97 protein-coding genes, 5 tRNA genes and 1 pseudogene (1 of these 103 running past the window's edge) are annotated in these 115,343 nt (G+C 52.5%); 35 read left to right on the top strand and 68 right to left on the bottom strand.

Features of this window, described 5'->3' with window-relative positions:
- The 13 genes and pseudogenes from HPY86_04515 to HPY86_04455 all read right to left on the bottom strand — a co-directional run.
- Positions 1-910, bottom strand: partial view of an aspartate kinase gene (locus tag HPY86_04515; protein ID NPV14176.1) — the 5' portion only. Its footprint begins 419 nt before the window's first position; only the first 910 of its 1,329 coding nucleotides appear in the window; it begins with the start codon at positions 908-910; its stop codon lies beyond the left edge, outside the window.
- Positions 819-2,009, bottom strand: coding sequence for an aminotransferase class I/II-fold pyridoxal phosphate-dependent enzyme (locus tag HPY86_04510; GenBank protein ID NPV14175.1), 1,191 nt, complete (start codon positions 2,007-2,009; stop codon positions 819-821). The genes HPY86_04515 and HPY86_04510 overlap by 92 nt, the downstream gene beginning before the upstream one ends.
- 174 nt (positions 2,010-2,183) lie before the next feature.
- The gene (locus tag HPY86_04505; GenBank protein ID NPV14174.1) at positions 2,184-3,344 is read right to left on the bottom strand and encodes a pyridoxal phosphate-dependent aminotransferase; all 1,161 of its coding nucleotides are present in this window, start codon (positions 3,342-3,344) and stop codon (positions 2,184-2,186) included.
- Positions 3,341-5,464 carry a transketolase gene (locus tag HPY86_04500; GenBank protein ID NPV14173.1) on the bottom strand — a complete coding sequence of 708 codons (2,124 nt, stop codon included), beginning with the start codon at positions 5,462-5,464 and terminating at the stop codon, positions 3,341-3,343. The genes HPY86_04505 and HPY86_04500 overlap by 4 nt, the downstream gene beginning before the upstream one ends.
- Positions 5,465-5,472: 8 nt before the next feature.
- Positions 5,473-6,123 carry a fructose-6-phosphate aldolase gene (gene fsa / locus HPY86_04495; protein NPV14172.1) on the bottom strand — a complete coding sequence of 217 codons (651 nt, stop codon included), beginning with the start codon at positions 6,121-6,123 and terminating at the stop codon, positions 5,473-5,475.
- Positions 6,124-6,255: 132 nt separating this feature from the next.
- The gene (locus HPY86_04490; protein NPV14171.1) at positions 6,256-6,849 is read right to left on the bottom strand and encodes a CvpA family protein; all 594 of its coding nucleotides are present in this window, start codon (positions 6,847-6,849) and stop codon (positions 6,256-6,258) included.
- A 325-nt stretch (positions 6,850-7,174) separates the two neighbouring features.
- Positions 7,175-7,594 (bottom strand): DNA-binding protein, encoded by a 420-nt coding sequence (locus tag HPY86_04485; protein ID NPV14170.1) that lies wholly within the window; start codon positions 7,592-7,594, stop codon positions 7,175-7,177.
- On the bottom strand, positions 7,575-9,695 hold the full coding sequence (gene topA, locus HPY86_04480) for a type I DNA topoisomerase (protein NPV14169.1): 2,121 nt from the start codon (positions 9,693-9,695) through the stop codon (positions 7,575-7,577). Before topA ends, HPY86_04485 begins: the two co-directional genes overlap by 20 nt.
- 33 nt (positions 9,696-9,728) lie before the next feature.
- Complete coding sequence (gene acpS / locus HPY86_04475) at positions 9,729-10,070, bottom strand: holo-ACP synthase (GenBank protein NPV14168.1); 342 nt, start codon at positions 10,068-10,070, stop codon at positions 9,729-9,731.
- A 47-nt stretch (positions 10,071-10,117) separates the two neighbouring features.
- Positions 10,118-10,804 (bottom strand): HAD-IA family hydrolase, encoded by a 687-nt coding sequence (locus HPY86_04470; protein NPV14167.1) that lies wholly within the window; start codon positions 10,802-10,804, stop codon positions 10,118-10,120.
- 5 nt (positions 10,805-10,809) lie between these two features.
- Complete coding sequence (locus HPY86_04465; protein NPV14166.1) at positions 10,810-11,307, bottom strand: HIT domain-containing protein; 498 nt, start codon at positions 11,305-11,307, stop codon at positions 10,810-10,812.
- A 124-nt stretch (positions 11,308-11,431) separates the two neighbouring features.
- Positions 11,432-12,613 (bottom strand): annotated as a pseudogene (locus tag HPY86_04460) (DNA helicase UvrD).
- A gap of 30 nt (positions 12,614-12,643) precedes the next feature.
- Positions 12,644-13,399 carry a class I SAM-dependent methyltransferase gene (locus tag HPY86_04455; GenBank protein ID NPV14165.1) on the bottom strand — a complete coding sequence of 252 codons (756 nt, stop codon included), beginning with the start codon at positions 13,397-13,399 and terminating at the stop codon, positions 12,644-12,646.
- Between the two features lie 125 nt (positions 13,400-13,524).
- Between HPY86_04455 and HPY86_04450 the strand changes: the two genes are divergently transcribed.
- Positions 13,525-14,853: a hypothetical protein gene (locus HPY86_04450; GenBank protein ID NPV14164.1), complete on the top strand. Its 1,329-nt coding sequence runs from the start codon at positions 13,525-13,527 to the stop codon at positions 14,851-14,853.
- A gap of 20 nt (positions 14,854-14,873) precedes the next feature.
- Here HPY86_04450 and HPY86_04445 read toward each other — a convergent pair whose 3' ends face one another.
- The 7 genes from HPY86_04445 to HPY86_04415 all read right to left on the bottom strand — a co-directional run bounded on the left by HPY86_04445 (position 14,874) and on the right by HPY86_04415 (position 22,815).
- Positions 14,874-16,205, bottom strand: coding sequence for an aminoacetone oxidase family FAD-binding enzyme (locus tag HPY86_04445; GenBank protein ID NPV14163.1), 1,332 nt, complete (start codon positions 16,203-16,205; stop codon positions 14,874-14,876).
- Between the two features lie 191 nt (positions 16,206-16,396).
- Positions 16,397-17,551, bottom strand: coding sequence for an aspartate--ammonia ligase (locus tag HPY86_04440; protein ID NPV14162.1), 1,155 nt, complete (start codon positions 17,549-17,551; stop codon positions 16,397-16,399).
- 510 nt (positions 17,552-18,061) lie between these two features.
- A complete protein-coding gene (locus tag HPY86_04435; protein NPV14161.1) occupies positions 18,062-18,982 on the bottom strand; it encodes a hypothetical protein in 921 nt (306 codons plus the stop codon).
- Position 18,983: 1 nt separating this feature from the next.
- Positions 18,984-19,865 (bottom strand): ABC transporter permease, encoded by an 882-nt coding sequence (locus tag HPY86_04430; protein NPV14160.1) that lies wholly within the window; start codon positions 19,863-19,865, stop codon positions 18,984-18,986.
- 2 nt (positions 19,866-19,867) lie between these two features.
- Positions 19,868-20,698: an ABC transporter permease gene (locus HPY86_04425; GenBank protein ID NPV14159.1), complete on the bottom strand. Its 831-nt coding sequence runs from the start codon at positions 20,696-20,698 to the stop codon at positions 19,868-19,870.
- A 4-nt stretch (positions 20,699-20,702) separates the two neighbouring features.
- Positions 20,703-21,707 carry an ABC transporter ATP-binding protein gene (locus HPY86_04420; protein ID NPV14158.1) on the bottom strand — a complete coding sequence of 335 codons (1,005 nt, stop codon included), beginning with the start codon at positions 21,705-21,707 and terminating at the stop codon, positions 20,703-20,705.
- Positions 21,694-22,815 (bottom strand): glycosyltransferase family 4 protein, encoded by a 1,122-nt coding sequence (locus HPY86_04415; GenBank protein NPV14157.1) that lies wholly within the window; start codon positions 22,813-22,815, stop codon positions 21,694-21,696. The genes HPY86_04420 and HPY86_04415 overlap by 14 nt, the downstream gene beginning before the upstream one ends.
- Before the next feature lie 81 nt (positions 22,816-22,896).
- Here HPY86_04415 and HPY86_04410 point away from each other — a divergent pair, with 81 nt between their 5' ends.
- Genes HPY86_04410 through HPY86_04400 form a run of 3 tightly spaced genes read left to right on the top strand, consistent with a single transcriptional unit; the run spans position 22,897 to position 25,091 of the window.
- Positions 22,897-23,262: a hypothetical protein gene (locus tag HPY86_04410; GenBank protein NPV14156.1), complete on the top strand. Its 366-nt coding sequence runs from the start codon at positions 22,897-22,899 to the stop codon at positions 23,260-23,262.
- A gap of 32 nt (positions 23,263-23,294) precedes the next feature.
- Entirely contained in the window at positions 23,295-24,047 is a 753-nt protein-coding gene (locus HPY86_04405; protein NPV14155.1) for a PrsW family intramembrane metalloprotease, read from the top strand.
- 51 nt (positions 24,048-24,098) lie between these two features.
- Positions 24,099-25,091 carry a hypothetical protein gene (locus HPY86_04400; protein ID NPV14154.1) on the top strand — a complete coding sequence of 331 codons (993 nt, stop codon included), beginning with the start codon at positions 24,099-24,101 and terminating at the stop codon, positions 25,089-25,091.
- Here the strand turns inward: HPY86_04400 and HPY86_04395 are convergent.
- The 5 genes from HPY86_04395 to HPY86_04375 all read right to left on the bottom strand — a co-directional run bounded on the left by HPY86_04395 (position 25,084) and on the right by HPY86_04375 (position 30,466).
- Positions 25,084-26,064, bottom strand: coding sequence for a glycosidase (locus HPY86_04395; protein ID NPV14153.1), 981 nt, complete (start codon positions 26,062-26,064; stop codon positions 25,084-25,086). The two genes, HPY86_04400 and HPY86_04395, sit on opposite strands and share 8 nt — an antisense overlap.
- A gap of 5 nt (positions 26,065-26,069) precedes the next feature.
- A complete protein-coding gene (locus tag HPY86_04390) occupies positions 26,070-28,331 on the bottom strand; it encodes a glycosyltransferase (protein ID NPV14152.1) in 2,262 nt (753 codons plus the stop codon).
- A 315-nt stretch (positions 28,332-28,646) separates the two neighbouring features.
- Positions 28,647-28,814, bottom strand: coding sequence for a hypothetical protein (locus tag HPY86_04385; GenBank protein ID NPV14151.1), 168 nt, complete (start codon positions 28,812-28,814; stop codon positions 28,647-28,649).
- A gap of 94 nt (positions 28,815-28,908) precedes the next feature.
- The gene (locus tag HPY86_04380) at positions 28,909-29,544 is read right to left on the bottom strand and encodes a transaldolase (GenBank protein ID NPV14150.1); all 636 of its coding nucleotides are present in this window, start codon (positions 29,542-29,544) and stop codon (positions 28,909-28,911) included.
- Positions 29,531-30,466: a ribokinase gene (locus HPY86_04375; GenBank protein ID NPV14149.1), complete on the bottom strand. Its 936-nt coding sequence runs from the start codon at positions 30,464-30,466 to the stop codon at positions 29,531-29,533. The genes HPY86_04380 and HPY86_04375 overlap by 14 nt, the downstream gene beginning before the upstream one ends.
- Before the next feature lie 85 nt (positions 30,467-30,551).
- Here HPY86_04375 and HPY86_04370 point away from each other — a divergent pair, with 85 nt between their 5' ends.
- Entirely contained in the window at positions 30,552-31,073 is a 522-nt protein-coding gene (locus tag HPY86_04370; protein ID NPV14148.1) for a gamma carbonic anhydrase family protein, read from the top strand.
- 112 nt (positions 31,074-31,185) lie between these two features.
- Here the strand turns inward: HPY86_04370 and HPY86_04365 are convergent, their stop codons facing one another.
- The 8 genes from HPY86_04365 to HPY86_04330 all read right to left on the bottom strand — a co-directional run bounded on the left by HPY86_04365 (position 31,186) and on the right by HPY86_04330 (position 39,700).
- The gene (locus HPY86_04365) at positions 31,186-31,902 is read right to left on the bottom strand and encodes a tetratricopeptide repeat protein (GenBank protein ID NPV14147.1); all 717 of its coding nucleotides are present in this window, start codon (positions 31,900-31,902) and stop codon (positions 31,186-31,188) included.
- Positions 31,899-33,656: a protein BatD gene (locus HPY86_04360; protein NPV14146.1), complete on the bottom strand. Its 1,758-nt coding sequence runs from the start codon at positions 33,654-33,656 to the stop codon at positions 31,899-31,901. Before HPY86_04360 ends, HPY86_04365 begins: the two co-directional genes overlap by 4 nt.
- A 1-nt stretch (position 33,657) precedes the next feature.
- The gene (locus tag HPY86_04355; protein NPV14145.1) at positions 33,658-35,349 is read right to left on the bottom strand and encodes a tetratricopeptide repeat protein; all 1,692 of its coding nucleotides are present in this window, start codon (positions 35,347-35,349) and stop codon (positions 33,658-33,660) included.
- Entirely contained in the window at positions 35,346-35,561 is a 216-nt protein-coding gene (locus tag HPY86_04350; GenBank protein NPV14144.1) for a hypothetical protein, read from the bottom strand. Before HPY86_04350 ends, HPY86_04355 begins: the two co-directional genes overlap by 4 nt.
- On the bottom strand, positions 35,558-36,538 hold the full coding sequence (locus HPY86_04345) for a VWA domain-containing protein (GenBank protein NPV14143.1): 981 nt from the start codon (positions 36,536-36,538) through the stop codon (positions 35,558-35,560). Before HPY86_04345 ends, HPY86_04350 begins: the two co-directional genes overlap by 4 nt.
- Positions 36,539-36,540: 2 nt before the next feature.
- Positions 36,541-37,590 carry a hypothetical protein gene (locus HPY86_04340; protein NPV14142.1) on the bottom strand — a complete coding sequence of 350 codons (1,050 nt, stop codon included), beginning with the start codon at positions 37,588-37,590 and terminating at the stop codon, positions 36,541-36,543.
- A 200-nt stretch (positions 37,591-37,790) separates the two neighbouring features.
- A complete protein-coding gene (locus HPY86_04335) occupies positions 37,791-38,693 on the bottom strand; it encodes a DUF58 domain-containing protein (GenBank protein ID NPV14141.1) in 903 nt (300 codons plus the stop codon).
- A 5-nt stretch (positions 38,694-38,698) separates the two neighbouring features.
- Positions 38,699-39,700 (bottom strand): MoxR family ATPase, encoded by a 1,002-nt coding sequence (locus HPY86_04330; protein NPV14140.1) that lies wholly within the window; start codon positions 39,698-39,700, stop codon positions 38,699-38,701.
- Between the two features lie 141 nt (positions 39,701-39,841).
- Between HPY86_04330 and HPY86_04325 the strand changes: the two genes are divergently transcribed.
- Entirely contained in the window at positions 39,842-40,423 is a 582-nt protein-coding gene (locus HPY86_04325; protein NPV14139.1) for a MarC family protein, read from the top strand.
- A 5-nt stretch (positions 40,424-40,428) separates the two neighbouring features.
- Here the strand turns inward: HPY86_04325 and HPY86_04320 are convergent, their stop codons facing one another.
- Positions 40,429-42,045 (bottom strand): sodium:solute symporter family protein, encoded by a 1,617-nt coding sequence (locus HPY86_04320; protein NPV14138.1) that lies wholly within the window; start codon positions 42,043-42,045, stop codon positions 40,429-40,431.
- A 307-nt stretch (positions 42,046-42,352) separates the two neighbouring features.
- On the opposite strand from HPY86_04320, the gene HPY86_04315 reads away from it, so the two are divergent.
- Positions 42,353-43,420 (top strand): hypothetical protein, encoded by a 1,068-nt coding sequence (locus HPY86_04315; protein NPV14137.1) that lies wholly within the window; start codon positions 42,353-42,355, stop codon positions 43,418-43,420.
- 172 nt (positions 43,421-43,592) lie between these two features.
- Positions 43,593-45,002 (top strand): ATP-binding protein, encoded by a 1,410-nt coding sequence (locus HPY86_04310; GenBank protein ID NPV14136.1) that lies wholly within the window; start codon positions 43,593-43,595, stop codon positions 45,000-45,002.
- Positions 45,003-45,112: 110 nt separating this feature from the next.
- On the opposite strand, the gene HPY86_04305 is transcribed toward HPY86_04310, so the two are convergent.
- Entirely contained in the window at positions 45,113-46,354 is a 1,242-nt protein-coding gene (locus tag HPY86_04305) for an anion transporter (protein ID NPV14135.1), read from the bottom strand.
- Between the two features lie 409 nt (positions 46,355-46,763).
- On the opposite strand from HPY86_04305, the gene HPY86_04300 reads away from it, so the two are divergent.
- Complete coding sequence (locus HPY86_04300; protein ID NPV14134.1) at positions 46,764-48,332, top strand: ATP-binding protein; 1,569 nt, start codon at positions 46,764-46,766, stop codon at positions 48,330-48,332.
- A 7-nt stretch (positions 48,333-48,339) separates the two neighbouring features.
- Positions 48,340-49,122, top strand: coding sequence for a peptidoglycan editing factor PgeF (pgeF, locus tag HPY86_04295; GenBank protein ID NPV14133.1), 783 nt, complete (start codon positions 48,340-48,342; stop codon positions 49,120-49,122).
- 54 nt (positions 49,123-49,176) lie between these two features.
- Here the strand turns inward: pgeF and HPY86_04290 are convergent, their stop codons facing one another.
- Positions 49,177-49,404 carry a hypothetical protein gene (locus tag HPY86_04290; protein NPV14132.1) on the bottom strand — a complete coding sequence of 76 codons (228 nt, stop codon included), beginning with the start codon at positions 49,402-49,404 and terminating at the stop codon, positions 49,177-49,179.
- 196 nt (positions 49,405-49,600) lie between these two features.
- Here HPY86_04290 and HPY86_04285 point away from each other — a divergent pair, with 196 nt between their 5' ends.
- The 4 genes from HPY86_04285 (at position 49,601) to HPY86_04270 (ending at position 52,894) form a co-directional block, all read left to right on the top strand.
- Positions 49,601-51,166: a hypothetical protein gene (locus tag HPY86_04285; protein ID NPV14131.1), complete on the top strand. Its 1,566-nt coding sequence runs from the start codon at positions 49,601-49,603 to the stop codon at positions 51,164-51,166.
- A complete protein-coding gene (locus HPY86_04280; GenBank protein NPV14130.1) occupies positions 51,144-51,515 on the top strand; it encodes a hypothetical protein in 372 nt (123 codons plus the stop codon). The genes HPY86_04285 and HPY86_04280 overlap by 23 nt, the downstream gene beginning before the upstream one ends.
- Positions 51,516-51,680: 165 nt before the next feature.
- Positions 51,681-52,235 carry a hypothetical protein gene (locus tag HPY86_04275; GenBank protein NPV14129.1) on the top strand — a complete coding sequence of 185 codons (555 nt, stop codon included), beginning with the start codon at positions 51,681-51,683 and terminating at the stop codon, positions 52,233-52,235.
- Positions 52,236-52,324: 89 nt separating this feature from the next.
- The gene (locus HPY86_04270; GenBank protein ID NPV14128.1) at positions 52,325-52,894 is read left to right on the top strand and encodes a transposase; all 570 of its coding nucleotides are present in this window, start codon (positions 52,325-52,327) and stop codon (positions 52,892-52,894) included.
- Positions 52,895-52,936: 42 nt separating this feature from the next.
- On the opposite strand, the gene HPY86_04265 is transcribed toward HPY86_04270, so the two are convergent.
- Genes HPY86_04265 through HPY86_04255 form a run of 3 tightly spaced genes read right to left on the bottom strand, consistent with a single transcriptional unit; the run spans position 52,937 to position 56,902 of the window.
- Positions 52,937-54,148, bottom strand: coding sequence for a cofactor-independent phosphoglycerate mutase (locus HPY86_04265; protein ID NPV14127.1), 1,212 nt, complete (start codon positions 54,146-54,148; stop codon positions 52,937-52,939).
- 9 nt (positions 54,149-54,157) lie between these two features.
- Positions 54,158-55,501 carry a threonine synthase gene (gene thrC / locus HPY86_04260; protein ID NPV14126.1) on the bottom strand — a complete coding sequence of 448 codons (1,344 nt, stop codon included), beginning with the start codon at positions 55,499-55,501 and terminating at the stop codon, positions 54,158-54,160.
- 3 nt (positions 55,502-55,504) lie between these two features.
- Complete coding sequence (locus HPY86_04255; GenBank protein ID NPV14125.1) at positions 55,505-56,902, bottom strand: O-acetylhomoserine aminocarboxypropyltransferase/cysteine synthase; 1,398 nt, start codon at positions 56,900-56,902, stop codon at positions 55,505-55,507.
- Between the two features lie 351 nt (positions 56,903-57,253).
- Between HPY86_04255 and HPY86_04250 the strand changes: the two genes are divergently transcribed.
- The 6 genes from HPY86_04250 (at position 57,254) to HPY86_04225 (ending at position 62,413) form a co-directional block, all read left to right on the top strand.
- Entirely contained in the window at positions 57,254-58,753 is a 1,500-nt protein-coding gene (locus HPY86_04250; protein NPV14124.1) for a hypothetical protein, read from the top strand.
- An 87-nt stretch (positions 58,754-58,840) separates the two neighbouring features.
- Complete coding sequence (locus tag HPY86_04245) at positions 58,841-59,599, top strand: YebC/PmpR family DNA-binding transcriptional regulator (protein ID NPV14123.1); 759 nt, start codon at positions 58,841-58,843, stop codon at positions 59,597-59,599.
- Entirely contained in the window at positions 59,541-60,065 is a 525-nt protein-coding gene (gene ruvC / locus HPY86_04240) for a crossover junction endodeoxyribonuclease RuvC (GenBank protein ID NPV14122.1), read from the top strand. Before HPY86_04245 ends, ruvC begins: the two co-directional genes overlap by 59 nt.
- The gene (locus HPY86_04235; protein ID NPV14121.1) at positions 60,062-60,640 is read left to right on the top strand and encodes a Holliday junction branch migration protein RuvA; all 579 of its coding nucleotides are present in this window, start codon (positions 60,062-60,064) and stop codon (positions 60,638-60,640) included. Before ruvC ends, HPY86_04235 begins: the two co-directional genes overlap by 4 nt.
- A gap of 4 nt (positions 60,641-60,644) precedes the next feature.
- Positions 60,645-61,676, top strand: coding sequence for a Holliday junction branch migration DNA helicase RuvB (gene ruvB, locus HPY86_04230; GenBank protein ID NPV14120.1), 1,032 nt, complete (start codon positions 60,645-60,647; stop codon positions 61,674-61,676).
- 92 nt (positions 61,677-61,768) lie between these two features.
- Positions 61,769-62,413: a hypothetical protein gene (locus tag HPY86_04225; protein ID NPV14119.1), complete on the top strand. Its 645-nt coding sequence runs from the start codon at positions 61,769-61,771 to the stop codon at positions 62,411-62,413.
- Here the strand turns inward: HPY86_04225 and HPY86_04220 are convergent.
- Positions 62,363-63,289, bottom strand: coding sequence for a polysaccharide deacetylase family protein (locus HPY86_04220; protein ID NPV14118.1), 927 nt, complete (start codon positions 63,287-63,289; stop codon positions 62,363-62,365). The two genes, HPY86_04225 and HPY86_04220, sit on opposite strands and share 51 nt — an antisense overlap.
- Before the next feature lie 66 nt (positions 63,290-63,355).
- Here HPY86_04220 and HPY86_04215 point away from each other — a divergent pair, with 66 nt between their 5' ends.
- Positions 63,356-65,026, top strand: a complete 1,671-nt coding sequence (locus tag HPY86_04215; GenBank protein NPV14117.1) for an NAD+ synthase — start codon at positions 63,356-63,358, stop codon at positions 65,024-65,026.
- A gap of 83 nt (positions 65,027-65,109) precedes the next feature.
- On the opposite strand, the gene HPY86_04210 is transcribed toward HPY86_04215, so the two are convergent.
- A complete protein-coding gene (locus HPY86_04210) occupies positions 65,110-66,921 on the bottom strand; it encodes a phospholipid carrier-dependent glycosyltransferase (GenBank protein ID NPV14116.1) in 1,812 nt (603 codons plus the stop codon).
- Positions 66,922-67,072: 151 nt separating this feature from the next.
- Between HPY86_04210 and HPY86_04205 the strand changes: the two genes are divergently transcribed.
- The gene (locus HPY86_04205; GenBank protein NPV14115.1) at positions 67,073-67,900 is read left to right on the top strand and encodes a hypothetical protein; all 828 of its coding nucleotides are present in this window, start codon (positions 67,073-67,075) and stop codon (positions 67,898-67,900) included.
- Between the two features lie 686 nt (positions 67,901-68,586).
- On the opposite strand, the gene HPY86_04200 is transcribed toward HPY86_04205, so the two are convergent.
- Entirely contained in the window at positions 68,587-72,093 is a 3,507-nt protein-coding gene (locus HPY86_04200; GenBank protein NPV14114.1) for a hypothetical protein, read from the bottom strand.
- A gap of 90 nt (positions 72,094-72,183) precedes the next feature.
- Complete coding sequence (locus tag HPY86_04195) at positions 72,184-73,176, bottom strand: membrane dipeptidase (protein NPV14113.1); 993 nt, start codon at positions 73,174-73,176, stop codon at positions 72,184-72,186.
- 90 nt (positions 73,177-73,266) lie between these two features.
- Here HPY86_04195 and HPY86_04190 point away from each other — a divergent pair, with 90 nt between their 5' ends.
- The gene (locus HPY86_04190; GenBank protein NPV14112.1) at positions 73,267-74,130 is read left to right on the top strand and encodes a M23 family metallopeptidase; all 864 of its coding nucleotides are present in this window, start codon (positions 73,267-73,269) and stop codon (positions 74,128-74,130) included.
- A gap of 2 nt (positions 74,131-74,132) precedes the next feature.
- Here the strand turns inward: HPY86_04190 and HPY86_04185 are convergent, their stop codons facing one another.
- The 3 genes from HPY86_04185 to HPY86_04175 form a co-directional block, all read right to left on the bottom strand.
- Positions 74,133-75,389, bottom strand: coding sequence for a hypothetical protein (locus tag HPY86_04185; GenBank protein ID NPV14111.1), 1,257 nt, complete (start codon positions 75,387-75,389; stop codon positions 74,133-74,135).
- A 349-nt stretch (positions 75,390-75,738) separates the two neighbouring features.
- A complete protein-coding gene (locus HPY86_04180; protein ID NPV14110.1) occupies positions 75,739-76,122 on the bottom strand; it encodes a hypothetical protein in 384 nt (127 codons plus the stop codon).
- Positions 76,123-76,130: 8 nt separating this feature from the next.
- Complete coding sequence (locus tag HPY86_04175; protein ID NPV14109.1) at positions 76,131-77,450, bottom strand: glutamine synthetase; 1,320 nt, start codon at positions 77,448-77,450, stop codon at positions 76,131-76,133.
- A gap of 219 nt (positions 77,451-77,669) precedes the next feature.
- Here HPY86_04175 and HPY86_04170 point away from each other — a divergent pair, with 219 nt between their 5' ends.
- From HPY86_04170 to HPY86_04120, 11 genes are all read left to right on the top strand, one after another.
- Positions 77,670-78,116, top strand: coding sequence for a PEGA domain-containing protein (locus HPY86_04170; protein ID NPV14108.1), 447 nt, complete (start codon positions 77,670-77,672; stop codon positions 78,114-78,116).
- A 3-nt stretch (positions 78,117-78,119) separates the two neighbouring features.
- Complete coding sequence (amrS, locus tag HPY86_04165; GenBank protein ID NPV14107.1) at positions 78,120-79,202, top strand: AmmeMemoRadiSam system radical SAM enzyme; 1,083 nt, start codon at positions 78,120-78,122, stop codon at positions 79,200-79,202.
- On the top strand, positions 79,199-80,230 hold the full coding sequence (locus tag HPY86_04160) for a DUF362 domain-containing protein (GenBank protein NPV14106.1): 1,032 nt from the start codon (positions 79,199-79,201) through the stop codon (positions 80,228-80,230). Before amrS ends, HPY86_04160 begins: the two co-directional genes overlap by 4 nt.
- Positions 80,227-80,931 carry a segregation/condensation protein A gene (locus HPY86_04155; GenBank protein NPV14105.1) on the top strand — a complete coding sequence of 235 codons (705 nt, stop codon included), beginning with the start codon at positions 80,227-80,229 and terminating at the stop codon, positions 80,929-80,931. Before HPY86_04160 ends, HPY86_04155 begins: the two co-directional genes overlap by 4 nt.
- A gap of 17 nt (positions 80,932-80,948) precedes the next feature.
- The gene (locus HPY86_04150) at positions 80,949-81,293 is read left to right on the top strand and encodes a hypothetical protein (GenBank protein ID NPV14104.1); all 345 of its coding nucleotides are present in this window, start codon (positions 80,949-80,951) and stop codon (positions 81,291-81,293) included.
- A gap of 15 nt (positions 81,294-81,308) precedes the next feature.
- Entirely contained in the window at positions 81,309-81,785 is a 477-nt protein-coding gene (locus HPY86_04145; GenBank protein ID NPV14103.1) for a DUF488 family protein, read from the top strand.
- Positions 81,782-82,684: a quinolinate synthase NadA gene (gene nadA, locus HPY86_04140; protein NPV14102.1), complete on the top strand. Its 903-nt coding sequence runs from the start codon at positions 81,782-81,784 to the stop codon at positions 82,682-82,684. The genes HPY86_04145 and nadA overlap by 4 nt, the downstream gene beginning before the upstream one ends.
- Before the next feature lie 30 nt (positions 82,685-82,714).
- Positions 82,715-83,224, top strand: coding sequence for a hypothetical protein (locus HPY86_04135; protein ID NPV14101.1), 510 nt, complete (start codon positions 82,715-82,717; stop codon positions 83,222-83,224).
- On the top strand, positions 83,214-83,888 hold the full coding sequence (locus HPY86_04130) for a hypothetical protein (protein NPV14100.1): 675 nt from the start codon (positions 83,214-83,216) through the stop codon (positions 83,886-83,888). Before HPY86_04135 ends, HPY86_04130 begins: the two co-directional genes overlap by 11 nt.
- Positions 83,857-84,654 carry a methyltransferase domain-containing protein gene (locus HPY86_04125; GenBank protein NPV14099.1) on the top strand — a complete coding sequence of 266 codons (798 nt, stop codon included), beginning with the start codon at positions 83,857-83,859 and terminating at the stop codon, positions 84,652-84,654. The genes HPY86_04130 and HPY86_04125 overlap by 32 nt, the downstream gene beginning before the upstream one ends.
- A gap of 82 nt (positions 84,655-84,736) precedes the next feature.
- Positions 84,737-87,424, top strand: coding sequence for a S8 family serine peptidase (locus HPY86_04120; GenBank protein ID NPV14098.1), 2,688 nt, complete (start codon positions 84,737-84,739; stop codon positions 87,422-87,424).
- 47 nt (positions 87,425-87,471) lie between these two features.
- On the opposite strand, the gene HPY86_04115 is transcribed toward HPY86_04120, so the two are convergent.
- From HPY86_04115 to HPY86_04095, 5 genes are all read right to left on the bottom strand, one after another.
- Positions 87,472-88,200 (bottom strand): metallophosphoesterase, encoded by a 729-nt coding sequence (locus HPY86_04115; GenBank protein ID NPV14097.1) that lies wholly within the window; start codon positions 88,198-88,200, stop codon positions 87,472-87,474.
- On the bottom strand, positions 88,178-88,624 hold the full coding sequence (gene nusB / locus HPY86_04110) for a transcription antitermination factor NusB (GenBank protein NPV14096.1): 447 nt from the start codon (positions 88,622-88,624) through the stop codon (positions 88,178-88,180). Before nusB ends, HPY86_04115 begins: the two co-directional genes overlap by 23 nt.
- Before the next feature lie 49 nt (positions 88,625-88,673).
- Positions 88,674-89,135, bottom strand: a complete 462-nt coding sequence (locus HPY86_04105; protein ID NPV14095.1) for a 6,7-dimethyl-8-ribityllumazine synthase — start codon at positions 89,133-89,135, stop codon at positions 88,674-88,676.
- Positions 89,122-90,375: a bifunctional 3,4-dihydroxy-2-butanone-4-phosphate synthase/GTP cyclohydrolase II gene (locus tag HPY86_04100; GenBank protein NPV14094.1), complete on the bottom strand. Its 1,254-nt coding sequence runs from the start codon at positions 90,373-90,375 to the stop codon at positions 89,122-89,124. The genes HPY86_04105 and HPY86_04100 overlap by 14 nt, the downstream gene beginning before the upstream one ends.
- Positions 90,376-90,971: 596 nt before the next feature.
- Positions 90,972-91,193: a hypothetical protein gene (locus tag HPY86_04095; GenBank protein NPV14093.1), complete on the bottom strand. Its 222-nt coding sequence runs from the start codon at positions 91,191-91,193 to the stop codon at positions 90,972-90,974.
- 24 nt (positions 91,194-91,217) lie between these two features.
- Here HPY86_04095 and HPY86_04090 point away from each other — a divergent pair, with 24 nt between their 5' ends.
- On the top strand, positions 91,218-96,695 hold the full coding sequence (locus tag HPY86_04090; protein NPV14092.1) for a T9SS type A sorting domain-containing protein: 5,478 nt from the start codon (positions 91,218-91,220) through the stop codon (positions 96,693-96,695).
- A gap of 60 nt (positions 96,696-96,755) precedes the next feature.
- Here the strand turns inward: HPY86_04090 and hutH are convergent, their stop codons facing one another.
- The 17 genes from hutH to HPY86_04005 all read right to left on the bottom strand — a co-directional run bounded on the left by hutH (position 96,756) and on the right by HPY86_04005 (position 115,138).
- Complete coding sequence (gene hutH, locus HPY86_04085) at positions 96,756-98,279, bottom strand: histidine ammonia-lyase (GenBank protein ID NPV14091.1); 1,524 nt, start codon at positions 98,277-98,279, stop codon at positions 96,756-96,758.
- A 13-nt stretch (positions 98,280-98,292) separates the two neighbouring features.
- Positions 98,293-98,796, bottom strand: coding sequence for a hypothetical protein (locus HPY86_04080; GenBank protein ID NPV14090.1), 504 nt, complete (start codon positions 98,794-98,796; stop codon positions 98,293-98,295).
- Between the two features lie 53 nt (positions 98,797-98,849).
- Positions 98,850-98,922: transfer RNA gene (locus HPY86_04075), tRNA-Lys, on the bottom strand.
- An 18-nt stretch (positions 98,923-98,940) separates the two neighbouring features.
- Positions 98,941-99,027 (bottom strand) — tRNA-Leu (locus HPY86_04070).
- Positions 99,028-99,038: 11 nt separating this feature from the next.
- A tRNA-Cys gene (locus HPY86_04065) sits at positions 99,039-99,110 on the bottom strand.
- An 8-nt stretch (positions 99,111-99,118) separates the two neighbouring features.
- Positions 99,119-99,191, bottom strand: a tRNA-Gly gene (locus HPY86_04060).
- A 19-nt stretch (positions 99,192-99,210) separates the two neighbouring features.
- A tRNA-Glu gene (locus HPY86_04055) sits at positions 99,211-99,283 on the bottom strand.
- A 49-nt stretch (positions 99,284-99,332) separates the two neighbouring features.
- Positions 99,333-101,156, bottom strand: coding sequence for a hypothetical protein (locus HPY86_04050; GenBank protein ID NPV14089.1), 1,824 nt, complete (start codon positions 101,154-101,156; stop codon positions 99,333-99,335).
- A gap of 32 nt (positions 101,157-101,188) precedes the next feature.
- Positions 101,189-103,393, bottom strand: a complete 2,205-nt coding sequence (locus tag HPY86_04045; GenBank protein NPV14088.1) for a PAS domain S-box protein — start codon at positions 103,391-103,393, stop codon at positions 101,189-101,191.
- A 62-nt stretch (positions 103,394-103,455) separates the two neighbouring features.
- On the bottom strand, positions 103,456-104,835 hold the full coding sequence (locus HPY86_04040; GenBank protein ID NPV14087.1) for a V-type ATP synthase subunit B: 1,380 nt from the start codon (positions 104,833-104,835) through the stop codon (positions 103,456-103,458).
- Positions 104,832-106,607 (bottom strand): V-type ATP synthase subunit A, encoded by a 1,776-nt coding sequence (locus tag HPY86_04035; protein ID NPV14086.1) that lies wholly within the window; start codon positions 106,605-106,607, stop codon positions 104,832-104,834. Before HPY86_04035 ends, HPY86_04040 begins: the two co-directional genes overlap by 4 nt.
- On the bottom strand, positions 106,600-106,941 hold the full coding sequence (locus tag HPY86_04030) for a hypothetical protein (GenBank protein NPV14085.1): 342 nt from the start codon (positions 106,939-106,941) through the stop codon (positions 106,600-106,602). Before HPY86_04030 ends, HPY86_04035 begins: the two co-directional genes overlap by 8 nt.
- Positions 106,931-107,959 (bottom strand): V-type ATPase subunit, encoded by a 1,029-nt coding sequence (locus HPY86_04025; protein ID NPV14084.1) that lies wholly within the window; start codon positions 107,957-107,959, stop codon positions 106,931-106,933. The genes HPY86_04030 and HPY86_04025 overlap by 11 nt, the downstream gene beginning before the upstream one ends.
- A gap of 453 nt (positions 107,960-108,412) precedes the next feature.
- Positions 108,413-109,750, bottom strand: a complete 1,338-nt coding sequence (gene dnaA / locus HPY86_04020; protein NPV14083.1) for a chromosomal replication initiator protein DnaA — start codon at positions 109,748-109,750, stop codon at positions 108,413-108,415.
- Between the two features lie 200 nt (positions 109,751-109,950).
- Entirely contained in the window at positions 109,951-112,215 is a 2,265-nt protein-coding gene (hypF, locus tag HPY86_04015) for a carbamoyltransferase HypF (protein ID NPV14082.1), read from the bottom strand.
- A 37-nt stretch (positions 112,216-112,252) separates the two neighbouring features.
- Positions 112,253-113,398 (bottom strand): hypothetical protein, encoded by a 1,146-nt coding sequence (locus tag HPY86_04010; GenBank protein ID NPV14081.1) that lies wholly within the window; start codon positions 113,396-113,398, stop codon positions 112,253-112,255.
- A gap of 177 nt (positions 113,399-113,575) precedes the next feature.
- Positions 113,576-115,138: a M28 family peptidase gene (locus HPY86_04005; protein NPV14080.1), complete on the bottom strand. Its 1,563-nt coding sequence runs from the start codon at positions 115,136-115,138 to the stop codon at positions 113,576-113,578.
- Positions 115,139-115,343: the final 205 nt, after the last annotated feature.

The raw sequence follows: 115,343 nt of genomic DNA, 5'->3' as shown, positions 1-115,343 counted from the left end.
CCAGCGCAACCCGGGCAACCGCCGATTCATGCGTTATTGCCCGGACAAATGGTTTTTCCATCGGTGATTGTGCTTTTACCATAGTTCCTCGCTTGTTGTTAAAAGTTGAACGGATAACCAGTGGCACCCGGTACTTTTCGGCTAAGGCACAGGCACGGGGATGAATCACACCGGCACCGGCTTGCGCCAGTTCGGTCAGTTCCTCAAAGGTGATTTCCGGCACCTGTTTCAGATTGGGAAACTCATGGGGATTTTCCGTAAAGATGCCGTCAACATCCTTGTAGAATTCGCACCGGTCCGCTTTAAGTGCCGCGGCAAGCGCCACCGCGGTAACATCAGAACCACCCCGGCCCAGAGTTGTTATCTCCCGCTCTTCACTCATCCCCTGAAAACCGGCAACAATCGGTACCTTTCCCCGCCGTAAAGCATCATTAACCCGGTAAAGCCGTACCTCCTGAATTCGGGCATCAGAGTGAAATCGGTCGGTGATGATGCCAACCTGTGAACCGGTAAAGGATGCCGCCTCCTGCCCCTGGTTGAACAGCGCCAGCGAGAGTAGCGCCATCGCCTGCCGCTCACCGGTGGTCAGCAGCATATCCAGTTCCCGGGGCGGTGGCGCCGGGTTAACCATCAACGCCCGACGGTACAGTGCATCAGTCGTGTCGCCCATTGCCGAAACCACTATCACCAGCCGGTCGCCAGCACGCCGGCGCCGGGCAATCTGCTTTGCCACCTGCTCCAGCTGTCTGATGCTGGCAAGCGAACTGCCACCGAATTTTTGAACTATCAGCGCCATACCGCTTGACTCTTTCCCACCTTCACCGTTGGTTCGTCTTAGCGAGCCAGCGCCGAATCCGGGTACCCGCAATCTTAAGCCGGTTTTCCGGCGCAACCAGCGCAAATCGGACAAACCCTTCGCCCTGTTGGCCAAAACCCCGACCCGGGGCAGCAACAACCCGGCACTGCTCAATCAACTTCAGGCAAAATGCGTAGGAACGGGAACCGTTGTGCATCTCCTGCCACCATTCGGGCAGTTTTGCCCAGACATAAAATGTGCACTCTGGTAAATTAACACTCCACCCCCCGCGGGTTAATTCGCTTACAAAAACATCCCGGCGCCGCTGGTATATTCGGCGTACATTCGCCGCTATTTTATTGCCCTTACTCAGGGCAAAGACCGCAGCGTCCTGAATCGCCCCAAACGGTCCGGAGTCAACATTCTCCTTTATCTTTAACAGCGCATTGAGCATATCTCTATTACCAACCGCAACCCCGAGCCGCCAGCCTGGTATGGAAAAGGTCTTGGATAGTGAGTGCAACTCAAGCACACAGCCTTTGCTGTCCGGGACTTGAAGGATGGAAGGCGGTCGCTGGGAAAAGTAGATTTCCGAATAGACATTGTCATTGACAATATAGAATCCATATTTCAATGCCAGGGCAACAACTTCCCGGTAAAAACTGAGCGAAGCAATTGCGGTCGTGGGGTTATTGGGAAAGTTCAGGCAGAGGAGTTTCAGCCGGGGGGCAAGCCGGCTGATGAAATCAAGGTCCGGAAGAAAATCGTTTTTTTCTTCGAGGGGTACAAGCACAAGCGACGCCCCGCACAACCTGCTTTGATTAAGATAAACTGGATAGCCCGGGTCGCAGACCGCAACCGTATCACCCCGGTCACAGCAAGCCCAGAGCAGATGAGCCGCACCCTCTTTTGAACCCAATAGCACCACTACCTCATTTTCCGGGTCCAGTGTGACCCCAAACCGCCGCTGATACCATCGGGCAAAGGCACGCCGTAAACTCAGTTTTCCTGAATATCCAGGGTAACGATGGTTCTCCTGATTTTTTAAGGCTCGGACAAGCATCCTAACGAGCGCTGGTTCTGGTGCCAAATCAGGGTTGCCTTCCCCCAGGTCAATCAACCCGCGTCGGACCCGCGCCTTAAACCGATTCAGTTCAGAAAAAAGATAAGGGGGAAGCAGCGACAGCCTTTGCGCAAAAGGACCACCTGCCACTACTCACCTTCCTTTACAGAGGCTCCTGCCACCATTCTCCTCCACAGATGAAAACCCGTCTCACGACTCCCCGAGATTTATGGGAATCCCTCCTGCAACTCCCCTCCCTATTATGGGAGGGGGAAAAGGGGAGGGTACACTCTCCCTTTCCGCAAGGAAGGAAAGTGCCCTGTTTCATCTTCGGGCTAAGAACCGCTCTATTCGTTCCAGCGCCCGCTGGATATTCTCAATTGAATTCGCATAACTGAAACGCAAAAACCCGTCCCCGAATTTGCCAAAACAGGTTCCCGCAAGACAGGCAACACCCTCCTCTTCAAGAAGACGGTGCGCCAGGACCTTACAATCAATCCCGGTCCCTTCAATATTGGGAAACGCATAGAAGGCGCCCTGCGGCTTGTTGCACCGAAAACCCGGAAGCCGATTCAAACCCTCGACAATAAAGTCCCGGCGCCGCTTGAACTCTGCCACCATCCGGTCCACCTCATCATGCGGACCATTGAGCGCCGCAAGGCAGGCACGCTGGATAAAAGTCGCGGTGCAGGAGTTGATGTTGGTCTCAATCCGTGCCATCTTCTCGGCAAGTTCCGCCGGCATTATTCCGTAGCCAATGCGCCAGCCGGTCATCGCAAAGGTCTTGGAAAACCCGTCGAGGATTATCAAACGGCGCTGAACTTCGGGAAACTGCGCAATTGACTCAAACTGCCCTTCATACACAATCTCCGAGTAAATCTCATCAGCGAGAATCCAGATATTGTACTTCAGGGCAACTTCGCCAATCAAACGCAAATCCTCCCGGGTTAAAACCCCACCCGTGGGGTTTGCCGGCGAATTAATCACAATCAGTTTCGTTCGAGGATTTACCAGTGAAACCAACTCCTCCACATCCAGTCGAAACCCCCGTTCCTCCCGGAGTCGAATCGGAACCGGTCGTCCGCCCATATACTCAATCATCGATTCGTAAATCGGGAACCCCGGATTGGGATAAATCACCTCATCACCGTTCTCAACCAGCGCCATTATCGCAAACGACATCACCGGCTTTCCACCGGGCGTGACAACAACCTGCTCCGGGAAAAACTTCACCCCGCGCAGCCGACCCGCATACTGGGCGATTGCCTCCCGTAACTCAGGCAAACCTGCTGAAGGACCGTAATGAGTCCAGCCCTCATCCAGCGCCTGCTTTGCCGCCTCAACAATATGTCGGGGTGTCGGAAAATCCGGTTCGCCAATCTCCAGATGAACCACATCCATTTTGCACTCCAGTTCCTTTGCCCGGCACAAACAGTCGAAAGCGGTTTCTGTTCCCAACCGTTCCATCCTCTCTGCCAGTCTCATTTTTTGCCTCCTGCCTTCCGTTTCGGGCTCGCACTACGCCGTTTTTTCTCTGTTATCGGCGCCGTTCCGCCGCCTGATTTTCCCTTCGCCATATCGTACAACTCTTTTGCCTTGGCTGCGATGTGCTCAGCCGAAACCTCAAACTCCCACATCAACTCCCAGGGTTGACCCGACTCGCCAAAACGGTCTTTTACCCCAATCGCACCAAACGCCAGTGCGTGACCGTAAAGTTCCGGTGCCGTATGCAGGACATAAGAGACCCGGTTTGCCAGCCCGCCAATCTGATGCTCCTCTGCGGTCAAAACCACACCAGTTTCCAGCGCCGCCTGAATCAAAAACCTCTGGTTGGGAATTGTCTCGCCGGGATGGGTGCTGGGCGACTTTAATGTGTGCAGATTGATAACCCTAGTCTCAATCCCAAAATCCTCTTTCAAAATCCACGCCGCCCGCAACGCCTCGGGCACCATCGGTCCACACGCTACAATTGTCAAATCCTCCCCTTCTCCTTCATAACTGTCCGCGGTCTTGACCTCAAACGCCTCAATAAACTTATCTTTTTCCCCACGGTACCGATACACATTGGGCATTCCCCAGACAAAAGGTGTCTCGGGTGTGGTAACAACTGGCGTCGCCTCGCGCGCGAACCGAACATACTTCGGACCATTGATATTCATAAGCAAATGCTCGGTTACCCGTTTTGTTTCAAGCGCATCAGCCGGCACCGCCACATGCATATTCGGCAAACCACATATCTGGAACAAATCCTCCAGCGCCTGATGGGTTGCACCATCAGGACCAACCGAAACCCCACCGTGCGCCCCGGCAATCAAAACATTGAAATTCCCGTAGCAAACCGTGGTGCGCAACTGGTCCAGATTCCGTCCTGCGGCAAAAACACCATAAGTACCGAAAACTGGTAACTTACCCTCCTTTGCCAGCCCTGCCGCCACATTCGTGCCGGACTGCTCAGCAATCCCAACCGAAATCCACCGCTCCATTCGCTCCGGATACTTCTCGTAAAACTTTGAAATGGTAATTGACCCTGAGATGTCCGCACCGATACAGCACACCCTTTTGTCATCACCCAGTGCCTCGAGCGCCTCACCAAACCCAAAACGGGTCGCCTTCATCTCCACCTTCATCTTCTCCTGCTGGTTCCAGAAGTAGTCCCGGGAAAACTTCGGCACCTTCGCCATCAACTTTGCCGTCGCCTCCGCCTGATAATCGGCTGCCTTTTTCAGCAACTTCTCGTAATCAATCCGGAAATGAAGTCCCAGCTCCTCCAACCCCTTAACCATCTCCGCTTTGTTCGGCGCCTTACCATGCCAGCCCGCAACATTTTCCATAAACGAAACGCCTTTACCTTTGGTCGTGTGGCAGATAATCACCGTTGGCTGACCCTTGTGCTTCGCCGCTTTATCAAAAGCCGCCAGAATCTGGTGCATATTGTGACCATCTATCTCAATCACATTCCAACCAAAGGACCGGTACTTTTCGGCAATCGGGTCAATCGGCATCACATCCTTCACCCAGCCATCGATCTGTAACCGATTCTTATCGAGAATACAACAAAGGTTATCCAGTTTATACGCACCCGCCTCCATTATCGCTTCCCAGATTTGCCCCTCCTGATGTTCACCGTCACCCGTAATACAGTAAACCCGATAATCCTTCTTATCCAGCCGGGCCGCAAGACAAATCCCCACCGCCACCGAAAGCCCCTGGCCTAACGAACCTGAAGAAATCTCCACTCCGGGTAGCTTCAGCCAGTGCGGATGCCCCTGATAAGGAGCATAAAGCTTCCTCAGCCGCACCACATCCTCAACCGGAAAAAAACCGGCCATCGCCAGACCTAAATAGAGTGCTGGCGCCTTGTGACCGGTTGACCAGATAATCCTATCCCGGTCCTCCCAGAAAGGGTTCTCAGGATCGTGTCGGGCAACATGGAGATATAGTGCAGCGGTCACATCCATAATGGAAAGCGTGCCGCCCGCATGTCCCGAACCCGCGGCACACAGTGCAATCAGGTTGTAACCGCGCATCAGATTAGCCGCCTGAATCAACTCCGCTACCGAATAACTTTTCCGCACCGCCTTCGTCTTTGAGTCAACTATCGGCATAAATTCTCCTATCCTTTGGGAATTCCCTGATAGTCTTCATAAAACTTCTTAACACCGGCATCGGTCAAAGGGTGCCGCACCATCTTTAAGAGGACATCATAAGGAATAGTTGCGATATGCGCGCCCGCCCGCATCGACTCGACCACATGCAACGGATGCCGGATACTGGCGGCAATCACCTGGGTCGGGAAGTCGTAATAGTCAATCATCGCCGCAATATCCCGCACCAAATCCATCCCTTCGTGCGAAATGTCGTCCAACCGACCGACAAAAGGTGAAATAAAAGTCGCGCCAGCACGGCAGGCTAAAAGCGCCTGGTTGGGTGAAAAAATCAGGGTGACATTGGTCATTATGCCCTTCTTTGCCAGCCGGCAAACCGCCTTTAGGCCCTCAATCCCCATCGGGATTTTTACCGTAACCTTTTTCGGGTCCAGTTTTGCCCACTCTTCCGCCTCCCGCACCATACCATCCGCATCCGGTGAAATCGCCTCAACCGAAACCGGTCCATCCACCACATCGAGAATTTCCGTCACACACTCCTTAAACGGCTTGCCGGTTTTCTTTACCAGCGTTGGGTTAGTGGTTACCCCTTCAAGGATACCCCAGCTTGCTACATCTTTAATCTCTTTGATATCGGCAGAATCAATAAATATCTTCATGATACCTTGCCTCCTGGATTAAAAATGGAATAGTACTTGTCAAGGAACTTTAGTATAACAAGAAAAACAAAAAAGGCAAGTACGGGCAAGTTCCCGTACTCCTGTCTTTTTGCCCGCTTGATGAAATTTGCGCTACCTATAAGGTGCGGCACCGGTGCGGAGCAGATTGAGTGAGCGACCCAGCTGCGAACCGGTTCGCAAAACCGAGCCCACCTCCTCAATCTGCCCCGCTGTCCTGCTCATTAACCTTTCCACCCCGCAACTCAGGAGCGACCGCGTGTCAAGAACTTTATCCGCCAGCGCCAGAACTCGCATTGCGGCACTGGAACGGCTGAACACGCGCACACTGGGCGGAAACACAACGAGGGTAAAAGCGAGACCAAGCCAAACCACCGCCAGGCCCTTTGCCAGTCCGAAGATACCCCCAAGAAAGATGTCGAGATACTCAAGGCGGCTCCAGTCCAGCAGTTTCAAAAGCACCCGTCGGACAAAACGAAGTCCCAGCCAGGTGGCGGCGACAAGAACAAGGAAGGCGAAAAAAGCGGATGCGGGATAGTTGTGAAGGAATCGGTCGAATGCGGGGGAGACGACCGTTTGATTCCTCAACCCGATGAGGAGCCCAAGCGAAGGGAAAAGCAATGAGCAGAACCTCCTTATCAGACCCGAATAGTAACCACTGACCATAAACCCAAGGATGAACAAAATGATAATAACATCCACCGCCATTTGAAACCCCTCGGTTAAAATCACAGCATACTCTGTGCCACCGCTTCGCTATCCTTATTTTGTCATAACATATAGAAAATCAGAGACTAACAACTATAACACCAATTCGCTATCAATCTGCTGTTCTATTGGGTTTTAGTGGAGACACAATCATATTGCATTAAATCACAATAACATGTACCGGGTGACCAATTTTAAAACAATTGTCGCACCTGTGGAAGAAAGGCCAGACTTTCCGACAGAGTTACGGCACAGCCAATAGTTAGATAAGGAGAAGGTGCTTATCTACCGGCTCCGTATTTTCTATTTAATTGCTCCAGGACCCTTACAACTTGAGGAGCTTTAAGCCAGTCTCCCTTTCAAGTTCCCGGTGTAACTTCTTATCACCTGGCAAAACGGTAATCTCGCAGGTGGCAGATACTAAACCGGCAAACAGGTGTCCTCCATAGGTCGCCATTCGCTGGTCGCTAAGAACTATATGACAGTGGCAAATTGGCTGTTTATCCTCCCAGGCGATGTTGCCTACAAGGGAAACAATCTCATATTCACCTTTTAACCGGCGCCGGTGGTAGGTCTGTTTATCAAAATGGTAATAACCCAACTCAAAATTGGTACCCGCCCCAATTCCCAGGACAACCCCGGATTTTATCTTTACTCGCCGGGAAAATTCTACAAGGCTTGTTATTATCTCCTCACCCGGCCAAAGCCTTAACTGATAGAACCGGTTATTTTTGGTCCATCTCATTCTTCCCCTCTTTTTTCTCTCTCTTTCTGTTTTTCTGGACGAACCGGCATTTCGGATACCCGGAGCACGCGATGAATTTACCAAACCTACTCTGTCGCTCAACCAACGGCTTGCCGCACTTCGGACAGGTCTGTTCAAGGAGTTTAGGCGGTTCTTTAGGTGGCCGTTTTATAAAGTCACATTCCGGATAACCGGAGCACGAGACGAATTTACCAAACCTACTCTGTCGCTCAACCAACGGCTTGCCGCACTTCGGACAGCTATCCGCCAACGGTTTCTCTTCGTTCTTTTTCACATAATCGCACTCCGGATATTTTGCACACGATATAAATTTGCCAAACCTACCCCAGCGCTCTACCAGAACCGAGCCGCACTTCGGACAATGTTCGTTAAGCTCCCGGATTAAACCATCTTTGATTTCGCTCATCTCCGCCTCTGCCCGGTCTAAATCCTCCTTAAAAGGTTGATAAAACCGTGCCACCACCTCACGCCAGTTTTCTTCCCCTTCCTCAACCTGGTCAAGCTCCTTTTCCATCTCGCGGGTAAAACCAATCTCAAATATGTTAGCAAAACGGGGAATTAAAATGTCGTTCACCACCATCCCCAGTTCCGTTGGAACCAACTTTCCCTGTTTTCTCTCAACATACCGACGCTCAATCAAAGTTGGGACAATCGTCGCATAGGTCGATGGTCTGCCGATGCCATTCACTTCCAACCGTTTGATTAAACTTGCCTCTGTGTAGCGGGGTGGCGGCTGAGTAAACTTCTGTTCTGGTGTGAATTCCGCCATCTTAACCAGTTCGCCTTCCTGGAGTTCCGGCAATGCGCTTTCCTTATCCGGTTCACCGTAAACCCGTTCAAATCCTTCAAACACCCTTCTCACCGCCTCGGTCCGGAAGGTGTAATCGCCACCTTCGACCAGAACCTCGGTGAGACTGTACAGAGCATCCGCCATCTGGCTGGCGACAAAACGGCGAAAAATTAACTCATAAACCTTAAACTCATCCGGTGTCAAATATGGCTTAACCTGCTCTGGGGTCAAATCCAAGCGCGTTGGCCTAATCGCCTCATGCGCACCCTGAGCACCTTTGCGGTCTGGATAGACACGGGGCTTGTCTGGAAGAAATTGCCTGCCATAGACCTTAACAATCATATCCCGCACCCCGTCGATAACATCCTCCGCTACTCGAAATGAGTCGGTCCTGGGATAGGTAATCAAACCGACCGTCTCTTCCTTCAAATCTACCCCTTCAAACAACCGCTGCGCGATGCGCATCGTGCGCGCCGAACTGAACTTAAACAACTGCCCCGCTTCCTTTAATAGCGTTGCGGTCACAAATGGGGCGAGTGGTCTTTTGCGCCGCTCGCGGCATTTCACCGCGCTAACCCTGAACTGTGCCTTCTCGCACCCCTGACGCACCACTTCCACTGCAGACCGGTCTTTTAATTGGAACGATTGATTGGCGATTTTTACCAGTTGCGCTTCAAATCTCTCGCCGCTCGCGCGCATAAAAATCGCCCGTACCACCCAGAACTCTTCAGATTGGAAATTCGCAATCTCCCGCTCCCGCTCAACTAAAATCCGCAGGGCAACGGTTTGCACCCGTCCTGCCGACTTTCCCGCCCGCACTGTACGCCATAGTAAGGGTGAAACAAGATACCCTACCAGCCGGTCAAGTACGCGGCGTGCCCGATGAGCATCAACCTTACGGAGGTCAATCTCGCCGGGAGAACGGAACGCGGTTTCAATCCCCCTCGGTGTTATTTCGTAAAACAACACCCGTTTTATCGGTGCACCGTTCTTCAACTCCTGTGCCACGGAATAGGCAATCGCCTCACCTTCACGGTCCGGGTCACAACCCAAATAAACCGTCTTTGCCTGCTTTGCCGCCGTTTTTAACTCATTGATTATAGCCGCCTTACCCCGGATTTTAATGTACTCTGGTTCAAACCCGTTCTCAATATCAACCCCGAGCCGGGATTTCGGCAAATCCGCAATGTGTCCCCGGGACGAAAGCACCTTTATCTTGCCTTTTAAGAGCCGGCTAATCGTATGCGCCTTGGTTGGCGACTCAACAATCAATAAATCTTTTTTCGCCATTGGGGGTCAAGAATAACCTATCCGATTTAAAAGTCAACCCTCGATTACCACTACTGCCGCCGCATAATCCTCTAAATGAGTTAGGCTTAAATGCACGCGACGTCCCGCCAACAGTTCCTTTGCCCGACCTGTAACTTTGAGCGTGGGTCTAGTTCGTTCGTTGTCACACACCTCTATTTCTCGCCACGACACTAACCCGCGCAACCCGGTACCCAGTGCTTTGGAAAAAGCCTCTTTTGCCGCAAAACGGGCGGCATAAGAAGGGTACGGATTAGAAAGTTTTTGACAGAAATCAACTTCTGCTGGCGAAAAAATCCGCTCAAGAAATCGCCCTCCATAACATTCAATCGCCCGCCGAATTCTTTTCACACTCATCAGGTCAATTCCAACCCCAAATACTGCCGGCCGGTCTAAAGACACAACTATTCTTTCTGATTCAACCGCTCAACAATCGGAATCAACTCTAAGATGTCGTTGACCTCATAATCGGCACCGGAGTTTTGGGTTCCAAAACTATCACCATAACGGGCAAACACCGTAATCATCCCCAGCTCCTTTGCCCCAACAATGTCCCTTTCCGCCCAATCTCCTACCATTATCGCCTCCGCGGGTTTAACCTGTAAAAGCTCTAAGACCTTTTCAAACGGCTCTCGCGCTGGCTTACGCTTACCGGTGTCGTCGAAGGTAACAACGACATCAAAAAATCGGTCAACGCCCAAAGACACCAGTCGCATCCAGACTGGCAATCGCGGTGCATCGGAAACCACCGCCAATTTCAAGCCCAACCGAAAAAGTTTCAAGAGTGCCAGATTTACATGAGGATATGGAACAAGTGCTCCCTCCCGTGCCCGACGATAAGCGATAATCCCACTCGCCAGAATCCGGTAATCGATATAACCCAGAACCTCATTCAAAAAGTCGTTAAACACCTCCTGATACTCAATCCCCTTCTCCTCGTAAATTTTGTAAATCTTCTTTTTTGCTGCTTCCGGGGTTAAATCCAGACCGGCATCGATCATTGCCATTACCGCCGCATCCACCGCCGCCTTTTTCCATTTATCAAAATCAACCAAAGTATTGTCAACATCAAAAACAACCGCTTTAACCATACTACTTATCTCCGTTCAAATTTGGCAAACCGCCGCGCCAGCCGTTCATAAGTTCTTTCGAGGTGTTCACTCACCACCTTGGTTTCGGCAAAGATGGGCATAAAATTCGTATCTCCCTGCCAGCGGGGGACGATATGCAGATGGAGATGGCCCGTAACACCCGCCCCCGCTACCGCACCCAGATTCGCCCCAACATTGAACCCCTGGGGTTTAAACTCCTGTCGTAGAGCCTTTACACTCAACTTTACCAGTCTCAGAATTTCTGACCCCTCGGTAGGTTTTAACTCTTCAAAACTGGCAAAGTGGCGCAATGGTGCCACCATCAAATGCCCGCTGTTGTAAGGATAGCGATTCATCACAACAAACGCCTTCTTCCCCCGGTAAAGAATCAAACTCTTTTTGTCGTCCTTCATCTTCTTTAAATAACAGAAAAGACAGTCACGACACTCCGGTGTAATGCTGCTAATATACTCCGCGCGCCACGGTGCCCAGAGCCGTTTCATTACCATCCTCTCCCATGCTCCTGTTCGGCACTTCTCCTCTTCATCCCTAAAACAGCCTCAACTGCTTATCATCACCTTTAACATCTTGTCCTATCTCAACCGCCCGCCGTCGGTCTCCTGGTAGGACTTGAACCACCCCGAACACACCGTCGTAACCGGGCTCGACTGTTACCCGACCCTGACGCATCATTTCCACCCCTTCACCAACTCTTGCATCCACGCGCTTGATATCCTCAATCGGTACATCCATCAAAATCTCAAACTCACTCCCGAGCGCATTAATCAGCTCTTCGTAGCGTCGAGCAACACCAGCGGTGTCCCGACCCATCTCCAGTGCTTCAGCAATAATTTCCTCCAGCGGCACCAGGTGCTTAAATGGTATCACATCTTCAGGTTGGGTGCCCGGCTTTCGGTCGGCAAGTTCCTCGACTCGATGCAATACCCCGACTGTCAGCGGTTTCCGGCACATCGGACACACATTACCTGAAAGCATCGCATCGGTTGGGTTCATCCGCACTCCGCAATTGCGATGCCCATCGTAATGATACTTCCCTTCCTCGGGAAAGAACTCAATCGTAAACAGAAACCGACTTTTATCTTTCGTCTTCAACACAGCGCGCAGTGTATCGTAATCCATCTCACAGTTGAACACATTCGCTTCTCGTCCCAGTCGGCTGGGCGAGTGCGCATCGGAATTAGATACCAAGGTCTTCTTATCCAGCGCCGACAACCGCCAGTTCATCGGCGGGTCCGAAGAAAGACCGGTCTCAACCGCAAACACCTCGTCGGAAAGGTCACCAAAACATTCCTCAAATGAGTCGAACCCTGAGTTCGAGCCAAAAAGCGAGAACCATGGCGTCCAGATGTGGGCGGGGACAACAAACGCTCGGGGGTCAATCTCAATCACTCGCGCCACAAGGTCATAACTCGAAATACTCACCGTCGGTCTGCCATCAACCTCCAACCTGCCGTAACGGGTCAGCATATTATTAATCTTCTGGGCGCTCTCCAGACTCGGGCAGTAAATCAGGTTGTGAATCCGGCGCAACCTACCACCAGCGGAGTAGATATTGTTGACCTCGGTCGAAAGAATGAAATAGGTATCACCATAAAGATATAACCCGTTTTCTCCATCCTTCAAATGCTCGCGCAACGAAACAAAATATTCCGGATGAGTGAAGTCTCCCGTGGCAACCAGTTTAATCCCTTTAATCTTTGCCGCCCGGGCGATTGCCGGAATGTTCATCTCCTGACTCGTTGCCCGGGAATATCTTGAATGAATATGTAAGTCCGCAATAAATCGCATCGCCCTATTTTACCTTTCTTAAATTAGATTTCAAATCTGCCCTACCTTTTGCGCCACCACCATCATCCGTCCTGTTAAAGGACCAACCGGGAAAAAACCGCCGTGGTGGAAAAAATGTGATTGGGAAAACCCCACCGTCTTCAACGCCCTCTTAACCTCTTTTATAGTATAAGCGCGCTCCTGGTGTATCTCCTCGAACTTCTCACCCAGAGTACCGTCCGGCATTTTTTCCCAGAAGGTCAAATGGAGAGTGGAAATTCTTGTTTCCGGGTTATAACTGTTTTGCCATATTGAGACGACCTCTTCAGTCTCGCGGGTGAGTGTTCTTGTCCCCCAGGCTTCAGAAAGTCCATACAGGGTGTTCATATCAAATACAAATATCCCCTGCTTATTTAAACTCTCAAACACACAACTGAAGCATCGCTCGAGGTCTTCTTCGGTCAACAGATAATTGATGCTGTCATATAGTGAAATCGCGGCGTCAACCGTTTCCTTAATCTTGAAATCTCTGATGTCGGCGCACACCACCTCAATCGGCAAATCGCCCCGTTTACTCTCGAGTACTTCAAGCATCTCCTTTGACCGGTCAACACCAATCATCCGATAACCCTTCTGCGCCAGCAGCACGGTGGGGATACCGCTCCCGCACGCGACATCAAGAATTGTCCTGGGCATAACTTTAAACCGCTGGAAAATTTTCAATATATAGTTAATCCAGCCCTGATAGTCCACGAACTTCATCATAAACCGGTCGTAATACCGGGCAAACCGCGTAAACGGTGCCACCATCTCACTCAATATAAAAACTTCCTTTTCCCTGTCAACGCTTAATTACTCCTCCGGTCTTTCTTGCTTCTGCTCTCACTGACTTCTTATTTTGACATCTGTTAATCCCCGGCTAAAATGTATTAATGCGCCCCCTCCCTATCCGTGCTTTTATCCTCACCGTATTTACCGCCCTGCCGGTACCTGCCACCTACTGGCCCATTCCACCGGTAAATCAGGTCCACCCCTTAGGTAACAACTGGGGTAACTATCAGAACTACGGCTCCTCCCCCTACTTTCATCCAGGAATCGATGTCATCACACCGGACACCAGCGGCGTTGAGGTCCGGGCGGTTGCCCATGGCTGGGTCAAAGCCTGGGGCACGATTCAGGCGGAACTGCACTATCGTCTCGCGGTTTGCGACTCCCCTTTAACCTACACCGGTCGGGCTGAAGGCTGGCTCTATGCCCACATTGACCCGGACCGCTGGCACAAAAACCTCGGTGATGAGGTACAAGAAGGTGAAGTAATTGGCTACCTTGTCCCCTGGCCAATTGATGCAACCTTTGACCATTTACACTTTGCCCGTATTTCCGACACCGGTGCCACCTGGCAGCGCTTTCCTCAACCCACCTGGTGGTTTATCAAAAACCCCCTGACAATCATTCAACCCAACACCGACCTTCAACCACCGGTATTTGAAAATGCCCGTACCAACGCCCGCTTCGCCTTCTGCCGCAACAACACCTCAACTTACCTAAACCCTAACAACCTCACCGGTGATATTGACATCATCGCCAAAATCTACGACCGGACCGGCTTCTCTACCGGTAACCCCGTTTGGGATAAACTTGCCCCTTTTTTGATTGAGTACTCAATTAAAAGTGCCGGTGGTTCGGTTGTTGTTCCCTGGACCATCGGCGTCATATTTTCCGGCCCCTTGGAAGACGCTCTTGTCTCGGTGGTTTACAAGAGCGACAACACCTGCCGCTCCCGCGGCGACTACGAAAACCGCGACTACTATTATATCGTCACCAACACCGATGGCGACAGTATTATTGAAGCAAACGACACCACCGGTAAATGGGCAACTGGCCAGATTGGTGATGGTGACTACTGGGTGCTCGTCCGCGCCTCCGATGTTGCCGGCAACACTACTGTTGACTCGATGCTCGTCCACACCGCTAATGGTGTTGCCATCGCCGAACAAAACTCAACCCTGCTCACCGTTCCGTTGCAAGCAACACCAGTAAATGGCTCCTGGCAAATTGACTTTGGCATCTCTCGAACCACGCCGGCGCGCTTGACGGTCTTTGACCCGGCAGGCAGACAGACCGCACTTCTTACCAACTCTAATCTACCACCGGGCACTCACCGCTTCTCCTTCCATCCCCCCGCGGCTGGTATCTATTTTGTCAATCTGACTATTGGCTTGAACCAGACTTACCAGACAAAACTAACCGTAATCCGTTAGGGTCAGACACTTATCCCTGCCTATCCTCCTGTCCCTGCTGACGATGCCATCGCCCGCGCTGCGGTGACTCCGGAAGCCCAGGCAAAATGCAAATTGTAACCACCGGTTTCCGCCCAGATATCCAGCGCCTCGCCGATAATAAAAAGTCCGGGAAACCGAACCGCCTCCATCGTCCTCATATCCACCTCATCCAGACTAACTCCACCACCGGTCACGGTCGCCCGTTCGATCGGCTCAGTACCGATAATCTCAAACGATGTCCCTTTGAGTTGTTCAATCAGTCGGCTAACCGCTACCTTGCTCAAATTACTCAATTTGCTATCGGGCACCACATCTGCCCGATAACATATAAAAGTTGCTATCTTCCGGGCAACAAACCCGGTCAAAGCGGTCTTTGCCTGAATCAGAGGGCGTTCCTGCCGCAGTCGATTAAAATAGGCTTTTAACTCCTCGTAACTCTTATCCGGCACCCAGTCAACACTGAGCCTTACCTTCTCGCCTCCCATCAACGCCCGGGCAGCAAAACCGGACATATTCATCACCGCGGAACCAGAAATGTACTTGTGGGCAAAAATGAAATTCCCCTGTCTCGGGGCAACATTGGGTAAATTCAGCCTGACCTCAACCGCAGGATGGCTGATTCCCGCAAAATCTTCAATCGCCTCTGCTGGCATCAAAGCGGCAAGCGCCGGGAAAAATGGCGTTGTTTTGATACCTAATGCCTGAACCAGCCGATTACCATCACCGGTTGAACCGGTTTGGGGATAACTGGCGCCACCGGTCGCCACAACCACACTCCTCGCCTTTATCTTCTCACCGCTTTTAAGAACTACCCACCAACCGGGCAGTATCTCGCTAACATATGCCATCGTCCTTATCTCGCCATTAACCCGCAGCACTGCACCAACTAACCGTTCCCGCAATACCCCTGCACCAGTTTGCGTTTTTCCCTGTTCCCTGCTGTCTGATAGTCGGTTGTCACGCCCCAATGTCCTATCTCTTGCCTTGATTGATAGTGGCGAACTCTTTCTGCTAACCCAGACGCATCCATCTTCATCAACCTGCGGTTCTATTCCGAGGGCTTGAAAGAATTTAATCGCCTCTTGCGGAGGAAACCGCCGCAGTAAAGGCAAAATTTTCTCTCTTGGGCAATCAAACCTTTTAGCCATCAAATTTGGTGCCTCTAAATGGGTAAAATTACACCTTTTGCCTCCGGTTAATGCAACCTTATTACCACACCGAGCCGTCTTCTCCAGCACCAGAACCCTCAACCCCAACCTACCCCCCTCAAGTGCACAGGCAAGACCAGCAGCCCCACCGCCAATCACTGCCAGGTCAATAACATCAGACATATCATAATGTTATGATAATAATGGACGATGATAATATTCGTGCACGCCGGACTTGAATCCTTAAAGATTTTCCGGTAGTCTAAATATTGAGGGCACGAAGGCCCGGTACACTACAAACGGCTCGGTCAACAAAATTGCCGCGTAACTGGGCTTTCCGTGACCCTCACCATTTTTTAATCGTCCGGCACCACCTACTCAAGAAAGATGATGTTCCGTTTCGCACAAATCTCTTTTAGCACTTTGGGCCAGACCGTAACCGAAACCTCACCCAGGCTCGCGGTGCGCAACAGATACATATAGGTTCGCGACTGCCCGATGCCGCCACCGATTGATAGAGGAACCCGGTCATTCATAATCGCCTGATGATAGGGCAACTCAAGGAAATGCTCCTGTTTCGCCATCTTCAACTGCTGAACCAGGGTCTCCTTCGTCACACGGATACCCATTGAAGTCAACTCGTGCCGCCTTCTGGTCACTGGATTCCAGACCAGGATGTCGCCGTTCAACCCGTGCGTCGGCTTACCGGTCCAGTGCGAAGTATCGGTAATCCAATCGTCATAGTCTGCCGCTCGCATCTCATGGGGTAACCCATCTGCCAGAGGATAGCCAATCCCGATGATGAATACCGCCGGTGCATACTCCTGAAGCAGTTTGGTCTCGCGCTGCTTGCGTGGTAGGTCCGGATACATTTCGAGAATCTCCTCGGCATGGATGAAGGTCAACTCTTCAGGAATCGGTGGATACTTTGTCGTGCGCAACTCCGGGAACTGCTCCTGAACAAGGTGAGACGCTCCAACAATCACCTTCCAGATTTTCCGTACGACATCTTTGAGAAAATCAAGGTTTCGGTCCTCCGCGGTAATAACCTTCTCCCAGTCCCACTGGTCAACATAAGAAGAGTGGTCGTGGTCGAGGAAGTAATCCTTCCTTACCGCTCGCATATCGGTGCAAATCCCCTCGCCTACCTTGCATCCGAACTGCGCCAGCGCCATCCGCTTCCACTTCGTCGCTGCCTGCACAATCTGGGCGTTGATTCGGGGAGAAATCCCTAAACCGCAGGGAAATTCGACCGGCGTCCTTGAACCATCCCGGTCAAGATAGTCGTTAACACCGGACTCCCGCTCCACAATCAAGGGTACCTGAACCATATGCAGGTTTAATTCCCGGCACAGGTTCTTCTCAATGTACTCCTTGACCATAAAGAGCGCATCCATCCGCTTCAAGGGCGGCAGAATCGGCTGATAATCGGTCGGCAAAACCTTTTCTACCTCTTCATAGGTGCCGACACCAGGACCAGCCAGGTCCGCTCGCTTCCGGTCAAGAAGCGTCGGTGCCGCACTCTTCAGCTGTGCTTTCTTCGGTGTCTTCTTGGTTACTTTTTTCTTGGGAACTTTTTTAACCGTCTTGCGTGCGGTTTTCTTTACCGCTTTTTTCTGTTTTTTCTTCATCCTTACACACTCCTTTTTGTTAATTGACTTTTTACTTTATGTTTTAAGGAATACCGGCTTTAAAAGGATAACAATGGCAAATCAATCTGTCAAGGATTAGTAATACCAAAAACTCCCGCCCGGGTTAATTTGCCCGCCGAAAATTTAATTAAAGATTTTTGTTGACAAAAGGTTTAGGGGGTGTTAAAATTAACCACAATTTGGTGAGGTGGAGGCGGTTGTTTCAGGCGACGGAACGGCATCTCAAACTCCTCAAAAAGCCCAAAGGAATGCCCTCGCATTCCAATCCCACCAAAAAAGCCTCGCCTGAAACCGGCCCTGGCCGCATCCACCTCACATTTTATTTTGCGGTTATAACTGACTGATTATCAATGTGTTAAACAATCGGGCGCACTTGGTTAAAATGCTTTATCGGGCAAGTTTCCGGGCAAGTTGAATTGCGGCAAGCGTTGAGTGGTGTGATGCCAGACCTTTGCCCGCAATATCAAAAGCAACGCCGTGCAGCGGAGAGGTCCGAAACTTTTTTAGCCCCAAGGTTACATTAACCCCCCTCCCTCGGGATAGAATCTTTGCCGGAATCATCGCCTGGTCGTGGTACATCGCGACGAACCCATCAAAATCATCCAGATGGGCAAAAATGGCATCGGCCGGAATCGGTCCTGCCGCCGCTATCCCTTTTCTCTGTGCCGCTTTGATCGCGCTTTCAATTCGCCGTTCCTCACCCAGAGAGAACTCCTTACCATGCGGGTTGAAGGCAAATACCCCAATCTTTGGTTGCCTTCTTCTATTAAATCGCTTTCGGCTTTCTCGCCTTAAAAAGTCGTCAAGGAGTAATATCTTCTCCCGCACCGCGCGGGCGGTAATCAGGGAGGCAACCTGCCTGACTGGCAGATGGATTGTCACAAAAATTACCTTGAACCGTCTTGACCAGGCAAGCATCGCATAGCGCCGGGCGCCTAACCGTTGGGCAATAAACTCGGTCTGCCCCGGAAACGGAAAACCGGCAAGCCTTAACGCCTCCTTGGAAACCGGTGCGGTAACAAGTGCACCAATCGTGCCATTTTTCAACAACTCCACCCCTTTTTCCAGCGCTCGCAACGCCGCCTCACCACAATTTTTTTGCACCCTGCCGTACTCATACTTACCAACTGGTCCTGTGTCAATCACCTCGGCACCATCATAATCAACTTTCAGTCGTCTTGACTCCCGCACCAAAACCTCCTCGGCACCGATGAGCAAAACATCCCAGCGCGTTGTTTCCTGCAGCGCCCGCAGTACCGTTTCCGGACCAACTCCTGCCGGGTCGCCAAGCGTAATACCAATCTTCATTTCAGTAGTGGCTCAATGTTCCAGAACGCCGGGTCCGATGGTCAATCAGCATAAACACAAACAAGCCAAAACCAACCCACAACAAAGACAAAAGCCCGAGCCGGACAAACGCATCGGTTAAAGTGAAGTCAATCTTCTCGCCCATCAGAAAGTGGCGCGCGGTCAATATCCCATAGGTTGTGGGTACGAACAGTGCAAGTTTCTTTAAAAAGACCGGAAGCACCGCCAGCGGATAGGCAATCGGGGTAAGAATCATCAATATGCTGGAAAGCGCCTCGCTCACCAGCCACCCCTGCTTAAAAAGCAGGGTAAAACTTGCCATAAACATCCCGATACCGTAAAGTGCCACGAGCATCAAGCCAATCACCAAAAGTGTTGGCAACAGTCCTAAGGGGTTGATTTTGATGCTGAATACCAACAGGATAAAAACAATCTGCACCGCAATCATCAACAACTGGTGTAAGATTGAGTGCAGCGCCATCCCCATACTGAAAACCCAGCGCGGCACCGGTGCGGCAAAGACCGACTCTAATGTTCCGTAAAACTGCTCCTTTCTCAAACTGAACCCCATCGCCCACAGCGCCATATTGAGAAACCCGATAAAAAGATAGCCCAGGGTGATAAAAGTAACAATGTCCGATGTGCCCACGAGGTTTTGCAAACTTGCCGACTCCCTGCCGCCAACCAGCGCAATCCCGTACAGAAGATAGGGCAGCAGATACACCACCGGGTCGATTAAACCCCGGGCAAAGTCCGCCTTGTAGGTCAACTCCAGTTTCCACTCCTTGATATTCTCCGCCCAGACTGCCGCCCCATAATGGCGCAACACCTTAAGCACCTTACGAATCCCTGTTCCAGTAGAAACTGTTTCACCGCTCTTCATTTTCAATGCATCCCCACCGTGCCGTCGCGCCGTGTTTTCTTCTCTAAGTAGACAAAAAGAAAGTAGCCGGCGGTCAGCAGAACCGCATCCATTATCACTAAAATCAAAACCGTCTGCCAGAAGTTAACCTCCGACTTATTCAACAGAATAATCCCTCGAATCGCAACCAGCGCCCAGGTCAAAGGAATCAAAGTACTCACCACCGCGGTAATCGGATTCACCTGCACCGGATAACGAATCGGTGAAAACAGAAAGAATATCCATTCCAGTGTATGAACCCAGCCGTGGACCTCTTTAATCAACAGCGTGAAACCGGCAAAGGCGATGGCAAACCCGTAAAATCCAATCATCAAAAGCCCGACCAGAAGAATAATCGGCAGAACTTTGTCAATGGTAAACCGAACTCCAAAGAAGATGCCGATGATTGCCGCTTGAAACACCGCCATCACTGTTGACCATGCCCACTCAGCCAGGGTCTTGCCAATTAAAATCACCAGCGGATGCGTGGGCGAAGCAATGATGTATTCCATTGTACCCCAGTAGGTCTCTTCGCGCAACGAGTTTCCCACCCCCCAGAGCGCCGAAAACACAAAGGTCGAAATCATCGCACCAATCAACACAAACGCCAGATAATTCCCGGAACCGGTTAACTGCCGAAAAGATTCGCTTGTTGCGCCACCCACCAGCGCCTTTCCCTGAAATACATAAGGCATCACCCAGATGAGCGGAAAAACCGCCCAGAAGAAAATCATTATCGGGTAGGACAGCCAGATGCGAATCGTCTTGCCAAACTCGGCACCCAGTGCCCGTAGTTCCACACCCAGCGCCCGCATCGCTTCACTCCTCGGTTGTGTCCGCCGCCAGTGAGGTGCCGGTCATATAGATAAAAACATCCTCCAAGGTCGGCTCCTGGACATCAATCGTCAGAATCTTCGCATTAGTCCGCACCGCCTCAATCACATCGCTCAAAATCCCCTCCGCCCGTGGGGCAAGAATCTTCACCGTTGTCACACCATCCCGGCTCTCAGTGCTCAACCTCTCCACCCCGGGCAGCGCCTGCAATCGGCTGATATCCACGACGCCCTGACAGCGCACCGAAAGAACCTCTTTGTGAGGGATGTCCCGCTTGAACTCCTCCGGCGACTTGATGCCAACAATCTTACCGCGGTTGATAAAGGCGATCCGCTCACACAACTCATCCGCCTCATCCATATAATGGGTGGTTAAAAGAATCGTCTTGCCCTGCTTTTGGTTCAACTCCTCCTTGATAAACTGGCGGATAAATCTGCCAAACTGCGGGTCCAGTCCAAGCGTTGGCTCGTCCAGAAGTAAAAGTTTGGGGTCGTGCAGCATCGCCCGTGCCAGACTTACCTTCTGTTTCATTCCCGAGGAGTAACGCTCCAGTCGCTCGTTTGCCACCTCCTTCAGTCCCAGCAGCTCTAAGAGGTACTCAATCCGCCGGTCGCGCTCCTTACCCGAAAGCCCGTACAGCGCGGCAAAGAACTTCAGATTGTCCCGGGCGGAAAGTTTCCAGTAGAGCGTCCGCTCACCCGAAGTCAAGAGCCCGATTTGCTGCCGGCAGAAAAGCGTATCCTTGAAAACATCGTGCCCGAAAAGCCGAATTGTCCCCTCATCGGGTATCAAAAGCGTGGCGATACAGCGCACCAGGGTCGTCTTGCCGGCACCGTTCGGTCCCAAAAGTCCAAAAAGCTCACCCGAGCGCAGGGACAAAGTTGCGCCATCCAGCGCCCTTAATATCCGCCGCTTCAAACCCTTACCCCGGCGGAACTTCTTGACCACATTCTGGCACTCGAGTGCCATCGGCATACTATCCGCACCCATCTTTTCTCTCCTCTACTGTTTGCAAAAGCATCTTTTCAATTTTATCCGCGGCACCGTCCCAGGTCCACTGCCGCGCCCAATCAATCGCCTGCGCACCCAGCCGGGACCGCAACTCCTCATCCTGTAAAAGCCGGTCAATCTTATCCGCCAGCTCTTTAACATTACCATAAGTGTAAAAAAGTCCGTTGACCCCATCGCGCGAAGAGTCCACCAGACCGGGTGAGCGGGCAACAACCACCGGCGTGCCGCAACCGTTCGCCTCCATCACAATCAACCCCCACCCCTCTTTGATTGAACTCTCAACCAACACCGCACTGCGTTGATACCATTTGACCTTCTCCTCTTCCGGAACAAAACCGGTAAAGACCACCGTATCCTGGATGCCCAGTTTCCTGCTCAGTTCCTTCAGACGGGGTAAATCGTCACCCGTACCGACAATTACCACCCTGAACTGCCGGCCCCGCTCCTGCAAAATCCGCGCCGCATAAAGCAGATGGTCGGTTGACTTGTACTTCTTTAACCTGCCGACATGAAGCACCACCGGTTCCCGCTGTACCGCGGGGTCGGGCTTAAACTTCTCAAAATCGGTGCCCGGCGGCACCACGGTAACCATTTCCGGGTTAATGCCCAGTCGCACCACATCCCGCTTTGAGCTCTCTGACAACACCGCAAAACGGCACCCCTTGTACGCCAGCGGAATCATACTCTCGGTCAGGTAAACATAACCGGCAAGCGGTGCGAAAACCTCCTTAAAAATACTCCCCCGGAAAAGGTGCATCAAAAGCACCGCCACCGGCTTCTTCACAAACCAGGGCGAATAAAACGGAATCTTATTCAAATCGTCCACCACAACATCGTAATCGCCCTCAGCCACGATTCGGCTCAACTGCCGGTAAACGGTGAAATTAAAAGTCCACTTTCCACCCCGGCGCAAAATCCTTATCCCATCAATCTCCTCTTCTGCCGCTGCACCTTTGAACCGTTCACACAACAGGGTCACGCTGTGCCCGCGCGCCACCAGCCGCCGAAAAACCTCCTGAAAATAGACCTCGGCGCCACCCGCCTCCGGATTCCGAATACACCGCCAGTTGACAACAAGTATCCGCATCGGCTCTTATCTTAAACCGATTACCTGTTTCGGTCAAGCCAATACCTTGCCCGAACTAATACCAAGCATTATAATACCTGAATGCGACTCAACCGGACCAAAAACCACTTCCTGAACTGGCTGCTTATCAGCATCGGTTATCTCCTTTCGCCTTTGTCCTGGTGGAACGACCTGTTTATCAACCTTCCCCTTGCCTATCTTTTTGCCTGCCTTTTCTCTCTTTTCTCGCCCCGGCTTTTCACGCCGGGTATCATCGCCGGTTACTGGCTCACTAACATCACCGGGTTACTCCTCATCCATCTTGCCTCGCTGCGTCTTGCTGGTGTCAAACGCTTGACCCGGCGCCAGTGGCTCATCAACGGTCTTATCAGCGCCGGATACAGCCTCCTCATTCTGATATTAGTCCTGCGCCGAATCCTCAAACCGTTCTGGCTCTACCAGCATTGACTTACCAATCACCCCGGAGAAAATAACTTTCAATGGTCTGGCTGCTGATTCTGGCGATTCTCCCCGGTATCGCCCTGATGCTATTTTTCTATTTCCGGGACAAATACAAAAAAGAGCCCTTTGGCCCCATCTTTATCGCCTTCCTGCTCGGCGCAATTGTAACCCTGCCGGCATCCGCCACATCTTCCCTTATTCAGCGTCTCACCGGTTGGTTTACTCCGCCTTTAACCATTACCAAAATCTTTCTCGGCGCCTTTCTCATTGCCGGGCTGGTAGAGGAGTTCTGGAAGTTCTTTGTTGTCCGTTTCTACTGCTATCACCGGCCCGAGTTTGACGAACCCTATGATGGTATCCTCTATTCCACGGCGGTGGCGCTCGGTTTTGCCACCCTTGAAAACATCCTTTACATATTCGGCACCACCGCTACCGGGCCCATTCGCACCGGCGTAATGCGCGCCCTACTGGCGGTTCCCAGCCACGCCTTCTACGGCGTCTTAATGGGTTACTTCCTTGGTGAGGCAAAGTTTGCCCCAACCGAGACTAGAGCGAATCTCCTTGGTCTCTTCGGGCTCTTTTTGGCAATCTGTGCCCACGGCATCTACGACTTTGTTGTTGTCACCCTTGCCCAGCGCCCGCTCCTTATCGGCAGCCTCATTGTATTCTCGGTCCTTGTCTGGGTAGTATTCTTTGAACTCACCCGGCGCCAGGCAGAACAGTCCGCCCATCAGTCAGCAAAACTCGCCGCCCTGAAAAAGGGCCCGCCACCCGAAGACCCTTCTCGCTAATTATTTAAAACGGCAATTTGACACCACCGTTTGCGTGGTTAGTATCAACTGGTGAACAAAAAACTTTGGACACTACTTCTGGCTGTAGTCAATTCCGGACTGCTCACAATAAACTTTTGCAAAAAACCCTTATTACTTAAAGACCGAGCAGAAACAATCCCGCCGGGCGCAGTAAAGATGCGGCCGGAGCTGGATTCGTTTCCTCCAATACTATTCTCTAACGAATGGGAACCACCGGTGCCAATGCCCGGACCGGTGAACACCGCCGGCGCTGAGGACTCACCTTTTATCACCCCGGACGGCTCTGAGTTCTACTTCTTTTTCACGCCCGATGTCTCGGTCCCGGCGGAAAAACAAATCGTGGACGGCGTTACCGGTATGTGGTACTGCCGGCTGGAAAATGGTCTTTGGACCGAGCCGGAGCGCGTGGTTTTGAACAACGACATTTCGCTTGATGGCGCGCAGTTTGTAATGGGCGATACGATGTGGTTTGCCTCAGTCCGGGCCGGCAATTATGGTGAAATTGACTGGTATCTCGCGACACGCCGCAATGGCAAATGGGGCAACTGGCGCAACGCCGGCCGACAGATTAATGAAGAACTCAAGCCCGGTGAACTCCACATCAGCGCCGACCATCGCACAATGTACTATGGCAAAACTGAGGTTCACGGTGGTCTTGACATCTGCCGTTCCGAACGCACCTCTTCGGGCTGGACCGAACCAGTTAACCTGGGACCGCTGGTCAACAGCGCTCGGGATGAAAGCCAGCCCTTTCTGTCATCCGATGGCAGCGAGTTGTGGTTCACCGGCTGGAATGACAGTTTGGTCGGACCGTGCGTCTATCGCTGCCGAAAAGACACCGCCGGACAATGGCAGCGGGCTGAGATAATTGTGGGCCAATTTGCCGGTGAACCTACCCTTGACGACGAGGGTAATCTCTACTTTGTCCACCATTTTTACTCGGGCGGCGAATCCTCGCATATGATTGAAGCCGACATCTACCTCTGCCGGCGGAAAAGCACTCTTGCCAAAATTATTAAGTAATCATCCGCTCGCCCGGCATCTCACAGGTTTCTGAGGTGTGCGCCTCCAGCCAGTCCAGTAACTCTTTGAGACTCGCCGTGGCAAGACAGATTGAGGTGTCCGCGGCGCCATAGTAAACCCGCAGGGTATCACCATCCGGCTCCAGTACCGCGCCACAGGGAAAGACAACACTTGACACATCGCCCATCCGTTCGTAAGGCTTCACCGGACCGAATATCCATTCACTGCCCCGCCGCACACAGCGCCAGGGTTGCTCTAAGTCCAGTAGCGCCAGACCAACCCGGTAAATTGAACCGCTCGGTGTATCTTTGACCCCGTGGTAAAAAATCAGCCAGCCCTGCGGTGTTTCCATCGGTGGTGTTGCCAGCCCAACTCGACTGGCATCCCACCAGGCACCCTGCCGCGCCGGAATCACCAGATGATGTCGGCCCCAGTGAATCAAATCGGGCGACTGGGAGATGTAAATGTGGGCACCGAGCGATGTTGTTGGTCGGTGCACCATCAACCAGTAGCCATTGAACCGCCGGGGCAATAGTGCCGCATCTTTGTCCGCTGGTGGCATCACCACACCCAGCCGCTCGTACTCCTTGAAGTCCCGGGTCAGCGCCAGCGCCACCGCTGGACCGGCTCGCGAGTAGGCGGTATAGGTAATGGCATACTTTCCCAGTTCCTCGACATAGGTGATGCGCGGGTCTTCAACTCCCCACAACTCCTCTGGAAATCGGCTCGGGTCGGGCGCAAAACTGGGCTCCGGTTCAATCTCCCAGTTGTCAATACCGTTGGCGGAACGGGCAACACATAAGTGCGAAATCCCGCGCCGGTCCTCAACCCGGCACAGAAGCAGGGTTGTGCCATCGGGCAGCAGCACTGCGCCCGGATTGAACACGGTGTTCACCGTATAGGGCCAGTCCGCGGCGGTCAGTATTGGATTCTTCTCCCAGCGCCGGAGTAACAACTGCCGGTCCTGCTCAATGTGCCTCAACTCTCCTCCGTCGCCTGTGCCTGCCGCATTGTCAACAGGGCACCGATAAACGACAGCGTCGCCTCGGCACCTTCATTACCATTGACCCCATCAGGATGCAGCCCATCGTGGCAGCCGCCGGTCGTGTAATCGTAAACCGGTAAGCCGAGGTCGTTACGCCCCAGATACCACTCAAACGCCCGACGCATCTCCTCCCGCCACTTTGCATCCCGGGTGCTTAAAAACGCCTGATAGCACGCCTCCACCGTGCACTCCGCCTCAATCGGCTGCTGGTCAAACCGCAGCCGCGCTGTTCCCCGATGCCAGCCGGTATGGGCAACCGGGACAAAGTGCCCCTGCTCTGCAGTCTGTACCGCCATCAACCAGCGCAAAGAGTCCAGCCCGGCATCAACCATCTCCTTTTTCCCCAGTTCCCGGCCCGCCACAATCAGCGCTTCGCTCAACCGGGCGTTCGCATAGGCAAGGCCCGACTCAAACCAGCGCCAATCCTCGGTCGCATTTCTCTTGTATAAGTCGAGCAGCCGTTCGGCAAGAAACTCCCGAAACCGCCGCGCATTACTGTCCCCGGGGAAACGCCGGCTATAGGCACACAGCCCGAGCAGGGTGTAAGCCCAGGCACGGGGGCTGGTAAAAAGCTCAACCGCGGGTAAGCCTGAGGCGAACAGATTCATCGCCAGTGCCACAACACCATCCTCAGTTGCCGAACTTACCGCATAACCCAGTGCCCAGAGCGCCCGGCCCTGACTGTCTTCTGAACCCGCCTCTTCTGCCCAGCGCCGCTCATAGGTCAGAAAATTCCGAAACCTCCCATTGTCCCGGTTAAATGCAAAATCGATAAACGCCAGATAGCGCCGGACCAGTCGATTGAGAAAGGGCTTGTCCGTATCGACCTCCTGCGCCCTTAGCACCATCAAAAGCGCCCGGGCGTTGTCGTCGGTTGTGTAACCTTCGGCAAGATTGGGCACGGTGCGCCGCGCGTGCTGCAGGATGCCGGTGTCGTCGGTCAGGGTTAACAGGTGATTCAGGTTTAACTCCGGCAGGTCGATGTCCAGCGGGTCAGCACTGCCCTGTACTGGTACCACTGCCAGCGGCGCCCGCATCCGTTCCTCTGCGGCTCGCTGAAATGAGTTCAGATAGCCACGGGCAACCTCCTTCCAGACCATCATCCGGCCAAAGGCGTAAGCCCGCTTGCGCATCATATGGCGCTCGGTCTCGTTCTCAAACAGCTCAACAATCGTGTCTGCCAGCGCCCTGGCATCCCGAAACGGCACCAGCCTGCCCCTGCCTTCGGCTAACATCTCCTCAGCATACCAGTAAGGGGTTGACACCACCGCCTTACCAACCCCCATTGAATAGGCAAGGGTGCCGGACACTATCTGCGCCGGATTGAGATAGGGCGTAACATAGATGTCGGCGGCACCGAGAAACTGGCACAGCTCATCCAGTGTCACAAACTGATTGTAAAAGATTAAATTTCGGTCAACCCCCTGCTCGCGCGCCCGGCGTTGCAACCGCAACCGGTACTCCTCACCCTGCTCCCGCTTCACATGGGGATGGGTAACACCAAGCACAATGTACACCACATCGGGAAACCGGGCGGCAATCGCCGGCAGGGCGTCAATCATATACTCAATCCCCTTGTTGGGTGACAGAAGCCCGAAGGTGAGAATCACGCGCCGGCCTTCAACCCCGAACAAATCCTTGTAGTAGTTCGGGTCAACAAACGGCATATCCGGAATCCCGTGATGGATAAAATCAATCTTTTTCTCCGGCACCTGGTAAATCTCTTTCAAAAACCGCACCGCCCGCTCACTCATCACCACCACCCGTTCCGAAACCCGGCAAATCTCCTCCAGAACCTGGCGCTGCTGCTCACTGGGCTCGGCAAGCACCGTGTGCAGGGTGGTGACAATCGGCATCCGCAAACGGCGCAGTGTGACCAAAATATGCCCACCCGCGGGTCCGCCAAATATCCCGTACTCATGCTGCAGACAGGTCAAATCAACCCGGGTCATATTTAGAAATTCCGCCAATTGCCGGTAATAGTCCTGATTGTTCTGGGCAACCTCGAACTTCACCTCTTCAGGATAAGGGTAGCCCTCCGGCGTATCATTCAGCGCCACGACCAGCCCATTCAACTCTGGCGCCTCCTGAATTATTGAATGGTAAAGGTCCGAAGTAAACGTCGCAATACCGCACTTTCGCGGCAGATAGGTGCCGATAAACGCTATCTTCTTAAACAGATATGGACCGCGCATCGCCGTTAACCTCAAACCCTTTTCCTGCTCTCATTGAATATACATTCTATTTACTCTGTTGCGGAATGTCAACATCTTTACCACCAACCCTCTACGCCTGCCCGCGTTACAATAAACCCGGCACCCAATTTTTGCATCGGACCACCGCTATCACCTATTAGACCCCGGTATGAGAAAAAATTAACGCCCTTTCTTCTAACTCTTTATCAGTCCACAGGTTAACCGTATAGGAGACGGCCCCCTGACCCCTTCCCGGGACTGTTTCTGACACCCTGACCTCTAACTGTACCGGTGTTCTTCGATACCCACCTGTATTTATTTTCTTAATAATCCATACTTTGCCGCCCTGCCGGTTGACATCTCCCAATCTTCAATACCGCCTTCCCCTTCTTTAATGGAAACTCCTCCCACTTCTTTAACGGAACATCCTACCACTACCTTAACGGGAACTACTACCACTTCTTTGATAGGAACTGTTATCAATCCCTTAATGGGAGCTCCTACCGTTTCCCCTCCATTTACGGGAGGGGAAAAAGGGGAGGGTAAAACTCCTGCCGTATCCTCGCCCGGTGATTGGTTATCTGCTATCCACTGCCTTTTGAAACTCTGCTATCGCCTCATCAGATAGGGGATGATTGCCCAGCGCCAGCAGTACCTCTAAGGGCAGGGTCAGATGGTGTGCACCCGCGATAAAAGCCCGCACCGCCTCTTCTGGTGACTTGACACTGGCAGCAACCAGCTCTACCGGTTTTCCGGTCGCCTGAATCACCGCTGCCAGCTCCGCAACCAGTTTTATCCCATCGCCCAAAAGCCTTGTTGCCCGATTGACATAGGGGATGATATAACTGCAACCGGCTTCAATCGCCAGAAGCGTCTGATAACCGCTGAACACCGCGGTCGCGGCACAGGGGATTTCCGGTGTGAGCCGCGTGACCAGCGCCAGATTTTCGGTTGTCGCCGGAATCTTCAACACAATTTTGTCCGGTGCAATCTGGTAAAATTTCCTTGCCTCCTGCTCCTTTTCCGCCTCGGTTCTGCCGGTCAACTGATAAAACACCGGACCGGGCACAATCTGGCACAGCCTCTCAATCACCGCTTCAGGCGCATCTGGCACCTTTGACAGCAGAATTGGATTGGTCGTACACCCCCGCACAAATCCCAGTTTTAGTGCCCGTTCTACCTCACTGATATTTGCGCTGTCAATCAAGAGCATAACCACCCTCCTGTTCCTTGAGCAAAAGTTCCACCTGTTCCCTTCTTGGCATCGAAGGCTCGGCACCAAGAACCGTGCAGGCAATCGCGCCGCAGGCATTGGCAAACCGCACCGCCTCATCCAGACTCCGGCCTTCGGCAAGGCTCACCACCAGCCCGGCACGAAACGCATCACCCGCGCCGGTCGAATCCACCACATCAACCTTAAACGGCGCAAACCGCCGCTTGCCCTTTTCATCGTAAACCAGCGCGCCATCCGCACCAACCGAAATAATTACCGCGCGGCGTCCGGACTTCAGTTCAAGCGCCGCCCAATCATCAATCGCCATTCCGCCCGCCAGTTCTGCCGCTTCAATCTCGTTGGGCACGATGTAATCCACCGGTTCCCGGATTGGCAGCTCAATCTTGTGAAACGGCGCCGGGTCAAGAAATACCAACCCCCCGGAATTACGGGCGAATGTTGCCGCCTGAAACGAAACCCGATAGGGAATCTCAAACTGCAGCATCAGCGCATCTGCCCTCTCAATTTCCTCTTTTGCCATCGCCACCTGTTCCTCTTCCAGCCGGAGGTTGGCACCGGCAACGCCGATAATCGCATTCTGCCCCGCGCTGTCAACCATCGGGCAGGCAACGCCGGTATGCGCCTCCGGGTCCACCGCCACAAAATCGGTTCTCATCCCCTCCTCCTTCATCTTTTTCAGAAACAACTCGCCAAAGTAGTCCTTACCCACCTTGCCCACCATCACCACCTCGGCACCGAGCCGGTGTGCCGCAAGCGCCTGATTGAACCCTTTGCCGCCAAGGAAAAGTCCGAACCCATCGCCTGCCATCGACTCCCCGGTCTTGGGCAACCGCTTGACCCGAAAAACCAAATCGGTCATAAACGAGCCGACGACGCAAATCTTTGCCCGCTCATTTTTCATAATGTTAAGTTTATCCACCAATTACGCCCTCTGTCAAACCGGACGAAAAAGTTGACCGACCGCAAATCGTCTTTATCGTTAAAATATGCTATTCAACTTTCACGGCAAACAGCCGCAAATTGCCCCGGATGTGTTTGTGGCGCCCAATGCGGTCATCATCGGCGACTGCGAAATCCAGACCGGTGCGACTATTTGGTTCGGCGTTTTGATTCGGGCTGATGTCAACCGCGTTGTGATCGGCGCAATGACCAACATCCAGGACTTAACCGTCATCCACTGCGATGAAGCCGAACCGCCGGTTGTGCTTGGCACCCGGGTAACTGTGGGCCATCGAGCAATTGTTCACGGCTGCACAGTTGAGGACGAGGCGATGATTGGAATGGGTGCGGTCATCCTCAACCGTGCAAAAATCGGCAAAAACTCAATCGTTGCCGCGGGTAGTCTGGTCAAAGAAGATTTTGTTGTACCACCGGGCACCCTTGTTGCCGGAGTTCCGGCTCAGGTCAAACGGGAACTCAAACCGGCAGAAATCGACTGGCTCAAAAAGGTCGCCGAAGGTTACTACCAGCTGGGCAAAAAATATCAGCGGTTAACACCAACACCCTAAGCAAAGACCTTTTCCCACCACTCTGCTACTTCTTTCTCCTTTTCTGCCCACCCTTTGATGGCGGGAAAAAAAGGGGGGTACCGCTTCTACTTCATCCCTGACGCCCGCCCAACTACTCAAAAACCTGTTCAACCGCCTTATCTTCAACCCAGCCGCCCACACCGCCCGGAATCTGGATTAGCACAAACCCGGGCCGGCGCTCAACAATCTTGACCTCCAGCCCGTCGTGTACTGCAGCAATCTCCTTGTACTCTTCACCCGGTCCAGAGCGCAAAACCGCCTCCGGTACCACAATAACCGCCTTTGCCGGGCTCACAATCCCATTCCAGACGAGCGTTGCCGCCCCAAAGTAAAGAAAACCAATTGCCAGAACGACCGCCCCGTACCCGAAAAACCTTTTGCCCGTACCCAGATAAAGCCCGAGACCGAGCGCCAGCAGGAAAAACGAAACCCCGGCAAAAAAACGGGTTGTCAATAGGTCCAACGGCGTCAGAATGTTACGCGCCAGCGTTACCAGCGGGCTTTCAGAACCGGGATTCTTGTCGGGCCGGAAGTTGCGGACAAAACCGATGTTATTGGTGATGTCCGGGTCGTGTGGTTTGAGCGCCCAGGCACGGAGATAGTCGGCAAGCGCCCTGCCCAATTTGCCTAACTTGAACTGAGCGTTGCCCCGGTTGTAATAAACCTCTGGTGCTGTGATGAACATCGCCGCTGAGTCGTAAACCACCACCGCCTCTTCAAACCTGCCCGCCTCGTAAAGGCTGTTTGCCCGGTTAAACAACTCAACCGGAGTTGTGGTCACCAGAAGAAGAACAAGTGTCAGACTCATATCTGCTTCAAAATCGCCCGCGCCTTTTGCAAAACCTCTCTCGGGTTGCACTCACCCATCCCGGGTGAAAAACGGGCAAGCGAGCACACCTGGACCGTGTCAAGGAACTCCTTTACAACCGCTGTGTCAACACCCTGACGCATCAACCCTTCTTGTAACTCCGTTGCGGTCAAACCGCCCACCTCCATATTGAACCGGTCGCCCACATAGGAAAGAAGCGTCTGATAGACCAGCCCGTAAAATTCGGCAATGCGATTTGCCGCCAGCAACCTCTCCGCCTGTTTCAGCCGCCGATGTGCCACACTCCGGGCACCACTGCGCCGGGCATAACCCGGGTCAAGCAGCATCCTGCGCCGCCGCATTCCCAGAACGGCTCCCAGCGCAACCGCGACCAGACCAAGAATGTAAAACACCCCGGACCAGGATGCAAAAGCCGTCCACGAATTGCCGCCTATCCGGAACTCAGTCTTAATGTGCCTGATATCTGTGCCTAAAACCCTCATTCCCACCGCTCCCGCAGCAACCTCACCACCACCTGTTGGTACACCGGTAGCAACAAACTCCAGAGCCGGTGTCTTTCTTGTGTAGTAACTGCCCGTTTTCGGGTCAAAAAACCCAATCTCAATCTCCGGAATCCGGAACCTGCCATCGGCAAGCGGCAAAACCGGAAAATCAAACCTCCTTGTGCCGTTGAGCATGCCCCCGGTGTAGTTGAACTCGTCCTTTGTCTCCGGATTCAATACTTTCAAACCGGTCAGTTGCGGTAGTGCCGGAGCGCCAATCAAACCAAGGTTGCCGGTACCGGTAATCACAACCGAAACAGTTACCGGTTCGCCACCGCGCGCCGTTTCCGGTACTACCCGGGCACTCACCTGAAACAAACCCACCCCGCCGGTAAAACTTGCCGGTTTTCCCGCCTCTGGCAGCGGCTTTACCTGAATTGTGATTGGTTCAGAAACCGCCTCAAAAGGCTGTGTGGTTGAGAAGATAAATCCTGGTGCCACCATCTCACCGGCAAGGCTCATCGCGCCAATCTTCAACTCACCCGACTGCGTTGGGAAGAGTGCGGTCTTTCGTACCACCGCCCCGTACATCGGCTTGCCCCGATAACTTCTCCTCTCATAATTCAGTTTTTGCGGTTGATACACCTCCTGAGCCCAGAAACCGGTCAGGCTCGGTGGTTCCTTGATGCTCAAACTTGCCACCTGACCCGATGTGTAAAATGTCCAGGTTGCGGTTACCTGCTCCCCCTGATAAACAGTTTTCCGGTCCACACCTGCCTCAAGAAAGGCTTCACCCCCAGCAGGTGCCGGCTCCTCAAAGATGTCAAAAGGGCTGCGCTGGGGCTGTGTCCGCTTTGTGCCGGTGCCGGTTTTTGTCACCTTAACCGTTATCGGCTCGGTCTTGTACTCCACTCCGTTGTACTCCAGCCGGCAGGGTCCAATTACCAGTTCGCCGGTCTTCTTCGGAATCAGGGTGTAAATGAAACTGATTGTCTGCTCCTGGGTCACCCTGCCCTGAACAATGGAAATGCTTGTTGACTGTGACTGACTGCTGCCGATGTTGTCAAATCCATCCAGCGCTGGCAACTGCGGTCGTGGCACCCGGCTGATGTTTGTCCCCCTTACCTGAACGGTCAACTGCAGCGGTTCGCCCAGACCAACCGTAGTTCGGTCCACCTCCGCGGTAAACTCTAACTCCCCGGCGTACGCCGCGATTAAAATCAACCCAACCGCAACAACCCAGTACCGCATCCTACCAGTCCTTTTCCACCTGACGCCTTGCCCTGGGCCTGCGCACCTCTTTCTGGGTCTGGCGCTCCCTGTTCTCAATCGCCTGCAAAACCCGCTCCGCCTCTTCCTTACCCATGCCCGATTTGGGCTGCGGTTGCGGCGCACTCATCTGGTTCTCTCGCTCCTTATTCTCCTCATTTGCCCCGCCCGGCTTCTGCTGTTCGCCACTTCCACGCTTCTGCTCTTCAGCACCTCTATTCTTCTCTTCCATCTCCGCCTTCTTCTTCAAGCAGAACTCTAAATTCTCTTTTGCCTGTCGGTCCTGCGGGTTGGCAAGCAACGCCATTTTATACGAGTTGATTGCCTCGTCCAGTTTACCCAACCGGTAAAAACTGTTACCCAGATTGTAAAAGGCATCGCTGCGCCGGCGCGGGTTTTTCTCCACCGTCGCCAGAGAAAGCTCCTTCACCGCATCTTCAAACTTACCAAGGCGGTAATAAGTGTTGCCGATGTTGTAGTGAATCGAGAGCGCATCCGGCTCCAGCACCTCAGCCCGCTGATAAAAACTCAACGCCTCCTGATATTTACCCCGGCGGAAGTAACCGTTGCCTGCCCGCATCAAAGCCGGCACATCTGCCTTTGCCTCCTGAACAAACCCCGCTACGCAAAACATCAATAGGAGTAACTGCCCAGACCAGACCTTTTTGCGCCATGGCGCTCCAAAGCCGCTCCGGACCGAAGGCAGGGCAAGGCTTAAAAACAAGAGAACAATCCCCGCCAGCAGAAAGGGTTGATACCGCTCCACATAGTTGGAAAAAGTACCGCCACTCAACTCCTCCTTTTCCAGCCGGTCCAGTTCTCCTGCCAGCCTTGCACCCGAAAACCCCTCTACCCGATAAAACCGGCCTCCGGTTGCCTGGGCAATGAGAATCAACTCCCGCTCATCCATCCTTGAAATTACCACCTGACCGGAACGGTCCTTCTTGTAAACCAAACCCCCTTCACCCTTTTCCGGTATCGGTGCGCCCTCGGCACTGGCAAACGCCACCGGATAAATCCGCACCCCCAGTTCCTTTGCCGCCTGCACCGCCTGTTCGGTCTGAGTGCCGTGGTCTTCGCCGTCGGTAATCAAAATCAGCGCCCGACTGCCCGGTGCAGTTTGGGTAAAAAGTTCACTCGCCTTCAAAATCGCCTTGCCAAAATCGGTACCCGGCACCGGCATCAACTCCGGGCTGATGATATCAAGAAACAGCTTTGCCGCCTCAACATCGGTTGTCAGCGGGCAAAGGATATAGGCATCACCGGCAAAGGCAACAATCCCCACCGCATTACCGGCAAGTTCATCAAGCAAAGCAGCAACCTCGGTCTTAGCACGCTCGAGCCGGTTCGGCTTGACATCTTCGGCGAGCATCGACTTCGACGCGTCAAGCGCAATAACCACCGCAACACCCCGGCCCTTAAACATCTGCAACCTTTCTCCCCAGCGCGGCCGCGCCAGGGCAACAACCATCAGCCCCAGACCTAAAATTAGAATGATCAGTTTTGCCGTTTCCCTGCCTGCAGAGCGGTCCGGCTCGATTTGGGCAAGCAACTGCGGCTCAATCAAACGCCTGACCCGGCGCCGGTCAATAGCCCGAACCAAAATAAACACCATGACAACCACGGGCAGGACAAACAAAAGGTAAAGCATCTGCGGCGCACCCCAGTTTATCATCCAAACCTCCTCATAATCACTCCTGTTATGAAAAGCGGTGACACCGTCCGGTTCTTCCTGCCCTCGCCGTTTAAGGGAAGCGGTGAACCAGTCATATTCCTCTTGCTCTCACCATTTATGGGAGGCAATGACACCCTCAAGTTCCTCTTGCTCTTGCCCTCTCCCTTTATGGGAGAGGGTTGGGGTGAGGGCATCGCGTCCCACTTTATCATGCCAGCCTCCGGTTAATTGCCATCCCGGCGAAAAACCCGGCAAGGGCAAATAGTATACCCAAAAGTAACGGTGTCTGCATCCGCTCCTGATACAGGGTGTAGCGCCGCGCCTTAAAGGTTGACGGCTCGAGCCGGTCAATCTCCTCATAAACCCGTTTCAGCGCCTCCGGGTCCGTAGCAAGGAAAAACTTACCACCGGTAATATCAGCAATCTTCTGCAAGGTCTCGGTATCAAGGTCAACCTCCATCTGGACATAGCGCCGGCCAAAGAGCGGGTCGTCAACCGGAAACGGCACCGGTCCCTTACTACCCACACCAATCGTGTAAATCTTGATGCCGAGTGCTGCTGCCGCCTGCGCTGCGGTCAATGGGTCGATGTCACCGGTATTGTTGCGGCCGTCGGTCAGCAGGATAATTACCTTTTCCCTTGCCTTTGAGCCTTTGAGCCGTGCCCCCGCACTGGCGATGCCCATCCCGATTGCAGTCCCATCCTCTAAAATGCCAAAGTCCACCCGGTCCAGGATGTCGTTGAGAATCTTGTGGTCCAGGGTCAATGGACACTGGGTCAAACTGGTTGCAGCAAATATCACCAGACCGATGCGGTCACCGGTGCGGCGGTTAATAAACTCCTTTGCCCGCTCCTTGGCAACGGTGAGCCGGTCTTTGGGCAGAAAGTCCGCCGCCTGCATCGTGCCGGAAATGTCCAGACAGAGCATAATGTCAATCCCTCTGGTCTCCAGTTCTTCAAACATCCGCCCCTTTTGCGGCCGTGCCAGCGCCAGCGTAGAAAAAACGAGCGCTAAGGAAAAAAGGGAAAGTGGCAGGTGTTTGACTACCCGCTCCAATGCTGTAGGTGCAGGCAGCAGTGTTGTATCACTAAAACGCAAACCGCTGCGCCCGCGCCATCTTTCCCACCACCATAAAAGCGGCACCAGTCCGAGTAGCGCCAGATAGCCGGGATGCGCAAAGTGCCACATCGTTAACCTCCGCTCCTTACCGCCGCATTGCCCACTGCTCCTTCACCACTGCTTCCAGCCGGTTCCGGTGCTGGTATCGTCAGTTCCACCAGTTGCCGTGCCTGAACCACCAGCTCTTCCGGCTTATCTGGAATGTGTTTCGCATACTTCACCTGGTCCGCTTCCCAGAAGAAGCTCCGGAACCGCTCCAATTCGCTAAACCGGCGCTGGCGCAACTCCCGCAGTATCTCGCTCGTTGTCTGGTCAATTGCCGGAAACTCAAACCGCCGGGTCAAATACCGCTTGACAATCTCGGAAACGGTGTAGTAATACCTTTTCACCTGACCACTGCTCAGCCACTCTTCAACCGGCACCTGTTCCAGCGCCCTGAACGCCTCGTCCCAGGGTGAAAGTAAAGGTGCCGGTTCTGCCCGTTTTCGCCGGTAACGCCTTAACCACCGATAGCCAAAGTAACCGGCTCCACCCAGCGCCAGCACCGCGAGTAACACCCAGACCGGCATCAGGTTGGGAAACTCGCGCTGGCGCTTGATGTCGTTGATGTCCTGCATCCGCTCGTCGATTAAACTCACCACCTTCACCGGCAGCGAATCGCTTGCCGCAGCAACCAAACCGCTCGCATCCTGATAGGTCACCAGAAAAGGCGGCAGTTTCTTTTCTCCGGTCGTCCACAATGCCAGCGTCAGATTGTAAATGTCAAGCACCGTATCACCCCGATAGCGAATCTGGTGTTTCTGTTCCGTTACCGTAAACTCATCCGCCTTTTCCACAAATGGTGGTGATACGGTCAAGTTCCTTGGGTGAGAAACGACAAGTTCCACTTTTAACCGGTCGCCAATTGTCAACGGCTTACCCCTTTTCTCCTGCACCTTCACCACCACCCGTACCGGTCCGCCTTCTACTATGCGATAGGGTCGGGCAACCGTATCACCCGCCAAACTGTCCACCTGCGCCCATTCGCTTTCTTTTCCCCGCCCTTGATGGGAGGGGAAAAAGGGGAGGGTATCCGCTCCTGCATTTCTGGACATCGCCAGCCCTAAAAGCAACCCAATCACCAGAATTATCCCTGCCGCTCTTCTGCACCTCTCTACTTCGCTACCTCTCCATTGATTGCAACTATTTCCTACTCTACCCCTCCCTTGCCAGAAACTCCTACTCCTTTCCATCTCTTGAAGGAAATACCTACTCCTTCCCCGCCCTTGACGGAAGGGGAAAAAGGGGAGGGTGCCCGCTTCTACTTTTCTCCGCATTCCCATCACCGATAACGCCGTGCCCGCTCCTGAAAGAACCGATGCAGTTTTGGGGTAAACGGCTCGTCGGTTAAAAGCGGAATGTGGTCCACACCAAGCCGTTGAAACAACCGGCTGAGCATCTCCTGCCGCTTCTCTCTTCTTTGCCGAAAAACCTCCTGCACCCACCGCGCACTCGTGTTCACCAGAACCCGTTTGCCCGTTTCTGCATCAACAAACTCCTGCAACCCCAGTGCGGGCAGACTCTGTTCTGCCCGGTCGTTGATGCTCAACACCACCAAATCGTGCTGCCGGCTCATAATCGAGAGCGGCTTCTCAAACTCAGCACCGACAAAACCCGGTCCGAGCAAATCCGAAACCAGAAACACAATCGCCCGGCGCTTGAGGATGTGCAAAACAAACTCCAGTGCTGCACCTGGCGCGGTTCCCACCCCTTGCGGCTGAAAAAACAAAATGTCCCGCACCAGGCGTAACACATGGGTACGCCCCTTTGCCGGTGGCACAAAGTGCTCAATACGGTCGGTAAAGAACACCAGCCCCACCTTGTCGTTGTTCTTAATTGCGGAAAACGCCAGGGTCGCACTTACCAGCGCTGCCTGCTCAATCTTCAGCGCCCCTTTCGTGCCAAACCGATTGGAACCTGAAGCGTCCACCACCAGCATCACCAGCAGTTCCCGCTCCTCGGCAAACTGCTTGACAAACGGCTTGCCGAACCTTGCGGTCAAACGCCAGTCAATCGTCCGCACATCGTCGCCCACTTGATACTCCCGCACATCGGCAAACTCCACGCCCCGGCCCTTAAAACTCGACCGGTACTCTCCGGCAAACACGGTGTTGACCAGGCGCCGGGTGCGAATCTCAATCTGCCGAATTTTGGCGAGGTCCAGTCGCGTTGTTACCGCCCGCATCCTTCTTACGGCACCTCCACCCCTTCCAGCACACGCCGGATGATGTCATCGGTTGTTAACTCTTCCGCTTCGGCTTCGTAGGTCAAAATCAGCCGGTGCCGCAGCACATCATAGGCGAGTTCTTTGATGTCTTCCGGGATCACAAAACCACGCCGCCTTAAGAACGCCATCGCCCGGCTCGCAGTCAGAAGATAGATTGATGCCCGGGGCGAAGCGCCATAGCGAATCAGCGGCACCAGGTCCGCTAAGTTGTGCTCCTTGGGAAATCGGGTGGCAAAAACCAGATTTAAAATGTACTCCTTCAACTTCTCGTCAACATAGATGCGGGTGCACAACTCCCGGCCGCGCAAAATCGTTGCTGTGTCCACAACCGGTGCCACCTTCGGTTCCACACCTTTTGTCATCCGCTCAACAATCTGCTTTTCCTCCTCCTTTGAAGGATAACTCACCCGCAGTTTCAGCAAAAACCGGTCGGTCTGTGCTTCAGGTAGGGGATAGGTACCCTCCTGTTCAATCGGGTTCTGTGTCGCCAGCACTAAAAACGGCTCCTCGAGGCGGAAGGTCTCATCCCCAATCGTCACCTGCCGTTCCTGCATCGCCTCGAGCAGTGCACTCTGCACCTTGGGTGGTGCCCGGTTAATTTCGTCGGCCAGCACAAAATTGGCAAAAATCGGACCCTTGCGCGCGGTGAATTCACCGGTCCGCTGATTGTAAATCTGCGTGCCGATGATGTCGGCGGGCAAAAGGTCGGGCGTAAACTGAATCCGCTGGAACCGGGCGCTGATTGCACCGGCAAGCGCCTTCACTGCATAGGTCTTTGCCAGTCCGGGCACACCTTCAATTAAGATGTGCCCGTTTGCCAGAAGCCCGACCAGCAGCCTTTCAATCAAATACTTTTGCCCGACAATCACCTTGCCGACCTCAGCGGTCAGCGCCTGAACAAACACACTCTCTCTTTCTATCTCCTCATGAATCCGTCTGATATCGTCCTGCTGCAACTCTGTCATCGCCTACTCCTTTTTATAAATGCCGTTCCACCCCCATTTCCCACCTTATATATAAATAGACTAAACCCATCGCCTCCTGGTTGCAAGAAAAACAGTACGCCTGACTTGATTTATCAAGACCCGCGCGGTATTCTATCGTTGATGTTCTACTCACTCCTTCAGCTCGTCATCCTCTTCTTTGTCATCTTTGACCCGCTCTTGAGTTTTGTTGTCTTCTTCGGTGCCACCGCGGATATGAGCCCAGAGGAGAAAAAGAAGACCGCCTTTCTTGCTGTCACCGTTGCCCTTTCCATCTCCATTCTCTGCCTCATCTTCGGAGCCAGCCTCCTGCGCCTCTTCAACACCAACATCCAGGACTTCAAAATCGCCGGTGGTGTTATCCTCGGCATCCTCGGCATCAAGATGTCGCTTGGTCAGTCCGACTCAGAAAAGGTGATGGGCACCAAACGCTCGGCAAAGGCAATCGCCTCCATCATCGCCACCCCGCTCTTGACCGGTCCGGCATCAATCACCGCCATCATCATCAGCGTCCACGACTATGGCAGACTCCTGACCGCCATTGCCGTTCTCCTTGTCCTCCTTATCACCCTGATTCTATTCCTCCAGGCGCCGCGCATCACCCGCTTCACCGGCGAAACCGCAATGCAGGTTGTCTCAACCCTGATGGGCTTAATCACCCTATCCTGGGGCATAATGTTCATCAAACAGGGCTTGGGCATCTGAACCATCTAAATCCTGTTTTCCCGCTTCTCTGACCGCAAAACAAAAAACAGGGCAAAAAAGAGCAACCCGATAAGCAGAAAGTGAAACCAGAGCCACAACGGCAGTCCAAGAACAACCGGTCTTTGCCGGTGCCAGTTGTAAAAGTCAAGGCTCAAAACAAAGATTAAGAAAAATGGCACCACCCGCCACCAGTTTATCCGTTTCAGTGTCACCCAGGAGTCAAGCCCGTGCGCCGGAAACAGAATCGTCCCCAAAATCACAATCAAACTGACAACAATTACCACCGGGATTACTGGCAGAAAACCAAAGTCCGGCAAAAGTTTGAAGTGGTAAAGAACCACCAGCGCCTCACCAACAACAATTGAGGCAAAACCCGCCCAGGGGTTTGTCTTTTTCCAGTAAGCCGCGGCAAGGGTCACCGGAAAAAGCACCGCCAGTCCGGTAAAAGTCTCGGTCGCAATCTGTAAAATTGTGCCCCACGGCTTTAATGCCAGAAAAAGCCCCACAAGGGCAAGAACAACCATCACCGGAAAGTGCAGCGGCTTTGCCCCTTCTGCCGGTTTCCCGAGTAAAATCCTGATGTCCCGGACAAGCATCGAAGACAGGGTCAGAAGTTGCGAATCCATCGTGGACATCAAAGCGGCAAGACCACACACGGTCAGAACCCCGCTGAAGAACTGGGGCAGGCTCTTATTCACCAGCAAGGGCAAAATCTGGTCGGACTTTGCGCCCTCAATTCCGGGCAAAACCTTATGCGCCATCACACCCAGCGCCACCGGAAAGAAAAACAGAACCCCGGTCACAACCGGATAAAAAAGCGCCGCCTTTTTCAGTGAACCCTCATCCTTCGCGGTAAGAAATCGTTGAAACAACTGGGGAAACATCGGGTCGCAAACAAACCAGAGAAAAAGATAAGAAAACCAGACCGCAAGCGTAAAAAACCCACCTCCTCCGGGCCTGGAAAAAAGTTCACCCTGCCGTGCCATCAAATCGTTACTGACCTCGACAAAACCACCCAGTTGCTTCACCACCGCCCCAAAAATCAGCGCCAAACCGCAAAGCATCACCACTCCTTGCAACAAATCGGTCCAGGCATCACCACGCACCCCGGCAAGCAGTACATAACCTAAACCAACAAAAACCACCAGACCGGCACCCATCGCATAGGGGAGACCAAAAAGCGCATTCAGCATATAACCGGCACCCATCGGCTGCAGCGCCAGATAGGGCAGAGTGAAAACTACCATCACCAGCAGATAGGCAAGATGAAGCGCCCGATTTTTAAAACGGAACCGAATCAACTCCGGAGGCGTAATCGCACCCTGCGCCTTTGCCGCCTGATAAGCCGGAATTCCGAGCAGAATAAAGGTCAAAGCCATAAACCCGGTGCCAAACGCCATTATCGGATAATACGAATAGCCAAAACGATAACCGGCACCGGCAAACCCGAACACCGTAAACGACGAAAAGTTTGTTGCTGCCAGCGTCACGAGCAAAACCAGCGGACCAAACCGGCGCCGGGCAAGAAAAAAGTCCTCGTGCCCTGGTCTTGACCGCAACCGGGCAAAAATCCCGAGAATTAAAAGCAGCACAAAATAGCCCGCAAACAAAGCAACCGTCATCTTAAACTCCTTTTGAAGTGCCTATAAACAAAACAAGCCATCCCTGGTTGGGATGGCTTGCGCCTGACATAACCAGCAAGACAATTGTAAAACCCGATTTGCCACCTGTCAAGTCCAATATATAAATACGACCACCATAAAAAGCAGAGGTAATTTAAGCCGGTACTTACTCTATATCGCCCCTTTTTCTCAATTTAATTTTTTGCTTGACAAAGGACATTTTATTTGCTATATTTTTGATAGAGGGGCGTCCATCTGGACGCCCTTATTTTTTAAGGCTAAAAGGCTAAACAAAGGAGGTGCTGTTATGGCAATCATAATCATAAACACAAAAAAAGATACCGCATCGGAACCGATCATAAAGTCCGAGATAGAACCAGAGGAAAAATTGAGGGAGGTGATTATGAAATACCCCGAAATTCTGTCTCTCTGCGATATAAAAAAGGGCGTGAAACTTTGTATAGTAGCAGAGGAGTTCTGGGGCATCGGTTTAATTGGTATTGATAGAGACGGCGAAATTTACATCATCGATACGAGGTCATACAAAAAACGGGGAAAGGAAGTTGTAGCCAATTTACTTGAGTGTGGGGCCTCATTGTACAATTCTGAATTCAATGAATTTATAGCTGAGTTGGATAAAAACTGTAAAAATGTCATAAAGCAAAACGTGGAAAAAAGGCTGGCGGATTTTTATAAGTTAGATGGGCGTGCAGTAAAGAAAATCTTACAAAATCTATATCGCAACTTTGACGGAGGAAAGTTCAAATTCGTTGTCCCTGTGGATAAACTGGATGAGAATTTGAACAGCCTGATTGATTTCATCAATAAAAACAGCAACTTTACCATCTATGCTGTGGAACTGGAGTTGTACAAGCACAACATCGAAGAAATCTTTAACTCAAAACTTTACAAGGCGGAAGATAGATTAATCAGTACAAAAGAAACACAAAACCAGATTAAGGAAGAGGCAATCAATAAAGGCGTTGGGGAGTTGTATGAACAACTCGTGCAGGGAATAAGGCCGCTTTTCTTGCGAATGACTCCTTCGCGGGCACAAGAAGAGGAAGAAAAGCGACGACTTCTCTTTGTGTGCCGATTGCAAAGGGAAGATGCTTGGCCATTTATCGTTTATACTAAATATAGTGACAAAAAGAAAGGATTGTATTGCTGGCTACAGGCGAACGATATGGCAAAATACTTTAAAACCTCGACCACAAATATTTTAAACCTTCTCCCTACAGAAAAAGGGTATGAACCTCCTTATAATGAACAGAACCAGTGGTACTGCTATTTCAAAACCAAAAGTGAGGTTGATAGGTTCATCAACGGCTTGAAGCGACTTAAGGCGCAGGCGGAGGCTAAGGAGAAGAAATAAAGAAGGGCGGCGATGAAAAAGAAGGCGATTAATTGGCTAATCGCAAAACTTGACAAGCAGCCGATTTTTTGTATAATAAAGCCGTAGTGTAGTAGTAGAGTAGGCGAAAACGGCCCGGATTTCCGGGCCGTTTTTGTTTTTAGGCAGAAAAACAAAAAGAAAGGAGGCACCAATGGAGAAAAATGAACTGAACAACCGTTACCTCAACACCCAGAGCCTGATTCTGCAGGCAAGGCTCCGGGACTGTGAGGACCGGGATGTAGCACGGCTACTGCGCGAAATCTGCCCTGCGGGCAGGGAAAATAAACCCAGCCGGCGGCGCAAGAGCCGCGGTTGCGAGAATCAACTGCTCTTTGCGGAGAAAAGTCCGATAGAGCAGTACGGAGAGCAACTGGAGCGGATTCTCGCCGAGGCAAAGGAGAGAAATGTCGCCATCCCGCTGGAAAAACTCGTTGCCGAGCACAACCTGAACGAAGACGAAAAGACCGTGCTCATCGTGCTTTTCTTTGCGCGCCTGAACTGCACCCGGGTACCTGGTGCCACCATCGTAAAACTGCTCGCCACGAACATTGAAGAGCAACTGGCGAAAATTCCGATAATCCATCCCGGCGGAAAACTGCTCGCGCACCGGCTTATCGTGCCCGCCTCAGAATTTGAGCGCGACGAATGCCCGCTTGAAGCCCACTTCAAACTGCCGGACCGGGTCTTCTGGGCGATTGCCGGTGTACCCGGCGAAAAGTCGGCCGATGCCGAACCGTGCCCTGCGGAAAATGAGGAGGAACAAATACGGTTGTTATATGTTCGAGAGCCTTCGGTCTCATTTGATATGCTCGTGTTGCCGGAGCAAACAATCGCCCGCATCAACCGAGCGCTCTGGCAGGTAAAGGAAGGTGAGCGTGCCTATCAGGAGTACGGCATTGCGGACAAAATCCCCTATGGCAAAGCGGTCACAATGCTCTTTTACGGACCACCCGGCACCGGCAAAACCGCCACCGCCGAAGCCATCGCCCATAAACTGGGCAAAAAGGTTGGCTATGTGTCCTATCCCCAGATTTACAACAGGTGGTTTGGCGATTCGGAGAAAAACATCCACCAAGTGTTTGAAGATGCGACAACTGCCGGCTGCGTGCTGTTGTTTGACGAAGCGGACGCCTGCTTTGGCACCCGATTTGAAATCGAGAGTTACGCTGGCGACCGCTGTTACAACACCATCACCAACATCCTGATGCAGGAAGTGGAGCGGTTTAACGGACTGTTGATTCTCACCACCAACCGCGCACCCGCACTGGACCCGGCATTTGAGCGCCGCATTCTCCTGAGCCTCAAGTTCGACCTGCCCGGTGCGGAAGAGCGGACTAAAATCTGGCGCTTCTTCCTGAAAGACTGCCCGAAACTGGCGCCCGATGTTGACTTTGAACAACTGGGTAATCGCTATCAACTGTCGGGCGCTGAGATAAAAAATGCCGTGCTCAAAGCGATAACAACCTGTGCCCAGGAAAACCGGCTGGTTACAATGGCGGACCTAAAAAATGCCGCGGAAGAAGAGGCGGGAATCGAAAACAGACAACCTATCGGCTTCTGAAGTTGTTGCCCGAAACCATAAGGCGGGGCGAGTCCAAACCGCGGCTCGCCCCGCCTTTTTATTAGAAACCGTTTGACGGGCGAAATTAGCGGACTACGAAACCCTGAACCTTAAAACAGCAGCAACCAGCCCCAGTAAATCAGGCAGTTCACCGTGGTCAAAATCACCCCGATGCGGGCAAACTCCCAGAATGTCAAACTCTCACCCGCCTTTTTCTCCGCATTCTGAATGATAATAACATTACTTGCCGCACCGAGAATAAATAGATTTCCCGCCACCGTGCTACCCGCGGCAAGCGCCATCAGCGTCCGTGCCGAAGGGCTGTGGGCATTGAGCAGGGGCAGAAGCAAGGCAACCAGTGGCACATTGGAGATTAACTGGCTAAACAGAACACTGACCCCGAGAACCACTGGCACCGAAAGGATATCCGCCCGCATCTGGCGCAGCAAAAAGTGAAAGCAACCGGTATCCCATACCGCCTGCATCAGCACAAACATCGCGGCAAAGAAGAGCAGCGTGTGCCAGTCAACAAGCCGGATAATGCGCCACCGTTTCGGGCTGAACAGCAAAACCGGCAGTGCCGCTCCCAGCGCAATGTAGGTCAGGCGAAAATCAAACCCGAGCCGAAACGAGGCACAAATCACCTTCAACCCGACCATCAAAAGCAACAGCAGCAAAGACCACCGGCAAAGCCGGGCAAGAGAACGGTCCGCAATCAGCGCCGGCTCATTGTTCAAGGGCTGGTCGTTAAAATGCTCATGATAAAACAACTTCAGCAACCCAAACGCCACCAGGATATTAATCGCCGACGGCACCGCCAGATAAACAAAGAAAACGACAAACGGATTTTTAACACCGGCACCGGTGGCAATCAACAAATTCTGGGGATTGCCAATCGGGCTCGGCACACTGCCAATCGTAATCGCAAAAGCCAGTGCCAGGAGTAGCGCCTTCGGACTGATGTTGTGCTTGCGGGCAAGGAGCAATACAATTGGCGTGCCAATAATCGCCACCGTGTCGTTCATCAACAGCGCCGATGCCAGCCCCATCCCGAACAGAATCATCAGCAGAAGTTCGTTTGTGGTCCGCGCCCTGCGGAACAGCCGATAAGATAGATAGGAAAGGTAACCGCTCTCTTCCAGTGCACCCCCTAAAACAAACATCCCGGCAAGGAAAAGCATCACATCAAGATTTATCGACCGCAACGCTGCGCCAGGCGTAATACTGCCAGCCAAAAGCACCATTAAGGCGCCGGCCAGCATTATCAGCCATATCGGCAGCCTGACATTACCAACCTGCCGGACCGCAATCAGCAGAAAAACCAAGCCGAGGACAACAATCGGTAGCCACATAACATTCTCAAAACTGTTTTACTGTTAACCGGAAACCAAAAACCTTGCCCATTATAAAAACCGCCTACCCAATGTCAACCTTCTTGATACCAAAACCACGGTTTTTTAGCATCCTTCTACTTGTCGCACCAAAAATTAACCATCGAGCCCGCTCAAAGATTCGCATCCTGCCCCTGCCGGCTCTGCTGCGTTAGAAAAAATTATTAAATGTCAATAAATTAGAAAAATATACCGCCGATTTTTAACCGTCTTTGATTTTATAACATTCTATTTGTCAATGTGTTAAAGAAATTAATTGACTCGGTATTATTCTGAACCCTTTTACAATCTCTGAAAGTCTATATCAACAGGACATTAAAGATATTTTTTTTATTATTTGGGAGGTCTGAAGTTTTAAAAAGGAGGTAAATTGAAGAAAAACAGTCTTAACGCCCGCTACCTGAAAACCCAGTGCCTTTTATTACGGGCACGGCTTGAGAGTTCGGCAAAACTTGATAAAGAGACCAGACAACTCCTCAAGAAGCTCTGTTCCATAAGACCATTACCCAAAACTGCCCGTGACATTAAGCCCGCCGACGACGAAATTATCCTGATTAGCCAGGACCCGGTACGGTTTTATGAAGAGCAACTTGCCGAAATCCTCGCTCAGGCAAAAAGAGAAAGAGTCCCCATTCCGCTGGAAAAAATCTGCGCCCGCCACCGCTTAAACGAAGCCGAAAAAAACATCCTCCTATTACTCTTCTTTGCCGAACTGAACTCCGTCGCTTTATCGGGTTCCACAATTTTAAAACTTATCGCCCTCGACATTGAAGAGCGTCTGGTAACCAAACTTCATATAATACTACGCGGGTCAAAACTGCGCAGCGCCGGATTAATTAGGTCAAAGCACTATATTTGGTCCTTTTTTACTGAGTGGGACAAACTGTCAGACGAATACAAAATCACCGATGAACTTTTCTGGGAAATCGCCGGCATTCCCCGCAAAAAACATAAAGAAAAACCCCGGCAACCGGAAATCACCGATGATGATGACCCTCCCGAAACTTCTGACAAAAATCCAGAAATAGAATCAGCGCCGCCAAAATCTGACAAAGAGTCCAGTAAAAAGGAGCGGCAGGAAAGTCGCCTTCTCCAGATAAGTGACCCAACGGTCACATTTGATATGCTCGTCTTGCCGGAAAACACCATCAGCCAGATAGAACAGGCGCTCTGGCAGTTTCTAAATGGCGAACGCGTCTATCAGGAGTACGGCATTGCGGATAAAATCCCCTATGGCAAAGCGGTCGCAATGCTCCTCTCCGGACCACCCGGCACCGGCAAAACCGCCACCGCCGAAGCCATCGCCCATAAACTGGGCAAAAAGATTGGCTATGTGTCCTATCCCCAGATTTACAGCAAATGGTTTGGCGAATCAGAAAAATTCATCCACCAGGTATTTGAAGATGCGACAACTGCCGGCTGTGTACTCCTGTTTGACGAAGCGGATGCCTGCTTTGGCACCCGATTTGAAACCGAGAGTCACTCTGTTGACCGCACTCACAACATCATAACCAATGTCCTGATGCAGGAAGTGGAGCGGTTTACCGGACTGTTGATTCTCACCACCAACCGCGCACCCGCACTGGACCCGGCATTTGAGCGCCGCATCCTCCTGCACTTGCAGTTTGACCTACCCGGTCCTGAAGAGCGGACCAAAATCTGGCGCTTATTGCTCAAAGACTGCAAGAAACTGGCGCCCGATGTGGACTTTGAACAACTGGGAACTCGCTATCAACTGACCGGTGCCCAGATAAAAAATGCGGTAATGAAAGCGGTAACCGCCTGCGCCCGGCAATCCCGACCGATAACAATGGCGGACCTTGAAAAGGCGATAAACGACCAGGATAAAAAAGACAAAAAAATGCTCATCGGCTTCCGGCACTACCATATACCCCACTTCATTCGAAAGGCATACTACGGTAAAATTGCGGCGGTGTGATTAACCGATGATAAAAACCCGGGTCAACAGCATCAACCTCCTGCACTTCCCCGGACTCGCCCGCTACAAAACGATTTCCCACTTTATCACCACCCGTGAAGGCGGAACAAGCCCGAAACCGTTTGACACCCTCAACCTCGCCTTCCACACCCAAGACCAGTTCAACAATGTCCTGCGCAACCGCCTGACCCTTGCCCGCGCCCTGAACATCGCGCCTGATGCCCTCGTCAACGGCGAACAGGTCCACGGTGCCAACATCGCCATCGTCCGGGAAAAAGGGCTCACCCTGCCCAACACCGACGGCATTATCACCGACAAACCCGGCATCTGCCTATTGGTCCTTGTTGCTGACTGCGTCCCGCTCCTCTTCTTCCACCCTGAAAAAAGGGTCATCGGTGTTGCCCATGCCGGCTGGAAAGGCACCGTCGCCCGCATCGCGCAAAAGGCAGTCCAGACATTGAAACAGCGGTTCAACTGCGAACCGGAAAACCTCCGCGTCGGCATTGGTCCGGCAATCGGTCCCTGCTGCTACGAAGTGCGGGCAGATGTTGTCCAGCTCGTACGCCAGACCCAGCCCGAAAGCGACAAACTCCTTATCCAGCGCGACGGCGCCTGGTACCTTGACCTTATCAAGGCAAACGAAACCCAGTTACTCAACGCCGGCGTGCAAAAACAAAACATCGAAACCGCAAACCTCTGCACCCATTGCCACAGCAACACCTTCTTCTCTGCCCGCGCCGCTCGCGGTCCAACTGGCAGATTCGGCGCCGGAATAATGCTCAACCCCTGAACCTATTCGGTCTAATGATTAGACCCCAAATCCGGCAACAGATTAACGAACTGGTTAAACCATTGATAATCGGTTGATTACCAGCCGAAACCGTCTGGGAAACGACCCCCTCCCCCCTTCCGGGGGTAGTTTCCACCGCCCTAATCGCCCTAACTCCACATTACACCTGACAACCACCCGTGAACACCACAAACTCCAGAGTACCAGCCCCCGCACTCGCTTCACCGCCCCAAATCCATTTTTCCTTGACACCACCCACGCCATCAGTTTAATATAATGCATAACACAAGATAGACCGATGAGTAATAGACCGTCTACCTCGTATTCTCTTTCGAACCCAAGACATCACCAAATCCGAAGATTAGTTGGAAACCGCTCAAACCAATGCAGGTTCAAAGAATACGAACGCTCAGTTGATTGGCTGGTATATATAATTTGACCGAGGATGAATTAAAATTGTCTATGAAGAAAAAATATAATGAGTACGAAAGTCTTATTAGATACTAATATAATCATTCATCGTGAGACCAATAGAGCTGACGTTATTCATAGTGATATTGGAAAACTTTTTTATTGGCTAGACAAATTGAGGATAGAAAAAATCATTCATCCAATTACTATAAAAGAGATAAACAAGATTAATGATGAAGACATTAAAAAATCTTTCAACATAAAACTCCAGAGTTATAACGTATTAAAGACTAATTATACATTAGAAGGTGAAGTTTTACAAAAAACAAAAAATGTCGATACAACAGAAAATGATAAAAATGATACCTTACTATTAAATGAAGTATTTAAGGGAACAGTTGATATTTTAATAACAGAGGACAAAAAATTACACGAAAAGGCTAAATTATTAGGCATTGAGGACCGTGTTTATTCCATAGAAGAGTATCTTGAAAAAGTAATTACCGAAAATCCAGATTTAATCGACTATAAAGTTTTAAGTGTACGTAAAAGTTACTTTGGAGAAGTCAATTTAAAAGATGCTTTTTTTGATTCATTCAGAGAAGATTACCCAAAGTTTGACAATTGGTTTAAGAGAAAATCAAGCGAACCTGTTTATGTATCATATACTGGTGAGAGATTAAATGCTTTCTTATATTTAAAAGTAGAAGGCAAGGATGAGAATTATTCTGATATGGAGCCAATTTTTGAGCCTAAAAAGAGACTTAAAATTGGTAGCTTTAAAGTGGAATTGAATGGTTATCGCCTCGGCGAAAGGTTTTTAAAAATTATATTCGATAATGCGTTGGCACAAAAAGTGGATGAAATTTACGTTACAATTTTTAGTAAGCGAGACGAACAAAGAAGACTTATCGATTTATTGAAAAAATGGGGGTTTAATGAGTACGGAACCAAAAAATCAACAAAAGAAATGGTGTTGGTAAGAGACTTTCGTAAAAATTATAATTACGATGACCCCAAAAAAACTTATCCATATATTACGACAAGGAACACAAGAATATTTATTGTACCCATTTATCCCAAATTCCATACTGAATTGTTCCCTGATTCAATTTTAAGAACTGAATCCCCCGATAATTTTAGAGAAAACAAACCGCATCGTAATGCCATATCGAAAGTTTACATATCGAGATCTCTGGAAAGAAACGTCTCCCAAAATGACATTTTATTGTTTTACAGAACAGGAGAATTAGGTAAATCTGCATACTATACTGCGGTAATAAGTGCGATAGGGGTCGTTGAGGATAAAATAGATAAAATTATTGACGAACACGATTTTATACTAAAATGCAGAAAACGTAGCGTCTTTGATGATAATGAACTAATAAAATTTTGGGATTATAGACCAACAGGGTTGGTGAATTATAAAATAGAATTAAAACCATTTATCATACAATTTTTACACGTTTATTCTTTCCGGGAAGGTGAAAGATTAAACAGAAAAAAGTTGCTTGAATTAGGTGTGCTAAGTGGTAACGAAGGAGAACTTCGAGGGTTAAAGCCGATAGACCCAGAAGCCTTCAAAAGGATTATAACGGAGGCAAAAATCGATGAAAGTTTTATTATCTATTAAGCCCGAATTTGTTGTGAAAATTTTATCGGGGCAAAAAAAATATGAATTTAGAAAAAAAATATTTAAAAAAGAGGTCGAAAGCGTTGTAATATATGCTACCTCCCCATGGAAAGCAGTTGTTGGTGAATTTCTTATCGAAGACATATACGAATTACCGTTGTTAGAATTGTGGTTAATGACAAAAGAATACGCTGGAATCGACGAAAGTTTTTTTTGGAAATATTACGAAGGCAAGAACATAGGATATGCAATAAAGATAAAAAAAATAAAAAAATATAAAAAAGAATTAGATATTTATAAAACATTTAAAATACCACCCCCACAATCCTATGTTTATATTTTTTATTAATTTTAATCACTTCAAATCTCTAAAATTTCCGTGGCAAGAAGGCACATATTTTAACTTTAAACACTACTCGCGGTAACGGGTAATAATAATAGATGAATTGGTTTATAGTTTCCTTTCAAAATAGACGACCCAAAATTGCGGATGTAGACCATAAGGAGGTCAACAATGAACAAAAACGAAGTAAACACGGCTTTTGAAATCCTCATTGAGGAAATTGAGGAGGTTTCTAATCTCCTTGACCAAGAGGCCGAAAAAATGGTGAAGGGCAGGGATTACGAAAAGGTGAAAAACCTTGCTGAATATGGAGAGCGACTAAAGAATTTCCGTGAGAAAGTCAAAGCGCTCCAGGACGAATGGCAAAACATCTTTTCGACAGTAGTCCCAAAATCAAAGAGAAGGCGAAGACAGCGTGGTAAATTAGGACGCGGTTTAAGAACACCGGAAAGCGAATTCTTTAAGCCAATACTTCAATCGCTTGTTGAATTAGGCGGAAAAGCTGAAATGCAGGTAGTACTAAAAAAGGTTTATGAAAAAATGAAGCACATTTTGACCCCCTACGATTTTCAGCCCCTTAAATCTACGCCAACAACAAAGAGATGGGAAAATACCGCGCAATGGGCACGATATACAATGGTCAATGAGGGATTGCTTAAACCAGACTCACCACGAGGGGTTTGGGAGATTACCGAAAAAGGGCGAAAATATTTACAAAATAGTTAATTTCGACCTGAAATAGGCACAACGAAAGGTGCCCTGTCCTGTAGCGGAACCCGTAAAACAAAGGTTGGATAAAGCAAAGAGTGTCTGAAATAGAAAATCCCGAACGAAAATACCACCGGCGGTCAGTTAGATTAAAGGATTACGATTATTCACAATCCGGGGCGTATTTTATCACGATTTGCACAAAAAACCGCAAATGTTTGTTCGGTGCAATTGTTGATGGTGCAATGCGATTGAATGAGTGCGGTGAAGTTGTGCAAAAATGTTGGCGCGAAATTCCCTGCCATTTTCCCGGTGCCCAGTTGGATGAATTCGTTATTATGCCGAACCATATTCACGGTATTGTTTTTATAATCGATTGTTCAGAACCGCATCCCGTAGGGGCAATTCATGAATTGCCCGTACCAAATGAATTACGCCAACCCAACCAATTGCCCGAATGGATTCAACGACGCAAAATGTTGTTGCCAAAAATTGTTGGCCGGTTCAAAATGAACGCCGCAAAACAAATCAATCAACTGCACCAGACAGCAGGCGTGCCGGTCTGGCAACGCAACTATTACGAACACATCATCCGTAATGACGAGGACCTGAATAAAATCCGAGAATACATTATCAACAACCCCTTAAACTGGGAACTGGATGAAAATTATGTGTGAAGCGGTGGGATTTTGCCCCCGGAATTGCTGCGCGCTGTCCGGTTAAACCGCCCTGCCTAAAAAGGTTTTGATGAACTCGTCGCCTTTCAGGACCCCTAACGCACCGTTCAATACCGACTGTTCGTCAAAGCGCTGGACCGCATCCGCAGGCAGATGCGGGTTGTAGATTGCAACCGGCACCGGTCCGTGCGTATGGTTGCCACGTGCCACCGGTGTTTTGTGGTCGGGCAGAACCGCCACGGTCGCGCAAATCTTTTTTTCTTCTAAACCCGCCATCACCCGGGAAACAAGCCGCCTATCAAACAGTTCAATCGCCAGAACCTTCTGCTTAACATCGCGGCTGTGGCCCGCCTCATCGGGCGCTTCCAGATGAAGGTAAACAAAGTCGTGGTCTTCGAGCGCGCGCAAGCAGGCGTCCGCCTTGCCTTCGTAGTTGGTGTCAATCAAACCGGTAGCGCCCGGCACCTCAATCACATCAAATCCGGCATAAACGCCCAAGCCTTTGATCAAGTCAACCGCGGAGATGACCGCACCTTTTAAGCCGAACAGTTCCTGATAGGTGGGCATCGTCGGTTTTTTGCCCGGTGACCAGAACCAGATGGAGTTTGCCGGGTCTTTGCCCTGCAGGGTGCGGTTGAGGTTGACCGCCTGTCCTGGCAGAATGTCCCAGGAGGAAAGGATTAAGTGACGCAAAAGTTGCGCGGTGGGCTCGGCTTCGGGCGTTTTTGCCCGGGGCAAAAGTTCCAGCGCCTTTTCACCCACATAGTCGTGCGGTGGAAAGCACTCAATCTCCGGTGAACCCTGTTTCAGGACACACAGGTGCCGGTAGGTGAAGCCCGGATAGAAGTGAACCGTCTCGTTTGCCAGTTGCCGGTTGACCTCTTCAATCAAAAGCGTTGCCTCTTCGGTTGAGATGTGGCCCGCGGAGTGGTTTTTGATTTTGCCGTCCTGGATGCAGATGAGGTTACAGCGCAGGGCAACATCATCGGGCTCCAGTTTTACGCCCATACTTGCCGCCTCAATCACACCCCTGCCCTGATAGTAGCGGTGCGGGTCGTAGCCGAGAATCGTCAGGTTGGCAACCTCAGAACCGGGCGGCATATCTTCGGTCACGGTGATAAAACTGCCGCACCTGCCGAGCCGGGCGATGCGGTCAATTGTCGGTTTCTGCGCCACCTGTAATGGGGTGCGGTTGCCCAGTTCTGGCACCGCGTCGTCTGCCATTCCATCACCCAAAAATACGATGTACTTCATCACCCGGTTTTAACGCGCCAGATTTTTCTTTAAGTAATCCTTGAACCAGTTGTAGTCCGCTGGTGCGGTTTCGTACTGTTCCGGTTTGGTGTCCAGACCCAAAAGCGCCTCAGGCGGTTCCGGCTCAATCCCGAGCAGGCTCTTGATTTCCTCGGGAAACTTTGCCGGGTGCGCGGTCTCAATCGCAATTGATAGGGTCGGCTCTTTCTGAACGCAGTACCGCTCGAGCGCTGCCCAGCCCACCGCGCCGTGCGGCTCAAGCAGGGTGTGGAACTTTTTGTAGGTGTTGACAATTGTCTCGCGGGTCTCGCTATCGGTGATGCTCAAGGAGAACATATCGCGCTGCATCGCCTTGAGGTCAGGCGGTTGTGTAATGTTGCCCTGCTCGTCCATCACGCCGGAGTAGAGCGCAACAAGCCGGGGCAGGTTTGAAGGATGTCCCACATTCATCGCATTGGAGATGCATTTGCGCGAGGGCACAATCTTTTCGTACTTGCCGGTTTGCAGAAACTTCGGGAACTCGTCGTTCTCATTGGTGGCGATGATAAACCGTTCAACTGGTAAGCCCATTCTCCAGGCAAGCATACCAGCGCACATATTGCCAAAGTTGCCCGAGGGTACACAGAACACCGCCCGGGTACCCTTTTCTGCAAGCTGGGCATAGGCGTAGAAGTAGTAAACCGACTGGGGCAGAAGCCGGCCGATGTTGATGGAGTTTGCCGAGGAGAACGGGATGTGCTTTAAATCCGGGTCGGCAAACGCCCGCTTGACCAGCGCCTGACAGTCGTCAAACTTGCCGTCAATCCCGATTGTCGTGACATTGCCACCAAGGGTGGTCATCTGTTTGCGCTGCCGGTCCGAAACCTCGGCAATCGGAAACAAGACCACCATCCTGATGCGGTCAACATTGTGAAAGGCGTGGGCAACCGCACTGCCCGTGTCACCTGAGGTCGCGGTCAAAATTACCAGTTCGCCGCCCGACTGTTTTAAGATGTGGCGCAAAAGCCGCGCCATCATCCGGGCGGCAAAGTCTTTGAATGAGGCGGTTGGACCGCGGTCCAGCCGCATCAAAAACCGGTTGCCGACCACATTTTCTAAGGGCACCGGATAGTTGTAGCACTCATAGCAGATTTTCAAAAGTTCGTCGTCGGGCAGAAGTCCGGAAGCCCAGCGCCGCATCACCGCAAACGCCACCTCAGGATAAGGCTGGTCTGCCAGTTCATAAATCTCCTCTTCGGGAAGCACCGGAATCTGTTCCGGCATATAAAGCCCTTTGTCCGGTGCCTGACCAACAAGGAGTGCAGTGGCTAAATCAACCGAGGGCGCCTTCAAATTGGTGGAATAGAAACGCATCGGTTAAGCCCCTTCCAGCGCCTGCTTTAAGTCGGCGATGATGTCTTCCGGGTCTTCACCACCGACCGAGAGCCGAATCAAATCCGAAGGGATGCATGCCATCTCCCGGCACTCTTCGCCCTGCAAAAGATGGGTTGAGATGGACGGGATGGTTGCGACCGTTTTGATTCTGCCTAAATCGGTGGCGCGCCAGATTAACTGGAACCGGTCAAAAACCTTACGCGTTACCTGATGGCCCCCTTTGGGCCGAAACGCCATCAGATGGGTGTAGCGGTTTACCGGCTTTAAGTAGCGCGGGTCGTTCTCGGCGTCAACCAAAAACAGGTATTGGGACGCAACTTTGTGGAGCGGATGGCTCTCCAGGCCAAGGTAACTCACCTCCAGCACCGCGGGATGAGATGCCAGGAACTGGGCAACGCGCAGCGCACTCTGGCTGAACAGGTCAACCCGATGACGCAAATCCCGCAGGTCGTTTAAGGTCATCAGCGCCTGAAACGGATGTAAACAGCCACCCTGGTCACGCTGGGGATAGCGCTTGAGATACAGGGCAAAGTCCTGCTTCATCTCGTCGTTAGGGATGTTTGAAATTATCGGCTTGCGCGCGATGACCGCGCCTGCCATTCCCATTCCTGAGGTGCTCATCACCTTGGTCACCGAATGAATCACAATGTCTGCGCCCAGAGTCAGTGGCCTGAGCAGCGCCGGTGAGGCAATCGTTGAGTCCACAACCATCGGAATCCCGTGCTCGTGCGCCAGTTCAATCACCGGCTTTAAGTCAAAGAACTGGAGCCCGGGGTTGGATGGCACCTCGGCGTACAAGAATCGGGTGTTGCGGTCAATCTTTTTGCGCCACTCGTTCGGGTCTTCCGGATGCAGAACCCAGCGCACCTCAATGCCCCGTTCTGCCATCTTCCGGACATTGAACTGCTGGAATGTGCCACCGTAAATCTGGCACTGGGAAACAAAGTTGGGCTTTTCATCGCCCTGTCGCACTAAGAGGGTGTCGGTAACATTTTCAATCGCCGCCATTCCGGACGAGTAAACACAGCAGCCCGCCTCAAGGTCCGAACCGTAGGTCTCAAGCAGGGCAAGGGTGTTTTCGAGATAGCCTAAGGTTGGGTTGTGAATCCGGGTGTAGCACCAGGTTGGAATCTGGTAGGAGAGCGCCGCCTCCAGTTCGTCTGAGTCCCGGTATGCCTGTGCCGAGGAGAGAAACAGCGGCTCAATAATCGCGCCCTGATTTTTCTCAATCGCCTCCTCAACGGTGTACATACCCCGCACCGCAATTGTGTCAAACCGCATCCTCTTTGCCCGCTCCCAGCGTCGCTTCTCTGCCGCCAGTTGCTCTTTTGCCGCGGCGATGTAGCGCTCGACCCCGGTCGCGGGCTTGGGTTTATTCATATCCATATGTTCCTCCCTTGGATTTCATCACTGTAAAAGCATAAAAACCTTACCTTTGTTGTCAAACAGGGCTCGAAAGTTTATGTTCACCCTCCCTTTTATCCCTCCCTTCCAGGGAGGGAAAGAAGTGAAAAAATCCTTCAAGGGAGGGAAAGAAATGGGAATATCCCGTTCAAGAAGTGGGAAGAAAATAGAAAACCATTAAAGGGAGGAGAAAGACGGGAAAATCCTCCCACGAAGGGGAAGAAAATAGAAAAACCCCTGCCGCACTATCTGGCTACTGCGCTTTCCGGCTTTTTCGAAATTTGCCCGGGGTTGACCAGAACCGGATTTTCCGGTATTATAATTAAAATGCGGTCTCCATTGGGACTGAAAACGATTGGCGCCGGGCTTATCGCGCTGGTCGCCTTATCTGTCGCTGGGGTTAGAAGTTCCACCGACAGCCTGCCCGCACCGATTATCAATCGCCACTCTTTTGAACTTCTGCTCAACAGCCGCTACTCGGTGCATAGCGGTTTTGAGGACAGTCTGCCCGAACAGGTTCTGGCTAATGTCCTGTGGGCAATGGCACGTGTGCCCTGTTCTGGTTCTTATCGGGAGTTTTATGTTGCCACCCGGGAAAATGTGTACCGTTATGAGCCCACCACACGCTCTTTGACCGTGCACCTTGCCGGTGACCATCGCTACTATTCCGGCTCGGCATTTGAGATTGGCATCGCCACACCCCGGCATGAAGATGCTGGTATGGCGATTCAAGCCGGTTTGATTGCCGCCACCGCGTTCCGGGACGAAACTGGCGGTAATGTTGTCTGCTGCCCGATGAAATGGGCAGCGGATTACGCCAACAGCAACTGGCGACCAGACCATCCGATAATGCTGGTCAATGTGTTTGGCAATGCACCGGCAAGACCTCTGGACTCAACCCTTGTTGCCATCTCTTCTGACTCCAGTCTGCCCGCACCGATTACCAAAGGGAACGACACCTTTGAACTGGTGTTGATGGAGTTAACCCAGGATTCGGTCTTTTCGCCCGGCAACCTTTCCCTTGAAACCTTTTCCCAGTTACTCTGGGCTGGTTACGGCGTTGCCCCGCACACCACATCCAACAACCGCCAGGGTTTGACCGTGCCCAGCGCGGTTGCTGGCTACTTCCTCACCGGAAAAATTTACCTCATCCGGGAAGAAGGAGTTGACCGCTATCACAATCGCCTGCCACCGGGCACAAATCTCACCACCCGTGACCATCGGCTGGAACGGGTCCTGAGCGGTGACCGCCGCGCTGACCTGCGTCTTGCCGTAAGCCGGATTCCTTCTACCGCACCCGCCTACATCGTGGTCTGTGTGGATGACACCACCTCCTATCGGACAATGGAAGAGGTTGGGTTTGTCGCCTTTAATCTTTTGATGCAGGCACACATCCTTGGCCTTTCCGCTTTCCTGACGATGCCTTTGACCCCGAGCGAAAGAACCGCAATTCAGAATGCGTTGCTCTTGCCCTCAAACCATTATCCGGCACTTGTTTTCTCCGTGGGTGGCACCGCGGTCGGCATCAGAGAACGCCGCGCCCGCACCGGTACCGTTCAAATCGTCCGTGCCCAGCCCGCGGTGCGCCGCGGTTATCTGCGCATTGAGTATCTGCTTAACCAGTCCGGAACCGTACGTGCCGAGGTCTTTGACCTTGTTGGCAGACCGGTGCGCACCCTGCTTGAAGAGCGTCAATCCCCTGGTTACCATTCAATCGTGTGGGACGGCACCGATGAAAATGGCCGTGTCGTGCGTCGCGGCACCTATCTCATCGCCATCTCTGCAAACGGTTTTGTCGCACAACACAAGGTGAACTGGGCAAAGTAAGTCCCAAATTCGCTGTTGACAATTCGGCTGTCCCGTTTTACAATATGAAGGTGAAGTTTTGTTTAACACTGACCGCAGGAGGATATTATGTCTGGACATTCGAAGTGGGCAACAATTAAGCATAAAAAGAGTAAGGCGGACGCCGCCCGTGGTCGCGCATTTTCTAAATTAATTCGAGAAATCACCACTGCGGCACGAATCGGTGGTGGCGACATTGAGGCAAATCCCCGGTTGCGCAGCGCAGTTGAAGCGGCAAAGGCAATAAATATGCCCGCCGAGAACATTGAACGGGCGATTAAACGGGGCACTGGTGAACTCCCGGGCGTGACTTACGAAGAGGTCCTCTATGAAGGTTATGCACCGGGTGGTGTGGCGCTCCTGGTACGGGTTTTAACCGACAACAAAAACCGCACCACCGCTGAGGTCCGCCATGTGTTCGATAAGTACGGCGGTTCAATGGGCGCTGCAGGTTGCGTTGCCTGGCAGTTCAAGCCCAAAGGGCTAATTGTGATTGAGAAAGGCAAAGCGGATGAGGACACCGTTTTATCGGTTGCGCTCGAAGCCGGTGCCGACGATGTTCAAACCGACTCTGCCGGCTATACCGTGGTCACCTCAGTGGAAAACTTTGAAGAGGTAAAGCGGCAGTTAAAGGCAGCAGGTATCGAATGGATGAGCGCCGAACTTACCCAGGTGGCAACCAACACCGTACCCGTTTCGGAATCTGATGCGCCCAAAGTCCTGAAACTGATTGAGATGCTTGAAGAGCTGGAAGAAGTCCAGCAGGTTTATGCCAACTTCGACATCCCGGACGAGGTTCTCGAAAGAGTATCATCCGCCGGGAGTTAAATTTAACCGCATCATCGGCATTGACCCGGGGTTAAGTGCCACCGGGTTTGGCGTCCTGGAAAAAGGGAAGGTGCTCGGTTTTGGGGTGATACGAACCGACACCCGTGAATCGGTACCCCAAAGACTTGCCCGACTCGGAAGCGAACTGGAACAGGTGCTGGACCGGTTTAAACCGTCCTGCTGTGCCATTGAAACCCTTTTTTTTAAGAACGGCGGTGCCCGCAGCGTAATTCTTTCAGCCCAGTCGCGCGGGGTTCTTATGTTTATCTTAGCCCGTAAAAAAATCCCGGTTTTTGAACTTACCCCGGCAACGATAAAACTGGCGATAACCGGCTCAGGCCGGGCATCAAAGGCACAGTTGAACTTTATGGTGCGGAAGGTGTTAAAGATTAAGGGTGCGGTTCAGGAGCATGCCGCCGACGCGCTCGCAGTCGCCTTCTGCCTTGAAAATCGACAACCGCGGTGATTTCCCAGATTCAGGGTAAGTTAATCTCAAAAGAGCCAACCCGGGTTGTGGTCACTGCCGGAGGCATTGGGTTTGAACTCATCGTGCCCCTTTCCACATCACGACTGCTCCCGGGCTGTAATGAAGATGTAAGTCTCCTCGTCGTATTTACCCTCGACCGCGCTGGCGTTCAACTTTACGGGTTTGCCACCCAAAAGGAAAAGGAGGTGTTTGAACTCCTGACCAGCGTAAAGGGGGTGGGACCTAAAGCGGCTTTAAATCTTTTGTCCCGCTGGACACCAGAAGAAATAACCGCCGCCATAAATCAGGGTAAAACCGAACTGCTCAGGTCTGCACCCGGCATCGGACCGAAAAAGGTTGAGGCGATACTTAAACGGTTTCACGAAAATGTACCCACAGGCGCGGTATCGTCCGCTGAACAGTGTAAGCCCGGGGTTCTTGCCGATGCGCTAAACGCCCTGACCGCACTCGGTCTCACCCGAAAAGAGGCACAGGAAAGGCTTACCAAACTGAAAATCACACCGGAAATGAATCTTCAGGACATCTTGAAACAGGCGCTTGCCCAGAAGGGTTAAAAATATGCCCAAAGTTGAAAGGTTGTCTTCACCCCACCCGTTGCGGGGTGAAGATGCCCTTGAAGAAAGTTTGCGGCCCCGAACTCTGGACGAGTTTATTGGCCAGACCCGGTTGAAAGAGAACCTCCGGGTGTTCATCCAGGCTGCAAAAATGCGTCAGGAGCCCTTGGAACATGTCCTTTTGTCCGGACCACCTGGTTTGGGCAAAACCACCCTTGCCCACATCCTTGCCTATGAACTGGGCGGTACCATTCACTGTTCATCCGGACCGGTGCTGGAAAGACCGATTGACCTCGCCGGGATTTTAACCCGTCTTAATCGGGGTGATATCCTGTTTATTGATGAAATTCATCGGACAACCAAAGCGGTTGAGGAGTTTCTCTACCCGGCGCTCGAAGACTTTGCCATAGATATCTTGCTGGATAAGGGTCCTGGTGCCCGTTCTGAGCAGATTGCGCTTGAGGGGTTTACCCTTGTTGGTGCCACCACCCGGACCGGACTTTTAACCGCGCCCTTACGCTCCCGATTTGGAATTATCCTGCGCCTGGATTACTATCCTGCCGAAGAGCTGTGCACTATCGTCCATCGTAGTGCCCGGATTTTAAAGATTGAGATTGAGGATGAGGGTGCAAAAGAGATTGCCGCCCGGGCACGGGGTACGCCCCGAATTGCCAACCGGCTTTTGCGCCGGGTCCGGGACTTTGCCCAGGTCCAGGGGAAAAAAGAGATTGATAAAGAGATTGTTCAGTTTGCCCTGGACCAGCTGGAGGTGGACGCTCGCGGCTTGGATGAAATGGACAAAAAAATCCTTTTGACCGTTATCGATAAATTCAACGGCGGACCGGTCGGCATCAGTTCCATATCCGCCGCGGTCAGCGAAGACCCGGGTACAATTGAAGAGGTTTATGAGCCCTATTTACTTCAGCAAGGGTTTATTCAGCGCACCCCGAGAGGCAGAGTCGCAACACCTCTGGCATATCAACATTTCGGAAGAAAACCACCGGCTGGAACGCAAACAGCGCTGGAATTCGATTGATTTCTGTAATATAATTTACTATATATCAACAACTTACAAAATAGGCGGGAATTTCTTGACAGGCGACCTCCTGCCCGTAATCATTTTATCTTATGAACCGATGGGCGATTTTCGCCTTTTTTCTTGTCTCGGGCTGTTTTGGGCCCCGGGTCCAGACTGTCTATCTGGACCCGGTTCGGCAGCTGCCGCCCGCATGGCTGTTTTCCGGTGTTGGACCCGAGCAGGATGTTAAAACCGCCCGCTATCTGGGCAAGTTTAAGATCACCTATTACTGGGTTGTGGAGGAAAAAGATTACCCGAAAAGCCGTACCGTACCTTTATACACCCAGGACGGCGCGCTTTTGGGCAGATTTTCACCGGCGTTTGTAAAAGATTTTAAAACCGAATCTGCCGCCCGACTCCGGGATGGCACCTGTCTCAGTTACCTAAAAAAGCAAAACCGAGTGCAGGTGGTTAAAAGGTTTCTCGGTCATGGCGGATACACCCTGACCGAACTAAAGTCCATCGCAGTTGACCCAAAGGTAATTCCACTTGGCTCAACAATTTACATTCCCCAGGCGGAGAATGTTGTCGTGGACGGAAAACGCCTGAACGGTATCTTTTATGCCCATGATATCGGTAGCGCGGTCGATGGGAAGCATATCGATATCTTTATCGGAAAAAAGTCCAATATGGCAGCGTTTGCATCAGCGGGGTTGAAAAGTTCGGGTAGCGTCGATGTCTACATTCTTGAATAAAGAGTCGATGTAGAATAAATCTGCCCTGGGTTTATTTTCAGATATCAACTTTGCCACAACCTCCCGGCGCCAATCGTAATAAAGGTCGGCAATACGAACCGTTTTCACACCCTGCTCGTCCAGCCATGCTAAAAACTCGGCAAAGTCTTTTGCCGACCATTCGGTAAAAACCCGGGGTTGTTCCACAATCCGGTGCAAAAGAATAATTGAAACCCGGTGATTCCGAACATAATTCTTAACCGCAGCAAGTGAAATCTCGCTCCGCAGTTCAAACTCTGGTAACCGATATGGGTCAAGCCAGAAATTAACTTCTCCAGAACGCACCGCCCGAGCCGCACGGTAACCCGCGCGTTTTACCAAACGCTGCACCCTCTGGTCCATATCACCATAAGGATAAACAAAGGTTACAACCGGAACTTCAAAAAGTGACTCAAGGATTATCCGGGACCGGTAAATCTCCTGCCAAGCCCGCGCGCTGTCCAATCTCGTGAGCCAGGGGTGGGAAAGGGTGTGGCTGGCAATCTCAATGTTACAGGAGTCAATCAGCTCCTTAATCTCGCCCCGGGTGAGATAATAGGAACTGCCGCCCGTATGGTAATTCACACTCTGGCCGGTTAGTGTGTTAACGATAACCGCAAGCGTCGCAGTCATATCATACTTTTTAAGTAGCGGGTAAACATTTTGGTACACTGAACGGTGCCCATCATCAATCGAAAGCACCACCAGATGACCGGCAAGCGGCTTGGAAGTACTGCTGACCGCTACCGAATCACTTTGCGTCCCGGCTAACGGCGATGAAGGGGTTGATTGCTGGGGCACAGCACCTTCTAAGGTCGTAGTAGTAATCGTCAGTAAAATTGCCACCGCTATTAACATCACACCATTTTAGACTATCTGGGGTGGTTGACAAGTGCGGACCTTTTGGCAAACTATAGTCGCGGTATGAAAATCGCCTTAGCCCAGCTCAATCCCATTGTCGGTGACCTGAAGGGTAATCTTGAACTCCTGCGTCGGACACTGGAAAAGGTCGACCCGGAAAAACCGGACCTTGTGATATTCCCGGAGATGTTTTTAACCGGGTATCCGCCGCGCGATGTACTAACCCGAACCTGGTTTGTCGCTGCAACCGAAAGGGCACTGAACGAGGTCCAGGAAATTTCTAATCGCTGTTATGCTGGCATCCTTGTCGGCGCGGTTGCAACCTCCTCTCTCCATTCAGGCCGGGGCCTGCACAACACCGCCCACCTGTTTGCGCAAGGCAAGGAGCTTTTCCGGCAGGCAAAATCGCTCCTGCCGTTTTACGATGTGTTCGATGAAGAGCGATATTTTGACCCGGCACCCGAAATCCGGCTTGCCCGTTTCAAAGAAACGGCACTGGGCATCTCAATCTGTGAAGATGCCTGGAACCCATCTGAACTCACTGCCGCAAACCGCAAGCAACTCTGGGGTAGAAAAATCTACCACATCGACCCGATTGCACTCCAGGCTCAGGCAGGTGCTGACCTTTTTATCAATATCGCCGCATCTCCGTTCTGGCGTGGTAAACAACAACTCCGGGCAGAACTTGCCCGTGCCCACATTTCAAAACATCGGCGTCCTTTTGTCTTTGTAAATATGGTCGGTGCCAACGACGAACTGGTGTTTGACGGTGGCAGTTTTGTCTTTGACGAAAATGGCAAGCCAATAACGGTCCTCCCCTGGTTTCAGGAAAAGGTCGTGGTCTTGAACCTGCAAACCGCCCCAGAACCGGCAATCACCTATCACCCACCTCAGGAAATTGAAGCACTTTATCAGGCGCTTATCCTTGGGGTCCGGGATTATGTTCAGAAGTGCGGATTCAAAAAGGTGGTTGTGGGTCTTTCCGGTGGAATTGACTCGGCGGTTGTCTGCTGTATTGCGGTCGCAGCACTGGGAAAAGACAATGTCTTAGGTGTCACAATGCCTTCACCGTTTTCTTCGCCGGGTAGCATCGCCGACTCCCAGCGCCTCGCCGAAAACCTGAATATCCAATTTACCACTATCCCAATCACCCTGATTTATCATGCTTACCTTGATACTTTAAAACCAGCTTTTGCCGGGCTGAACCCGGATGTGACCGAAGAGAACATCCAGGCACGCATCCGGGGCAACATCCTGATGGCGCTTTCCAACAAACTGGGCTATCTGGTCTTAACCACCGGGAACAAAAGTGAACTGGCGGTAGGTTACTGTACCCTTTATGGCGATATGAGCGGTGGCTTGGCGGTGCTGGGCGATGTACCCAAAACCACCGTTTATGAACTTGCCCGCCACATCAACCGGGAAAAAGAAATCATCCCCCAGGTGATAATTGAAAAAGCACCATCAGCGGAACTGCGACCAGGCCAAAAAGACCAGGACACACTTCCCCCTTACGAAATTCTGGATGGCATCATCGCCCTTTACATTGACGAGGAGATGTCGCCCGAAGAAATCGTGCAGCAGGGATTTAATCCCGAAACAGTAAAATGGGTGGTGGAACAGATTGACCGCAACGAGTACAAAAGACGCCAGGCACCACCCGTACTTAAAGTAACAACCCGAGCGTTTGGTATCGGTCGGCGTTTTCCTATTGCCGCCCGTTACCGTTATTGACCTTCTACCACAGCATAATTTTAACCCCTCCTTTAATGGGAGGGGATACAGGGGAGGGTGGTGAAGACAATCTTTCTTCAACTCTACGGTCTTTGTATCTCATCTACCTGCACCCGGCGATACATAACTTCTGCCCCGACACTGTCACCAATTAGATAGAGTGCCCTGCCAAGCCGACTCAGCTCTTCGGCAGAACTGGTGATTTGTGCCCGGCGTGTAACAATCTGCCGTACGCTGTCTTTCCAACCCGGTAAATTCTGCTGCAGCCGACTAAATTCACGCCCTGCAGCGACGCTTTCACCTGTAACCCATAATGCCAAGCCGGCACCCAGGTTTGCTCGGAACAGAGCCGAATCCAGAACCTGCGCCCGATGAAAAGCGACCAGCGCACTGTCAAACTGCCCACCGTAAAAAAATGCGAACCCCAAATTGGTCAGAATCTGGGGTGAATCGGGATTTAGTTCGTTTGCCAGCCGGAGATGATGAATCGCGCGACGATGGTCTCCTTTTTCACTGTAAAGAAGGGCAATGTTTATATGCGCCGGCACAAAACCCTGGTCCAGTAAAACCGCCCGCTTATACAGGGTAATTGCCGAATCGGGCATCTCATTTTGTAGTGCCCGGCCAAGTCCGACATAGGCGGCCGGTACCTGGGGCGCTTCTTTAATCATCGCCGAAAAAAGCGCTCTTTCATCGCGCCACACCGACAGTCGGGAAACCACATTCCAGGCAAACAGCCCGGCAAGCGCCACCAGACCAAACCCGACCACCTGTCTCACCGCATGCTGGGCAACCAGTAAGCGCGAAATAAGAGAAATCACCAGTACCACCATTCCAAACGAAGGCAGAAAAAGCAGCCGCTCTGCCGCCTGCGGTCCAATCGGATAGATGTTACTCACCGGCAACAAAAAAAGAATTCCCCAGAAGTAACCCAACAACGCAACCCGGAACCGCCGGCGCATCGCCGCCAGCGGTGTTACCAAAACGAACAGCATCGTGTAAAGCAAAAGGGGTGTAAGTTTCAAAAATGCCGGGTCCGGCGGAATTTTGACCCGGTGTTCAAACGGCAATAAAAACATCCGGATATACAAGCCAAAAGTGTTTGCTATATTCAGAAACCGCACATTGGCAATGTCGGTAGGTAAAGGTAGCGCCTGATTGAATATCTGATGGCGTAAACTTAAATAACCAAACACGATTAAAAACAGAATTCCCACCACCAGCCCGAACCTTCGGGGAAATCGGTTCTGGATTAAAAACGGCGTCCAGACAACCAGAAGCGGAAACAGGATTGCCGACTCTTTACTCAACAGGGCAAGGGCGTAACAAAATGGGATTACCAGCCACCAGCGCCAGTTCCGTTTTCGGAGAGAGCGCAACAGCGCAAAGGTAGCGAAACCAAGAAACAATGTGGTCAAAAGGTCAGACCTTGCCGAGACTAAAGCAACCGATTCCACATGCGCGGGATGCGTGGCAAAGAGCAGTCCGGCGATGCCCGCCCAAACTGCCGAGTGGAGCAGTTCCCACACAACCAGCACCACCAGCACCGCACAACCGGCACTGAGAATTACATTAATCAGATGAAAATACCAGGGTCTGGTTCCGGCAATCTTCTGGTCCAACCAGAATGATAGAGTACTTATTGGCCGATAATAGGGAACTGCGGCATCATTCTCCAGTTCGTCTGGAGCGCCTGCCCAGAAACCGCGGCAAAAAATATCCTTTACTTCTGAACGCGTCAGCAAAGCATTGTTCACAATCAGCAGGTTGTCTTCCCACACAAACTGGTATCTCAGGGTCGGCAGGTAAATGCCGATAGCAACAACCGCAACGATGAGCGAAATTAGCGCCACGCCCCTGCGGGTACGCAATCGGTCGGCAAAAGAGTCTGCCACTTGAAGAAAAGTTTGGAGGAATTGTTACCAGATGTCAATAAACTCAACCAATAGGAAGGTAGCAAGAAATGGCGGTACTCTGAGCGAGCTGGATACCCCGACTTCTGGACGGTATTGCCTCTCTTAAAACCCGGGCTATAATTTACGACAGATGGCGCAACGCGCTCTACAACTCCTCACGCTTTTACTTATGCCACTACTATGTCTGTGCGGCAGGGCAGGAAAAGTTGTACTTCAACCAATCGTACGCATCGACCCGCCCCCGATTGTCGATGGCGAAACCAATCTCTACGAAATAGTCGACCAGAACAACGCTTTGGTTGCAATTCGCAAGGTAACAACTACCCGGGTTATATACGGGGAAATCCCCGTCTTTCAAGTTACCTCCTTAGAACAGATAACAAAAGATACTCATCCAATAGAGTCAATCGTTGTCTTTATATCTCGGGAGGATATGACACCCATCGCCTCGTTCCACTTCTCCCGTGCACCAAAACCGCTTTTTTCCGCTGCTGCCGGTTATCAGGAAGGGTATGCCGAAATAGTTACCGCCACCCGAGAAGGGGAATTCAAAAGGCAGATACCAATCGGACCCAACACCTTCGATATTCACCAGTTGACCACTCTTGGTAGGGCACTCCGATTTGGCCAGTTAAAGCCCTATTACATCCTTATTGTAATTCCTGCAACATCACCACCCGGCGGAATGTCCATTGCCGCAAAAATCTCCCTGTCCGGCATCGACACCTTAACCACACCCGCCGGCAGGTTTGAATGTTACAAACTCGTCATCGAATCCGACTCGGGCAAAATAAGCCTCTGGTATGAAAGAGTTGGTGCCCGGCGACTTATTCAACTGTCTGACAGCGCAAAAGGCGAAACCGCCCGCCTCATATCCTCCTCGATACCGCTCACATTACTAAAAACCGGTGCGACACCATTAATCGAGTCGCATAGCATAAGTAACGAAACTAAATAAGATAAGAAGATAAACCCAAACTATTTAACCACACAAAAATTACGACGGTTCCTGCTTTAAAATATTACTAATTGAAATACAACAACTTAGAAATCTGTTGTTTGCTCAATTTCTGGCACGGTAAATGCACGAAAATGTTTGAGTGTAAAATGAACACACACAAGGCGGAAGTTGCCGGGGTTGCTTCTAATAGAAAGAGCCTGTGCCACAAATCCAGGGCTGGAGCATCTATCTTATCTTTTCCACCCCATGCAGTCACCCCTCAACACCGGACCGAAGTAACTTCACCCCCTCGGCCCGTATAAGGTGCCCCTCTGGGCGCTAAAATGACTGCTCACATCAAGATGGTGCTCCAGCCCTCCGCCTTTTAATCTGTCGCAGGCTATCCCTCGTCAGTTCAATCGCCTAAACACACCTTCTCTTCCTCTTAAATAAAATATACTTCTTGAACAATCTTTAAACCGGATGTTAAATCTTTATCATTGATGACTTAACCAGTTTCCAGCCTTTCAACCAGGCGGCACAAAAGATGCTAATTATTAAAATGGTGTTGAGGGCGGGTGCCCTCGCAAAGGGAACAGAAAAAGATGCAGTCCAGGAAACCGGGACCTGGCTGTACCTTCCTCCCTGATATCCCGGTAGCTTCCTCCTTGCGGGCTCCCAAACGGGAGCCCGTCATTTCTACCTTACTCTATTCGCACCGCCTTTGCCACTGTGCCGTTGACATCGATAAAAAGAACGCCCTTCTGGCTCGCCTTGGGCTGCCAGATAAAGGAGCCGCTTGTACCGCTAACCGGGATTTCAAACCTTTCCACACACCTGCCCAGCGCATCGTACACCACCGCTTTTAAAGGCTCGACCCGGTTTAGCAAATAATTAACGGTCACGCTCTGGGAGAAAAGTCTTGGATTGACATCAATGACGCACCGTGCAGGCAAACCGCTTACATCTTCTCTAACACCAACCTGTGGCTCATACCAGTTAAATGCGGTATCAGAATTGGCGGTCATCTGTGCCACGGTTCGCCCGCCGCAGATTGCAAATGCGACAATCTGACTGTCTCCCGCTGGAATGGTAAAAGGACCCACCGAAGAGAACGCGTGCCAGTTACCAATAGATGTTCCGCTTGTTGAGCGCAGTCTGCCGTCCAAAAACCGCATCTTTTCCGATTTGGTAAACCCATCGTTCACATAGGTGTTGTGAAAGATACAGTTTGCCCAGCCGTTTGCACCCTGCGGATAAATTGGTCTAAGTCCGAGCGCCAGCGTCTCCGGCGACGCCTTGACATAGGCAAGATTCCGGATGGAGTCGGTGCCGGCATAGTCGTACTCATCGTTAGAGTTCCAGGGCGCGGTGCGAAAGTCGCAGGCAACCCCTGCCCACAAATCAGAAATCGGCAGAGTGTCGTTATTGTGGATACGATACTCTAAGATGATAAAGTCGTTCTTATTTGGGTCCGCACTGACAAAACTGCGCTGGGTTATTGTTATCCCTTTGGGCGCGGAATGGCGGGCATCAGAAAATACACACCGATACTCCTGGTCCCCAAACTCCGGTGGCAGCACCGGCCTGAGCGACTCAACAATCGCAAAGTCCTGTGGTGTAACCTGCCAGGGTTGCCCGTAATAGTTGTCCGCCACCCATATCGTATCTGGTTCGTTGACGCCCAGTAAAAATGAACCATGCATCATCGCTGAAGAGGACCAGGCACGGCTCTTCGGATAGATAAAACCGAGCCCCTGACCGCGCCAGGTGGTTGTGCCAATCCCGCCATTGGCACACACACCGATAACAAAATCTCCGGTGTCGTGCACCGCCCACAACCCGGCACGCGCATAAGGCATGCCGACCGTTATCTCAAACTGGGTGCGCCAGGTACCACTATCACCCCGTACGGTCAGGTTTATCTCCAGTCTTTCACCATCTGGACAGTCTCTATCCACCCTTACCCGATAGGCACTGCCCCGCGCGGTATCGCCCACCGCAACCGAATCGTAAGAACTGGTGGAAACAAGCAATGTCAAATAGGGCGAACTGGAATGCAGCGTACCGGTGGTGTTAAAACTGGTCAAATTACCGAGATTGCTCACCACCACATACAGGTCCGCCTCATCACCCGGGTCAAGCCTGCCATTAACATCATCAACCCAGTAATGGTCATAAACCACGAGCGGTGTCGGCCTGCCACTTCGGGTGAAGATTGTCTTTTCAAACGGCGCGCCATCCTGAGCCGTGACCGAAACGGTCAATGTCCAGGTGTCTTCGAGCACGGGCAGAACAACCCTTGCTCTTCCCTGAGAGTTCGTCACGCCCCGGCCAATCAGTTCATTCTGATGGAGAATTGCCACTCGGGCTCCGGCTGCCGGTACAGAATCGGGATAATAGACCCGCACCACAACAATCTGGGGATTGGCAACAATCGTGTCCGGGCAGCTGACCGTGAGTGGCTTGGGCACCTGGCGCCACACGAGCATCGTCGGGTCGCCCTGCAATGTCCATTCGTAAACTGACCAGCGATAGGTCATCTGACTGAACGCCGCATTGCGGTAAAAGTCCTTTGCCAGCGCATAAGCCTGACCCTGATTCCACCCCTTAATGTAGTTGTTGTAAAACTCCATACACAGGTTCTCAGAAGGACCCATATTCGGAGGCGCACCCCAGCCATAGCGAGCGTTCAGGCAGGTCGAAACCGCACCGCCATTGGTGATGGTAACAAACTGTTCCGCCAGACAGTCGTACTGGTCAAAGTTGCCACAGTCGCACGCCATTGAATTGACAATCACCGGCTTGGTGCTGTTGGTAAGAGAGCCTAAATTGGAAGTTGAAAAGGTCGAGCCAAAGGCGTTGTACGACCCATGGCCGGCATAATGGAAAAGGTGCCGGCCATTGTTGATGCTCGCCACACACTGAGTCGGGCTCATATTGTAAACCGAATCGACCAGCCAAATGCCCAAATCAGAAAGCGCCAGCGCAATGTTTTTGTTCACAATCCTGCCGTAGTAGTCAATGTTTGTCCACAACGCTTCAAACGGCAAAAGGACATTGTGGAGATAGGTTGTGTCTGGATGCCGCTCATACAGGCTGTCCTTGTGCAAAAAGTTGGCACAGTGGCTGGCATCATCTAATGGCAACCTGCCCACGATGATGTCAGAATAAAGGTCAACCGAATCCGGGTTAAAATTGGTGTACGAGTATTCACCAAATTGCGAGTTGTTGTTCGCATCCCAGGTACCATCAAGGTCCGAATAGTACAGGTCAGCCGGGACATTGTAAGGCGAATAGGGTAGATACCCATAACGGCAGGGCACATGCTGAACATCGCCGGCTAAAATTACATACTTCAAACCCTGATGGGCAAACTTGTCCTTCAGCATATTCCGAATCTTTTCCGGATTGTCCCGGCCTGGATAGCGGGCATAAATCGTTTCGGTCGGCACAATCTCGGTGTAATAACCCTTGCGCCGCAGATAGTTGCGGAAATTAATCAGTGCCGGCGCCAGGGTTGAAGAGGTTACAATCACAACATCCAGTTCCGCATTGTCCAGTTCCGCGCTCAAAGGTGCCCAGCGACTTACATCCTGAGGATTCACGACCAGCGCAGAAACCGCCTCATTTGCCAGTTCCAGTTGCCCTGGGGTCAATACCGTCTGCGAAAGGGCGTTGTTTTCGTACTCAATCTCCAGTTCGGCCCGGGTCGCAACGAACAGCCGGCCTGATGCCGGATGGTAACGAAACGGGCAGAAAAGAAAACCGGCGATGCGGAAACCGGCTTTGGAACCGGCAGGAACACCAATAACCAGCTCCGGAGGATAAGCCGCATCCGAACTGTAAATTGCGGGGTCTGGTTCAACAAACGGGATTGAATTGAACTGCGACAGGGGCCGCATCGGTTGCACCGGATAGATGTTTACCCCCTGTGCCAGTTCCCGCCACTCTACATCCTTTAACCGCACCGCAACCAGTCGGGCATCAGGCGGAATCAGCACATTGCCTGAAAGGACCGGCAAAAGCGGCTCACCCGGCTCCGTGGTCGCAACTACTATCAAACCTGGTGCCGGCGGCTTTAGTTGCACAACCGTAAAATCGTCCTGATTGGACAACCAAACCTGTTCCGGAGAAATTGCCAGAGGTACGGTAATGCGACCGGCAAAAAGCAAATTGACGCAAACCGTCAACAGCAAGAAATGCTTCACAAATCCTCCTTTTTTAACTTGGTTTGACCGATATGCCAGAGCAACAAAAAAATTATTACTCAACAATACTCAAAGTCAAATAAAAAACCGTTAACCAGCGCGTGCTGCCCAGACCTTTTCCCAGACCCGAACAAAATTCAGCCCCAGCACCTTTTTGATTTCCGCTTCTGTGTAACCCATTTTTACCAAACCCTTGGTGATTTCGGGCAGCCGGGTTCCATCCTCAAGACCCTTCAGATTTCCTGAAAACCCATCAAAGTCCGAACCGAGCCCGACCACATCGGGTCCAAAATGTTGAACAACATAGTCAATTGCCCGCAACACATCCTTAACCGACGCCCGCTTCGGATTAGGGTTCAGAAACGCAGGCAGGAAAACCTGCCCCATCACCCCACCCTTTTGGGCTAAAATTGCCAGTTGCCCTTTCTTTAAATTACGATTGTGCCTTCTCAAAGCATACACCCCGGAATGCGAGGCAATAACCGGTGCCACGCTCAACTCAACCGCCTGATAAAATGTCCTTTCTGCCGAATGGGAAACATCAACTATCATACCTAACCGGTTCATCAACCTTACCGCCCTTTTACCAAGTTCCGAAAGCCCCTGATGCGGTCTGTTTTTGTCCCAGCTGGCATCGCCCAGTTCATTGGAGTTGCACCAGGTCAGGGTTAAAACCCTTACCCCGGCACGAAACCACCGCTTTAGCCGGGAAAGGTCCCCTTCCAGCGCATGTCCACCCTCAACCCCGATGACAATTGCAGTTCTACCCGAGCGCACAATCCGCTTTAAACCATAAGGGGAAAGAGCCAGTCCCACCTGATTGCGGTTTTGGGCGCAAATCTGTTTTATCAACCGGCAACCGTTCAACACAAACCGGTCAAACTCCCCGGGTTTTAACCGTTTGGGGTCAGGAAACAGGGCAAAAACCTGCGCCCTAACCCCACCCAAAACCAGCCGCGGCAGGTCCAGATGTCCAAAACGGCTGCGCCGGGTGATATCTCTTTTCCCTGAGATATGGGCAAGTATCGTATCACAGTGCATATCAACTACCAGAGAACTAAAGTGTAGCTGTTTGGGCGTCATAGGCGGTAAGTTTAACACCCGCTAAATTCAGGTCAACATAGACCAGAAAAATTTTCTTGACAGCCGAACCCGGCAGGGTAAAATCCTATTGTGGAAAGGCTTCAGGTTCTGGTTCACCTGACCCGACGCAACAAGGCTTTGAGCCTTTCCTTTCCTATCTACTATATATATTTCGCAATAGCGGTCCTTTTCGGGTTTTTTGTCTTTAGTGGCGCATTTACCCGTTTTATCGTTAACCGGTTTACCGACCGCGGACTTTTAAACCACCTCATCGCCGAAAACAGCCGATTGAGTAAACAGCTTACCGCCTATGCCGCGGCAGTGGACAGTTTCCGGCAGTTCCTTACCTTCACCGAACAGATGGACAATAAACTCCGGGCTGCAGTCAATCTGGGTCTGGTGCCGGCTGATGTCCGGCTGATGGGTGTAGGTGGGGTTCAGACCCCGAGTCCGGCGCCCGAGGTTGATGAACTTCTCCGCCGGGCTAAATTCACCCAGAGGTCGCTACTGGAAATTGACCGCGCCGTAACCCGGCAGCAGGAACGGCTAAAATGCACCCCTTCAATCTGGCCTGTTCAGGGCTGGGTCACATCCAACTTTGGCTATCGCCAGGACCCGTTCACCGGAAGAAGGGAGATGCACGCCGGGATGGATATTGTTGCTCCACGCGGCACACCGATTGTTGCCCCTGCCGACGGTAAGGTGGTTTATGCAGGATGGAAATCCGGGTTTGGCAGAACTGTGGAGATTGACCACGGCTGGGGTATCCAGACATTTTATGGCCACTGCAACACCATCCGGGTTACGGTTGGCAAGAGGGTCAAACGGGGTGAGGTCATCGCCACGGTTGGTGCCACCGGACAGGCAACCGGCAATCACCTCCACTACGGAATAAAGGTCAACGGCAACTGGGTCAACCCTGCCGATTACATCCTTACCGGTAAGGGCAGATAACCTTACCGTTTCAGCAACACAACCGGTTGTTTCGCACAAACCTTGCGACCGGCGTAACGGTATTCAAGGTACACCGCATACAACCCAACCGGTGCCAGACCGCCCTGGTCCATCCTGCCATTCCAGTAAACCACCCCCTGGGCCTCATTTATCTCCCGCCCGGCAAAAATTACCCGAACCGTCCTGCCTGAAAGGTCAAAAACCTTCAAACTCATCCTGCCCCCGGGTTCTGGTAAAACAAAATTAATCGGCAAACTGTCTTCAAAGCCATCGCCATCCGGACTGAAACTATTTAACCCCAGACTCAAAAGCCCACCCGCTCCACCTGGTGTAACAACCATCCGGTAAAGGTTGTTCGTTGTGTCCCTGTCACCAGGGCATAAAATCCGGCACCACAACTCAGCCCGGGTTTGGGGACAGGTTGCCTCAAAAACAAACACACTCTCCTGCTTTGGTCTTAAAGACGCCACCTCAATATCGACCAAAACTTCGCCTTTATCCCAGCCCCATAATAGCCGCCAGTTTGGCGCTGGCACAAAACCGGCGTTTTTCACCCCAACCCGAAAATTGAACCGCTCACCCGGTTCTGGCACAAACCTGTCTATCAAACCCATTTCGGTAATGGTCAAATCAAAATAGGAACTGACCGCATTTGTTCTGCCTGGGGTCGCGCCTGAAGAGTCCGGGCACACCGCCCAGTTCCCCTTGTGGTCCGGCGCATTGATATCTATCCTCTCATAGGAAAAACCGTCACCCGCATCAAACGGAAACCCATCTTCTGACTCCTGGGGTGTGCCAAAGGTTGTTGTATCGCCGTAAGGTGACGCAACCGTTATCGGGTCATTACCTGTCAGGCCGTTGCCAATCGTGGTGTTGCCAATAGTTAAAATCAAACAGGAGTCGCCAATCTGGTAAGGCTGGAGATAGCCACCCAGACCACCGCTATCGGTATACTCCGGGTCAAGAATCAGCGCAAAACCACCGGGCTTGAGCCAGGTTGTGCCGATAAGTAAGCCCGGGTTGTTTCGCAAAATCGTTGAATCGTGCCAGGCAACAATCCGGTCTAATGCATCACCATCATCTACCGTATAATTAAACAGGTCAATCGCTTCGTTGCCCGTATTGTACAGTTCAATAAACTCATTCCGGTCCTCCGGCATCAGAACGCCACTACCGCCTCTGGGATTTGCCATCACCTCGGTAATCACCAGTTGCCCGGGAACAAAAAGCATTAGGAGAATCATCTCAACCGCTAACATCGGGATTAACCTTAAACCATACTTAACTGCCGGTCAACACCTGCGCCAAACGCCATATCAGGTACAAACGCCCTGCTCCATACTATCCCGGTAACGACTCAGGGAACCGCTCCGGGAACCGTTCCCCCAACGATTCGGTAACTGGTTGAGTAAATCGTATCCAGGACCCTCTTTTACCCGGCATCCAGCCGCACATCCAGAAACCGGCCCTCTGGTTAGTACGGCTTACCTGTCCAAATTTACATCTGAACCCTGGCCGGCATTCATCGGGAGTAAATGACGATATTAGGTTGACCGGTTCAACCGTTAGAAGAGTACTGTGTTACAACAATCAAACCTTTATACCAGCTCACCCTAACGGTTGCACGTGCCAATTTTCATCCACCCACAGTTTAACTATTCGGGTGTTTAACCCCCAGGACTTGATTGTTTGTTCTGCCCGGTCCAGTTGGCTTAACTGAACCGTTTTCTCTGCCCCATTTCCCGCACAATCAAAATGGCCCGCCAGCGCAATTACTACCGCCCGGTGGCTTTCAACCGATATCGCAACCCGCCTTTTGATTGAATCGACCGTAGCGCGGTCCTGATTTTCCGCAAGAATTTTGTTCGGCCCCGGCTCAGTCACCATATCAACATAATCCAGTCCGAACTCCCTTTTCAAATACTCAATCACCGGCAGCTGCACCCTGCCGTCCATACAGTTAATCGCCACCCCAAAGACCTTCTTTTCCATATCTCAATTTACAGTATCGGCAGATACCGCTTTATCTCAAACTCGGTCACCTGTGCCTTGTACTCGTCCCACTCTTGGCGCTTGTTGCGCAGAAAGAAGGCAAACAGCTCATCACCTAAAGTTGACCGCACCAGTTCACTTTTCTCGGTTAACTTTATCGCCTCGGAAAGGTCTTTGGGCAGACAGGTAATTTTTGCCCGTGCCCGCTCCTCTTCGGTCATCCGATAGATGTTGTCGGTAGTGGGTGGCGCGAGGGAAAGTTTTTCCTCCACACCCCTTAACCCGGCGGCAAATATCACCGCAAACGCCAGATACGGGTTGCATGCCGGGTCAGGTGAACGGTACTCAATCCGCGCCGCTTCGGGCCGGTCCTTGGAAAATGCCGGCACCCGTACCAGCGCACTGCGGTTCACCCTTGCCCAGGACACATAAACCGGCGCCTCAAATCCGGGCACGAGTCGCTTGTAGGAGTTGACCCATTGATTGGTGACTGCGGTTATTTCCGGCGCGTACTTGAGCAGACCGGCGATAAACTGCCGGCAGATTGGCGAAAGGTTCATCTCGTCTTTTGCCGAATAAAAGGCATTCCTGCCATTACGGAATAAGGAGATGTGGGTGTGCATACCAGAGCCGTTGACCCCAAAAACCGGCTTGGGCATAAAGGTGCAGTGGATGTTGTGCCGTTTTGCCACCTGGCGGGCAACAAACCGGCAGGTGACAACATTGTCTGCCATCGTCAAGGCATCGGTGTAGTGCAGGTCAATCTCGTGCTGGCTCGGTGACACCTCGTGGTGGCTATACTCCACACCAACCCCGAGTTTCTCCAGTTCAACAATCGTCTCTTCGCGCACCTGCTCGGGCAGGGCGGTCGGTATCAGGTCAAAATAACCACCCTGGTCCAGAAGGTTCGGCGCCCCGCCGTTCTGAAAGTAAAAGCACTCCAGTTCACAGCCCGCATAAAGCGCAAAACCCATCTTCTGCGCCTTGCTTACAACCCGGCGCAGCACCTGTCGCGGGTCAAAATCAACCGGTTTGCCATCGGGCGTAAACACATCGCAGAACATCCTTGCCGCCCGCGCGCCTTGCACCTCCCAGGGCAGAACCGCAAAACTGGCCGGGTCAGGCTTGACAACCATATCCGACTCCTCAATCCGGGCAAAACCCTCAATTGACGAACCGTCAAAACTCAGTCCGTGCCGCAGCGCCCGTGATAGTTCCCGGCTGGAAATGGTAATCCCTTTGAGAAACCCTAACACATCGGTGAACCAGAGCTGAACGAACCGGACCCTGTTTTTCTTTATCTCGCCTGCCAGATTAATCTCGGTCAATGTATCCTCCCTTTTCTCCTTTGTAAGTAACTTACAATTATACCATAACTTACTTAAATGTCAACGCCAACTGAATTCTGCCCCGCAACCGCAACGCTTAAATCTTGCCTGCGCCCCTATTTTCCTTTGGACAAAAATCGCCCACGCCATCTTCTGCCCTCTATCATCAATCACTATTTCTGTTTGACTGAGTTGCTGTTTTCCGTTACCCTTTGTTTAATGGTGGTAACCGTTTTGTCATTTATCCTTGTTGTCGGACAAACTTCTCCTGGACCCGGATTCCTTACTGTCCGTTCTGACCCTCCGGGTTACAACATTTTTGTTGAAGGCGACTCCGCTGGGTTAACCCCCTTAGAGCGATATCAACTGGACCCGGGCCGGTACTGGGTGACAATTGTTTCCAACGACAGTCTCGAAACGCTCTACCGGCAGTTGCGTTCTGGAACTGTTGGTGCGCGGTTAAACGCCCTCTGGACCCTAGCGCGCATTGATGGCGCAACCTCCCAGGTTGAACTTTTACCCGGACTTGAAACCCGGGTTCTAATTGACCGGCAAACGATGGAGAAAAACGCCTGCCGGGCAAAATGGCTGGTGTTCGGTGGCATTGGCGGCGTGTTTACGCTCGGGCTGGTTTGCGGTGTAATCATCGGCGTCGTTGCCCATTAACCGATGAACCGGTTTCTCTTTTTTGCCCTACTCGTGCTTATGAGCCTTGCCCCTGTACCCCAAAAGGGGAAAGTTGAACTCACTGAAGCCCGCTACTACCGAAAACTGGAAAACAAAATGGTCCAGTGCGAACTGTGCCCGCGACGGTGTGTTATCGCTCCGGGTAAAAGGGGCTTCTGTCGGGTGCGGGAAAATCGCAACGGCACCCTTTACTCACTGGTCTATGGCAAACCCTGCTCCATCAATCGCGAACCGATTGAGAAGGCACCATTTTTTCACTTCCTGCCCGGTGCCCTGCGTTTGACCCTTGCCACGGTTGGTTGTAATCAGCGCTGCAAGTACTGCCAGAACTGGGAGATTTCCCAGGCAACACCAGAAGCGGTGCCGTACCAGGAGATGACCCCGAAACAGGTTGTTGCCCTGGCTGAGAAACTCAACCTGCCCATCATCTGTTTCACCTATACCGAACCGGTTGTCTTTTTTGAGTATATGATTGACATCGCCCGCCTTGCCCGCGCCCGGGGTATCAAAACTGCGGTCGTGTCCGGGGGGTATATCAACCCGGAACCGCTGCGTGAACTGTGTTCGGCTGTTGACGCCATCAAGATTGACCTGAAAGGGTTTACGCCTGAGTTTTATCGCACGGTGTGTGGTTCAACCCTTGAGCCGGTACTAACCGCAATAAAAACGGTCGCCCAGACTTCCTGTCACTTAGAACTGGTCAACCTTGTTGTCCCGGGTTTTAACGACGACACTACAACCATTCGTCAGATGTGTAACTGGATAAAGGAAAATTGCGGTGACACCATCCCGCTGCACTTCACCCAGTTCCATCCTGACTACCAGTTACAAAATGCGCCGGTAACACCGGTCAAGACTCTGGAAAAGGCTATCGCCATCGCCCGTCAGACCGGCTTGAAGTATGTCTACATCGGCAATGTCCCGGGTCACCAGGACGAAAACACCTTCTGTCCCAAATGCGGCAATCTGCTCATCCGGCGTCAGGGCTATACCGTGCTGGAAAACAGTATTGTCAATGGTAAATGCAAATTCTGTAAAACACCTATTCCAGGAGTGTGGCGATGAGTTCATCAGTTGTCTGGTTTGTGCCACCCGAACGGGTGGCTGATGGCGTCGGCCAAATCCTTGAGCAGTCCGGATTTTTTGCCCGCACCCGGCCGCGCAAGAAGGTGGGTATCAAAACCCATTTTGGCGAAAATGACAACAACAACCATATCAGCCCGGAACTGGTGCGCAGCGCCGCCATCGCCTGTATCAATCACGACCTCCAGCCCGTTGCCGTAGAAACAACCGCGCTTTATCGTGGCCGGCGCCAGCGTGCCTCCGAGCACATCAAACTTGCCCGGGAGCACGGCTTTACCGTGGAGCGGACTCTGGTGCCGATTGAAATCCTGGACGGTGAGTACGGTGAACATTTCTATCCGGTAGCGCTCGACTTTGCGCCCCAAACTCCCGCTTATCTCGCCGGCAGACTCCGTTTCATTCGCTACCTCGTCAACCTCGCCCACTTCAAAGGACACTTTGTTGCCGGCTTCGGCGGTGCGATAAAAAGTATTGCGATGGGGCTGGCAGCAAAGGCGGGCAAACTGGCGATGCACTCCTCTTCCAAACCTTATGTGGATGAAGAGAAGTGCCTCAGTTGCGGTAACTGCGTTGACTACTGCCCCCACGATGCGATTGACTTTGTCAAGTATGTTGCCCGTATCGGCCGCAGTTGCACTGGCTGTGGAGGCTGTCTTGCCGTCTGTCCGCACGGCGCCATCAAGATTAACTGGGACGCCGCCTCGGAGTCGGTACAAAAGAAACTTGCCGAATACTGCTATGCGGTGCTCAAGGACCGGGTGGCGATTCACTTCAACATCGTCTTAAAGGTGACCCCGAACTGCGACTGCTACCCCCAGACCGAAAATCCGATTATGCCTGATGTTGGGCTGTTCGCCTCTTTTGACCCGGTGGCATGCGACCAGGCGGCATGGGACCACACCCGTTCGGCTCTGAAAGAGATTTATCCGCACCTCAATCCGGAAATTGTTCTGGCACGGGGCGAGGAGATTGGCTTGGGTAAACGAAATTACCAGCTGGTGTCTCTATGACGAAGGAGACCCTGGTCCGGCTCGAGGTTTTCGAGGGACCGCTGGAACTTTTGCTCTACCTCGTGCGCAAAAATGAACTGGATGTGTTTGACATCCCGATTGCCCGTCTGACCGATGACTACCTTGCCCTGCTGCGCAGCGAGAACATTTTGAACCTTGACGCCGCCAGCGACTTTCTGGTTATGGCGGCGGTGCTTTTGCGCCTCAAAACCCGCGCCCTCTTACCCCGCACCGCCGAAGAAGACCTTTCCACACCCCAGATTTCGCTTGAACAGATTATTGAAAGTTATCGCTCATTTCAGCAGGCGGCGCGGATCCTCGCCCGCCGCGAAGCCGAGCAACGCCAGCGTTTTCCCCGGCTGGGCGAATCGCCACCGCCCCGTCCGGCCGAGTCTGAAGACATCACCCTTCTTGCCCGTGCCTTCAGCCGGCTCCTTGCCCGGCTCAAACCCACTCCTGCGGTAACGATTGAACCGCAGCGCATCAAAGTCTCGGATAAAATTGCCGTACTCCGTAACCTGCTTAAAGCGAAGGAGCGCCTGGCTTTTGAGGAGGCGGTGACCGGCGCCACCCTCACCGAAATCATCGTCACCTTCCTTGCCCTGTTAGAACTGGTGCGCCTCGGTGAGGTCAAGGTTGTCCAGACCGACGCCTTTGCCCCGATTGAACTGCACCGCCAAACACTTGACAATTGCCAATAACCGTTTAACATCAATCTGTGGAGATAAAAGCCACTGGTTTTGGCTGGATTGAAACCGACCGTGCCCGGTTTGACACCGATATCGTCATCTATCCGGATGACCGCATCGAGAACCGTTATCGGCATCTCACCGGTGACAACCACACCGTCGGTAAAAAGGAGGTGGCGCGGGTACTCGCTGGCACTAACGCCCGCCTCGTTATTGGTACGGGCCAGGATGGGGTTGTGCAACTAAGTCCGGATGCCATTCAATTTCTCCAAGCCAATAACATCGACTACCACGCCGCCCCGACGCCAGAGGCGATAAAGATTTACAATCAACTCAACCCGCCCAAAGCGGCAATCTTCCATGTTACCTGTTGAAAGGGGACACCAAGAATGAAGCTTTATACCCTCGGTACCGGTCATCGCCCGGAATACGAGTTCAGCCGTTTGCTTTATAAATTCGGCATCCAGGTTCTGTTCGACATCCGCGCCAACCCCGGACCGATTGCCGAAAAACTGCCCCACCTTTCCCGCGCCGGTCTGGAAAAGTTGTGCTCGGACAACAAGATTAACTATGTGTTTTTGGGCAACGAACTGGGCGGTGGCTGTCGCGCCCTGCTCGCCGCACCTGACCGCCATGCGGTAAAGAACTGGCTCCAGACCGAAGAGGTACAACGCGGGCTGAAAATCATCAGCAGCCGGGTTCCCACCCGGGTCTGCTGCATCCTCTGCTCCTGCTACACACCGGAGTTCTGTCGCCGGCTCATCCTCGCCCAAGAGGTCGCCCGGAACGGGGTGGAGGTTGTCCACATCCTTGAAGAGGACCGGTTCTGGCAACCCGGGAAATCAAAACCACCCCGGCGCCGATGAACGCTGATTTAATAAAAGAGATTGTCGAATTAAAGAAGCGGCAGCGGGCAATCGTGCTCTGCCACAACTATCAGCCGCCTGAGATATACGAGGTTGCCGACTTCATCGGTGATTCGCTTGAACTCGCCCGTCAGGCACAACAGGCAGACTGCGAACTGATTGTGTTCTGCGGCGTTAAGTTTATGGCCGAGACCGCCAAACTCCTCAATCCCCAAACCCGGGTTGTGCTCGCCGAACCCCGCGCCGGCTGTCAGATGGCAAAGATGATTACCGCCGAATCCCTGCGCCGCAAAAAGGCGGAACTGGGTGTTGACCTCGTTGTCGCCTATGTCAACACCGATGCCGAAGTCAAAGCCGAAGCTGACATCTGCTGCACCTCAGCAAATGCGGTTAAGGTTGTTGCCACTCTGCCCGCAGACCGGCGCATTCTCTTTGTTCCAGACAAAAACCTTGCCCTCTGGGTGGCGCATGAAACCGGCCGCAACATCATCCCCTGGGAAGGTTTCTGTTATGTCCACGCCTTTTTCACGCCGGCTGATGTTGCGCAGGCAAGAAAAGAGCATCCCAATGCAATTGTTATCGTTCATCCCGAATGTCAACCAGATGTAATTGCCGCCGCCGACAAAGTGGCTTCAACCGGTGGCATGCTCCGTCTCGCCCGGGACTATGATGAAATCGTCCTGGGCACCGAAATCGGGATGTGCCAGCGCATCCGCCGGGAGTACCCGGGCAAAATCTGCCACCCCTTGCGCCGCACCGCAATCTGCCGCAATATGAAACTGACCACCCTCGAAAAGGTCCACACTGCCCTCTCCGGCACACAACCGGAAATCACCATCCCGGAGGAGGTCGCCATCCGTGCCCGTGCTGCCCTGCAGCGGATGATGGACATTTCTTGACACAATTTGTCGGAATGGTAAAGTTTAATGGTGCTAAATCTGCTGCTCGCTGCCACATTATTTTTTACGGGCTTTGATTTTGGGGGCCGGGTGGGCGCGGCGTTTCCTACCGGCGGCATCAACCGTCATACCCGTTCCAGTACCCTCTTGGGTGCGCAACTGGGCTACACATTTTCCCGTCATCGCCTGGGATTGAACTACTCCTTCCTTGACTTCGCCGGTAAACAGAACATCCGTTACGAAATGACCATCCACGAACTATCCCTATCTTACAGTTATGCCCTGGTTGCGAAATCAAACTGGGGCTTGGCGCTGGGCGCGGGCCCAGGTTATGGCTACATCCGCCGCACCTACAACTACGCGCGCGAAACCGGCTACGCACCGGATTGTCATATCAACCTCTTTGTCTATCAACAGGAACGCCACAGCCGGGTCTGTGCCGGTATTGACAATATTATCTTCTTAAGTGCGCCGCCGAACCGAACGCCGGTGTTTACATACTTCCCGGCTATTTATGCGGAGGTCGGCTATGCCTTTTAGAAGGTTAAAATGTAAAATACCGCTATTGCCCAGCCGCCGGTCTTTTACTCTTCTGTTCTGCTTAACTTCTGCGCTTTTGTTTGCCGCTCTCCTTTCCTGCTCCGATACGCTACTCTTTCGTGCCGGTGCTGACTACTTCCCGTTAATTCCGGGCAGCCGCTGGAAGTATCTTGCCGGAACCGACACCATCTATGTTGAGGTTGATACCCTGCCCGCAGCGATGTTAAATCAAAATTGTATCAGGGTTTACCGCAATGCGGCACCGGAATACTACTTGAGCAACCCAACCGAAATCCGGCGCCTCGTTGTCAACACCATCTCGCGCCCCAACGCACCGGACACGGTTGAATACCGGTTTGGTTTGCTCTATCAACTGCCCTTTGTGCTCGGTGACAGTAGTTTTGACCGGTTTGATACAATCCTTGTTTACGGTCCCGATACGATTCAATTCACCCATCTGGTCCGTGCCTGGGTTGCCGCTTTGGAAAGTGTGTCAACGAGCGCCGGAGATTTTTACGACTGCTATCGGATTGAGTTTACTGAAAAGATTTTTGCCCGGGAAACAACCGAAACATCCTGGACCGAGTGGCTTGCTCCGGAAATCGGCATAGTCCGGAGGCAAACCGCCCAGGGTGAAGAGTTCCTGGTCGAATACCAGCGTTGAAAGGAAGAAGTTGATGCCGCCCCGCGACTACATACCCGTAGCACCGGCTTGGGAGCGTAACCCCGACGATAGCGACATCTGGCGCCGGGTGGTGGTTATGCCATCGCTTGCCCTGAACCAGGCGGAGATGGAGTTTCTTGGACCCGTCGCCGGCAAAAGGGTGTGCGTAATTGGCACCGGTGACGGCATGGCACCGCTTGCCCTTGCCGCAATGGGCGCCAAGGTGCGGTTGATTGACCCATCGAACAGTGGACTGGATGTGGTTATGGTCCGGGCGCAGATTGTCGGCGTGGAACTGGAATATCAGGAAGCGGAGCTAACCAACCTCTCTTCCCTGGGTGAAAACGCCTGCGAAATCGCCTATGCGGCTCAGGTTGCCGGGCTGGTTGAAGACCTAGGCTCGTTTTATCAGGCGGTTTTCTCAATCCTTGAACCCGGTGGTCGGTTGGTCGTCAACGAATACCACCCGATTCGCCGCATCTGGAAACAGGAACCAGGACCCCCGCGTCTCGCCTTTTCTTATTTTGAGCGCCGGCGGCCGCGTGGTGAAGAGGATTTTGAAGAGGGTTTTCCCACACCGGGTAAGGCGTTTGGTAGATACAACTACCACTGGACTTTGTCCGACCATTTTTATTTCCTGTCCCGGGCCGGATTTCATATCTTCGGGCTGGAAGAAGTAGGCGATGTCCGGCAGCATTGGGAAGTGCCTAACCTCTCCGGTATGCCCGAACAACTAATAATCGCCGCCGACAAACCCCAGAAGTAAAATTGACACAAGCCGCCTTTTGTTTATGATTTACTGTTGTCAGTAGATTAGTGTATTAATAAAACCTATCAGGAGGCATCTGATGAAACTGCGACTCTTTGCGTTAACCGCTCTGGTTATCGCTACCACTTTTGCCTGGCCTGACCTTAAACGCCCGGTGGTGCGTACCACCGATGGCGCAGAGCACATCGCCGGGCAGTTAATTCTGGAATTGAACCCCGAATTGCGGGGGAAACTTAACATCACCTCGGAAGACGGCATCGCCCTTTTTGGCATCCCGGCGCTCGATGCGCTCAACCGCAAGTGGCGGGTCAATGAAATTGCGCCACTCTGGCGCCGGCCCACTGTTGACCCGATTGCCCAGAAGTACGGCTGTGACCTGCAGTATCTAATTCAGTTTGATGTTGACCAAGCGATTGCACCGGTTGCCGCTGATTATGAAAGACTCTCTGAAGTCGCCTACACCTGCCCCAACGGCTATATGCGCTTTGACGAAGTGCCTGACGACCCCTACTACTCCTATCAGTGGCACTACACCAACCTCGGAGCACCAACCGCCTGGGAGGTAGCAAAAGGCAAAACCCGGGTGGTAAACTGTGTACTGGACGATGGCTTGGACATCTTCCACCCCGATGTTAAGGCAAACCTCTGGATCAACACGCCCGAAGATGTCAATGGTAATGGCCAGTTTGACACCCTGCCCTATCCGGACGGCGACCTTGACGGCATTGACCAGGATATGAACGGTTACGCCGACGATGTTGTCGGCTGGGACTTTCTCTACGGTGATGCAATCCCGATGCCTGATGGTTCAGACACCCACGGCACCCATTGCTGGGGTATCACCAATGCGGTTACCAACAACGCAACCGGTGTTGCCGGCACAACCTGGAACTCCCGGTCAATGGCGTTTCGCTGCGGCTCGGGTGGTGGAATATCCATCTTCGCCGCGATCGGCGCCATCTACTACCTTGTCCCGATGGGTGCCTGGTCCATCTCAATGAGTTTCGGCTCGGCATCGCCTTACCAGCCAATGGCGGACGCCTGTCAGTATGCCTGGGATTCGGGACTGGTTCTCTTTGGCTCGGCAGGCAACGACGGGCTGGAGGTGATGCGCTATCCTGCCTGCTACAACGGTGTTGAAAATGTCGCTGCGTCCACCTCTAACGACACCAGGGCATCCTGGTCCAACTATGGCACCTGGGTTGATGTCACTGCACCGGGCCAGGGGATTTACTCGACCCTGAGCCGCGCTGCCGGTTCTTACGGCTCGATGGATGGAACCTCAATGTCCTGCCCGCTTGCCGCTGGTGTTGCCTGCTGGATAAAGTCTTTTGACACCACCATCTCCAACGCCACCTGCATCCAGATGCTCCGCGACGCCTGCGACTCAATGCCTGACCCGCTTTACACTCAGGGAAAACTGGGAGCGGGCCGGGTGTCAATGGCAAATGTTGTTCTGCCCCTGTACTACTGCAATCTGACTTTGACCGGCTGGCGCTTTAACGACCAGGCCGGCAACAACAACGGTCAGCCTGACCCAGGTGAGACTGTTGCCCTGATTGTAACTTATGCCAACAGTGCGGGCTGGCGCAACGCCACCGGCGTTTCGGCAACACTCAACGCAATCGGAACCGATGTCACCGTGGTCAAAGGCAACGCCACCTTCCCGGACATTCCTGCCGGCTCAAGCGGCAACTGTTCTGCGGACTCGTTTGTCATCAGTATCGATGCCAGCGCACCGCCCCAGCGCATTCGGTTCCTGCTCACCGTGCACGCGACCCCGGACCCTGCCTATCCTGACACCAACTTCATCACGGTTTCCGGGTCACCCCGTGTTTTAATTGTTGACGACGATGCGGGCCAGAACTATGAGCGCTTCTACACATCGGCTTGCGACTCAAACGGCGTGCTCTATCGCACCTATTCGGTTCAGACATCGGGTTCGCCACCTGTGGACACGCTCAACCGTTACCCGGTAGTTATCTGGTTCACCGGTGACGCAACAAGTAACACCCTGACCGCAACCGACCAGGCAAATCTAACAGCCTATCTGAACAACAACGGTAAACTTATCCTCTCAGGTCAGAATATCGCCCGGGAACTGAACGGCTCCTCTTTCCTGAGCGACTACCTGCACGCCCAGTTTGTTGCCGACTCCACCGGCAAACCGTTTCTTCCGGGAATTTCGGGCGACCCGATAACCCGGGGCGACACAATGGTTCTTGCCGGTGGTGGTGGCGCGGGCAACGCCCGCTCCAGTGATGCGATTCGGCCGCTCGGTGATGCTGCGGCTTGTGCCCGGTTCAAAGATTACGCCGACACCACCGCCGCTTCTCTTATCCGCTACTCCGGCAACTACAAACTCGTTTTCTTCCCGGTGGCGTTTGAAGCAATTGACCACTCCTCCCGCTACCTCCAGCGCTGGACCCTGATTAAACGCATCTTCGAATGGTTTGGCGAAAGGCTGCCCGGTGTTGAAGACCTAACACCCATCTGGCATTCACGGCGTCCTTATACACTCCACATCACGCCCAACCCGATTAACCGGATGGCAACGGTTGAATTCACCGCGCCGGTTACCGGAACGGTTGAACTTTCCCTCTACACCCTTACCGGTGCGCTGAAAGCCATCCAGCGCAAACAGGTCAACTTTGGAGATTATGTAAGGATGAATTTGAGTGCCGCCGACCTTGCAAGTGGAACCTATCTTGTGCAGTTAAAAACACCGGCTGGTGTGTACGCCCAGAAGGCGGTGGTTCTCAAATAAGTTAACCGAACAAAAAATTGGGGCGGCGTGCTGCCGCCCCTTTTATTTTATCGACCCCGGGCAAGCCGTTCGGCAAGCTCTTCGGGCAAACCTGCCTGTCGCATCTTTTGCTGTGTTGCCCGGATGTCGTATCCCACACGATAAAAACTTACCGAGCGCTCGGTCATATTGATAATCAAACAACAAGCCCTGGTGTCACCATCACGCGGCTGACCCACACTGCCGGTGTTCAGCAGATATTTAGCATCCTCCCGAATATAGAAGCCATCAGCCTTTTTTAATTGAACCCGGCTTCCGGAAATCCGTTCCACCGCCATCGGAATGTGTGTGTGGCCCACAATGCAGATGTCCTGGGTAAATGCCCCCATCTCACCCGCCACATCCTCAAGGCTCAGCAAATAATCCCAGCTCGACGGGTCCGATGGCGCAGCGTGTACCATATGAATTGGACCGAACTGGTAAATCAGCGGTAAATTTCCCAGATACTCCCTTTGCGCCGCGCTCAACCGCTTTTGCGTCCACTTAATCGCAAACCGGGCTGAATGGTTAAAAGAGTCAATATCTGTTCTTCCCAGCACACCCCATTCGTGATTACCCGCAACCGTTTTTGCCCCGATTTTTTGCAACTGCTCAATGCACCGTTCCGGGTCCGGGCCATAACCGACGATGTCCCCGGCACAAAGCACAGTTTGCACACCCTTTTCGTTAAACAGTTGTAAAACCGCGGTCAGCGCCTCCAAATTTCCGTGGATATCACTCAACACCCCGAGAATCATCGCCGCTCTCCCTTTGCCCCCCACAATGGTCTTTGTACACCCCGTCCAGAACCCCGTTTACAAACTTGCCGGCATTGTCGTCGCCAAACTTCTTGGCAATCTCCACCGCCTCATTGATCGCCACCTTGGGTGGTACATCATCAAAAAACAAAATCTCGGCGCAGCCCATCCGCAGAATCGCCCGGTCGATAAATGTCAACCGCTCCAGCCGCCATCGCTTCAGATGGGTTTTCAATACTCGGTCAATCTCTTGTTGATGCCTTTCCACCGTTTGCACGATTCGTCGCATATAACTCTCCGCCTCTTCGGACGGGTTTTTGCGGGCACAAATCTCCTGAATCACCGCTTCCGGCTCGTCCGCCACCAGGTCAAGCCGGTAAAGCACCTCAACCGCACTCTCCCGTGCCAATCGGCGCTGGGTCATCACGCCCTCCTGTCGGCGCGCAGTTCAGAAGGCACTGTGCCCTGGTTGCTCAGTCCTCAATCTTCAAGTTGGCAAGTTCAATTACCGCGAGCGCTGCCATCCAGCCCTTATTTCCCTGCTTGGCACCAGCCCGCTCCAGCGCCTGTTCCAGACTTTCCGCGGTAATGATTCCGAAAGAAACCGGCACTCCGGTCTCATACGAAACCTTTGCCAGCCCCTTCGTCACCTCAGCCGCAATGTACTCGGCATGCGGCGTGTCGCCCCTAATCACCGCTCCTAAGCCGACAATACCGTTGTATCGTTTAGAACGTGCCAGACCCAAAACCACCGCGGGCATTTCAAACGCACCCGGCACCCAGACCACATCGACACCCGCGGCGCCGTGCCGCTCAAAGCAGTCAAGAGCACCATCGAGCAACGCCCGGCTTATCAAGTCGTTAAACCGGGCAACAACAACGGCAAATCGCTTGCCGCTGGCATCAAGCCGGCCTTTAAATTCACGCCTTTCCATCACTCACCCCTTTCTCAATATCGCCCAAGATATGTCCCAGGCGGTCCCTTTTGGTAACCAGATAACGCAGGTTGCGCCGATTTGGTTTTACCACAATCGGCACCCGCTCGACAATCTTCAAGCCAAAACCCGCCAGCCCGACAACCTTGCGCGGGTTGTTGGTCAAAAGCCGGATTGACGACAGCCCGAGGTCACAGAGAATCTGCGCGCCAATCCCATAATCCCGTAAATCGGCGGGAAACCCAAGCGCCAGATTTGCCTCCACCGTATCCAGACCGCGGTCCTGAAGCGCATACGCCCGCAACTTGTTGGTCAAACCAATTCCCCGGCCCTCCTGCCTCATATACAGCACAACCCCGCACCCTTCACGGCTGATAATCCGCATCGCCTCTGCCAGTTGCTGCCCGCAGTCACAGCGTAAGGAGTGGAACACATCGCCGGTCAGGCACTGGGAGTGAACCCGCACCAGGACCCGCTCCTTTCCGGCAACATCGCCCTTAACCAGAGCAAGATGGGCATACTGCTCAACCTCATCCTCATAAACAATCAACTTAAACTCACCAAACTTTGTGGGCAAATTTGTTTCAACAACCCGGCGCACCAGCACCTCGCGCTGGCGCCGAAACTCAATCAGGTCTTTTATTGTCAGAATCTTTAGCCCGAACTTTTTTGCCAGTCGCTGCAACTCAGGCAACCGCGCCATCTTGCCATCATCCGCCATCACCTCGCACAAAACCCCGGCGGGATAAAGACCGGCAAGCCGCGCCAGGTCAACCGCCGCTTCGGTATGGCCCGCACGCACCAGCACCCCTCCGGGTCGCGCCATCAACGGGAAAATGTGCCCGGGTCGCGCCAGGTCGGTCGGCTTGGTCTTAGAATTCACCAGCGCCTTGATTGTCACCGCCCGGTCGTGTGCCGAGATGCCGGTTGTTGTGCCCCTGACCGCATCAACCGAAACGGTCCAGGCGGTGCCGTGCAACGCGGTGCTGTTCTGAACCGCGGGCAAAAGGTCCAGTTCGGCGCACCGCTCCGGGGTCAGGGCAACGCATATCAAACCCCGGCCATGTTTCGCCATAAAATTTACCTTGTCCGGTGTAATCTTTGCTGCGGCGCAGATTAAATCACCCTCGTTCTCGCGCGCCTCATCATCAACCACAATAACCAGCTTACCCTTCCGGAAATCCTGCAGAACCTCGGGCACGCTGGCAAAAACGGTGTCGGACAAGGACCTGCTTCTCATTTAATTATTAAAATACCACGACCCTTAGAAAAGTCAAGGACACCCTTATCCGGTCTTTTTTGTTTTCCCTTAGTCACGCTATTCAGCGAGAAGGGTTCAAATCAATTTGTGGCTTTAAGCAGCAACCTGTACCTGGGCATCTCTGAAGAGTTATTGCAAGATAGATAATCACAAAAATTCGACCGGAAGAAAATTAAACTCCGCCTCATAATCTTATGCCCCTCGGTTGTAAAACACCAAAAGCGGTTGGGCTTGGGCAAAAATTCCCCACCCCTCCTCTGCCCGGGAGTAATCCCCGGAATAGTCTCTTACACCCCAACATTTATCACCTGTTTCACCCCCTTTCGTATCACAATTAACTCACTTCCCGGCTGAATCAGAATACCTATCTTATTGATAACCCATAAGGTTACACCAAAGTACCAGCCGGATGCCAATCCCTGAAAAATGGGTACAGAAATCTTTTACGCTGTCATTTGGGTTCTGTGCCCCATTTTTTCTACTCTCAACACAACATCTGCTTCAATGCCCGCTGCGCTGAACCCTGCACAAGCCCTATTTCTTGCCCTGTCAACCTATCCAATAGGTTCAACTGTTCAATCTCTGTCCGAGTTGTACTCAGCTTGAATTACGCTGTCCTGCTGCACCGCGATAAATTGCTTGACATCATTGACATTTTCTGGCACAATATAATCAGGCTCGGATTGAACCATAAAGGCGTGGTGCTTATGACCATCTACTGCGGTCTGGCGACACATACCACCCTCCACCCCAATTCGGTGGAAAATTGTCTGATAAAATCCAATTCGGTAAAACACCTATAAACCAAAGGAGGTGCCAGAATGCGGCACAAGATTATTATCACACTCATTACACTGTCATTCGGACTAACCGGCTATTTAATCGGTGCTGGTTGGTCTAAAACATTTCAATTTTCACCCCAGTCATTTAATGTGGAACCGATTTACCAGGAGGGCAGGGCATTCTCTCTCCTTGTCCCCAAAGATGACCCGCAACTCAACCGTTATCGTCTGACGGTTGACTACACCCGGGAAACAGGCAAACCAATCCTTCCGGTTTACTCCTTCACCCTTGTCATCCCTCAGGGAATGAAACCGGGCGCAGTTACGGTCACGCCGGAAAACATTTTGACATTAACGGCAGAAAATCCACCCTTTCCGGCGCAGCCACCGGTACCGGTCTCACAGCGCAAACTGCCCGACTTTGTCGAGCCTGACCCCACTGTCTATCAGGGTTCTAACATCTGGCCCGAAAACCTGTTTTCAATCAGCCCGGTGGGTATCAAATCCGGGTTTAGGCTCGTCACCATCACCCTGAACCCGGTCCGTTACGACCCTAAAACCCGGTCTTACATCATCGCGTCAAGGTTGAAACTCTCGATAAATTACGAACCCGACCCGTCGGCTGAGAACATCTCGTTAACTGAAAAGCAGCAAAAACTTTTCTCGGCTGCAGTCCAGTCCATCGTTGCCAATCCCGAAGATGTCCTGCGTTATGCACCACCGAAAAAGGCGACCGACTTTGGCACCTACGACTATGTGATTGTCACCAACAGCACCCTTGAACCGTACTTCCAGCGCCTGGTAAACTGGCGGACCAGAATGGGTTACTCCACCGTTGTCCGCACCACCACCTGGATAAACAGTAACTACACGGGCCGGGACCTTCAGGAAAAAATCCGCAACTTCATCCGGGACTACTTTAACAACTACGGCACAATGTGGGTCCTCCTGGGTGGCGACAACAGCATTGTTCCCTCCCGCCAGGCACGTACCTACTGTGCCGGGGAAACCGGTAACATCCCGTGCGATTTGTACTATGTTGACCTGCAGTGGTCCTGGGACTCTGACAACGACAACATCTTCGGTGAATATGGCCAGGACACCACCGACCTGTACTACGACCTTTATATTGGGCGGGCAAGCGTTGACGACACCAATCAGGTGAAGACCTTTGTCAATAAGGTCATCACCCATGAAACCAACCCACCAACCGATTATCTGCGCCGCATCCTTCTTGTTGAAGCCTATCTGTGGAGCGGCTACAACGACTCAATGTGCAATGACTCTATCGCGAACCTTCTGCCCTCAGGTTGGTCAGAAGTGCGCATTCACTATCCCACCAACACCACGATGGTGCGCGACTCGCTTAACCACGGGTTCCAGTTCGCCCATATGGTGGGCCATGGCGACGATGTCGGCATCTACCATTACTCAACCGCCTTCTACTCAACCAGTGTCACCTCGGGTCACAACAATGGCTCGCGGGTTGGTTTAATCAACTCCATCGCCTGTTATCCGGGAAACTTTGAATACTCGGACTGCCTTGCCGAAGCGAGCCACAACTGTGCCACCGGTGGTGCCCTAAATGTGATTATGAACTCCCGTTACGGCTGGGGCACACCGCCCGTGCTTGGACCATCCGAAAAATTGGACATCCGCTTCTACGACTACTTCTTCAACCACGACACAATGCCCATCGGTCTAACCCATGCCGAATCCAAAGAGGTTTATCGGAGTTCGGCTAACGCCGGTGATGGTGCCTGGCGCTGGTGCTACTTTGAACTGAACTACTTTGGTGACCCGCTCCAGTTGATGTATGAACAGATTCCGGCGCAACTCGACGCCCAGTTCGCTTCACCCATCAATATCGGCATCCAGAACTTCACCGTGACGGTCCGGTCTGGCTCAAACCCGGTATCAGGCGCCCTTGTTTGCCTCTGGAAAGGCAGCGAGGTGTACACCCGCAACTACACCAACGCGGCGGGCCAGGTGACATTCTCCATCAACCCAACCACCCCGGGCTATCTCTATGTCACCGCAACCAAACCAAACTACCTGCCGGACCGGGACTCGGCTCAGGTCATTGCCACTAACCTTGATGTCGGGGTCAGCCGCATCATTCAGCCCACCGGTACCGTTGACTACGGCACGCCAATCGTGCCACAGGCGCGGGTTCGCAACTACTCGCCGGTTCCGGTCACAAACTGCCCGGTTCGCTTCACGATTGGCGCCGGCTACACCGCGGACACCATAATCCCTTACATTGGCGCCAACGACTCTGCCCTTGCCTCTTTCCCGGTCTGGACTGCGCAACCAGCGGGCAACCTTGCGGTCCGGTGCTCAACAATGCTCGCTGGCGACACCTATCCGGCAAATAACCGTATCAGCAGTTCGGTGTTTGTCCGTTATCGCGATGTCGGGGTGGTGTCCATCTCGGTGCCGGCAACGGTTGACTCCGGCACCGTGGTCCCGCTTCAGGCGACGGTACGCAACTATGGCAACACTAACGAAACCTTCCCCATCGTTCTGACGATTTCCGGCACCGGCTACAGCCAGACCCGCACCAAAACCCTTGCCGCGGGCGCGATTGACACCGTTAACTTCCCATCCTGGACCGCACTGCCGCGGGGTACACGCACGGTCCGGTGCTCAACCGAACTTGCCGGCGACAACAACCCGCCCAATGACCTTGCAACCGCCAATGTGTTTGTCCGGGTCCGGGATGTCGCCTGCACAAAAATTCTCTCACCGATTGGCAATGTTGACTCCGCTTCCACTTTGCCGGTTCAGGCTCGGGTCCGGAACTTTGGAAATACCACCGAAAACTTCCGGGCGATCTTCCGCATCACCGGCACAACCACCTGGCTTGACAGCGCGCTGGTGAACAACCTTGCCCCGGGTGAATCGGTTAATGTCTACTTTTCCAACTGGCTCTGCGGTCCACGCGGCACCTATTCTACCGCCTGCTCAACAAAGCTTAGCGGCGATTTGGTGCCCGCAAACGACCGTGTGACCGGCTCGTTCATTGTTGCGGTACACGACATCGCTGCCCGGGCGATTTTATCACCTACGGCTTTTATTGACTCCGGCGCTCTTGTACCGGTTCGGGTAACGGTCGCTAATCAGGGCTCGGTCCAGGAGAATGCCCGGGTTTTTGTCCGCATTGGCTCCTTTTACAACGACTCTTTGTCAGCGACAATTAACCCCGGCTCAACCGATACCATTAACCTTACACCCTGGCGGGTCAATGCGCCCCGCGGTGCCCTAACCGTCCTTTGCTCGGTCTATGTCGCCAATGACGCCAACCGCGCTAACGACACAACAAGGTCAAGTACAACCGTGCTGGTACACGATGTTGCGGCGGTCGCCATTGTCGCACCAACTGGTAGTGTTGACTCGGGCGCGGTAATTACCCCTCAGGCACGGCTTCGCAACCTCGGTTCAACCGGAGAAGTTTTCTTCTGCCGGTTCACCATCACTGATGGCTACCTTGCCCAGCTTTCAATCTCCCTGGCTGCCGGTGCCGATACGGTGATATCGTTCCCGGACTGGTACGCCAACACACCTGGGAGTTTCAGCACCCGCTGCACCACTTTGCTCTCGCGCGACCAGAATCCTCTAAACGACCGCGCCAGCGGAACGGTCAGCGTGGTTGGTACCGATGTTGGTGTGGTCCAGATTATCGCACCCAGCGGTGATATCGACCCGGGCGATATTACACCGGTTGCCCGCGTTGCCAACTACTCTCCCACTACCCGTTCCTTTAAAACATTCTTAAAGATAACCGGCACCTCAGGCACCGTGTTCTTTGATTCTGCACTTGTCAACCTCCTGCCTCAAGACTCAACCCGCGATGTCCAATTTTCAACCTGGACCGCAACTCCGGGGAACTATACCGTTCGTTGTTCAGTTGGGCTCGGTGACCCCAATCCCAGAAACGACACCCTTTCAACCACCTGTCGGGTGGTGATGCGGGATGTCGGCTTGGTTTCGATTTCGCCGCAGGGTGATATGCGACCGATGATTGTCTCACCTATCGCCCGGACAAAGAACTTTGGCTCAATTCCAACCGAGTGTCAGGTATTTCTGACCATCATCGACACCGTGAGCGGCAGTCTGATTTATTACGATTCTGCTGCCACCCCAGAACTTGCCCCGGGCGAAACCCGTGATGTGCGTCTGCCACCCTGGGCCGCAACCATCGGTTACTATCGGCTGATTGCTGCGGTGGTCGCGCCTGGTGACGCTGAACCGACAAACGACAGCCTGAATGTAAAAGTGCGCGTCTCACCTGGTGCCCTGGGCTGGCAACGCCGACCTGACCTTCCGCCTGGTGCCAATCCGGTAAAGCACGGCGGCGCCCTCGCCGGCATTGAAACCGACACCGCCCGAATCTACGCCCTGCGCGGTAATAAAACGCTCGACTTCTATGTATACGATGTCCAGACCGGAATCTGGCGTGCCCTGCCCGCAATGCCAACCGGCCCATCTGGTAAACCGGTGCGCAAAGGTGGTGCGCTCTGTTCCGATGGTGAACGGTATGTCTATGCGACAAAAGGCAACGGCACCCTTGAATTCTGGCGTTACGATATCATCGAAAACACCTGGACCCAACTACCTGATGTGCCCGCGGGCAGCAAAACCTTAAAAGGTGGCACCGGTTTAGCCTATGTCAACCGGAACAACAGCGGTTTTGTTTACCTCTTGAAGGGCTCTAACACCTTCGAATTCTATGAGTATTCGGTCGAAACCAACACCTGGGCGGCACGTGCTCAGGCTCCTGCCGGACCTTCTGGCAAAAAGTTTAAGTCTGGTTCAGCGCTCTGTGCCCACGGTTCAGAACAGTTGTATGCCATCAAATCCAAGGTTAACGAGTTCTATGAGTATTCGATTGAAGAGGACGCCTGGCATATGAAGACCGCGGTGCCTGAATATTCATCATCAGGTAAACGCTCCCGTTGCGGTGACGGTTGTGGCATCGCCAGTGATGGTAACAACACGCTGTATGCTCTTACCGGTGGTAATCGCAACTACTTCTATTGCTACAACTTAACGACAAACAACTGGTATGAGCTGTCAGAGATGCCCGAAGGACCTTCGGGTAAGCGCGTAAAGGCGGGTGGTGCGTTAACCTTCCTGCGGCGCCAGGTCTGGGCATTACGGGGTAACGGCACGAACGAGTTCTATGTTTACATCCCGGACACTATGAGCATCTTTTCGCCCCAAATGCCTCGTCGCAACGGGATAGCTGCCGAACCGGCACCGCGGATGGAAAATGCTAGCCTCCGGCTCGCACCCAATCCAGCACACCATATCCTGACAATTGCTTCACCTGACAATGCACCACTCACGATTGAACTTTTCAACGCCCTGGGCACACTGGTCAAATCCGCGCGTTTCGTTACCGGCTCAATCCATCAACTTGACATCACCGATCTGCCCAACGGCATCTATCTTGTCAGGCTCTCAACCCCGTCCGGTACTTTGCAAACAAGAAAACTGGTCATCCAGCGTTAAAATAAACATTAAACGACGCGGGGCGTCCTGATGGACGCCCCGTTTGCTTTAAAATCCGCTTTATTTCAGGGGACCAACTTCGGACTCAACCTGCGCCAACAACTCGCCTGAACTCACCAATTCTTTCAGCCGGTTGATATCGTACTGCAAGGGCCGGTCCTCTTCCAGTTTCTCAACCACTGACCTGATCGCTTGATACGCCCGGTTTGTCCCGACACCCAACTTTAGTGGTTTGCGGAACTCAACCGCTTGGGCACCAGCGAGTAGCTCAATCGCAATCACATACCAGGCGTTCTCAAGAATCTGTGCGGTTTTTCGGGCTGAGGTGAAGGACATTGAAACAAAATCCTCCTGATCAGCAGCAGCCGGAATTGAGCCGGTTGCTGCCGGCGCCGAAAGAATCCGGTTCTCACAAACCAGCATCCCCTGAGTGTACTGAGTCAGCATCAAACCCGAAAACATGCCGGCACCCCTGGTCAAGAAAGCCGGCAGCCCGACCGAAAGGTTGCGGTTTAAAAGCCGATTCGTCCTGCGCTCTGCCAGCACCGCAATCATTGTCACTGCGGTGCCGGTCAAATCCAGTGCCAGCGCCAGGGGTGTTCCCTGAAAGTTCGCTCCGGTCAAATATGCCTGGTCTTCCGGGAAAAAGAGCGGATTGTCACCAACTCCGTTTAACTCCGTCTCAAACATCTGCCGCGCCCAGCAAAGCGCATCCTTGGCACCGCCCACAACCTGGGGTGTTGACCTTAACGCATAGGCGTCTTGTACCTTTTTACCGGGTTGCTTCAGCATTTCCGAATCAGCGGTTAGACGCCGGATGTTCTCGGCACACGCGACCGCACCCGCATACCCCCGCACCTTATGAATCCGCTCGTCGTACGCCGCCATATTGGCATTCAATACCTCGAGTGTCAGCGCTGCTGCAACCTCAGAGGTTTTTATTAACCGCTGGGCATCGAACAGTTCCAGCGCGCCCATACCAGCGGTCATATTGGAACCGTTAATTGTTGCCAGTCCATCCCGGGCTTCAAATTCAATCGGCTTGAGTCCAGCCGCAGCGAGCGCTTCCGCACCGGTCATCCGCCGCCCTTGAAAAATCGCCTCACCCTCACCTAATAGCACCAGCGCCATCTGGCTCATTGGCGACAGGTCGCCACAGGCGCCCACCGAACCCCGGTCAAAAACCACCGGTGTCACCCCGCGATTGAGCATCTCCACCAGAAGCTCAACGACCGCCAGCCTGATACCAGAATGCCCGTTCGCCAGCACATTAATCCGTGAGCACATCGCTGCCCGGACAACCTCTTCCGGTAGCGGCTCCCCACATCCGGCAGAATGGGAATAGACCAGATACCGCTGAAACTGCCTAATCTGCTCTGGAGACAAAACAACCTCGGAAAGTTCGCCGATACCGGTTGTAATGCCGTACATCACCGCCCGCTGGCGGATTTTCTCCTCAACGAACTCCCGACATCTGTTTATCCGCTCGCGCGCCCCGGCCGAAAGTTCAACCTTCTCCCGGTCCCGCGCAACCCGCACAATGTCTTCAATTTTCAATCCTTTGCCATCCAGCACTATTGCCATAAAACTCCTCCTTTTAACCTTTTCCCTTGATATTTTTCAACATATCTTCCACATGGCTTCCGGGCCAGTAAATCCTCCGGCATTTGGGGCAGCGCCGAAACTCGTAATGAATTTGATAAATAAAAAACGGCACTGCGGGCCTTGCCTCATCCCGGCTTATCCTTGCCAGTGGCTCATTGCAAACCAAACACCGGGATAGCAGTCCGGTTTCTTCCTTCTTTTCTAAGACAACCTGTTCCAAACCGAGCCGGGGTTTTAACTCTTCAACCTGCTCTGCCGGTTTCTCGCTCTGAACCAGCATCACCCCGGGCAACTTTTGCAATCGCCGATTGCGGGTCAGAAAAACCCGGCCTTCAGCGCGGGCATCGCGATACGCTGCCATCCCGCTTCGGTTCCGCTCATACCGAACATCCAGGCCGTACAGCCGTAACTTCTGTGCCAGTTTACCGAGCATTACATCACAATAGAAGCGCGGTTTTTCCGATTTTCCGCCCGTGCGTGACTGGTTGTTTTTCACCTGACTTAAATCTACCCGACTCCGGTTAAAAAATCAAGCCTATTCAGCCAAAATGGGCCGTGCAGGATTCGAACCTGCGGCCACCGGGTTAAAAACCAGGTGCTCTGCCTGCTGAGCTAACGGCCCAATCCTATTCCGGCAAAGTGCCGGAGGCCGGAGTCGAACCGGCACGACCCTAAATGGGTCAAGGGATTTTAAGTCCCTTGCGTCTGCCTATTCCGCCACCCCGGCAAACAGACCAAAGGCGGCACGGGGATTTGCACCCCGGAATTGCGGTTTTGCAGACCGCTGCCTTGCTGCTTGGCTATGCCGCCAGAAAAAAAGCGGGAGACGGGATTTGAACCCGCGACCCCCACCTTGGCAAGGTGATGCTCTACCAGCTGAGCTACTCCCGCACTCAAAACCGCGACCAGATGGCCCCAACCGGAGTCGAACCGGTGCCTTCACCTTGAAAGAGTGATGTCCTAAACCGCTAGACGATGGGGCCCTTTGGCCCATCACCCTTAAATATAATATTAATTTAAAACCGCCCTGTGTCAATATCCCCGAAACAGACGTAAGTCTCTTGATTCTGGCTCCTCGGTAATCTTCTGCCACAACTCCTGAAACAGACGCTGCTGTTTCTGTTCGACATACTTTTCCGCCGTCATAACAGGCGGTTCGGTCTGCTGTTTGCTATCGCAGCGGATGATAAAACTGGCCCAGTTGGTTTCAACCGGACCGGCAATCTGACCCGGTTCCAGTGCCAGCGCCGCATATACAAACTCCGTGCCATACCGACCCCGCGCCAGGTAGTCATAGATTCCCTTGACCTCTTCTTGAATCAAATCAACCCCGGGGTGCTCGCTCGCATACTGTTCCAGCGTCTTTCCCGTCTTGATTTCGGCAACCGCATCCTGTGCCTTTTTACGCCTCAGTTTCTTCTGCTCTTCCTGGCGCAATTTCCACCGCACCGCTTGTTTCACCTGTTCAAACGGTGCGGGCTTGACCGGAACAATCCGGGCAAGCTGGAACACATAAAAGCCATAGGGCCCGCGTAGCGGTACATCAAGGATATCACCCTCTTTTGCCTCCCGCGCCCACTCAACCAGTTGCCCCGGGTTGTAAATTTCCACCGCCCAGTTCAACTTCTTTTTTCCAACGACCCGGGCGGGCGTTGGTGCAATGGTCAACCCCTGACGCGCTGCTACCGAGTCAAAATTGTCAGCCTGTGCCTGGTCGATAAAAGCCTTCACCTGGTCAAGGAGTGCCAGTTCCCGCGTCTCGTCGGGCCGGATTCGCGTCCGGATACGCCGAACCCAGAAGGTGTCGTTTCGGATGCTGTCAAGAAATATAATCTGCCAGCCATTTTCCGCAACAACCGGTCGGCTGAACTGACCCGGTTTTAAGCGCCGCACCACCGATTCGGTTGCGGGAAAAAACTGGCTGGGGGTTAAGGCAACCGCCGAGGTCTCAGGCTCAAAATCCCCAAAGGTGTAGGACACCATTTCAAAACTGTCGCGGACAGTTGTTGGGTCTGCCGCCTGCAGCCGGCGATAAGCCTCATCGATTCGCTCGCGCGCCGCAATCGAATCTTGGGCATTTACACCAAAGGGAAAAAACACAAACCGCGCTTCCCGAACCTCTTCCTTGGGCTGGTAATCTTTCAGGTGGGCACGATAATAGGCGCGCATCTGGGCTTCGGTGGGCTCGAACTTCTTCTCCTCTTCCGTTAGCGCACCGGGCCCAAACCGCAGGGCGGTTACGTTAACAATAGTGTTTGCCCTCGATAAGGCATCTTCCACCTCGGCGTCACACACGAGCAGTGCACCAGCAACATACATCTGCAACTTCTGGGGCCGCAACTGCTCATAAATCTCCCGGGCATACTGAGCAAAAAATGGCCGGTTCTGAGGATTCTGTAAGGCCTGAAGATACTTCGTTGTGTCAAATTTCCCGTCGGTCATCAGGTCGGGGTTATTCTGTATCGCCTGGGGTGGGAAATGGGTGATAATCCACTCCAGTTCACCCTCAGTGATGTTCAACTTTGACTCCTTCAAAATCTTATTCCAGGTCATCTCCTGAATTAGATAATCCCAGGCAAGATGTTCAATCCTCGTCTCGTCTTCATTTGTCAGGTCGCGGAACAGGCTGTCTTTTCGATACTTCTGAGCAATGAACTCACGCACCTGGCGATAATCGTCAAATCCAATGGTCTGTTTGTCCACCTGACCAACTCCACTCGATAGGATTTGACGCCGGCTCCCCCGTTCCCGATAGCGGACAAGTTGCCACAGTTCGCTCATCAGAAACCCGGCGATAAATGCCGCCGCGACAATAAACATAATTACCTTAACGCGTTTGCGCATTGTGCTCAACATATTTAGAAATTTTACTTAAAGTTTGTCTTGTGTCAATCGGGCGAGATGGGGGTTATAAAACCAAGGACATACCGTTTGCCATCTATCTCATAGGTGGTCACGTCGGCTTTGAGCCGGAAGACTGTGCCGTCTTTACGCCGACCATCCGCGAGGTACTGGACAGGAGCTGGCTTGCCACCCAACCGGGCAGCGGTGTATTCGGAAAGCCGTTGCTCTTCGTATTCGGGAATAAGCTCTTTTATGGGCATGCCGATTAATTCGTTTAGCGAATAACCAAACATCCGCGCAAACGCCGGGTTGGCATAAACTATGCGCCCTTCGGTTTGGGCGGCGATGCCATGCGGCGCCTTTTCCAGAATCGCCCGGGCGTGAGACCAGGCTTCTTCCACTTCCCAACTTAACCGTTTTTCTCCGCTCAAATCCCGAACCACAACCAGTACCGCAGGTCGACCCTTCCAGGTGAACGGCGCGTTGACAACCTCGACGGTTATATAACTGCCATCCTGCCGCCGAAACCTCTCTTCAACCGGGGCACCAGCCTTGCCCTGTTCAATAACATCCCTTATCCGCTTAATTACCAGAGGGCGGTCATCAGGGTGAACAATATCAACAACATTTAGCCCGATAACTTCAGCCGGGTCGTCATAACCCAGTATGCGTGCCCCAGCCGGATTGACCATCACCACCCTGCCATCCTGGTGGACGCCGATGCCAATTGGGGCGGTGTTCATCACGGTCTGGTAGGCAACCATTTTTTCCTCTGCTTCGGCTTCAACCTGACGGATTTCAGTAACATCCTGAGCAACACCAACCACGCCGATCAACACACCTTCACCGTTTCGTAAAGGCTCAACTTGACCCTGATAACTCCGCCCCTGATAGGTAAAGTTAAGGTTGACCGACTCGCCTTTAAGCGCCCGGTGATGCGCCTCAATGACCCGAAGGTCTTTAAAGAACTCCTGGCAATTTTTACCTATCAACTCCTCAGGGTTTAATCCCAGTTTATTCAGGGCGGAACCGAGTACCGAGGTAATATGAAGCTCCTTATCGGTAGTCCAGACGAATGCGGGAATTGAGCGAAATAACAGCTCGAGCCGGGCCTCATTCTCCTTCAGTTTCTCAAGAAGTTCACGCTCTTTGGTGATATCCCTCATATTAAGGAGAATAAAACCCTTACCGCCAACCTCAATAAGTGTTGCCGCAACATCTACCCAGGCGCGGCGCCCATCCGGCATCGTTGACACGACATTTACATGAAACTCACCCTGGTCAAAAAGAATCGCTCGAATTTCCGGGAAAAGGGGCTTAACATCATCGGGAACCAGGTCCCGCATCTTTTTGCCGATCAACGCCTCGCGGGTCGTCTGGAACAGTTCAACACCTTTAACATTTACATCGATAATCGTGCCGTCCACCGTTTCAAGAAACAGCGGGGTTGGGCTGGCTTCAAACAGCCGACGAAACTTTTCTTCCGCCAAAATTTCTGCAGTCCGGGCGGCAACCTTTTCGGTTATATCCCGGCCTGCGACGATAATGTGCCACTCCCGTGCGCCTTCGACGACCGCAGCCCGCACCGCAATCTGCTTGACTTCTCCCGAAAATGTCTTGACCCTGATTACCCCATTGTGCCGGCCCTGCCGGAACAGGATGTTGCGAAAAGTAGCCAGTTCCGACTTGGCTGCCGGTTCGGTAAAATCACTTATTTCCCTGCCAACAAGGAGTTCCGGATTCGGAACCGCAAGCAGTTCCGCAGCGGCATCGTTTGCTTTGACAATCCGGCCCCGGGAAGTAAGTATCATTACCCCATCGGTTGTCAGTTCGGTAAGGGTAGCGAATCTTTTCTCAATCTCCTCAACCTGCTCATGCGGATGCCAGAAATGGGTAACATCTCGCCCAACACACACCACGCCGTCAACCATTCCTCGGTCGTTACGCACCACGGTTGCATAGAAATAGAGCCAAACCCGTGCGGTGTCTTTGCGCCGGGCTTCAAAACCGTTGGCAAACTCCTTTCCGGCAAGGACCGATTTTATATCCAAACCGGAGTTGGGAAACAACGCTGCCCAGGGCTGACCTTTAACCTCCTCAGCGCTGAACCCTAAAACCCGCTGCGCTTCATCGTTCCACTCAACGACCCGACCATTCTGGTCTAACATCACCACGATATCACCGGGTTGAATGGCAATATTGGTAAAAGCCAGACCAGCCTTTTTTCTTTTTGGCCTTGTGCGCGCCATCTCAATGACTCCAGCGCCATAATAGCGATTTAAAATAAGATTGTCAATTATTTAAGCCGGGTTTACTGGTTCTTGGGGTGAAAGTATTTATCGAGGTACGCTTCGCGCACCCGTTTCAATTCGGCGCGTGGAAACATCGCCAACAGTTCCCAGCCCAAATCAAGCGTCTGCTCAATCGTCCGGTTTTCATATTCGCCCTGGGCAATGTACCGCTCCTCAAAAACCTGGGCAAATTTAAGATATACCCGGTCCGCCTCAGAAAGCGCTGCCTCTCCTAAAATCACCTGCAACTCCTCTGCCTCTTTGCCCCGCGCATAGCACGCATAGAGCTGGTTAAAAAGGTCGGCATGGTCCTCCCGGGTTTTACCGGCGCCGATACCCTTGTCCTTTAAACGAGACAGCGAGGGCAGAACATCGATAGGTGGTGCGATGCCTTTGTGGTGCAAAGCCCGTGATAAAATTATCTGCCCTTCAGTGATGTAACCGGTGAGGTCGGGAATCGGATGGGTCTTGTCATCTTCCGGCATGGTCAAAATCGGCATCATCGTAATCGAACCTTCACGACCCTTAATCCGGCCGCACCGCTCATAGATAGATGCCAGGTCGGTGTAGAGATAACCGGGATAACCCCTGCGCCCGGGAATCTCTTTGCGCGCCGCTGATATCTCACGCAACGCCTCACAGTAGTTGGTCATATCGGTTAGAATCACGAGAACATGCATCCCGAGGTCAAACGCCAGATATTCAGCCGCGGTCAGTGCGGTGCGCGGGGTTGCAATACGCTCGATTGCCGGCTCATTTGCCAGGTTGAGAAAGAGTACTGTGCGTTCAATGGCGCCGGATGCGGTGAAACTTTGAATAAAGAAATCGGCTTCTTCAAAAGTTATTCCCATCGCGGCAAACACCACCGCGAACGACTCCTCGCTACCAAGCACCCGTGCCTGTCGGGCAATCTGAGCAGCAAGCCGGTTGTGGGGCAAGCCGGTACCAGAAAATATCGGGAGTTTTTGACCCCGCACCAGGGTATTCAAACCGTCAATCGCCGAAATTCCAGTTTGAATAAACTCGTTGGGATACTCGCGGGAGTAGGGGTTGATCGGTGCGCCATTGATATCGGCACGCTTTTCGGGTATGACCTTTGGTCCGCCATCACGCGGCTCACCTAAACCGCTGAAAACCCTGCCCAGCATCTCTTCAGAAAGCGCCAGTTCAATCCCGCGGGCAAGAAACCGCACCTTTGCCCGCGGCACATCAATGCCGCTTGTGCCCTCAAAAACCTGAATCAATGCCCGGTCCCGGTCTGCTTCCAGAACCTGACCCCGACGCTTTTCCCCATTGGGCAGGCTGATTTCAACCAGTTCCGCATACTTGACCCCGGCAACCCCTTCAACAACCATCAGGGGACCGGCAATTGAGTGAACAGTTTGATACTCTTTTATCATACTTTTCTGGTTAATCCGTTTATTTCCGCCTCCATCTGCCGTTGAATGTTTTGAACCGTGGCATCAAACTCCGCTTCAGTGACAAACTTCATTCGGGCGATACGCTCCCGTACCGCAAGTTTTTCAATCTGGCTTATCTCTGCGCCACGGTTCAAAGCCTGCTGTGCCAGTTCATAAAATCTCATTATCACCTTTAGCATCGCCGCCTGCTTTTTAAGCGAGGTGTAAGTATCGGTGTCGTGGAAGGCGTTCTGATGGAGAAAGTCTTCGCGCAGGGAACGGGCGATCTCTAAGATGAGCCGGTCTTCAGCGGAAAGGGTGTCCTTCCCCACCAGACGGACAATCTCCTCCAGTTCTGCCTCCTTCTGAAGCAGGGCAAGGGCACGCCGGACGTTTTCGTTAAACTCCGGCTCGGCTCGTTTTGCCATCGCATCAGCAATCGCATCGGTGTAGAGCGAATAGGAACGGAGCCAGGAGATGGCGGGAAAGTGCCGCTGGAATGCCAGTTTGTCCTCAAGCGACCAGAACACCTTGACAACCCGCAATGTCGCCTGTACCACCGGGTCGTTAAGGTCGCCCCCGGGCGGTGAAACCGAACCAATCACGGTCAAAGCGCCTTCCATCTCTTTCCCTTGGTATTTACCAAGACAGGTTACCCGGCCGGCGCGTTCGTAAAACTCCGCAATCCGGGTGGCAAGGTACGCCGGATACCCTTCTTCACCCGGCATCTCCTCAAGCCGTCCAGAAATCTCCCGCATCGCCTCGGCCCAGCGTGAGGTTGAATCGGCCTGGAGTGCAACCGAATACCCCATATCACGAAAGTATTCACCGATGGTGATGGCGGTGTAAACCGAAGCCTCCCGCGCCGCCACCGGCATATTTGAAGTGTTGGCAATCAGCACCGTCCGTTTCATCAACGGCTCACCGCTCTTGGGGTCTTTCAGTTCCGGAAACTCCAGAAGGACATCGGTCATCTCATTACCCCGTTCTCCACAGCCGACAAATATAACAATTTCGGCGTCGGACCACTTGGCAAACTGGTGCTGGATGACCGTTTTCCCCGACCCAAACGGTCCTGGTACGCAAGCGGTACCCCCTTTGGCAATCGGGAAAAAGGTGTCGATAATCCTTTGCCCGGTAAGGAGCGGTTCATCCGGTGCCAGGCGCCGCCGCACCGGTCGGGGCAGCCGCACCGGCCAGCGCTGTAACATTGTCAAACGGTGTTCCCCGGCTTCGGTTTCCAGTACCGCCACCGTATCGGTAACACAAAAATCTCCTTCGCTAATTTCCCGTACTGTCCCCTGAACACCGGGCGGCACCAGTATCCGATGCTTAACTAATACGGTCTCGGCTACTTCGCCGATAACATCACCCGGTCCAACCTTTTCACCCTTCTTACAGGTAGGAACAAAATGCCATTTCCGTTCCCGGGACAAAGCCGGGACCTCAATGCCGCGGGTAATAAAGTAGCCCGCCTTCTCTTGAATCAGGTTTAATGGCCTTTGCACCCCGTCATAAATCGTTTCGAGAAGCCCGGGACCCAGTTCCACCGAGAGTGGCTCGTAGGTTGGATATACCGGTTCGCCCGGACCGATGCCCGCGGTTTCCTCATAAACCTGAATCGCCGCTTCGTCACCGCGCAGCTGAATGATTTCGCCCAGCAACCGCTTTTCCGAAACACGTACCACATCGTACATCTTGGAACCGGTCATACCGCGCGCAACCACGAGCGGTCCTGACACTCGAACGATTGTTCCGGTAGTCTCACTCATAACTCTCCCCCATCCTAACGCCGAGTACATCGGCACCACAGGCACGGCGCACGGCAGCCCGCAACCGCGCCTCGCCCGCATCGGTGCCGGTAAAAGGAAGCGCCACCAGACAGGGCAAGGCGGTGTTGTGAAACTTTTCGATTAGCGGTTGCAACGCCTCGGTCAGGTCGTCGGTAAAAAATATCAACTGATATCCGGTGTTGATTAAATTTTGCACGACCGCTGCGGGGTCGGCTCCAGACTCGACCGGAAATACTTCAAGCCCAACCGCCCGGAACGGTGTCACCACCGCGCCCGGTCCAACCACCGCCACCTTCCCCAGTTCAGTACCCATAGACAACAACCTCTTGACACTGTTTTATATCCCAGCCGGCAATCTTGGCGGCGTAAAGCTGCCGTAGATTGGTTAGCTCGTTTTCCCGCAACAGGTAAAAACGCCACAGTGGTTCATAACCAAGGGCAACATAGCGGGCTTGATTGATGTAGTCAAGCAGCAACTCGCGGCCCTTTTTCTCAATGGGCAAGACGCTTTCATTACCATCCCGTACCCGAACGCCGATTTGCAACATTGTTAAAAACGACTGGTCAATGCGCAGTTCATTAAGGGCGCTTGGTTCTAACTCGTAAATCCGTTGCAACTGCTCAAAGGCGATTGTGCCACCAGGCAAAAAAGCGGTCCGAAAAGTGTCAACACCTTCGTTTAATACCTTTACCCGGATTAAGGTCTTGAGATTTGTTACATCGGCAAAAAGCCGGTAATAGCCAAGGGCAAAATCTTTTCCTTCTGTCCAGCGCAAAGCCAGTTCCTGTGCCAGCCGGTCCATCACGAGGTCAATCACTGCCGGGTCCTGTTTTTCTTCGGCAAGCCGCAACGCCTCCTGGGCGCGGCGCCATGCCAGAACAAAATCCCATTTTTCAACCGGCAAACGCGGCATTTCGGGGGAAGTTATCATATTGAGCTCTTTTACGCTCCAACCCCCACCGCTTAACAACTCATTTGACGGGGTGTTCTTTCCCAGATAACGGTTCTTTAGCATCACCTTCAAATTGAATATGTCCGCCGGTATTTGAATCAGTGCCTTTAACCAGGCATCCTTTGCATATCCCTGGCAGAAAAGGATGTTTTCCTGGTGGACTGTTAAAAAAAGCTTATTGACATCTACTTCAGAAGACAGCAATTGTCCGTACCGTGTTTCGGCAAGGGTGGTGATAAAACCTTCGACTCCGGTTGCTCGTAACAGCCGTTCGTACTGATTGCGGTCCAGAAGCACTGTTTCTAAGGCACGAACTCGACCAACAGCGAATCCATAACCAAGGCTTTCGCTCCAGCGGATATATCGAAACGATGTCACAAGAATAAAAATATATTTAAATGAAATGAAATGTCAACAACAATGTTGCTTGGATAAAAGCGCGTTTGAGATTGTACCGGTAACTTTTTACAGATTAACTTAAAGTTTTAAACAGGTATTTCCTATCGCCGGCATTTATTATTTAGCAAAAAAGAGAAACAATAAAAACAATGCGATTACAAACTTTCAACCCCACTAATCATTATCTATTTATAAATAGTTACTAATTATAAAAGTATATAATAAGTTTTTAGTTAATTACATCATTGGCTAAAAATAATAATTTTGGTGTGGTTGATGGTAGTGTGTAAATGTGTTTTTGTTAACAAGGCTATGCTACAATGATAGTTATGGCAGTGTGTTGTTGTGTAATGTAAAGTGGATTTAGTGGGTATTAACCAGGCAAAATAAAAGAACGGACAACAATTCACAAGGTTTTGCACAACTGCTTGCTTAGGAACCGTTGTTTATATGACGGGAGAGGCGCTCAATCTGGCTGGCAAATAAGGGGTCGCGGGCTTTTAACTCGTTTATTTTCTCTGTGGCGTGCATCACTGTGGTGTGGTCCTTGCCTCCAAAATGGTATCCAATATCCTTTAAGGAAAGGTTTAACACACTGCGCATCAGGTACATAGCAACCTGGCGCGCCAGCGCAATCCTCTTTGTACGGGATTGCCCTTTTAACTCCTGGACCGGAACCTGAAAATGCTCGGCAACGGCGGTGATAACCCGGCTCGGGTCCAGTGGGTCTTCGTGCTGAATCAGGTCTTTTAGTGCCGCCTCTGCCAGTTCGGTAGTTACGGGCCTTCCGGTCAGGGAGTGCATCGCAATCAGCCGGACCAGCGAAGCCTCAAGCGTTCTGATGTTAGAGCGTACCCGGTTGGCAATGTAACAGGCGATATCTTCGCTCAAATCAAAATTTTCCTGCTTTGCTTTCTGGAGCAAAATAGCGATGCGGGTTTCCAGTTCGGGCGGCTGGATGTCCACAACCAGTCCGCTTCCCAGCCGGGAAATCAACCGCTCCTGAAGCGTTGGTATGTCTTTGGGCGGCCGGTCACTGGTAAAAACAACCTGACTTCCTGCATCTTGAAGTGCGTTAAAGGTGTAAAATATCTCCTCCTGCAAACTTTCCTTACCAACCAGGTAATGGACATCATCAAGGAGCAATAGGTCCAAACCGCGATACTTTTCTTTGAACTCAAGCCGGGTGTTTTTCTCTATCGCCTGAATCAACTCAAGAAAGAGCACCTCAGCCGGGGTGTAACAAAGCCTTAACCCGGGATGGCGTGCCAGCGCCGCATTGCCAATCGCCTGAATCAGGTGGGTTTTACCCAAGCCCACCCCACCATAAATGAAAAGCGGGTTGAAAACCTTGCCCAGGTTCTGGGCAACATTGCGCGCTGCTGCCCAGGCAAGCCGATTACTCTCACCAACAATGAAGGTGTCAAAGGTGTAGCGGCTGCGCAGCCGAAACTGGGAAGCGGTGTTGGTTCCGGTTTGAACCGCTACAGCCGGTTGGGGCTTAGTGACCACCGGCTTTTTACCCTCAACCGGGACCAAAAACTCAACCTGCAAATCTCTGCCGGTCACCGCCTTGAGCGCGCTCGTGATTTCGGTTTTGTAATGGTGCTGTAGCCAGTCGGCAAAAAAGTTGTTAGGAACGGCAACCTGAACCGTGCCGTTTACCATATTAAACAACCGGGTTGGGGCAAGCCAGGTTTGAAAAGCCTGCTGATTTACCCTTAACTTTAACAGCTCCAAAACCTCAGACCATACCTGCTCGCTATTCATACACCTGCTTCGTTTCCCACAAATTTAAAACAAACTTTTCCACACACTTTTCCACACAATTCCTTGCTGTAAGTGGCGCAGAATAAAAGAGATATAAAATAAGAATGAACTCTGTCCACAGTTGTCTGCCTTTTTTAATGAACCGGCTTTGATAATAAAGCAATTTTGCCCGTTGTCAATAAATGGCGGTTAAATTTTTGTTAGTTTGTGGGCACAATTGCCTGGCCCAAAGCAATCCCGCCATCATTAAGCGGGACAGCCTCGTTGTGATAGACCGCAACCCCCTGGCGTGCGAGGAACTTTACTATCCCATTACGAATTAACCGGTTCTGTATGCTCCCACCGGAAAGGCACACCTGGTTTATCCGGTAAGCACGCGCAAATTTGGTCAGCGCTTCACCCAAACCGTGGACCAGGGCGGTGTGAAAACCGAGCGCCACCTGTTGAGCCGGGGTGTGTCTGATGGTATGCTCAGCAACCCAGCGCAAAATTGGCACCGGATTGAGGTCCAGCCCGAACTCAGGCGCTTTAACCTTGAGCCTGCCGGCATCAAGCGCCGCCTTTTCCAGGGCGATTGCGGCTTCACCTTCAAAGGTTGCCCTTCGACAGATACCGGTAATTGCTGCTACACAGTCAAACAACCTGCCCATACTGGAGGTTAAAAAAGGAAAATCTGGCTCTCCCCTGCTCGGCTTTAAACCGAGCGCCCGGACCTCAGAAGCTGACAAACCAGCTTGGGCACAGTAGGCAACCGCCACCTTTTCTGGGTCAGCGAGCATACCACCACCCGCATTGTGTCGGAGATAACCGAGATGAGCCAGCCGTTTCCAGGAAAGGTCGGGCTGAACAAGGATGATTTCACAACCCCAGACTGCGCCGTCAATTCCATAGCCGGTGCCATCACAGGCTAAGCCGATAACCGGCGGCTTGAGGCCATGCTCGGCGATTACCGAAAGGATGTGGGCGTAATGGTGTTGAACCCGGTAGATTTTCCCGTCCCACCTTTTACTCAACCGTTCGGCGAGCCGGGTTGAGCTGTAGTCAGGATGCAGGTCACAAATTACCCTTTTAGGCACAATCCCGGTCCATTCAATCAGCCGCTCGAGCGTCTCACTGAAAAATCGTTCGCTGTCAATTGAGTCGAGGTCGCCGATATGCGGACTCAAAAAGAGGTTGCCGCCCCGGGCAAGACAGAAGGTGTTGCGACCATCACCGCCCACCGCAAGGGTCTCCTGTTTCACGTGAAACATTTTATCGACGGTGATTGGTTGTGGTGCATAGCCGCGCGCCCGGCGCACCATTACCGTCTTTTTCTGGTCGGCAAGCACCACCGAGTCGTCACAGCGGTTGGCAATTTCCCGATTGTGGGTGATGGCGAGGTCAAAGACCTTGCCCAGTTTTCGCTTTAGCTCCTCATCAGTGCCAACAATTGGCTCATCGCTTTGGTTGGCGCTCGTCATAACCAGTACCGCCGGTTTTCCGGACCGCTGGCGCAGGGCTTGAAAAAGCAGGCGGTGGAGCGGGGTATAGGCGACCATCACGCCGAACGCCGGATTGTTGGGCGCAACAAAGGGGGAGAGCGGGATTCTGGGGTTAGGCAGTTTGGGCGCTAAAACAATCGGTGCTGCGGCGGAGTTCAGGGCGTTTAATGCGGACCGGTTCAGGCGGCAGAACTGTCGGGCAACAGAACTGTTTTCAACCATTACGGCAAACGGCTTGCCCGAACGCTCCTTACGCTGCCGCAGAAGTTTCACCGCGCGGTCTGAAGTTGCGTCGCAGGCAAGGTGAAACCCGCCCAAGCCCTTTATCGCCACAATTTTTCCTTTAAGGAGCGCCTGAGCGGCAGCCGTTATCGGGTCCTGAGACAGCGGTTTGCCCTGTTTGTCAAGCAGGGTTAAAGTGGGACCGCATTTCGGACAGGCGAGCGGCTCGGCGTGAAAACGGCGATTGGTTGGGTTGTGGTACTCCTCAAAACAGTCCGGGCACAGGTTGAACTTACTCATCGTTGTCCTTTCCCGGTCGTAGGGGAGCGCTTTAATTATTGTGTATCTTGGTCCGCAATGGGTGCAGTTTATGAACGGGTAACCAAAACGCCGGTCATCCGGCGCGAAAAGTTCCTTCTGGCAGTCGGAGCACAGGGCGAGGTCGGGCAACACAAAGACCGCGCTCTTTTTGGATTTTACATCGCTTTGGGTTATGGTGAATTTATCATAACAGTTCGACTTTGAGTAAGATACGACAAAGGAATGATACCGGGACAGGGGAGGTGGCTCGGTGCAAAGCAGATGGATAAATTTTTTGAGGTTTTTGCCCTGGGCGACAATTTTTACGCCCTTTTTGGTGTTGGTAATGGAACCCTTAATACTTAGTTTTTGGGCGAGGCGGTAAACAAAGGGGCGAAACCCAATCCCCTGAACCTGCCCCGTGATAGTTATAAGGGCGGTTAATGTGCGGTGTGGAGTCAATGGCTGTTTCTTTATTAAGTTATTGATTTACAATAACTTATGGCTGATTCGCCGCTGGTTCGGTCGGTTCAATGACCTCCTCTTCCTCATCGGGTCTTTCAAGGATGTTTTTATCATCCTTCTTTTTGATGATTGTGGTGAGGGAAAGGACGGTGCCGGTAAACCAGACCGAAAGCCCATAGGCAAGGACCATCAAGGCGATGGCGTAGCCGCACATTCCAAGGAGAATTGCGCCGATGCCGCTGCTCCATACCGGATTTACCCAGTACGAGGGCGAATATACCTGTGGTAAGCCATAAAGGTTGGCTTCAAAAACAAGCATCCGGTGCAGGGGTGCGAAAATGCCCCAGTTGGGGATGGAAAGTTTGAATATGAATTCGGCACCTGAGAGCATCTCTGCCCACCGCTCACCCATAAATGCGCTCAAAATCAAAGAGCCGATTCTGCCGGCAAGGCTCGAGGCAAGCCCGAGTAAAAAAGAGCCGACCTTTGCGAGCACGGCAACGAGAAATGTGTACCAGACCAAGCGAGCCGGCTGTTCGTTGACACAGGAGAACACCTCAAACAGTGTGTCAAAGGTGTCGTTGCCCATTGCACCGACAACTCCGGGAGCAAATAGAAGGGTGAACAGCAGGACGAGTAAAAGGTACACGATGAATAGCGCGGCGAAGAAGCCGACGATGGACAAAAGTCCGGTGAAGATGGGACCGAAATGGGGGATAGCACCCAGGGCGCTGAGGACAAGACCGGCAACAACGATGAGCGCGATGAAGGCGATGATTAGGAGCGGGCTTGAGATTAGCGCACGGATGTTCTTCAAGGCAAATTGAAACCCGGAAGAGGCTTCGAAAAATTCGTTGCCCCGCAACTGCTCATAGGCAACCTTTGCCACCGCGGCGCCGGTAACAAGCATCACGATGAGGAACCAGACAACACCGGCGCCGTAAATCACCCAGGAAAACCAGGGGAATGGTAGATTGGGGTTGGGGAAAGGTAAAAGGCGTTGCGTCTCCCAGATTGAAAGCCAGTCGTTACCCGCGGCGATGTGGGCGATATAGGTCAGAAAAGTGTATCCGGCAAAGGCAAACAGGAGCCCGGTCATCACCATTCCGACCTTTTTGGCGGAAAAGCCCAGCCTTAAAGAGCGGAAGATGTCTTTGTAATTGAAATTCAAACCGGTCATCTTACTTCCTCCCTTTTATTTTAGAACAACCTTTAGGACCCAGAAAAGAAAGATAAAAATCCCTGCCCAGAGAAACCAGAAAATCCAGCGGAGCGGCAGCCGGTATTGCCGTTCGGGAAAAAGCCGGCGCCCAAAACGAATCATCGCAATTTATTTTCCCTAAAACGGCACGGTTTGTCAATGGGTGACAACGATACGGCGCCAGCCGCCGGTGCCGCTGCGCACGAGGTAAACGCCCGGTGAAACCGGTTGCCCAGCATCATTTCTCCCGTCCCAGTAAGGCGTATTTACCCCAAGGTGCGCAACTCGGGTACCAAGCGGCGTGAACACATCAACCGCACCTGGCGCCTGAATCTTAAAAGGTGCCCTGCCGACTGTAGGGGTTATTATAAGCGGGGTGACGGTTTTGGGCGCCAGACGCTCGTTGACACCGGTGCCCGGGGGTAGTGCGCCCGCCATTTTGGCAATTGTTGCCACCGCCGCCTTAATCGCCTCGGTTGCCATCAGCCAGTTGTTGGTGCCGCAGTCCACATAATAGAGCGGACCAATTGTATCGCCGATGGTGTGGTACTTCGGGGTGAAGTCGCGCTCAATTCCGCAGAGGGCAACATAGCCGCGGACCCAGAAGGAGTGGTGGTCAGATGAAGGGTAAGAGGTTACGAGCCGGCGCCGGGTTTTCAGGGTGGTGTACAAATTGGCGTTGGCGATAAACGAGTCAACGAGCCAGGCACAGTTCGGGTTTGAGGTCTTGCCGACGACATTCAGGGTGTCGCGGTTCTGCCGGCCATAGGATATCATATCAAAGTTCAAAACCGCCCGGATCGAGTCGCCCCGGCGATAGGCACGGGCGGCAAAGCTGTCCGAGCCGTAAAGCCCCTGCTCCTCACCGGTAAAGCCGATAAAGTAGACCGTGTAGGCGAAGTCGATGTCCTGAAACACCCGTGCCGCCTCTAACACGGCGCTGGTGCCACTGGCGTTGTCGTCCGAGCCCGGGCAGTGATAGGGCGGGTTGTCCGAAGTGTTGTCGATATGGCCACAGATGATGTAAATCTGGCGCGGGTTCTCCTGCCCAAACTTGACGCCAATAACATTGGGTGCATAACTGGGCAGGAAGGTGTCAAAGGCAACCGAGTCGCAGTTGTAGTAGGCGAGTTTTTCGCCCATCCAGGCAACCGCCGCCCGACAGGAGTCGGTTGTTGAATAACGGGTGTAAAACTCCTGCAGGCGCCGGATTGTGCCCAAAACCGAATCGGCGTTAACCCTTGACACAATCTCCTGAACCAGGCTTTCCGACACCGGATAGGGGACAGGCAGGGGTGTTAAACCGGTGGTTGGTTTCAATTGTTCCAGGTTGAGGCGTGTCAGTTCCACGGGCAGGCGGTTGAGCGATAAAAGGTTGTCTTCACTTGTGGCAAGGACAACGCCGGCCGGGTCGGTGGTGAGCACCGTGCCCAGTTTTTCGAGCAAACTGCGGTCAAAGTCGGGTGGGGTCTGGACATAGAAAATCGTTTGGGCACGGGGGTTTTCGGTCAACAGTTCACAGGGCAGTCCTTCGTGCTGAAGTGCGGCATAATCCGCCTCAGAACCGCAGACAAGGGAGTAGCCGTCAAACTCGGCAACCACCGGCAGCGCGCGTGACAAAAGGTCAGGGGCGGACTTGTCAACGCGCAGCAGCAACTCCTTGCCCGTTAAAATAGAAAAAACAAAACCAAGCAAAAATACCAAGCGTCCTTGACGCATCTTATACTCCTTTCGGGTTAAGTTGTTAACAAAATATGATAGCAGAGCGCGGGTTCAAGTCAACCCGCTGAAGCGGGTGGTGCGCCTAATCAGAAATCTGTTTGGTTGGTTCGAGTGGTTGGATTTGGTCGTATACTTTAAAGTACAATGGGGTGGAAAACGGTTTCGAGTATAACGCGCCAGTTTTTAAAGAGTTGGACAAAAA

This window comes from candidate division WOR-3 bacterium (assembly GCA_013177935.1).
Lineage (GTDB): Bacteria > Hydrothermota > Tepidihabitantia > Tepidihabitantales > Tepidihabitantaceae > Tepidihabitans.
The sequence above is the reverse complement of the archived record's forward strand: the minus strand, read 5'-3'. Positions and strand labels throughout refer to the sequence as shown.

Coding starts and splice junctions, on each gene's coding strand:
- HPY86_04435 (NPV14161.1), bottom strand. CDS start 18,982: ATGAAGATTGGTATTACGCTTGGCGACCCGGCAGGAGTTGGTCCGGAA.
- HPY86_04115 (NPV14097.1), bottom strand. CDS start 88,200: ATGATTCTCGGGGTGTTGAGTGATATCCACGGAAATTTGGAGGCGCTG.
- HPY86_04415 (NPV14157.1), bottom strand. CDS start 22,815: ATGCGGATACTTGTTGTCAACTGGCGGTGTATTCGGAATCCGGAGGCG.
- HPY86_04500 (NPV14173.1), bottom strand. CDS start 5,464: ATGCCGATAGTTGACTCAAAGACGAAGGCGGTGCGGAAAAGTTATTCG.
- fsa (NPV14172.1), bottom strand. CDS start 6,123: ATGAAGATATTTATTGATTCTGCCGATATCAAAGAGATTAAAGATGTA.
- HPY86_04005 (NPV14080.1), bottom strand. CDS start 115,138: ATGCGTCAAGGACGCTTGGTATTTTTGCTTGGTTTTGTTTTTTCTATT.
- HPY86_04370 (NPV14148.1), top strand. CDS start 30,552: ATGCTATTCAACTTTCACGGCAAACAGCCGCAAATTGCCCCGGATGTG.
- HPY86_04410 (NPV14156.1), top strand. CDS start 22,897: ATGCGACTCAACCGGACCAAAAACCACTTCCTGAACTGGCTGCTTATC.
- HPY86_04155 (NPV14105.1), top strand. CDS start 80,227: ATGACGAAGGAGACCCTGGTCCGGCTCGAGGTTTTCGAGGGACCGCTG.
- HPY86_04325 (NPV14139.1), top strand. CDS start 39,842: ATGTTCTACTCACTCCTTCAGCTCGTCATCCTCTTCTTTGTCATCTTT.
- HPY86_04425 (NPV14159.1), bottom strand. CDS start 20,698: ATGCGGGCGCTGGGTGTGGAACTACGGGCACTGGGTGCCGAGTTTGGC.
- HPY86_04465 (NPV14166.1), bottom strand. CDS start 11,307: ATGAAACGGCTCTGGGCACCGTGGCGCGCGGAGTATATTAGCAGCATT.
- HPY86_04345 (NPV14143.1), bottom strand. CDS start 36,538: ATGTGGCACTTTGCGCATCCCGGCTATCTGGCGCTACTCGGACTGGTG.
- HPY86_04365 (NPV14147.1), bottom strand. CDS start 31,902: ATGAGTCTGACACTTGTTCTTCTTCTGGTGACCACAACTCCGGTTGAG.
- nadA (NPV14102.1), top strand. CDS start 81,782: ATGAACGCTGATTTAATAAAAGAGATTGTCGAATTAAAGAAGCGGCAG.
- amrS (NPV14107.1), top strand. CDS start 78,120: ATGAACCGGTTTCTCTTTTTTGCCCTACTCGTGCTTATGAGCCTTGCC.
- HPY86_04330 (NPV14140.1), bottom strand. CDS start 39,700: ATGACAGAGTTGCAGCAGGACGATATCAGACGGATTCATGAGGAGATA.
- topA (NPV14169.1), bottom strand. CDS start 9,695: ATGGCGAAAAAAGATTTATTGATTGTTGAGTCGCCAACCAAGGCGCAT.
- HPY86_04220 (NPV14118.1), bottom strand. CDS start 63,289: ATGTTAATAGCGGTGGCAATTTTACTGACGATTACTACTACGACCTTA.
- HPY86_04320 (NPV14138.1), bottom strand. CDS start 42,045: ATGACGGTTGCTTTGTTTGCGGGCTATTTTGTGCTGCTTTTAATTCTC.
- HPY86_04120 (NPV14098.1), top strand. CDS start 84,737: ATGAAACTGCGACTCTTTGCGTTAACCGCTCTGGTTATCGCTACCACT.
- HPY86_04305 (NPV14135.1), bottom strand. CDS start 46,354: ATGTGGCTACCGATTGTTGTCCTCGGCTTGGTTTTTCTGCTGATTGCG.
- HPY86_04145 (NPV14103.1), top strand. CDS start 81,309: ATGAAGCTTTATACCCTCGGTACCGGTCATCGCCCGGAATACGAGTTC.
- HPY86_04390 (NPV14152.1), bottom strand. CDS start 28,331: ATGCGCGGTCCATATCTGTTTAAGAAGATAGCGTTTATCGGCACCTAT.
- pgeF (NPV14133.1), top strand. CDS start 48,340: ATGATAAAAACCCGGGTCAACAGCATCAACCTCCTGCACTTCCCCGGA.
- HPY86_04490 (NPV14171.1), bottom strand. CDS start 6,849: ATGGCGGTGGATGTTATTATCATTTTGTTCATCCTTGGGTTTATGGTC.
- HPY86_04445 (NPV14163.1), bottom strand. CDS start 16,205: ATGTCTGATGTTATTGACCTGGCAGTGATTGGCGGTGGGGCTGCTGGT.
- HPY86_04180 (NPV14110.1), bottom strand. CDS start 76,122: ATGGAAAAGAAGGTCTTTGGGGTGGCGATTAACTGTATGGACGGCAGG.
- HPY86_04420 (NPV14158.1), bottom strand. CDS start 21,707: ATGGGTGCGGATAGTATGCCGATGGCACTCGAGTGCCAGAATGTGGTC.
- HPY86_04290 (NPV14132.1), bottom strand. CDS start 49,404: ATGCATTATATTAAACTGATGGCGTGGGTGGTGTCAAGGAAAAATGGA.
- HPY86_04485 (NPV14170.1), bottom strand. CDS start 7,594: ATGAGATGGACCAAAAATAACCGGTTCTATCAGTTAAGGCTTTGGCCG.
- HPY86_04355 (NPV14145.1), bottom strand. CDS start 35,349: ATGATAAACTGGGGTGCGCCGCAGATGCTTTACCTTTTGTTTGTCCTG.
- HPY86_04170 (NPV14108.1), top strand. CDS start 77,670: ATGGTGGTAACCGTTTTGTCATTTATCCTTGTTGTCGGACAAACTTCT.
- thrC (NPV14126.1), bottom strand. CDS start 55,501: ATGCGTTTCTATTCCACCAATTTGAAGGCGCCCTCGGTTGATTTAGCC.
- HPY86_04195 (NPV14113.1), bottom strand. CDS start 73,176: ATGACGCCCAAACAGCTACACTTTAGTTCTCTGGTAGTTGATATGCAC.
- ruvB (NPV14120.1), top strand. CDS start 60,645: ATGCCCAAAGTTGAAAGGTTGTCTTCACCCCACCCGTTGCGGGGTGAA.
- HPY86_04045 (NPV14088.1), bottom strand. CDS start 103,393: ATGGCGCGCACAAGGCCAAAAAGAAAAAAGGCTGGTCTGGCTTTTACC.
- HPY86_04430 (NPV14160.1), bottom strand. CDS start 19,865: ATGAAGAGCGGTGAAACAGTTTCTACTGGAACAGGGATTCGTAAGGTG.
- HPY86_04250 (NPV14124.1), top strand. CDS start 57,254: ATGCGGTCTCCATTGGGACTGAAAACGATTGGCGCCGGGCTTATCGCG.
- HPY86_04405 (NPV14155.1), top strand. CDS start 23,295: ATGGTCTGGCTGCTGATTCTGGCGATTCTCCCCGGTATCGCCCTGATG.
- HPY86_04215 (NPV14117.1), top strand. CDS start 63,356: ATGAAAATCGCCTTAGCCCAGCTCAATCCCATTGTCGGTGACCTGAAG.
- HPY86_04090 (NPV14092.1), top strand. CDS start 91,218: ATGCGGCACAAGATTATTATCACACTCATTACACTGTCATTCGGACTA.
- HPY86_04285 (NPV14131.1), top strand. CDS start 49,601: ATGAGTACGAAAGTCTTATTAGATACTAATATAATCATTCATCGTGAG.
- HPY86_04380 (NPV14150.1), bottom strand. CDS start 29,544: ATGCTCTTGATTGACAGCGCAAATATCAGTGAGGTAGAACGGGCACTA.
- HPY86_04225 (NPV14119.1), top strand. CDS start 61,769: ATGAACCGATGGGCGATTTTCGCCTTTTTTCTTGTCTCGGGCTGTTTT.
- HPY86_04040 (NPV14087.1), bottom strand. CDS start 104,835: ATGATAAAAGAGTATCAAACTGTTCACTCAATTGCCGGTCCCCTGATG.
- HPY86_04160 (NPV14106.1), top strand. CDS start 79,199: ATGAGTTCATCAGTTGTCTGGTTTGTGCCACCCGAACGGGTGGCTGAT.
- HPY86_04280 (NPV14130.1), top strand. CDS start 51,144: ATGAAAGTTTTATTATCTATTAAGCCCGAATTTGTTGTGAAAATTTTA.
- HPY86_04505 (NPV14174.1), bottom strand. CDS start 3,344: ATGAGACTGGCAGAGAGGATGGAACGGTTGGGAACAGAAACCGCTTTC.
- HPY86_04255 (NPV14125.1), bottom strand. CDS start 56,902: ATGAATAAACCCAAGCCCGCGACCGGGGTCGAGCGCTACATCGCCGCG.
- HPY86_04130 (NPV14100.1), top strand. CDS start 83,214: ATGCCTTTTAGAAGGTTAAAATGTAAAATACCGCTATTGCCCAGCCGC.
- HPY86_04360 (NPV14146.1), bottom strand. CDS start 33,656: ATGCGGTACTGGGTTGTTGCGGTTGGGTTGATTTTAATCGCGGCGTAC.
- ruvC (NPV14122.1), top strand. CDS start 59,541: ATGCCAACTTCGACATCCCGGACGAGGTTCTCGAAAGAGTATCATCCG.
- HPY86_04010 (NPV14081.1), bottom strand. CDS start 113,398: ATGACCGGTTTGAATTTCAATTACAAAGACATCTTCCGCTCTTTAAGG.
- nusB (NPV14096.1), bottom strand. CDS start 88,624: ATGACCCAGCGCCGATTGGCACGGGAGAGTGCGGTTGAGGTGCTTTAC.
- HPY86_04205 (NPV14115.1), top strand. CDS start 67,073: ATGGCGCAACGCGCTCTACAACTCCTCACGCTTTTACTTATGCCACTA.
- HPY86_04470 (NPV14167.1), bottom strand. CDS start 10,804: ATGGTTAAAGCGGTTGTTTTTGATGTTGACAATACTTTGGTTGATTTT.
- HPY86_04030 (NPV14085.1), bottom strand. CDS start 106,941: ATGGGTACTGAACTGGGGAAGGTGGCGGTGGTTGGACCGGGCGCGGTG.
- HPY86_04315 (NPV14137.1), top strand. CDS start 42,353: ATGGCAATCATAATCATAAACACAAAAAAAGATACCGCATCGGAACCG.
- HPY86_04050 (NPV14089.1), bottom strand. CDS start 101,156: ATGTTGAGCACAATGCGCAAACGCGTTAAGGTAATTATGTTTATTGTC.
- acpS (NPV14168.1), bottom strand. CDS start 10,070: ATGAGTGTGAAAAGAATTCGGCGGGCGATTGAATGTTATGGAGGGCGA.
- HPY86_04100 (NPV14094.1), bottom strand. CDS start 90,375: ATGAGAAGCAGGTCCTTGTCCGACACCGTTTTTGCCAGCGTGCCCGAG.
- HPY86_04185 (NPV14111.1), bottom strand. CDS start 75,389: ATGTTAGCGGTTGAGATGATTCTCCTAATGCTTTTTGTTCCCGGGCAA.
- HPY86_04275 (NPV14129.1), top strand. CDS start 51,681: ATGAACAAAAACGAAGTAAACACGGCTTTTGAAATCCTCATTGAGGAA.
- dnaA (NPV14083.1), bottom strand. CDS start 109,750: ATGAATAGCGAGCAGGTATGGTCTGAGGTTTTGGAGCTGTTAAAGTTA.
- hutH (NPV14091.1), bottom strand. CDS start 98,279: ATGGCAATAGTGCTGGATGGCAAAGGATTGAAAATTGAAGACATTGTG.
- HPY86_04265 (NPV14127.1), bottom strand. CDS start 54,148: ATGAAGTACATCGTATTTTTGGGTGATGGAATGGCAGACGACGCGGTG.
- HPY86_04335 (NPV14141.1), bottom strand. CDS start 38,693: ATGCGGGCGGTAACAACGCGACTGGACCTCGCCAAAATTCGGCAGATT.
- HPY86_04375 (NPV14149.1), bottom strand. CDS start 30,466: ATGAAAAATGAGCGGGCAAAGATTTGCGTCGTCGGCTCGTTTATGACC.
- HPY86_04105 (NPV14095.1), bottom strand. CDS start 89,135: ATGGAAAGGCGTGAATTTAAAGGCCGGCTTGATGCCAGCGGCAAGCGA.
- HPY86_04310 (NPV14136.1), top strand. CDS start 43,593: ATGGAGAAAAATGAACTGAACAACCGTTACCTCAACACCCAGAGCCTG.
- HPY86_04035 (NPV14086.1), bottom strand. CDS start 106,607: ATGAGTGAGACTACCGGAACAATCGTTCGAGTGTCAGGACCGCTCGTG.
- HPY86_04350 (NPV14144.1), bottom strand. CDS start 35,561: ATGATAAAGTGGGACGCGATGCCCTCACCCCAACCCTCTCCCATAAAG.
- HPY86_04245 (NPV14123.1), top strand. CDS start 58,841: ATGTCTGGACATTCGAAGTGGGCAACAATTAAGCATAAAAAGAGTAAG.
- HPY86_04450 (NPV14164.1), top strand. CDS start 13,525: ATGCGCCCCCTCCCTATCCGTGCTTTTATCCTCACCGTATTTACCGCC.